Here is a 113,240-nt window from a genome sequence, read left to right on the forward strand (position 1 = left end):
GTGAAGTTCTGCTTGTCCTCCGGGCGGTACCTGGTGTCGGCGTCGCCTTCCGAGCCCGGCCACTCCCAGTCGAGGTCGATGCCGTCGAACACGCCCGCCGCGGCCCCGGCCCCGCCGCGCGCGCCGTCCTGCGGCAGGTTCCCCTTGATGTACAGGTCGAGACAGGACGTCACGAAGGCCTTGCGGGAGGCCGGGGTGAGGGAGGCGTCCGAGAAGTGGGTGGACCAGCTCCAGCCGCCCAGTGAGATCAGCACCTTGAGGTTCGGGTGCTTGGCCTTCAGTTCCCTGAGCTGGTTGAAGTTGCCCGCGAGGGGCTGCTCGGCGGTGTCGGCCACCCCGTCGACGGAGTTCGCCGCGTCCAGGGGCCGCGCGTAGTCCGCCCAGGCGTCGGCCTCGCCGGGCACGTTGCCGGTGAAGCACTTGCCCTCGGCGCTGACGTTGCCGAAGGCGTAGTTGATGTGCGTGAGCTTGCCGGCGGTGCCGTTCGCGTCGAGGTCCTGGACCTGGAAGTCACGTCCGTAGACGCCCCATTGGGTGAAGTACCCGACCTTCTTGTACGAGCGGCCGTGACCGGCCGCCTCGCCCTGCGCGCCGGTGGCGGCGGGGGCGAAGGCCGTCAGGAGGGAGAGGGAACAGGCGGCGACGGCGAGCCTGCCGATCGTGCTGCGGCGCATGGGCTTCCTCTGTGGATACGGGGAGCGGATACGGGGAGTGGTGCTCCTGAGCCGTGCGTAACGCGTGAGCGGTGCAAACCGGAAACTATTGGTCTGGACCATCTGGGTCAAGGGGGCGTTCACCTCGGGTTCCCCCGCTGCACCGGTCCGTCCGAAAAACATCCTTCACGGCCCTGGGCTCCTCAGGACCGCCTCGCTACCCTCCGCGCATGATTTCCACGGTGGTCTGGGGAACAGGCAACGTCGGCCGCGCCGCGATCCGCGCCGTCGAGGCCCACCCGGCGCTCGAACTCACGGCAGTGATCGTCCACAACCCCGGCAAGGTCGGCCGCGACGCGGGCGAACTCGCCGGACTCGACCGTCCGTTGGGGGTGGCGGCGACCGACGACATAGAAGCGGTGCTCGCCGCCCGGCCCGCCGCCGTCGTCTACGCGGCCTCCGGCGACGTACGCCCCGACGACGCCCTCGCCGACATCGCGCGCGCGATCTCCGCCGGGGCGGCCGTCGTCAGCCCCGCCCTGTACCCGCTCTACGACCACCGCAACGCCCCGCCCGAGTTCCGCGAACCGGTGCTCGCCGCCGTCGAGGCCGGCGGGGGCTCGCTCTTCGCCTCCGGCGTCGACCCCGGCTGGGGCAACGACGTCCTGCCCCTGCTCCTGAGCGGCCTCGGCACCACCGTCGACGCCATCCGCTGCCAGGAGATCTTCGACTACTCCACGTACGACCAGCCGGACTCGGTCCGCTACCTCGTCGGCATGGGCCAGCCCATGGACTTCGAGCCGATGATGCTCATGCCCTCGGTCCCCACCATGGTCTGGGGCGGCCAGATCCGCATGATGGCCCGCGCCCTCGGCGTCGAACTCGACGAGATCCGCGAGACCTCGGACCGCCGCGCACTCGACACCACCGTCACCACCCGCACCATGGGTGAGTTCGAGGCCGGCACCCAGGGAGCCATCCGCTTCGAGGTCCAGGGCATCGTTGAGGGCGAGCCCCGCATCGTCATCGAACACGTCACCCGCATCCACCCCTCCTGCGCCCCCGACTGGCCCGTTCCGCCCGACGGGGCCGGGGCCCACCGGGTGGTCATCGAAGGCCGCCCCCGCATCGAGGTCACCATCGAAGCCACCGACGAGGGCGAGAACCGCTCCGCGGGCGGCAACGCCACCGCCGTGGGCCGGCTGGTCGGAGCCATCGACTGGCTCGTGGCCGCCGGACCAGGACTCTACGACGCGCTCGACATCCCGCTGCGTCCCGCAGTCGGCAAACTCGGAAGGAAGCAGCCGTGAACATCGACATCCCCGAAGGCCAGCACCCCATCGAGTACGTCTGGGGGGACATGGTCCCCGGCATCGGCATGGCCGCCGCCAACTTCTCGCTCTCCGTGTACGCCCACACCACCCTGGGGCTGCGGGAGTTCGAGGCGGCCCGGCTGCGCATCGCGCAGATCAACGGATGCGTGTTCTGCCTCGACTGGCGCACCGACCGGGACGGCGAGAAGGTCGAGGAGGAGTTCGCCGACGCGGTCACCGAGTGGCGCACCACCAAGGCCTTCGACGACCGCACCCGCCTGGCCGCCGAGTACGCGGAGCGCTACGCCCTGGACCACCACAACCTCGACGAGGAGTTCTGGGGGCGGATGACCGCCCACTACAGCCAGTTGGAGATCGTGGAGCTGAGCATGAGCATCGGCTCCTGGCTCGCGTTCGGCCGCCTCAATCACGTGCTGGGCCTCGACAGCGTCTGCATGCTGCCGGGCCGCTGACCCCCGGTCCCGAGCCGCCGGCGGGCTCCGGGGAGCCGACGGGGTCCGGGGGAGCCGACGTGCTGCGGGGCCGGCCGGAGGTTCCGGCCGGCCCCGCAGTCCGGTTGCCGTCAGAGGTCAGTGGCGATGATCTTCTCGATGTTGCGCTCCGCGAGCGCCGTGATCGTCACGAACGGGTTGACGCTGGTGTTGCCGGGGATCAGCGCTCCGTCGATCACGTACAGGCCGGGGTGGCCGTGCAGGCGGCCGTAGTTGTCGGTGGCTTTGTTCAGTACCGCACCGCCGAGCGGGTGGTAGGTGAGGTGGTCGCCCCAGATCTTGTTGGTGCCGAAGAGGTCGGTCCGGTAGATCGTCCCCTCCTTGGAGTTGATCTTGTCGAAGATGGTCTTCGCCATGTCGATGGACGGCTGCTTCCAGGAGGTCTGCCAGTTCAGGACGGCCTTCCCCGCCGCCGCGTCGTAGCTGAACTCGGCACGGTTCGGGTTCTTCGTGATCGACAGGTAGAAGGAGGCGTACGTCTCGATCCCCGTCGGCAGCGGAGCGACCTCGGCGAAGGCGCCGCCCGCGTCCCAGTTGTCGATGCCCCCGCAGGGAATGGAGGCCTGCACCTTCCCGGTCGCGTCCCACATGTGGTTGGCGCGGCCGCACATCACGTTCCCGTTGTCGCCCCAGCCCTTGCCGATCTCGTTGTTGAGGTTCGGCAGCGCCCCGGTGGCCTTCAGCTTCACGAGGAGCTTGCTCGTGCCGACGCTGCCGGCCGCGAAGAACACCTTGTCGGCGACGACGGTCTTGGTGGCGACGGTGTCGCCGGTGGTGTTCAGCTGCTCGATGACGACCGTGTAGCCGCCACCGGCCGAGGGGGAGACGGTGGTGACCCGGTGCAGGGGCGAGATGCTGACCTTGCCGGTCGCGCGGGCGGCGGCGATGTAGGTCTGCTGGAGGGACTTCTTTCCGGCGTTGTTCCCGTAGAGGATCTCGCCGGCCACCGCGGACTTGGGGACGGTCCCGGCGACCTCCTTCTTCATGTAGTCCCAGTCGTAGACGTCCGGCACGAACACGAAGGGGAAGCCGGAGCGCTGCGCGTGCTTGCGGCCGACGCGGGCGAACTGGTAACAGTCCACCGTCTCGAACCAGTTGGGGTCGATGAGCCCGACGCCGAGACCGGCGTTGGCCCGCGGGTAGTAGGTGTCGTACATCTCGTCGGCGTTCACCGACGGCAGGATCGAGGCGAAGTTCTGCCGCTTGGGAGTCACCGCCATGCCACCGTTGACGAGCGAGCCGCCGCCCACCCCGCGCCCCTGGTAGACGATGATCCCGCCCATCTCCTCGGCGTCCAGGATGCCCGTGTACTTCGGGACGTCCTTGTCGATCGGGAAGCCGAGGAAGTTGCTCAGGGGCGCCTTCGTCCTGGTGCGCAGCCAGTAGGAACGGTAGTCCGGCTTGGTGGTGTTGGCGAAGATCTTCCCGTCGGTGCCCGGGGTGTCCCAGGCCATGCCCATCTCGATCATCTGTACGTCGACACCCGCCTGGGCGAGGCGCAGCGCGGCGACGGAACCGCCGTACCCGGTGCCGATGACGAGGACCGGGACATGGGCCCCGGACTCGATGGGGGCGTTGGCGACGGCGGTTCCGGCGGAGGCCCTCGCCTGGGCCGGTGTGGTGTTGACCGCCAGGGCCATGGCTCCAAGAATAGAACCAGTTCCAGCGAGAAATCCGCGACGGGAAACACCCTGGGAAACCTTGCTGTTCAGGCTTTTGTCACTCATGTGACGTTCCTCACTCTCGACGGAGTGAGAACAAGTTCTAACCGCGCCTGCCTGGTAAGTCACTACATACGTCGAGGTAACTTGTGACTGATTCCGGCTGCTGTGGCCTGCTGGGCCTGATGGTTCGTCCCGCACGCCGGGCGGGCGGGACGGCGGCGACACCCGCCCGGGCGCAACGGCCGGCGGCCGCCCGGGAGTCCGTACCCCGTACCCTGGGCGCATGCCGGTACTCGAAGCGGACGACCCGCTGGCCGTCGCCGTCACCACCGCCATCCGCGGCGGCGACCTCCCCGGACTGCGACGCCTGCTGGACGCCCACCCCGGGCTCGCGGCCACCCGCATCGTCCGGCGCGGCCCGGCGGCCGGAGAGCGCAGCCTGCTCCACGTGGCGACCGACTGGCCCGGCCACCACCCGGACACCGCCGAGGTCATCCGTACCCTCGTGGCCGCCGGCGCCGACCCGGCCGCGCGGTTCGTCGGCGCGCACGAAGAGACCCCGCTGCACTGGGCCGCCAGCAACGACGACGTGACCGCCCTCGACGCCCTCCTCGCCGCCGGCGCCGACATCGAGGCCCCGGGCGGGGTCATCGGCGGCGGCACCCCGCTCGCCGACGCCCGCGGATTCGGCCAGTGGCGGGCCGCCCGCCGCCTCCTCGCCCACGGTGCCCGCACCGACCTCCACGACGCCGCCACCCTGGGCCTGCTCGACCGCGTCACCGCCCTGCTCGCCGCTTCCCCGCAGCCGGAGGACGAGATCACGAGCGCCTTCTGGGGAGCCTGCCACGGCGGCCAGCTGTTCACGGCCCAATACCTTCTGTCTCAAGGGGCGGACGTCAACTGGATCGGCTACGACGACCTGACCCCCCTCGACATCGCCCTGACCAGCACGAACACCCGCCTGACCGGCTGGCTGCGCGATCGCGGCGCGCTCACCCGGGCCGAAATCCCGCCGAGTTGACACAAGAAACGTGTGGATCTTCGGCCCGGGCCGTGTCATGGTTGGTCTCGCCGAAGGGGTGTAGCTCAGATGGCCAGAGCAACGGTCTCCAAAACCGTAGGTCGCAGGTTCGACTCCTGCCGCCCCTGCCACACGTGAGCAGCGGGTTCACGCCGAACGCCCACGCGGAAGCCGTTCCCGCGTGGGCGTTCTCCGTTGCCCCAGTCGCTGATGCCGCCGCTGCCCGCCGGTCACGGGGAAATGTGGGTGGCAGGGGTCCGGTGCGCGGATAGCCTGGTCCGGACACCGAACCGGGGGATCAGCATGAGCGACACCACCGCGCTGGGCGACCGCATGAAGCGGTACGAGGCCGCGCACAAGACGGTCCTGCCGCGCCGCACCTACACCATCCTCCGGCTCGACGGCCGCGCCTTCCACACCTACCTGCGGGACGCGGAGAAGCCGTTCGACATGACGTTCGTCGGGGACATGGCCGCCGTCACCGAGGCCCTCTGCGCGGAGGCGGCGGGCGCCGCGATCGCCTACACCCAGTCCGACGAGATCAGCCTGCTCCTCACCGATTTCGCCACCCCCGGCACCGAGCCGTGGTTCGGCGGGGTGGTGGCCAAGCAGCTGTCCGTCTCCGCGTCGCTGGCGACCGCGGTCCTCAACGAGCGCCGCCCCGGCCGGCGGGCGCTCTTCGACGCCCGCGTGTTCACGATGTCGGATCCGGTGGAGGTGGCCAACTACTTCCTGTGGCGCCAGCGAGACGCCGTCCGCAACAGCATCTCCATGGCGGCGCAGGCCCACTTCTCCCACAAGCGCCTCCACCGCGTGTCCACCGGCGAGATGCAGGAACTCCTGTGGTCGGAGAAGGGCGTGAACTGGAACGACTACCCCGAAGCCTGCAAACGCGGCCAGGTCGCGACGAGGCTGACCGGCGAGCGCGCCGTCGAGTACGTCGACAAGCGGACCAGGGAGACCACGCGTACGACGGCGGTCCGCTCCTGGTGGGAGGTCGACGGGGCGCCTCACTTCACGACCGAGCCCACGGGGTGGCTGGCCCGGATGATCCCCGCGATGCCGGCCCTGACGTCGGCAGCCCCGTAGGGCGGCGGCACGGACGGCCGCCTCCGCGCGGCCGGCCCGTCAACGCTGGGTGCGGTGACGGGCGGAACCGGGCCGCGGCACCCGCGCGGGCTGCCGGGCTACTGCGGGGACGGGGTGTGCTGCGTCACCTCGTCACGGATCAGGTGACGGTGCTGCTCGTACACGAGGCGGGCGTCGTCGCTGGGAATCGGGTCGCTTCGCATGCCGCAGGCGCACGTCACGGTGGTGAGTCCGGTCAGGGTCTGGTGGACCTGGCCGTGGCTGTCGGTGTAACTGTCGCCCTGGTGGTTCTCGAGGCGGAGGCGGTGGCGGGAGGCAGGGGGCTTGCTCATGGACCCATCATCGCTGCTGGGAGGCCCCGGTACCGGCTGCGGCTCGTTCCCGGACACCCGGCGGGGCCACCTGCCCGCCCCGTGAGCAGCGACGGAACGAGCCGGGCCGTTTCCGTCAGCCGCCGTACGGACGGGTGATGATCTCCATCCCGTGCCCGGAGGGGTCCGTGAAGTAGACGCCGCGGCCGCCGTCGTTGTGGTTGATCTCGCCCGGGTGCTTGCCGTGCGGGTCGGCGAAATACGGTACGCCCTCCGCCCGGATCTTCTCGAACGCCGAGTCGAACTCTGCTTCCGAGATCAGGAACGCGTAGTGCTGCGCGACGATGGACTCCGCCGGGATGGTCGCGAAGTCGAGGGTGACCCCGTTGTCGGTGCTCACCGGGATGAACGGGCCCCATTCGGGGCCGACTTCGAGACCGAGGATGTGTGCCAGGAATTCGGCGGACTCCCGGTTGTCCCGGGAGTGGATGATCGTGTGGTTCAGCTGGACCGACATGTGTGAATGCCTCCGCAAGGCACGTCACGGACACCTCCATGCCTCACCCGGTCGGTGACCGACACGCGATGCCGTCCCATGATCCTAAACAGACCATCCGGGTGGAGTCCAGCGAAATCCGACCTGCCGGTCCCCGGCCCGGGGAGGTTCCGTACCCGTTCCTCAGGGGTTTCCGCGGCGCCACCAGCCGCCCCTCGGCCCATGGACCGCCTAGGCTGCCCTCCGTACAGGTGATCGCCAACTTCCCTCGGGGGAGAGCAACATGACAACCGGCACGCCGCACGGCGGACCCCACGAGCCGACCACGATCCGGAAGCTGTGGCAGCTGCTCGAACCGCTCCACGCCCTCGCCTACTTCGCTCCCGAGTCCTACGAGGAGGCGGGCTCCCTCGGCTACGACACCGGCGAACGCTGGCCCCTCTACTTCGCGTTCCGCGCCGCACCCCTCGGCCCGGTCACACCCCGGCTGGTCACCTCCCTCTTCTACGGCTTCGCCCCGCCCATGGTGGAACGCCACGTATCCCGGGCGTGGCGGACCGCCCCGCCGGAGCGGGTCCTCGCGGCCCGGGCCACCGCCACCGACCGGGCCCTGCGCGCCCTGCTCGGCCCGCGTACCGACTCCCGCGACCTGGCGGAAGCCGCACGGATCGCCCGCCGGGCCGTCGAGGCCGCCCCGACCGCCGGCCGTCCGCTGGCCGCGGCCAACGCCGCACTGCCCTGGCCGCAGGCCCCGCACACGGTGCTCTGGCATGCGGCGACCATCCTCCGCGAGCACCGCGGCGACGGCCACCTCGCCGCCCTGCAGGCCCATCACCTCGACCCCGTCGAATCGCTGGTGCTCCAGGCCGGGGTCGGGGCCGCCCCGGTGGAGGCCTTCGAGAACCGCGGCTGGTCGGCGGACGAGTGGAGCGCCGCCGAGGGCCGGCTCACCGCCCGGGGGCTGCTCGCCCCGGACGCCTCGGCCACCGAAGCGGGCCTCACCCTGCGCACCGCCGTCGAGCGGCTCACCGACGAACTCGCCACCGCCCCGTGGGCCGGACTCACCCCGGACGAGACGGCGCGGCTCGCGGAACTGCTCCTCCCTCCCGTGCTCGACGTCGTCGGCACCGGCCTGCTGCCGGCCCAGGGCACCCTCGGCATCGGCATGAAATACGACTACACGGCCTGAGCCCGCCGCCCCGCCGGACCGCACTGTGTTCCAAGCGCTGCGTACTCCAAGCCTTCCGTGTTCCAAGCGCTCCGTGTTCCAAGCCCCCGTGCTGCAAGCCCTCCGTCCGGTCTGCTCCTGGGAGTACGACCGGGCGAAGCCCGCCGCCCGCGCGGTTCATCGCCTACTCGACGTGCCGCCGGTACCGGTCGACCACCTCCCGGAGCACCTCGGAGCCGTCCCGCGCCCACAGGCCCGGATGGAAGATCTCCACTTCCACCGGCCCCCGATAGCCGCAGGCGTCGGCCAGTTCCCGGAATCCCCGCAGGTCGACGCAGCCGTCGCCCAGCTGCCCCCGGCCGAGCAGCACCCCCTCCGGGAGCGGAGTCACCCAGTCGGCCACCTGCACCGACACGAGCCGCCCGCCCCTCCCGGCCCGACGCAGGTCGGCGGGCAGCCGCTCGTCCCACCACAGGTGGTACGAGTCGGCGACGACGCCGACCCGGTCCGCCGGGAACCGCTCGGCGATGTCGAGGGCCTGGCCCAGGGTGGAGACCACGCAGCGGTCCGCCGCGAACATCGGATGCAGCGGCTCGATCCCCAGCCGCACGCCGAAACGGGCGGCCCAGGGCGTCAGGTCGCCGAGCACGTCGACGATCCGGTGCCGGGCCCCCACCAGATCGCGGTCACCGGCCGGCAGGCCGCCCGAGACCAGGACCAGCACCTCCGCGCCCAGCTCGGCCGCCTCCTCGACGGCCCGCCGGTTGTCGCGGAGCGCCGCGGCCCGCCCGGCCGGATCGGCGGCGGTGAAGAATCCGCCCCGGCACAGCGAACTCACCCGCAGCCCCGCCCCGGAGACCAGCTTCGCCGTCTTCCGCACCCCGAACTCCCGCACCGGGTCCCGCCACAGCCCCACCGCGCCCACGCCCGCCGCCGCGCACCCCGCGACCAGCTCGGGGACCGACCACTGGCGGATCGTCTCCTGGTTCAGGCTGAGCCGGGCCGGGGCCGTCGCGGCCTTCACGAGGACACCCCGTACACGTCCAGGAGCCGGCGCATCCGGGCTTCGGCGAGCCCGGGATCGGGGAACAGACCGAGCCGGTCGGCCAGTTCGTACGCCGTCGCCAGGTGGGGGAGGGAACGGGCGGACTGGAACCCGCCCACCATCGTGAAGTGCTCCTGGTGGCCCGCCAACCAGGCCAGGAGAACCACTCCCGTCTTGTAGTGGCGGGTGGGCGGGGAGAACAGGTGCCGGGCCAGCGCGACCGTCGGATCCAGCAGTTGCCGGAAGTGGTCCGCGTCACCCCGGTCGAGGGCGGACGCGGCGCGGGAGGCGATGGCGGCGATGGGATCGAGTATCCCCAGGAGGGCGTCGCTGGCCAGCTTCCCGTCCCCGGCGATGAGCTCCGGATAGTGGTGGTCGTCGCCGGTGTAGCAGCGGACCCCCGCCGGCAGCCGCCGTCTGATCTCGACCTCCCGTTCCGCGTCCAGCAGCGACACCTTGATGCCGTCCACCTTCTCCGGATGCTCGGCGATGACCTTCAGGAGGACGTCCGTGGCCGCCGCCGGATCCTCGTGGCCCCAGTAGCCCGCCAGTTCGGGATCGAACATCGGTCCTAGCCAGTGCAGTACGACCGGGCGGGCGCTCTGGCGGAGCAGCCCCGCGTACACCTCCAGGTAGTCCTCCGGGCCGCGGGCGGCCGCGGCCAAGGCCCGCGATGCCATCAGAACGGCACGGGCTCCGCAGGCCTCCGCGTGCGCGAGCTGCTCCTCGTAGGCACCGGTGATCGAGGCCAGGGAATGCGGCCGGCCCGGAGGCAGCTGATCCGTGCCCGTTCCGCAGACGATCCGGCCTCCCGTCGCGCGGGCCTCGGCCGCCGAGCGGCGGATCAGTTCTGCCGCTGCCGGCCAGTCGAGGCCCATCCCGCGCTGGGCGGTGTCCATGGCTTCGGCGACCCCGAGGCCCTGCTCCCACAATCGGTGCCGGAAGGCGAGCGTGGTCTCCCAGTCGACCGCAGGGCCGCTGTCGGCCGAGGAGGCGAGCGGGTCGGCGACCACGTGGGCCGCGGCGTAGAAGGCACGGCTGCGGGCCGGGCCGGCGACGAGGGCCGGCAGCGGGGCGGTGTTCGGCCGGTGCAGCCGGAACCCGCCGTCCGCCGAAGGGAGCCGGATGCCGTTCACAGGGTCACCTCGGGGACCACGAGACGCCGTCCTTCGGCGGAGGAGCGGAGCCCGAGCTGGGCCAGCTGCACGCCACGGGCTCCGGCCAGCAGGTCCCACCGCCAGGGTTCGTCGCGTACGACGTGGCGCAGGAAGAGCTCCCACTGGGCCTTGAAGCCGTTGTCCGAGGGGGTGTTGTCCGGTACCTCCTGCCACTGGGAGCGGAAGGGCTCGGCCTGCGGCAGGTCCGGATTCCACACCGGTCTGGGTGTCGTGGCCCGGTGCTGGATCCGGCAGCCGCGCAGCCCGGCGACGGCCGAGCCGTGAGTACCGTCCACCTGGAACTCCACCAGTTCGTCACGGTGCACCCGCACCGCCCAGGAGGAGTTGATCTGCGCGACGGCTCCGCCCTCGAGCTCGAACATGCCGTAGGCGGCGTCGTCCGCAGTGGCCTCGTAGGGCTTTCCGTCCTCGTCCCAACGGCGGCCGATGTGCGTCCGGGTGAGGGCCTGCACCGTGCGGACCCGGCCGAACAGTTCGTGCAGCAGGTACTCCCAGTGCGGGAACATGTCGGCGACGATTCCGCCGCCGTCCCTCGTCCGGTAGTTCCAGGACGGGCGCTGTGCCGCCTGCCAGTCCCCCTCGAACACCCAGTAGCCGAACTCCCCGCGCACGGAGAGGACCTCTCCGAAGAAGCCGCTGTCCATCAGCCGCTTCAGCTTGAGCAGGCCCGGCAGGAAGAGCTTGTCCTGGACCACGCCGTGCTTGACCCCGGACGCCGCGGCGAGCCGGGCCAGTTCGAGCGAGGACTCGAAGGTGAGCGCGGTCGGTTTCTCGCAGTACACGTGCTTCCCGGCCGCGATGGCCTGCCGGACCGCCGGCTCGCGGGCACCGGTCACCTGGGCGTCGAAGTAGACGTCCACCGTGGGATCGGCCAGTACGGCCTCCAGGTCGGTGCTGACCCGCTCCAGGCCGTGCCGCTCGGCGATGGCCCGCAGCGCGTCCTCCCGGCGGCCGACCAGAACGGGCTCCGGCCAGATCACCGATCCGTCGCCGAGGTCCAGCCCGCCCTGCTCGCGCAGTGCCAGCAAGGACCGGACCAAGTGCTGCCGGTATCCCATCCGTCCGGTCACGCCGTTCATGGCGATCGTGATCGTCCTGCGTTCCACGGGGTCCCCTCCGTCTTCTCGTCGGTCGTTCCCATTCGATAGAAAGCGCTTTCTGCCTCATCAGCCTAGGACCTGAATTCAGCGCATGGCAACACTCGTTCGAGGGATAGAAAGCGCTTGCTGAATCGGTGACGATGGAGATCCACACACCGGATGAGACGATGACCGGGGGCAGCCCGAGAGGGCAGAAGGAGAGGTGCGGCATGGCGATCACGCTTGCCGAGGTCGCGGCGCACGCGGGCGTATCGGCCGCGACGGTCTCGCGCGTACTGAACGGCGGCTACCCGGTGGCGGGCGGCACGCGGACCCGGGTGGAACGGGCCGTCGAAGAACTGGGATACGTCGTCAACGGTCCCGCCCGGGCGCTCGCGGCCGCCACCTCCGATCTGATCGGGGTGCTCGTCCACGACGTCGCCGACAGTTTCTTCGGGGTCCTGGCCGGCTCCCTCCAAAGGGCCCTGGACACCACCGACCGGGCGGAGCCGCGCCGACTGGCCGTCGTCTGCAACACCGAAGGCGCCCCCGCCGCCGAAATCGCCTACCTCACCCTGCTGGAAGGGCAGCGGGCCGGCGGCGTCGTCCTCACCGGCGGCGCAGTCGAGGATCCGGACCACACCGCCGCGCTGGCCGCACGGGTCTCCCGGATAGCGTCCACCGGATCGCCCGTGGTCCTGTGCGGCCGCCCGCCGCTGCCCGTCGACGGCGGACTGCCGGTCGCCACCGTCATGTTCGACGACCGAGGAGGCGCCTTCCGGCTCGCCGAACACCTTCTGGCGCTCGGCCACCGGCGCATCGCCTACGTGGCCGGCCCGCCCGGACTGAGCACCAGCAGGGAGAGGCTCGCCGGACACCAGGACGCCCTTACGCGTCACGACCCCGCCTTGCCCGAGGCCTGTGCTCCGCTCACCGTGCACGCCGGCTTCGAGCGGTCCGCCGGTTACGACGCGGCGCGTGAACTGCTCCGGCGCGGGGAACCCTTCACGGCCGTCGCGGCCGCCAACGACACCGTCGCCACGGGCGTCACCGCCGCCCTGCGCGAAGCGGGCCTGCGCATCCCCGAGGACGTCTCCGTCGCCGGCTTCGACGACCTGCCGTTCTGCGTGGACACCGCACCCGCCCTCACCACCGTCCGCGTGCCGCTGCGTGAAGCCGGAGTGCTGGCCGCCCATCTGGTGACCGGCCGCCGGTCCCCACCCCCGGGAGGCATCACCACGTTGCCCACCGAGCTCATGGTGCGCGGCTCCACGGCCCCGCCGCCCGAGGGGAGCGGGCCGTGAAGTACGCCTTCTCGACGCTGGGGATGCCCGGAACCCCGCTCGCGCGGAGCGCCGCGCTGGCTGCCGAACACGGTTTCGACGGCCTCGAAGTGCGCGCCCACCCCGAGGAACCGCTCCACCCGGGGAGCCCGCCCGCGGACCGGGCCGCAGGGCTCGGGGCCGTCACCGGAGCCGGAGTGACCGTGCTCGGCGTGGCCGGCTACGCCCGGGTGGCGGCGCCCGGGGAGGACGAGCCCGTCCTCGCCGAGCTGAGAGCCCTCGTCCGGCTCGCCTCCGATCTGGAGGCCCCCCATGTGCGGATCTTCCCCGGAGGCGGGGAGCTGCCGCCGGCCCAGGCCGACGCCAACGCCGTGCGTCGGCTGCGGGAGGCGGCACCGTTCGCCGACCGGTACGGGGTGCGGATCCTGCTGGAGACCCACGATTCGCACCGCAGTGCGGCGGCTGCTGCCCGGGTGCTGGACGAGGTGGCGCATCCCGCGGCGGGAGCCCTGTGGGACGTACTGCACACCTGGCTGGCGGGGGAGGAGGCGCGGGAGTCGCGAAGACGGCTGGGCCGGCACCTGGGCTACGTACAGGTCAAGGACGTGGCGTCGGCGCGGGAGCTCACCCCGCTCGCTCTCGGCGCGGGTGTGCTGCCGCTCGCCGAGGCGGTGGCCGCCGCACCGTCCGACGGCTGGCTCTGCTGGGAGTACGAGAGGCGTTGGTACCCCGAGGCCGCCGAACTGGCCGGACGGCTGGGGGCGGGCCGGGAGCACCTGGAGCGGCTGGTGGCGCGAGGCCGCCCGGCGAAGTAGGGGAGGCGGCCCCGGTCCACGGGGTGACGGAAGCCCGGGCGGCGCGCGTACCGCCCCAGCTCCTCGACTGCGGTGGCCGCCGGCCGTTCCAGCTCGCCGCCCAGTGATCCGGTCGCACGGGGCGGCCTGGAATGAGCGTTTCGATCGAATCAGATGGCCGTTCGGGGCGACCCGACTGCTGCCCCTGCGTGCGGATGGTCAGGCGCGGAAGGAGTTTCACGTACAGGAACGGGCTTGCCTGCCGGCGCCGGTGAGGCCTTCCTGTGGGCGCACCCTACGGGGCCGTCCCCGGCGTCGTGAACAACCGAATCGATCGATTCGATTGCTTTCGTTCAACCGGTCATTGACGGGGTGGAGGAGACGTTCATATATTCGGCGGCATCCCGCACCTCACGGCAGCTCGACCTCTTCCGGGAGACACCGCATGCTCACGCACGACCAGGACGGATTCCGCCGGGCGGGGCGACCCCACCGCATCGTCTCCGGGGCCCTGCACTACTTCCGGGTCCATCCCGAGCTGTGGGAGGACCGGCTGCGTCGGCTGCGGGCCATGGGGGCCAACACCGTGGACACGTACGTACCGTGGAACTTCCACGAAACCGCCCCGGGCAAGGCCGACTTCACCGGCTGGCGCGACATCGGGCGCTTCCTGCGAACGGCCCAGGACCTCGGACTCGACGCGATCGTCCGGCCCGGCCCCTACATCTGCGCCGAATGGGACTTCGGAGGCCTGCCCGCCCGCCTCCTCGCCGTCGACGGACTGCACCTGCGCTGTTCCGACCCCCGCTTCCAGGCCGAGGTGGACGGCTGGTTCGACCTCGTCGTCCCCGAACTGCTGCCCCACCTCGCCAGCAGAGGGGGCCCGGTGGTCGCCGTGCAGATAGAGAACGAGTACGGCTCGTACGGCAACGACGCGCGCTATCGGGCCCACGTCGACCGCGCCCTGGTGGAACGCGGCCTCGACTGCCTGCTGTTCACCGCCGACGGCCCCGAGGACGCCATGCTCCAGGGCGGCACGCTCCCCGGCCGGCTGGCGACCGCCACCTTCGGAGCGCGGCCCGCCGAACGCCTCGACGCCCTGCGCCGCTACCAGCCCACCGGCCCCTTCGTGGCGATGGAGTTCTGGATCGGCTGGTTCGACCACTGGGGCGAGGGCCACCACGTCCGCGACGTCCGGGACGCCTCCGCCTGCCTGGACGAACTCCTCGCCACCGGAGCCTCCGTCAACCTCTACATGGCCCACGGCGGCACCAACTTCGGCTACGGGGCGGGCGCCAACCACACCGGATCACGCCCCACGGACCCCGGCTACCAGCCCACCGTCACCAGTTACGACTACGACGCCCCGATCGGGGAGGCGGGCGAACTCACCGCGAAGTTCCACGCCTTCCGCGAGGTCATCGGCCGGTACCTGCCCCTCCCCGACGGCCCGCTGCCCGCCCCGCCACCCCGGATGACCCCGGCCGGCGCGGTCCCGGCCGGGAGCGCGCCGCTCCTCGCCGCGCTCCGCCTCCTCGGCGGCGAGCCCGTCCTGCGCCCCGCCCCCGAGTCCATGGAGAAGCTCGGCCAGGACCACGGACTGATCCACTACCGCACCACCGTCACCGGCCCGCGCCCCGCCATGCCCGTCAGGATCGACGGGCTCGGGGACCGCGCGTACCTCTTCGCCGACGGCCAACCCCTGGGCGTCCTCGACCGCAATACCCCCGACGAGGGCATCGTCCTGCCCGTCGGGGAGTCCGGAGTGGTCCTCGACATCCTCGTACGGGCGCAGGGCCGGGTGAACTACGGGCCGCTGCTCGACGACCGCAAGGGCATCTGGCGCGGAGTCCGCCACGGCCACCAGAACCTGTTCGAGTGGGAGATCACCCCCCTGCCCCTCACCGACCTGACCGCCCTCGACTGGCCGACCGCCGACCGTGCGAACCCGACAGCCCCCGCCACGGCGGGGGAGCCGGCCTTCCACCGCTTCTCCCACACCCTCGACGAGCCCCCGGCGGACGGGTTCATCGACGTCTCCGGCTGGGGAACCGGCCTGATGTGGCTGAACGGCTTCCTCCTCGGCCACTACGACACCCCGCGCGGCCCCCAGCGCACCCTCTACGCACCCGCCCCCCTGTGGCGCTCCGGGGCCAACGAGATCGTGCTCCTCGAACTGGAACGCCCCGGAACCGAACTCCCGCTGCGCGACCGTCCCGACCTCGGCCGGCCCACCGCCGTCATCCCCCAGTGAGAGAAGATCCGCACGTGAAGCGCACGAGCACCCGCCTCGCCGACGGCCGCGAGATCCTCTACTACGACACCGGCGACGGCGCCGCCCGCGCCGTCCCCGACACCCGCCCCCTCGAAGCCGCCCGCACCTCCTCCGAGGTGCGCCGGGACCCGCTGCTCGGCGACGCCGTCGTCATCGCCTCCCACCGCCAGGGCCGCACCCACCTCCCGCCCGCCACCGACTGCCCCCTCTGCCCCTCCGCCCCCGGCCGCGCGAGCGAGATCCCGGCACCCGACTACGAGGTGGCCGTCTTCGAGAACCGCTTCCCCTCCCTCGCCGGGGACACCGGCCGCTGCGAGGTCATCTGCTTCACCCCCGACCACCGGACCTCCTTCGCCGAACTCGACGAGGAACGCGCTGCGCTGGTCCTGGCCGCCTGGACCGACCGCACCGCCGAACTCTCCGCACGCGACGGCGTCCGCCAGGTCTACTGCTTCGAGAACCGGGGCACCGAGATCGGCGTCACCCTCGCCCACCCCCACGGCCAGATCTACGCCTTCCCCTTCGTCACCCCGCGCACCACACGCATGCTCGCCACCGTCGCCGCGCACCGGGACCGCACCGGCGGCAACCTCTTCGAGGAGGTCCTCGCCGCCGAGCGGGCCGACGGCAGACGCCTCGTCCTCGCGGGGGACCACTGGAGCGCCTTCGTGCCCTACGCCGCCCGCTGGCCGTACGAGGTCCACCTCTACCCGCACCACCGCGTCCCCGACCTGCCCGCGCTCGGCGACGCGGCCCGCGCGGAACTGCCCGGGCTCTACCTGGAACTGCTCCGCCGCTTCGACCGGCTCTTCGGGACGCCCGGCCCGACCCCGTACATCTCCGCCTGGCACCAGGCGCCGACGGGGGAGGGGCGTGAGGACTTCGCGCTCCACCTGGAGCTGTTCACCGTCCGGCGCACCGCCGACAAGCTGAAGTACCTGGCGGGCACCGAATCCGGCATGGAGGCCTACATGAACGACGTCCGCCCCGAGGACGCCGCCGCCCGGCTGCGGGAGGTGGCCGGCCCGTGAGCCGCACCGCGCAGCAGTTCCGGGACCTGTACGGGATCCCGCCCAAAGGGGTGTGGGCCGCGCCCGGCCGGGTCAACCTCATCGGTGAACACACCGACTACAACGACGGCTTCGCGCTGCCCTTCGCGCTCCCGCAGCGCACGGAGGTGGCGGCGGCCCGCCGCACCGACCGGAGCCTCAGGCTCCACTCCGCTGACGTCCCCTCCGGAGTGGTCACCCTCGACCTCGCCGCGCTCGACCCGGCCCGCCCCCCGCACGGCCCCGCCGGCTGGACGGCCTACCCCGCCGGGGTGGCGTGGGCGCTCCTCGACGCGGGCTTCCCGATCGGCGGCGCCGACCTGCACGTCCGGTCCGACGTACCGGCCGGGGCGGGCCTGTCCTCCTCCGCCGCCCTGGAAGTGGCCACCGCCCTCGCCCTGACCGGGCTGTATGGGATCCTGCTCGCGGGCGCGGCGCTGGCGGCCCTCGCCCGCCGCGCGGAGAACGCGTACGTCGGGGTGCCCTGCGGGATCATGGACCAGACGGCCTCGGCCTGCGCCACCGAGGGGCACGCCCTGCGCCTCGACACCCGCAGCCTCGAACAGCGGCACATCCCCTTCGACTGCGCGGCCTCCGGGCTGCGGCTGCTCGTCGTCGACACCCGGGTCAAGCACGACCTCGCCGACGGGGCCTACGCGGAACGCCTCGCCTCCTGCCACCGGGCCGCCTCAGCCCTGGGACTGCCCGCGCTGCGCGACCTGCCGTACGCGGACCTGCCGGAGGCCCTGTCCCGGCTCGGCGACCCGGTCTCGCGCCGCCGGGTCCGGCACGTCGTCACCGAGAACGAACGGGTCCTGCGGGTCGAGGAGGTGCTGCGCGCCGGACAGCTACGGGCGGCCGGGCCGCTGCTGACCGAGGGCCACGCCTCGCTGCGCGACGACTACGAGGTGTCCTGCCCCGAGCTCGACCTCGCGGTGGCCACCGCCAACGCGGCGGGCGCGTACGGGGCCCGGATGACCGGCGGCGGATTCGGCGGCTCCGCCCTGGCCCTGATCGACGCGGACGCCGAGGCGGAGATCACCCGGGCCGTCGTCGCCGCCTTCGCGGCGGCGGGCTTCACCGCCCCGCGGGTGAGCCGGGCCGTACCCTCCGAGGGCGCGGGCCGGATCCTGTAGCCGTACCGCGGGCCAGGCGTGGCCGAGGCGGCACCGGCCGCGTCGGCCTGCCGTCCAGTAGGTTGGAAGCGGGGTGAAAGCGGCAATCAGGAGGAAATCGGTGAAGGCTCGGGTGCAGGACCTTTCGGACCGGCTCGTCGCCAAATGGACCTCGCCGACCGGGGTCGAGCTCATGGCCGCCGGAGCCGTCGTCGTCGACGGCCTCCTGCGGCACGGTCCGCTCTCCCCGGAGAAGGCGGGCGAACTGCTCGGCTGGCCGACCGACGAGGTGCTCTCCCGCTTCCACGCCATGAAGTTCGACCTGGAGACGGAGGCGGAAACGGGGGTGGAGACCTGGCACGGCATCCAGGACTCCGGACCGGGATCCGGTGACATCGTCGGCGCCGGAGTGTCCCTGAACTCCGCGCGCCCGTACTCCATGGAGCTCCGGGGGCAGCGGGTCTACGGCTGGTGCGTGATGGACGTGCTGATGTTCCCCGTGGTGTTCAAAGAGGCCTCCAGCAAGGTCACCGGACGCTGCGCCGCCACCGGTGTTCCCGTCTCCCTCACCGTCACCCCGGACGGGGTGCGCGACCTGGTTCCGGCCGACGCCGCCGTCACCCTGGCCCCGGCCACCGGTGCCGACATCCGCGAGGTGTTCTGCGACCGCGTCAACTTCTACGCCACCGCCGACCTCGCCCGGGCGGCGGCAGACCGGGACCCCGACCTCGCCGTCTGCTCGGTGGCCGAGGCCTGGTCCGTCGGCAAACGCCTCGCCGACCTCTTCTGACCGGCCGGCAGCGACAACCGGCCGAAGCGACCGACCACCCCCCCGCCGAGCCCCCAACGCCTCCCCGCCGTCACCTCCGCCGGCACCCGCCGGGGGCGCGGCCGGAGGCGTCACGGATAGTCCACGCGACGCCGTACCGCCGGCCAACGCGCCAGCCTAGACTGATCACTTCGCTGTTCAGGTACCGGACGATCGCGGAGGAACGAACCACATGCGCTACAACCCCCTGGGCCGGTCGGGACTCCAGGTCTCCGCCGTCGGCCTCGGCTGCAACAACTTCGGCGGCCGTCTCGACGCCCGTGCCACCCGCACGGTCGTCGACGCCGCCCTCGACGCCGGGATCACCCTCCTCGACACCGCCGACATCTACGGCGGCGCCGGCGGCTCCGAGAGCCATCTCGGCCAGGCCCTCAAGGGCCGCCGCGACCAGGTCGTCCTCGCCACCAAGTTCGGCTACGACGGCGTCGACATGGGGTACGGACCCGCCGCCGGATCCCGGGGCGGCCGCGCCTACGTCCGGCGCGCCGTCGAGGCCTCCCTCCGCCGGCTGGAGACCGACCACATCGACCTCTACCAGCTGCACAGCCCCGACCCGGCCACCCCCATCGCCGAGACCCTCGCCGCGCTCACCGAACTCGTCACCGAGGGCAAGATCCGCTACATCGGGCACTCCAACCTCAGCGGCTGGCAGCTCGCCGAAGCCGCCCACGTCGCACGCGAGACCGGCGCGGCCCCCTTCGTATCGGCGCAGAACGAATGGTCGCTGCTCCAGCGGTCCGCCGAACGGGACCTCGTGCCGGCGGCCCTGCACTACGGAGTCGGCGTCCTCCCGTACTTCCCCCTCGCCAACGGCCTGCTCACCGGCAAGATCCGTCGCGGCGCCCCCGTCCCGGCCGGCTCCCGCCTCGAAGGTCGCGACGCCTACCTCACCGACGCGCGCCTCGACACCGTGGAGGCGCTCGCCGCGATCGCCGAGAAGTACGACCGCACCGTCCTGGAACTCGCCATCGGCTGGCTGTCCGCGCAGCCCGGCTGCGCCTCCGTGATCGCGGGCGCGACCTCCGCCGAGCAGGTGCGCGCCAACGCGGCCGTCGCCGACCGGCCACTGGAGGCGGAACTGCTCGCGGAGATCGACGCCGTGGCCGGAACACCCGCATGACGGACGCCGGGGCCGCCACCGGGCCGCTGCGCTGCGCCGTCCTCGACGACTACCAGGGCGCGGCCACCACCCTCGCGGACTGGTCCCCCGTCACCGCCCGGGGCGTCGAGGTGCTCACCTTCGCCGACCACCTCGACGACGAGGACGAACTCGCCGCCCGCCTGGCCGGCTTCGACATCGTCGTCACCCTCCGCGAACGTGTGGCCTTCCCGGCCGGCCTCCTGGGCCGGCTGCCCCGCCTCAAGCTGCTGGTCGCCAGCGGCATGCGCAACTCGGTCATCGACTACGGGGCCGCCGCGCGCGCCGGCGTGACCGTGTGCGGCACCGCCAGCTCCTCCACCCCGCCCGTCGAGCTGACCTGGGCCCTGCTCCTGGGCCTGGCCCGGGGCATCGCGGCCGAGAGCGCGGCCCTGCGTTCCGGCGAGGGACCCTGGCAGCGCACCATCGGCGCCGACCTGCACGGGCGGCGCCTCGGTCTGCTCGGCCTCGGCAAGATCGGCAGCCGGGTCGCGCGGATCGGCCTCGCCTTCGGCATGGAAGTGTCGGCCTGGAGCGCCCACCTCACCAAGGAACGTGCCGACGAGGTGGGCGTGGACCTCGCCGGATCCCTGGCGGAACTCCTCGCCGAGGCCGACTTCGTCTCCGTCCACCTCGCGCTCGGCGACCGGACCCGGGGCCTGGTCGGGGCCCCCGAGCTGGCCCTGATGCGTCGGCACGCCTACCTCGTCAACACCTCCCGCAGCGCCATCGTCGACCAGGACGCCCTCCTCGACGCCCTGCGCGCGCAGCGCATCGCGGGCGCGGCCCTGGACGTCTTCGACACCGAACCGCTGCCCGCCGGGCACCCGCTGCGCACCGCCCCGAACCTCCTCGCGACGCCGCACCTGGGCTACGTCACGCGGGCCAACTACGCCACCTACTACGGCGAAGCCGTCGAGGACGTCCTCGCCTTCCTCGACGGCTCGCCCGTACGCGTCCTGCCGTAGGCCGTGTCGCCGAGGGCCCCGCGCCCTGCCGACCGGCAGGGCGCGGGGCCCTCGACACGCCACTCACCCGGGAGCCCCGGGCCCCTCAGGACACGATGTCCTTGCGCGAGAACCCCCGGAAGGCGAGCGCGAACAGCACCACCGCGTACGACACCGACACCGCCGCACCCTTGATCATGCCGCCCCACTCCAGCTGCGGCTGCAAGGCGTCCGCCCAGGCGAACTGCCAGTGGGCGGGCAGGAACTCGCGCCACGACCCGAGGGCGGTGACGGCGTCCAGCACGTTCCCGACGATCGTCAGCCCGACCGCGCCGCCCACCGCGCCCAGCGGGGCGTCCGTCCGCGTCGACAGCCAGAAGGCCAGCCCGGCCGTGACCAGCTGCGACACGAAGACGAAGGCGACGGCCAGGGCGAGCCGCGGCAGCGTGTCCCCGGTCGCCAGCGCCCCGCCCGTCGGCAGTTTCAGCGGCCCCCAGCCGTACACGGCCGTGCCCGCCGCCAGCGCCACCACCGGCAGCAGCACGATCGCCGCCAGGCTGAACCCGAGGGCCACCACCAGCTTGCTCCACAGCAGCCGGGCCCGCGGAACCGGCGAGGCCAGCAGGTAGCGCAGCGAGGACCAGCCGGCCTCCGAGGCCACGGTGTCCCCGCAGAACAGCGCGACGGGCACCACCAGCAGGAAGCCGGCCGACACGAACAGGCAGGTCACCGCGAAGTTCGCGCCGGATTCCGTGGCCGTGTCGATGAGGCTGATCCGGCCGTTGCCGCCGCCCGGCCCGTCGTCCGGGCCGCCGCCCACCGCGAACGCGATGATCATGACGAACGGCAGTGCGGCCAGCACCCCGGCCATCACCAGCGTCCGCCGCCTGCGCCACTGCCGCAGCGCCTCCACCCGCAGCGGCAGGGTCCGGCTCGCCCGGTAGCCCGGCGCGGTCTCCTGCACGGCACTCATGACGCACCTCCGATCAGGGTGAGGAACGCGTCTTCCAGCCGCCGGTGCGGCCCCACCGCCGCCACCGGCACCTCCAGCCGTACGAGTTCGGCGATCAGCCCGGCGGCTGTCGCGCCGTCGAGCCGTACGAGCAGCCCGTCGTCGGCGGCCACCACGGAACCCACTCCCTCCAGCGCCGCGACCTTCTCCGCGGTCACCTCGTCCACCGGCCCGGCGAGGGTGACCAGCAGCGTGTCCCCGCCGCCGGTGATCTCGGAGACCTCGCCCGCCTGCACGAGCCGCCCCCGGTCCATGACGACCAGGTGCGTGCACGACTGCTCCACCTCCGACAGCAGGTGGCTGGAGACGATGACCGTCCGCCCGGCAGCGGCGTAGCGGATCATCACGTCGCGCATCTCGCGGATCTGCGGCGGGTCCAGCCCGTTGGTCGGTTCGTCGAGGATCAGCAGGTCCGGCATCCCGAGCATCGCCTGCGCGATGGCGAGCCGCTGGCGCATGCCCTGCGAGTACGTGCGCACCGCGCGCTCCAGCGCGTCGCCGAGTCCGGCGATCTCCAGCGCCTCCGCCAGGTGGGCGTCCTCGGCGGGACGGCCCGTGGCCTGCCAGTACAGCGCCAGGTTGGCACGGCCCGTCAGGTGCGGCAGGAAACCGGCCCCTTCCACGAACGCCCCGACCCGCGACAGCACCGGTGCCCCGGGCCGGATGGGGTGCCCGAAGACACGGATCTCCCCGGCGTCGGGCGAGATCAGCCCCATCAGCATCCGCAGCGTGGTGGTCTTCCCGGCGCCGTTGGGCCCGAGCAGGCCGAGCACCTGCCCCTTCTCCACCCGGAAGGACAGGTCCCGCACCGCGTACCGGTCCGCCGACTTGGCGTAGCGCTTCGTCAGCCCGGTGATGTCCAGTGGTACGTCGGCCAGCGCGGGTTCGGGCTGCGCTTCTCCCACCCGGCTCCCGGCGCGGCCCCCGCCGGTCCTCCGGATCCCGAGCAGCCCCGCGGCCAGCGCCAGCGCGCCGAGCGGCAGCCACCAGGTCCAGGCGGGCAGGGCGGCCGCCGCCGTGGCCACCCCGTCCGCGACGGGCACCGCCAGGGGCCCCTCCGCCGAGACGGTGTAGGTGGCGGGCGCGGCGGGGCTCGCGTAGCCGAGGTCGGTGGCGGCGACCACCAGCCGTAGCCGGTGTCCGGGCTGGACGGCGTGGTCGATGGCCGGGAGCCGCAGCCTCACGGTGGCCGTCTCCCGGGCGTCGTCGATCCGGACGGGCGCGACCAGCTGGTTCGGCAGCACCTGCTGCCGCCCGTCGGGGCCCACGTCGTACACCTTGCCGAACAGGACGGCCGAACCGTCGGCAGCCGTCGACCTCACCTTCAGGGTGACGGCCGGGGTCCCGGTGATCCGCACCTGCTCGGTCAGCGGCTCCGACTCGAAGCGGGCGTGCTGCCCGGGGAAGTCCAGTGCGACGCCCGCCCCGAACGCGGCGAGCTGCCCGCCGATGCCGGGCAGCGCCGACAGCGCGGGCGGGGTCCCGCCGGCCGGATTCGCGAACGCCTGCTCACGGCCGGACAGGGCGAACTCGCGCGGAGCGGAGCCGAGCCCGGGGTAGGTGCCGGCGTCGGCACCGCGGAGCTTGATCTGTCCGTCGGTGGAGTCGATGCCGCCGCTGCGCGAGACCCGGAAGGCGGGGCCGGTGTCCACGCCCTCGTCGCCCTTGAGGTAGCGGTCGAACCAGTCCGTGACCCGGGCCTCGATCCGGGCGGATTCGCGCATGCCGCCGTCGTGGCCGCCCGCCGCCCAGTCCACGGAGACGGGCGCGCCGTTCCCCGCGATGGCCTTGGCCATGGCGTCGGCCTGGTCGAGGGGGAAGAGGGAGTCGTCCTGGCCCTGCACGATCAGCGTCGGAACCTTGATCCGGTCGCCCACGGCCGACGGGCTGCGCCGCTCCAGCAGTTCGCGCGCCTCGGCGTCGGGCTTGCCCGCCACCGCGACCCGCTCGTACATGGCGCACAGCTGGGGCTCGAACCGCCCGCAGCCGGAGGCGGCGGCCGGACCGGCGGCCTGCCCGGGGGCCTGCCCGGCGGGAGCCTCCGGGGGCGCCTGCGGGCCCTGGATGCCGCCCGCCGCGCCGGTGGTGAAGAAGATCCCGGTCCACAGCTTCTTGAAGACGCCCTGCGGGAAGAGGGAGTCGGCGAGGTTCCAGTAGGTGATCTGCGGGGCGATCGCGTCCACCCGTTTGTCGTACCCGGCGGCCAGCAGGGAGACGGCTCCGCCGTACGAGGCCCCGGCGACGCCCACCCGGGGGTCGCCGTCGGCGTCCAGCCGCACCTCGGGCCGGCGGGCCAGCCAGTCGACGAGCGAGGAGACGTCCTTGACCTCGTGCTCGGGGTCGTTCAGTCCGATCCGGCCGCCGGAGCGGCCGAAGCCGCGCGCCGACCAGGTCATGACGGCGTACCCGTCTCGGGCCAGCTGCTCCGCCTGCGCGCGGACGTCGTCCTTGCTGCCGCCGAAGCCGTGGCCGAGCAGCACGGCGGGCCGCTTCGTGCCGCCGCCGGCCGTGAAGTAGGAGGTGTCGATCGCGGCGCCGGGCATGTCCAGCGTCTGGTCCTGGCGGTGCACGGCCGGCGCGTCCCCGGAGGCGGCGGCCGCCGTCCAGGTACCGGCGCCGGCCAGGACGGCGAACGCGGCGACGCCGGAGAGCAGGCGGTCTCGGCGGCGCCGTGGCAGTCGGAGCTTCATACGGGAACCCTAAAGCCCGTGGTCCGCCGACCCGAGCTCCCTCAGGGGGAGCCCCACACCTTCTCCAGGACTACACCGGACGGCCCGCGTACCGCGCCCGCGGTACCCGGCCGCGGTACGCGGCCCCCGACGGCCCCCGGCGACGGCTCCGCGACGGCCCCGGCCTGCGGGGCGGGCCCGCCGGGCGGAGGATGGACGGCATGCTGCTCTCCGAGGTCGCGCGCGTGTCCCGGGAGGTGGCGGAAACCTCCGCCCGGTCCCGGAAGACCGCCCTGCTGGCGGAGCTCTTCGCCGCCGCACCCCCCGAGGAGGCGGCCCTGATCGTCTCCTACCTCGCCGGGCGGCTGCCGCAGGGCCGACCCGGCGTCGGCTGGCGCACGCTCGGCCGCACGAGTGAACCCGCCGCCGAGCCCACCCTCACCGTGCCCGGCGTCGACGCCGCCGTCACCGCCCTCGCCGCCGTCGCGGGTCCCGGCGCGCAGGCCGAACGGGCCCGGATCGTCGACACCCTCATGGGGGCCGCCACCGAGCCCGAACAGCGGTTCCTGCGCAGCCTGCTGTCCGGGGAGGTGCGCCAGGGGGCCCTGGACGCGGTGGCCCTGGACGGGGTGGCGGCCGCCGCCGGGGTCCCGGCGGCCGCGCTCCGCCGGGCCGTGATGCTGGACGGTTCGCTGCCCCGCGTGGCCGCGGCGGTCCTGGCCGAGGGCGCGGCCGCGCTGGACCGGGTGACCCTGCGCGTGGGGCAGCCCGTCCAGCCGATGCTGGCGGGGACCGCCCCGTCGGTGGCCGGGGCCCTGGCCGCTCTCGGGCCCTGCGCGGTGGAGGAGAAGCTCGACGGGATCCGCGTCCAGGTCCACCGGGACGGGGACGACGTACGGATCTACACGCGCTCCCTGGACGAGATCACCGACCGCCTCCCCGAAGTCGCCGAGCTGGCCCGCACCTTCCCGGGAGAGCGGTTCATCCTCGACGGCGAGGTCATCGGACAGGCACCCGACGGCCGTCCGGTGCCCTTCCAGGAGATCGCGAGCCGGGTGGGCTCCCGGCTGGACGTGGCCGCCGCGCGGCGGACGCTGCCGGTGACCGCGTACTTCTTCGACCTGCTCCTCTCAGGGGAGACGGTCCTGCTCGACCTCCCCGTACGGGAGCGGTACGCACGGCTCGCCGCCCTGGTCCCCGAGCCCTTCCGGGTGCGCCGCCTGACGACCGACGCCATCGAGGCCGGGACGGCCGCGGCCGAGGAGTTCTGGACGGCCACCCTGCGCAGGGGCCACGAGGGGGTGGTGGTCAAGGGGCTCGACTCCGGCTACGCGGCCGGCCGGCGCGGCAAGCACTGGCTCAAGGTGAAACCGGTGCACACCCTCGACCTGGTCGTCCTCGCGGTCGAGCGGGGCCACGGCCGCCGCACCGGACTGCTGTCGAACCTGCACCTCGGGGCGCGGGCCGCCGACGGTACGTACGCCATGCTCGGCAAGACCTTCAAGGGCCTCACCGACGCGATGCTCGCATGGCAGACGGAGCGGCTGGGCGAGCTGGCGGTCGAGGACGACGGACACACCGTCCGGGTCAGGCCGGAGCTGGTGGTCGAGATCGCCTACGACGGCCTGCAGCGTTCCCCGCGCTACCCGGCGGGCGTGGCGCTGCGCTTCGCCCGCGTGCTGCGCCACCGCCCGGACAAGGGGCCCGAGGAAGCGGATACCGTGGAGACCGTACTCGGGCAGGGAGGACCTCTCGGCGGGTGATTTTGCCCGAGAGGCAAGGGAGATTGCCAGACAGGCAAGTCTCTGGCTCAATCGGAGCATGCACCCCGCCCCCGGCACCGGTCCCGGAACCGTCCCGGACCCCGACGGCCCCGCCGACGAGCTGCCCACCGTGGCCCCGCAACTGCGTGACCTGCGCCGACGCGCCGGACTGACGCTGGAGGCGGCCGCCGCGCGGGCCAGGCTCTCCCCCGCGCACCTGTCCCGGCTGGAGACCGGCCGCCGACAGCCCTCGCTGCCGCTGCTACTCGGACTCGCCCGCACCTACGGTACGACCGTCTCCGAACTGCTCGGTGAGACCCCGGCCACGGCCGATCCCATCGTACGGGCGGGCGGTCCGGGGGCCCGGGAGGCCGACGGGTGGACGTACTGGCAGGCCGGCGGCTCCGGCCGGGGCATGCAGGCGCTGCGCGTGCACGTGCCCGCACCGGCCGCCGGGAAGGGGCCGGGGCAGGGGGAACTGGTCCGCGTCCATCCCGGGGAGGAGTGGCTGTACGTCCTCGGCGGACGGCTGCGGCTGCACCTGGGGGAGAGCGAGCACCTGCTGGAGCCGGGGGACAGCGCGCACTTCGACTCGCTCACCCCGCACCGGATCGGCGCGGCCACCTCCGGCGGAGCCGACCTCCTGTTCGTCCACACCCTGTTGCAGAGCAGCCTCGCGGGCCTGTGCCTCGGCGGCGCCGAGCACCACCCCCGCTGACCGAGGAGCCGCACCGTGTCCCAGTCCCAGTCCCAGTCCCAGCCGCAGTCCCAGTCCGAGGGAGAGAACGTGCCGCACGCCACCGAGAGCGTCGAACAGGCCGAACGGACGGAGACCGCTCCCGCGCCGACCCTGCTCGGCCGCATCGAGTCCAAGTTCCCGCGGGGTCTGATCATCCGGCTGGTCGCCTACCTGTTCGTGGGCCACCTCTTCGCCTTCTTCGTCTACCTGCTCTTCGTCCTGGGCGCCGAGAACCAGTAGGGGCCGGCCTCCGGGCCGCACCCTGCCGTCGCCGGCCGGGTGGGCGGCACCCGGAGCATGATCGGCCCGGGTTCAGCCGGGCTTCGGCCCAGGTGCCCCGGATTCCGCTTCCGGCGGTTCCAGCGGCGGGGCCGTGACCGCGCACTGGGTGCGGCACTGCGGGTGCGGGGCTCCGGGCGCGGGCGTACGCACGGTGGCCCACGCCAGTGCGGATCCGGCCACCAGGGCCCCGGCGCACCAGGGCATGGCCCGCCCGAACGCCGCGTCGAAGGACTCCGCGGAGAGGTACGCGTCCGGGCCCATCCCCGCCAGCAGCGGCAGCGCCGCGACGGCCAGGAGCCCGGCGGCGCGGGCGGCGGCGTTGTTGACGCCGCTGGCCAGGCCCGCCCGCCCGGGATCCACCGAGGCCAGGACGGTCGACGTGAGCGGGGCCACCAGGGTCACCATGCCGGCGCCCAGGACGATCAGGCCCGGCAGGACGTCCTGTACGTAGGAGGCGTCGGGACCCACCCGGATCATCAGCAGCATTCCGGCCGCGCACAGCAGCGGCCCCACCGTCAGCGGGATGCGGGGCCCGATCAGTTCGCCGAGTTCTCCGGAGCGGGCCGACAGCAGCAGCATCAGCGCGGTCGTCGGCAGCAGCGCGGCGCCCGCGGCCAGGGCGGAGTACCCGGAGACGACCTGGAGCTGGAGCACGATGAGGAAGAAGAAGCCGCCGAAGGCCGCGTACACGCACACGGTGACCAGGTTGACGGCGGTGAACTGGCGGGACGCGAAGATGTCCGGCGGCACCATCGGATCGGCCCGCCGCCGCTCGACCAGCACGAAGACGCCGGCCAGGACGAGCCCGCCCACCGCCGCGCCGATGACGAACGGCGATCCGGACCGGGCCTCGATCAGGGCGTAGGTGAGCAGGGCCAGCGAGGCCGCGGCCAGTACCGCGCCGGCCACGTCGAACCGGCCGTGCGCCTGCGGGTCCCGCGACTCCGGTACGTGCTTCAGGGCCACCGGCACGCACAGCGCGGCCAGCGGCACGTTGATCAGGAACACCCACCGCCAGCCCGGCCCGTCGACCAGCCAGCCGCCGAGGAAGGGGCCCACCGCCGCGCCGACGCCGCCCAGCCCCGACCACAGGCCGACCGCCCGGCCCCGGTCACCCGCCCGGATCGAGGACTGGATCAGCGCGAGCGAGCCGGGGGTCAGGAGCGCGCCGCCGACGCCCTGGAGGGCCCGGGCCGCGATCAGCACCCCGGAGTTCGGCGCCAGTCCGCACAGCAGCGAACCCACCGCGAACCACACCACGCCGAGCACGAAGATCCGCCGTCGCCCGAAGCGGTCGCCGAGCGCGCCGCCGACGAGGATCAGCCCGGCCAGGGTCAGCAGGTAGGCGTTCACCGTCCACTGGAGGACGGCCAGGTCGGCGTCGAGGTCCTGCCCGATGCGCGGGAGCGCCACGTTCACCACGGTCGAGTCCAGCATGGCCATGGCCGACCCCAGGACCGTGGTCAGCAGGATCCACCGCCCCTGGGCGGATCCGAGGGGTACGCCGGGCGCGGGTGAGGTCATGTCACCAGGCTGGCGCGTGCCGCGGGGGAGGGCCACCCGGCGGGGCGGCCGCGGGGGGCGGGTTCCGGACGGCCGGCCCGGCGTCACGTACGGCTCATTAGGCCCTCTTGTAATGAGCATGGCACCTCGTTCACCATGACCCGCGCACGTCACGCACGCACGTTCCGCACAACCTGCACACGGCGTACGAGGAGACCACACGTGGCCCAACGCAACAGACGATCCTTACGCGCGGCGCTCGCCGCGCTGACCTCGGTCCTGCTCCTGCCGGTCGGCGCGGGAGTCGCCGCCGCCGCGCCGGAGCCCGGTCCCGCACCGAGCGCGGCCGAGCGCAAGATCGAGCCCAAGCTCCGCACCCAGCTCGACGAGTCGGCGAAGGCCGTCTTCTGGGTCTATCTCGACAGTGCCGCCGACCTCACCGCCGCGGGGAAGCAGCAGACCCGCGCCGCCAAAGCAGAAACGGTTCTGCGGCTGAAGAAGGGCCACGCCGAGCGGAGCCAGGCCGAGGTCCTCAAGGCCCTGGACGGCGCCAAGGCCGAGTACACCTCGTACTGGATCGTCAACGCCGTCCGCGTCGTCGGCAGCCAGAAGCTCGCCGGGACCCTCGCGCAGCGCCCCGAGGTCTCCCGCATCGACGCCGACGACAAGGTCACCCTCCCCAAGCCCGCCGAGGGCGCCCGGGAGAAGGCCGTCGCCGACGCCGTCGAGTGGAACATCGACCGGATCAAGGCCCCGCAGGTGTGGGACCAGCTCGGCGTCCGCGGCGAGGGCATCGTCGTCGCGAACATCGACAGCGGCGTGGACTACACCCACCCGGCCGTGAACGGCCAGTACCGCGGCAAGAACGCGGACGGGTCGTACACCCACGCCTACAACTGGTTCGACCCGGCCGGCGTCTGCGACACCGCCGCGCCCTGCGACAACAACGACCACGGCACCCACACGATGGGCACCATGGTCGGCGACGACGGCGGCGCCAACAAGATCGGCGTGGCCCCGGGGGCCAAGTGGATCGCCGCCAAGGGCTGCGAGTCCAACTCCTGCTCCGAGGCCTCCCTGCTCGCCTCCGGCCAGTGGATCGTCGCCCCGACCGACCTGAACGGCCAGAACCCGCGTCCCGACCTGGCCCCGCACGTCGTCAACAACTCCTGGGGCGGCTCGGGCGGCGACACCTGGTACCAGGAGATCGTCAACACCTGGCGCGCCGCCGGCATCTTCCCGGCCTTCTCCAACGGGAACGCCGGCCCCGGCTGCACCACCAGCGGCTCCCCGGGCGACTACGCGAACTCCTACAGCTCCGGCGCCTTCGACATCAACAACACGATCGCGTCGTTCTCCTCGCGCGGCGCGGGCCCCGGCGGCATCGTCAAGCCGAACATCGCCGCGCCCGGCGTGAACGTCCGCTCCTCCGTCCCGGGCGGCGGCTACGAGGCCTTCTCCGGGACCTCCATGGCCTCGCCGCACACCGCGGCCACCGTGGCCCTGCTCTGGTCGGCCGCGCCCGCCCTCGAAGGCGACGTCGCGCAGACCGAGTCGCTGCTCGACGGCACCGCGCAGGACACCGACAGCAGCCAGTGCGGCGGCAGCCCGGCCGACAACAACGTCTTCGGCGAGGGCCGGCTCGACGCCCTCGCCGCCGTGAACGCCGCTCCGCGCGGAGCGATCGGCGCGCTCGGCGGCACCGTCCGCACCGCGGGCGGCGAGCCCGTCGTTGGCGTCAAGATCACCGCCGACGGCCCGATCGACCGTACGGCCACCACGGCCGCCGACGGCAGCTACCGGTTCACCGCCCTCTCGGTCGGCGACTACGCGCTGACCGCGGCCAAGTTCGGCTACGGACAGCAGACCCTGACGGCGACCGTGACCGAGAACGGCACCGCGACCGGTGACTTCACCCTCACCCAGGCGGCCTCCGGCAAGCTCACCGGCACCGTCTCCTCGGCCGCCGGTCCCGCCGCGGGCGCGGCCGTCACCATCGCCGACACCCCGGTGACCGCGACCACCGACGCGCAGGGCCGCTTCGAGGTCACCCTGCCGCACGGCACGTACGACGTGAACGCCACCTCGCCCTCCCGCTGCGTCACCGGCGGCACGGCGAAGGTCACCGTCGGCGGCGACACCACCGTCGCCGTCAGCCTCCCCGAGCGCACCGACGGCTACGGCTACGCCTGCGCCGCCGCGGGCGACCGCCCGTACACCGCGGGGAACCGGCAGCTCGCGCTGACCGGCGACAACACCACCGAACGCGTCGACCTCCCCTTCCCGCTGCCGCTGTACGGGAAGACGTACGCCCAGGCCTGGATCGGGACGAACGGCACGGTCAGCTTCGGCGGCAACCACACCGGTGACATCAACGGGGACCTGCCGAGCGCGGCCACGCCCAACGCGGCCCTGTACCCCTTCTGGGACGACCTGGTCGTCGGCGCCGCGGGCAGCGGCTCGGGCGTCTTCACCGCCGTCACCGGCACCGCCCCGCACCGCAGTTACGTGATCGAGTGGCGCGAGGTGTCCCACTGGTCGGCGCAGGCGGAGAAGTTCTCCTTCGCCGCGGCGATCGGCGAGGACGGCACCGTGACCTACTCCTACAAGGGCACGGGCGGCACCGGCATCAAGGGCGGCTCCACGGCCACGGTCGGCCTGGAGAACGCCACCGGCACCGACGCCTTCAAGTACTCGTTCAACACCGCGGTCATCACCGACGGCCTGTCCATCGGCTTCCGCACCACCAAGAGCGGTGTGGTCGCCGGCCGGGTCCTCGACGCCAACGACGGCAACGGAGTCGGCGGCGCCACGGTGACCGTCGGCAGCGGCGACACCGCCGTCTCCGCCGTCACCGCCGCGGACGGCGGCTACGTCGTCCAGAGCCCGTCGGGCCCGCGCACGGTCTCCCTGTCGGCCCCGTCCTACGAGTCCGCCCAGGCGGCCGTCGACATCAAGGCGGCCGACGTCACGACGGTGACCCAGTCCCTGCGCACCGGCAAGGTCACCGCCGCCAAGTCCGCGGTGGAGATCGTCCTGCCCGCCGGGCAGAAGCGCACCCGCACCCTCGACCTCACCAACCCCGGCCTCGGCACGGCGTTCACGGTGACCGAGGACGCCGCCTGGCTGACGGCCACCCCGGCGGACGGGAACCTCCCGACCGGCGGCAAGGCCGCGCTCACCCTCGCGGTGGACACCGAGGGCCTCGCCCCCGGCTCGGTCCTGACCGCCGACCTGAAGATCACCTCGGCCAGCGGCCGGAGCCCGGTCCTCACCGTCCCGGTCAAGATCGTGATCCCGCGCTACCAGCTCGCCGTCGACGCGGGCTCCGACTACGCCGGCACGGACGCCGCGGGCGACGCGTGGTCCGCGGACCGCAAGTACACCCCCGGCTCCTACGGCTACCAGGGCAACGCCGGAGTCCAGTCCACCGGCCGCACCGTCACCGGAACGGACGACCAGCGGCTGTTCCGCAACGCCCGCGAGGGCATGTACGAGTACCGCTTCGACAACGTGCCGAACGGCACCTACACCGTGGAGCTGGGCTTCGCCGAGCTCTCCTCCACCAAGCCGAACAAGCGCGTCTTCGACGTCCTGGCCGAGGGCACCCAGGTCCTGCCCTCCCTGGACATCTCCCTGGAGGCGGGCACCTACACCGCCCTGACCAAGACCTACACGGTCACCGTCACGGACGGGGTGCTCAACCTCCGCTTCGTCACGCACAACGGATTCGGCAAGCCCCTGCTGAACACCCTGCGCGTGACCGACCGCCCCGACAGGAGCTAGTCACCGGATTCCCGAGCTGAAGGGGCGGGGCGTCCGGGGCGGTTTCCCGGGCGCCCCGCCCCCCGGCATTCGGGTGGCCGGCGGCGACTTCGCCGCGACCTGCCCGGGCCGGTGCGCGGGGCGACGTAGCGTGGCCGACCATGACCACCCCGCACAGCGAACAGGGCGCCCGGATCGAAGCCCTCGTGCGCCGCGCCGACCCGGACGCGGTCTGGGCGCTGGGGTCGGCGGACGCCGTCCATGCGGCCTCGGACGGTGACGGGGACGGTCCGCTCGACGCCCGCGCCCTCACGGCGGTACTGGCCCTGTGGCCCGTCCTCGGCAGCCTCGTGACCCGGGGGGACCTGACGCTCCACACCCCCCTCACCGTCTACGGCGGCGGCGCAGCCGAGGGACTGCCCGAGGGGACCACCGCCCACCACCTGCTCACCCACGCCGACGGCCCGCCCGCCCTGACCGCGCTCACCCGCCTCGCCGAACACCTGTGCGGCACCCCGCTGGCCGAGTTCGCCGCCACCCGGATCTGGGGCCCCCTCGGCATGGCGCGCACCCGCCTCACCGACGCCACCCTGCACACCTCACCGGCCGACCTCGGACGCTTCCTGCGCCACCTGCTGTCCACCGCCGACGACCCCATCGCCCGCGCCTGGACCGCCGACTCCCTGCGGATCCGCACCGGCGAACTCACCCCCTCCCGCGGCCTGCTCTGGCACCCCGCGCCCGCCGGGGTCTGGGCCCACCAGCCGCCGGCCGGCGCCGGACCGGCCCTGTGGGTCTCCCCCCGCCACGGTCGCTGGGCCACCCTCCAGACGGCCGTCGGCCCCGGCCGCGCCGGCGCGCTGCGCATCGCCTTCCGCGACGCGGTGTTCGCCCCAACTCCCGCCCTTTGAAGTGCTGTTGTACGATCCGAAGGCATGACGACGACCAAGCGGAAACCCTCCGACGTGCCGGACCCCCGCACCCCCTGGGACGAGATCGCACCCGGCCTCTGGATGGGCGGCCACGTCTGGGCCGACGACACCGGGGAGGTCCGGCCCGCCGTCGTCCGGCGCGAATTCGACCTCGTCATCAGCCTGTTCACCCGGCCCGGCCACGGCCCGGACCCGGCCGCCGAGCACGTCGTCGGCGAGATGCCGGACGCCCCCCTCACCACCGCGCAGCTCCGCACCGTCCAGCACCTCGCCCGCACCGCCGGACAGGCCCTCGACTCCGGCCGCACGGCCCTCGTCCGCTGCTACTCCGGCTACAACCGTTCGGGGCTCGTCGTCGCCCAGTGCCTCGTCGACCGGGGCCTGCCGCCCGCCGAGGCCATCGCCCTGATCCGCGGCCGCCGCTCTCCCTGGGCGCTGCACAACCCCGTCTTCACCGACTACCTCAGCGCCGGTCTGGAGACCGCCGCGCTGCTGGGAGGCCTCGACCCACTCCCGTAGCGCAGTCGGAGCGCGCGCCCCGGGAGGGCGACGTACGGTGATCCCGAAGTCGCTGTCCGTGGACCACCGGAGTGGAGGTCCGCGGTTCCCCCGCCCCCTGCGCAGTACGCGAGGAACCCATGTCCGACGCCGTGACCGCCCCGGCCACCGACCCGGATGCCGATGCGCTCGACGCCCTGTGCCGGGACCTGGCCGAGGCCGCAGACGCCGTCGGCGAAGCCGCCCGGTACGCCTCCGGACTCGCCCTCGGCGCCCGGCTGCCCGCCTCCGCACTCCTGCGCCCGGGCGGCCGCCGCCGGGCCTGGCGCACCCTGCTGCACACCCTCACCGACCCGGCCGGACTCGGCTGGGCCCCGCGCGGGCGGGGCGTGGCGAGGGCCGGCTGGCTGGCCGGGATCCTGGCCCGCCGGGAGAACCTCGCCGTGAGCACCGCCGTGTGCGGTCTGAAGGCCCGCATCCGCGTCGCGGGCCTGGACCGGCCCGAGCTGTACGCCGACCCGGACTGCGCCGCCGTCCTGCGGGCGGTGGCACAGGACCGGCAGGCCGAGGCCACCCGGGCCTTCCGGGCCGTCGTGCGCGAGCGGGGTGCCCGGCACGCCTTCACGGCCCTGGCGCCGTCCTTCGCCGACATCCTGGCGTGGCACGCCCTGACCGACGAGAACCCCTTCAACGACCACGCGGGCTGGCAGGTCGCCACCGGGCGGGCCGTCACCGCGCGGCCGCTCCTCGGGCTGGGCGCCGCCCTGCGCGCGTTCTTCGACCCGGGCCGCGTACGGGAGGAACCCCCGGCCCCGGGGAACCCGGACGGCGTCGACGTCACCGGAACCCTCGCCGGCTACGTGCGCAACACCGCGCTGATCGGTGCGGCCGACGTCCTGCTGGTCCAGGAGGTGACCGGCCCCGACGGGCTGCCGCGGCACGTCGTGCACCTGCCGGACCGCGCCACGGTGCGCGCGGTGGCGCGGGCCGTGCGCGGCGAGGTCCCCTCCGGCGCCGCGCTGGTCCTGGCCGGCCGCGGCGGCGGCGCGGTCACCGCCACGGAACTGGCCCGGGACCGGGACTTCACCGCCGTCTACGCCGTCACCCACGTCGTCGCCGTCGCCATGCCGCCCGGCGCCCGGGCGGACGCGGGTCCCCGGACCCGGCTGCTGTCCGTACCGCCGGCCGGCGACGCCAGCCGCGCCCCCGACCAGGCCGCCGACCGTGCGGCCGTCGGCGGGCGGATCGTCGGCAGCCGCCTCGTCCCGCTGCCGGACCGGGACTGACCGGACCGTCACATGAGCCCCTTGGAGCAGCCCGTGAGCGACCGCCACCGGCCGAGCCCGCGTCCGCCCGCCCCGGCCGACGGCCTGCGCGGCCATTCCGCCGCCCTGCGCTCGCACGCCCGCCGGCTGCGCGCGGGCGCCGCCGCACTGGACTGGCGCGGCCCGCAGGCCGACGCGTTCCGGGCGGAGGTCACCGCGCTGGCGGACCGCTGCGCCACGGCCGCCGACGGGTTCGCGCTGGCCGCGGCGCAGCTGGACGGCCGGCGCCGCCCGCGGGGCTGAACCCGCGGGCGGCGCCGGCCGTCAGGGCCGTGGAGGCGTGGGGGCCGTCAGAGGACGAGCGAGAGCAGCAGGACGAAGCCGAGGCCGACGACCGAGATGATGGTCTCCATCACCGACCACGTCTTCAGGGTCTGCCCGACGGTCATCCCGAAGTACTCCTTGACCAGCCAGAACCCGGCGTCGTTGACGTGGCTGAAGAACAGCGAGCCCGCACCGATGGCCAGGACGAGGAGGGCGGTCTCCGTCGTGCCCGCCCCCGCGGCGAGCGGGGCCACCAGGCCGGCCGCCGAGATGGTGGCCACGGTGGCCGAGCCGGTGGCGAGGCGGATGGCCACCGCGATCAGCCAGGCGAGCAGCAGGGTCGGGATCGCCCAGTTCGCGGAGAGGTCCAGGATCATCTGCCCCACGCCGACGTCGATCAGGGTCTGCTTGAAGCCGCCGCCCGCGCCCACGATCAGCAGGATGCCCGCGATGGGGGCGAGGGACTTCTCGACGGTGGAGGACAGCCGTTCCTTGGTGAAGCCGGCGGCCCGGCCGAGGGTGAACATGCCCACGAGCACCGCCGCCAGCAGGGCGATCAGCGGGGATCCGGCGACGTCGGTGACCCGCTGGACCGGGTGGGCGGGGTCGTCGACGACGATGTCGACCAGGGCCTTGACCAGCATCAGGGCCACCGGCAGCAGCACGGTGAACACGGTCGCCCCGAAGCGCGGGCGGTGCTCGGGATCCGTGGAGGGGCTCTGCGGGATCATCCGCTCGGGGGCGGGGACGTCCACCCAGCGCGCCGCGTACCGGGAGAACAGCGGACCCGCGATGATCACGGTCGGGACGGCCACGAGCACCCCGAGGGCGAGGGTGACGCCGAGGTTCGCGTGCAGGGCGTCGATGGCGACCAGGGGTCCGGGGTGCGGCGGGATCAGTCCGTGCATCACCGACAGGCCGGCCAGCGCCGGGATGCCGATCCGCATCAGCGAGTAGTTCCCGCGCTTGGCGACCAGCAGCACCACCGGGATCAGGAGGACGATGCCGACCTCGAAGAAGAGCGGCAGACCGATCACGGAGGCGATCAGCACCATCGCCCAGGGCATCGCGCGGCCCTTGGCGCGGGCCAGGATGGTGTCCACGATCTCGTCCGCGCCGCCGGAGTCCGCCAGCAGTCTGCCGAGGATCGCGCCGAGCGCGATCAGCACGCCGACGCCCGCGACCGTGGCGCCGAGCCCGGCGGTGAAGCTGGTGATGGTCTTCGCCGGCGGCGCGCCCGCGAACACCCCGAGGGCGAGCGAACCGACCGTCAGCGCCAGGAAGGCGTGCAGCTTGAGGCGGGATATGAGCAGGACGATGACGGCTATGCCCGCGAGGACGGCGATGCCCAGCTGGGTGTTCCCGGCCGAGGTGATCGGTCCGGGGGCGGCCGCTGCCAGTGTCTCGACGCTGAGACCGGTCACGGTGACGGTTCCTCGAATCTCTTTAGGGGCGGTGCGGCAGGGGGAGTGCGGCGAGCGCGGCCAGCGCCCGCCCGGTGATCTCTTCGGGGGATCCGGACACGTCGACGACGACCCCGAGCTCGTCCTCCTGGAGCGGCTCCAGCGTGGCGAACTGCGAATCGAGCAGGGTGGCGGGCATGAAGTGGCCCGTGCGCGCGGCCATGCGCCGCTCGATCAGGGGGCGGCCCCCGGTGAGGTGGACGAACACCGCCCCGGGGGCGGTGGCGCGCAGCCGGTCGCGGTAGGCGCGCTTGAGCGCCGACGCCGCGACCACCCCGCCCCGCCGTCCGCCCCGCTCGCGGATCCACTCCCCGATGGCGTCGAGCCACGGCCACCGGTCGGCGTCGTCCAACGGGGTGCCGGCGGACATCTTGGCGACGTTCGCCGCCGGGTGGAAGGCGTCGCCCTCGGCGTACGGGAGGCCGAGCGCGGCGGCGAGCAGCCGCCCCACGGTCGTCTTGCCCGTACCGGCCACGCCCATCACCACAATGACGCGCTGGGAGCTCACGTCGTACCTCGCTGTCCTCGTCGACATCGGTCCGTGCGGCACCACTGAAGCCTATTAAGTAGTACTTATTCAAGAGTCGAACGGTAAAACATCACACCATTGGTTCTCCGGGGCGTCACCGTACGCTTACGCCATGACCACCGAAGGCAGCCCGGCGCAAGGCCTCCACTCCCTGGTGCTGGACACCCTCGGCCTCGCCATCACGGCCGGTGAGCACCCGGCGGGCAGCGTCCTGCGCACCGACGAGATCGCCGACCGCTTCGACGCCTCCCGCACCGTCGTCCGGGAGGTGGTCCGCGTCCTGGAGTCCATGCAGCTCGTCGAATCCCGCCGCCGCGTCGGCGTCACCGTCCGGCCCGCCGACGAGTGGAACGTCTACGACCCCCGCGTCATCCGCTGGCGCCTCGCCGGCACCGACCGCCCCCGCCAGCTGCGCTCCCTGACCGTGCTGCGCTCCGCCGTCGAACCGGTCGCGGCCGGACTCGCCGCCTCCCGCGCCACACCGGACCAGTGCGCCCAGCTCACCGAGGCGGCCCTCGGCATGGTCCGCACCTCCCGCGGCCACCAGCTGGAGGGCTACCTCCACCACGACATCGCCTTCCACCGCACCGTGCTGAACGCCTCCGGCAACGAGATGTTCGCCCGACTGGGCGACGTCGTCGCCGAGGTGCTCACCGGCCGCACCGAGCACTCCGTGATGTTCCACGACCCCGACCCGGCCGCCGTCACCCTCCACGTACGGGTCGCCGAAGCCGTCCGCGAGGGGGACGCCACCGCCGCCGAGGCCCTGACCCGGCAGATCGCCCTCGGCGCCCTCGACGAGCTCGACGTCCTCGCCCCCTGACGGCGCCGCCCGCACCCGGACGGTACGCGGGCACCCCGCCGTACGACAGACTGGGCGCGTGCTGGGACATGATGCCGGGGACGACGACGGCGGACCCGCCTCCTTCGTGGGACGGAACGGTGAACTGGGCGCGCTGCGCACGGCCTTGGCCGCACGCCGGCTGATCACCCTCACGGGGCCGGGCGGGGTAGGCAAGACGCGGCTGGCCCGCCGCGCCCTGGAAGGCGCCGCCACCTCCCGGGGCCCCTTCCCCGACGGGGTCCACTGGGCCGACCTCTCACCCCTGCCCGGCGACCGGCTCCTGCCGGACACCGTCGCGGACGCGCTCGACCTCGCCGACCACACCTCCCGCACCCTCGCCGAAGCCGTGCGCGCCTGGATCGGCGCGCGCCGGCTGCTCCTCGTACTGGACTGCTGCGAACATCTGACCGCCGCCGTACGGGACCTCGTACGGGACCTCCTGGCGGCCGCCCCGCACCTCGTCGTGCTCGTGACCAGCCGGGAGCCCCTCGGGCTCGCCGACGAGCACGTACTGGAGATCGGCCCCCTGCCGCACTCCGACGGCGCCGGAGAGGCCCTCGCCCTGTTCACCGCGCGGGCGGACGCCGCCCGTCCCGGGCCCCCGCAGCCGTGGACCCCGGGGCGGCTCGCGGCCGCCCACGCGATCTGCGTCCGCCTCCAAGGCATCCCCCTCGCGCTGGAACTGGCCGCCGCGCAGTTGACGGACCACACCGTCGAGGAACTCGCCGCGCGCCTCGCCCGCCGGATCGGAGTGCTCCCCGCCGCCGGCGCGACCCGGCCGCCGCGCCACCGCGCCCTGCGCACCGCCATCGGCTGGAGCCACGAGTGGTGCACCCCGCGCGAACGCCTGCTGTGGCTGCGGCTGTCCGTCTTCGGCGGCGTCTTCGACGAGGCCGCCGCCCGGGCCGTGTGCGCCGCGGCCCCGCTGCGGCCCGAGGACGTCCCGCCGCTGCTGGCGGCGCTGACCGCCAAGTCCGTCGTACGCCGCACCCCGGACGGCACCGGGTACCGGATGCTGGACACGATCCGCGAGTACGGGGCCATGTGGCGGGACGCCGTCGGCGAAACGGACGCGCTGCGCGCCCGGCACGCCGCCCACTTCCTCGGCCTGGTGCGGACCGCGGAACGGGAATGGCTGGGCCCGGGACAGCGGGACGCCTACCGCGGGATCGCCACCGGCCACCAGGACCTCTGCGCCGCCCTCGACCACTACCTGGCGACCGCGCCGGCCACGGCCGTGGAACTGGCGGGCCGCGTCGGCTTCTTCTGGGCCTGCTGCGGCCACCTGCACGCCGCCCGCGGCTACCTGGAACGCTCGCTGCAGGCCGCCCGCCCCGAGGACGTCGACCTCACGGGCCGGGTCCGCGCCCTGTGGGCCCTCGGCGTCACCCTCCTGCTCCAGGGGGAGCAGGACGAGGCGCACCGGCTCGCGGTGACCTGCGAGGCCCTCGCCGCGACCGACGGGGCCGACCCGCGCTCCGCCCTCGACGCCGCCTACCTGCTGGGCCTGAGCCACCTGCTGGCCGGCCGTCCGCTGGCCGCACGGATCATCGCCGACAACGCGCTGGAGGCCCGCCCCGGCACCCCCTTCGACTCGCCGTCACGGCTGCGCAGCCACCTGGTACGGGTGTTCGCCCTGACCGGCATGGGCCTGTTCGTCGACGCCCGCGCCGAAGCGGAGCTGCTGCGGGCCGGCTGCGCGGCCCGCGGGGAACACTGGACCCGCGCCTACGCCGACTACCAACTGGCCCTGATCTGCCTGTTCGAGGGCCGACCCGTCGACTCCGCCGCCCACGCGCGGGCGATGCTGGACGGCAAGCGGGAGCTCGGCGACAGCTTCGGCACGGCACTCGGCCTCGACCTGCTGGCCGCGGCCCGGGCGGCGGCCGGCGACGAAGCGGGCGCCGCGCACGCCTACGGCGCGGGCCACGCCTACTGGCAGGCGGTCGGCCACCCCCAGCGCGGAACACCGGAACTGGGGCCGGTCCGCGAGGAGTTTGAACGCACCGCCCGCGGCGCACTGGGCGACCAGGCCTACGAGGCCGCATTCCAGGAGGGCGTACGCCACGGCCACGCCCAGCGCACCCGCTCACGCGCCACGTGAGGACTCCGACGACAGGACCTAGTGGGGCTTGTGGCCGGGGTAGACGTGGTCGGGGCTGACGATGGCGCTGACCGCCTCGCCGAAGAGGGTGCTGGGCTCCTGGCCGTCGTGCAGGGCGTCGGTGTTGAGGAGGATGACCATCGTCGCCCGCGCCTGCGGGAGGTAGACGGTCAGGGTCTCGTACCCGGGCAGTGAGCCGTTGTGGCCGATCCAGCCCTGCACGTTGAAGATGCCCAGCCCGTAGCCTGCGCCGGGAACGCCGATGGGGGTGGTCTTCAGACGCTGTGCCTGGGTCGCGGGGGTCAGCAGGGTGCCGGTGGCGAGCGTGCGGGCCCAGCTGCGCAGGTCCTGGAGGTCGGAGATCATCGCCCCGGCGGCCCAGGCCCAGGAGGGGTCCCAGTGGGTCGAGTTCACGGTCTTGCCCGAGGCCGTCTGGTTCGTGTAGCCCTGCGCGTACGGAGCCGGGATCTCCGCGCCCGTGGGGAAGAGCGTGCGGTGCAGCCCGGCCGGCTTCAGCACGTCCCGCTCGATGACCTCGTGGAGCGGACGTCCGGTGACCTTCTCGATCACCAGGCCGAGCAGGATCAGGTTGGTGTTGCTGTAGTCGAACTCCGCTCCCGGCGCGAACTGCGCGGGGTGCTTGAAGGAGTAGTCGAGCAACTGGCGCGGGGTGAAGAGCGCGTTGGGGTCGGCTTCGAACCTCTTGATGAAGTCCGCGTCCTCGCTGTAGTTGAAGAGCCCGCTGCGCATGCCGGCGAGCTGGCGCAGGGTGATGTGGTCCCCGTTCGGCACGCCGGTGACGTATGTGCCGACGGGGTCGTCGAGGCCGATCTCCTTCCGGTCGACCAGCCGCAGCAGGGCGGTGACCGTGAACGTCTTGGTCTCGCTGCCGATGCGGACGTGCAGACCGGTGGCCATGGGCGCGCCGGTCGCCTTGTCGGCCACGCCGAAGGTCTTCACGTAGCTGCCCTTGCCGGGGGCCCAGAGGCCGACGGTCACCCCGGGGACGCCCGTCTCGTCCATGACCTTCCGCACGGCCGCGTCCAGCTCGGCCGCGACGGCCGGGGTGAGGCGCACGAACTCCGCGTCGGGATCGGGGGAGGGGGCCGCGGGGACGGCCGGCGCGGCGGGGGCCGCCCCGTACGCGGACCCCGCCACGGCCGGAGCGAACAGGAGACCTGCGGCTGCGGCGGCCACGCAGGCCCGCCGCAGACGCTTGCGGGTCGGCTTCACGGCAGGGCCTCCCGTCGCCCGACGATCAAGCAGCATCACCAGGGTAGGCCCGCGCCCCCGGCCCCGCGCGGCGAGCGGCGGCCCGGCACCGCGGGGGCCGCCGGAGGGTCACCCGGAGTCCCTGAGGGCGATGACCCCGGCCAGCGCGGTCAGGTCGCGCTCGGGGAGGCGGCGTTCGGCGTGGAGCATGCGCAGGGCGGTGGTGAGGCGCTCCTCGTCCTCGGGCCGGCGCAGGTTCGCGAGGTACGGGGGCAGCAGCAGCGCCAGCGAGGCGAGGTCGGCGCGGGCGCAGAGCCGTTCCAGCAGGGGCCGCAGGGGGTCCGGGGCGGCCGGGGCGGTCGCGCGCAGGCCCTCGGCGATCCGCAGGCGCAGCCAGTCGCCGTACGGGCCCGGGGGCAGCTCGGCGAGCCGGGCGGCGCCGGCCTCGAAGTGGGCGCGGGCTTCGGCCTGTTGCCCGAGTTCGAGGTGGGCGCGCCCCAGTGCGCCGTGCAGCGAGGGGTAGAAGGGGCGTACGCGCTCGTCGCCCACCCGGTCGGCGAGCTCCAGGCAGGTCCGGTTCCAGTGGAGGGTCGCCCCGGGGGTCGGCTGGTGCCGGGCCAGGTAGTGGGCGGCGACGCAGGCCTCGTAGTCGTCGGCGGCCGCGTCCCAGGCCCGGCGGAACAGGGCGCGGGCCTCGTCGGCCCCGCCCGAGGCCTCGGCGGCCATGCCCTGGGCGCAGAGCCGGACGACGGTGTTGCGGGGGTCCACGGGGGTCTCCTTCAGGCTGCGGGGAGGGCGACGGGCATCACGAGCGTGGTGAAACTGCCCTGGTCGGCGGAGCGGACCAGGACGGGCAGGGCAGCGCCGGAGACCTCCAGCAGCGCGTCCGGCCCCACGCCGGCCTCCAGCGCGGCCGCCAGCACCGCCGGATCGAAGGCGAGCCGCACCGGATCGCTCTCCTCGCGTACGGCGGGCAGCGCGTTCCCCGCCACCAGCAGCCGGTCGTGCCCCAGCTCGACGGGGACGGCCGCCGCGTCCGGGCAGGCCTCCAGGGCGGCGAGCAGCGCCGTCCGGCCGACGACCACCCGGTGGGCGGGGGCGTCCAGTGCCGCCAGCACGTCCCGGTAGGCGGGATAGGACCCCTCGGTCACCGCCACCTCGCGGGCGCCGCCGGGGTGCCGGACGGACAGGGGGCTGCCGGCGGGTCCCGCCGACAGGACGACCTCCGAGGCGCGGGCGGCCCACGCCCCGAGCGCGACCAGGGCCCCCGCCTCGATCAGTACGCGCCCCGGCGGCCCGCTCACGGCGGTGGGCCGCAGGGTGCGCAGCGAGAGCCGGTAGCGGTCGGTGGCCACGAAGCGGACCTCGTCCTCCTCGAACTCCACCAGCACGCAGCCGAGCACGGGATGCGCGGGATCGCGCCCCGCGGCCGGGGCCACCTGCCGTGCGGCACTGGCCAGCTCGGCCCCGCCGAGGGTGAACTCGGTGCGGTCCGGGCCCGCGGGCAGCGTGTCAAGTACGGCGCGGATCGCGGCGTCGGCGGCCCGCCCGTTCTCCCGTACGGCCGTGCGGTGCCGCTCCAGGACCTCGCGGGCCCCGACGGCGGGCCCGTCGAGCACGGTCACCACGTCCGGCAGGGCCAGTCCGGCCTCGCGCAGTGCGCGCAGGAGCGCGGCCCGGGCCTGCTGGGCGGTGGAGTAGGAGCGGTATCCGGTGACCGCGTCGACCCGGGCGGGCGGCAGTACGCCGCAGTCGTCGTAGAAGCGCAGTGCGCTCGGCGCGAGCCCGACCCGCCGGGCGAACGCGCTGATGCTCATCAGTTCTGGTGTGCCGTCCATGAACGCGATTGTCGACTTTCATCCCACTTGAAGGTCAACCGGCGGTCGGCGCGATGGCGGCCGGTACGGCCTCCGGCAGCCCTCGGACGCCGCCCGCATCAACGGCGAGTCGGTCCGCATCGACGGCGGCGCGGCCCGCTCCCTCTGACCGCCCGGCCGCGCGGGACCCCGCACCGGCACCCGCGATCCGCCCGGAACACGACCGGCCGTGCCCACCGCACGCCCCGTCCGCGACCGGCCCGCCCCCCACCATGGAAGGAGAGGGCCGGAACCGGCTTGTAGGCGTGCGCGCGGCGGTGCGATCCTTCCGCCATGTCGCACATACAACTGCCGGACTACGGGGCGGTCCTCGCGGAGGTGAGGGAAGTGCGGCGGGCCGGGATCGTCCGATTGCGTGAGCTCGGCATTCCCGTGCTCACGGGCTTATCGGCCGGTCCGGGGGAGGGGAGCCCCGGAGAGCCGCACTTCCCCGCTGTCGAACGGCTCCTGCGCACCGCCGTCGCCTCGATGGGCGGAGGCACCCTCCAGGAAGCCGCCGAATACAGCCTCGGCCTGGCCCGCGGCACCAGGGACTGGCCGCCGGCCGACCGGCGCAGGCGGGCCGCCCAGGTCTACGGGGTCAGCGTGGAGCGGTTCCGCAAGCACCACGAGCTGATGGTCCTCGGGCAGGTGGCCGAGCAGGTCGTACGCCACGCCGGCGGTACGGGTGCGGCCGCCGGACCGGCCCCGGCCTCCGCCGCGGGGCGGACGGTCCGTCAACTGCCCTCCAGTCACCACCGGATACCCGTCCGGGCCGGCGGCCGCGACCACCACGTCACCCTGCACGTGCACGCCGTCGACCTGCTGCGCGACATCGACGTGGTGGTGTCCCCGTCGAACACCCACTTCGCCCTGCCCGAGGCCTACAAGTCCTCCGTCGCTGCCTCGCTGCGCCGCACCGGAGCCCTGCGCGACCCCGCCGGACGGATCGTCGCGGAGCCCCTGCGCGACGAACTGCGGGCCTGGACCGACCGGTACGCCCCGCAAGGCCTGCCGGTCGCGCCCGGCACGGTGGCCGTCACCGGCGCCGGGGCCCTCGAACGCCAGGGCATCCGGTACGTCCACCACGCGGCGGTGGCCGTTCCCCGGCCCGGCACCAACGACTACGACGTCCAGCCCGTGGACGTCACCCGCGCCGTGACCCGGGTCTTCGCCCTGCTCGCCGAAGCGGGGGCGCCGGCCGTGCCGGGAGCGAACGCCCACACCGGTGCCGGGGCGGAAGCCGGAGCGTCCGCCCCGGCGCCGTACCCGCCCCCGCGGTCCGTCTGCCTGCCGTTGCTCGGGGCCGGGCGGGGCGGGCTCGCGCCCGCGGAGAGCCTGGCCGCCGTGTGGGCCGCGGTGGAGGCCGAGCTCGCCCGCGGGGCCACCTGGGACGTCCACCTCGTGGTCCGCACCCCCGAACGCGCCGAGATCGTCCGGGAGTTGCTCGGATCCTCCGCCCCCGAGGGCCGGCCCCGGCCCGACCGCGTACCGCCGCCCCACCGCGCAACGCCCGCGCCCTGACCCCTGGAGCCGTCTTGTCCGCATCAGCGACCGCCGCCCGGGCCGAACGCGAGGCGGTCATGGCCGAGCTCGCCACCCTGCCGGCCGCCGACCCGAGGGCACGGGACCTGTGCGGGCGGGCCGGCGAACTGAGCTACCGGCTCCACGAGGAGCTCGCCGACCCCGAGGACCTCGAACTCGCCGTCGAGGCCTTCGCGCACGCCTTCCGCCAACCCGGCCCCGCCCCCGCGCCCGGGCCGCGGCGGGCGCTGTGGCGGATCATGTACGGACACCTCCTGGCCCTCCGGTACGACGAACGGCCCGACCCGGAGACGGCTGCCCGCGCCCACGCCCTGCTCGCGGAGGGCCTCGCCGAACTGCCCGACGATCCGCAGTCGTGGGGCGAGGCCGTGATGGCCCGGCGGCTCCTCGCCAACCTCACCAAGATCCGCTTCATGGAGACCGCCGACGAGGCCCTCCTCGACGAGGCCCTGCACCGCGGTCTCGCCGCGCTCGACGACGAGGACGGACGGGACGCGGACCTCCAGGAGGCCCTCGGCTACCTGTGGCAGCAGCACGGTCTGCGCACCGGCCAGGTGTCCTCCTTCGCCCGCTCGGCCCGGTACTACGCCGACGTGCTGGCGGGCGGCGCCCCGGACCGGGACCTGCCGCTGGTCCGCCAGTCCCGGGGCGCGTCGCTCACCCTCCAGGGCAACACCGCGGGGGACCGCGCCGTACTGGAGGAGGGCCGCGACGAAACCCTGCGCGCGCTCGCCGAGGCACCCGGCCGGCCCGAATGGGAGCGGGACGCCCGGCTGCGCGTGGCCTTCGCCCGGGTGGTCATCGCCGGCACCTGGGCGGACGAGGAACAGGGCGCGCGGGCCGAGACGGAACTCAGGGCGCTCCTCGGCACCGAGGCGGAGATCGACGCGCTCCACCTCGGTTACCTCGACGTCTTCGGCCGGGCGCTCTTCGTACGCGGCCGGACCCGGCTGGACGCGGACCTGCTCGACCTGTCCGTCGCCCTCCTCACCCGGGCCGTCGACCGCTGGGAGTCCGAGGGAACCGGCCCGGTCGGCCTCGTCGCCTGGGCCCTGACCAGCGCCCACCACACGCGCCACGAGATGGACGGCGACCGGGAACGGCTGCCGCGGATCGAGCGCGCCGCCCTCCTGGCCCTGGAGGATCCCGGCCTGGCACCCGCGCTGCGGGAGACCGTCCGGATGATGCTGGCCGACGCGCAGCACCAACTGGGCCCCGACCACCCGCAGTCGGTCCCGCCCGAGGAACTGCACCGCCTCTACCAGGAGTTCCTCGCCAGGGCGGGGGACGAGATCCCCCTCGAATTCGGCCCGGACCACATCCTGCTCGCCGACACCGAGGAGGCCCGGGCCCGCTGGGAGCGCCGCTTCTCCCGCTTCTACGAGGACTGGCGTGCGGACGGACCCGGCGGCCGCGCGCACGCGGTGCGCGCCGAGCAGCTCCTGTCCCTCCTGGCCGCGCTCGACCCGCACGGGGACCGGGTCGGCCCGGAACGCGAGGAGGAACTCGTCCGGGCCGTCCTGTCCTACGCGCGGGCCCACCCCGACTGGTGGGTCAACGCGCACCTCGCGGTGGGCAAACTGCGCCTGCACCAGGGGATGCGGGGGAACCCGGCCCGGCTGACCGAGGCACTAGAGCACTTCGAAGGGGCCCGCCGGACCGGGTTCGACAGCCCCTGGCTGACCCTCTGCGTCATGCTGGCCTCCTCCGTGCTCGCGCAGATGCACGGCATCACGACGGGCGCCGCTCCCAGCCCCGCCGACTGGGAGCGGGTCTGGAACGAACTGGACCTCTCCCCCCTCCTCACGGACACGATGCGGGCCCAGCAGGCCGGCGGTGAGGCGATGGTGCACGCCCGCCGGGGAGACCTGGCCGCCGTCGACCGGGGACTGGCGGTCCTCTCGGACGTCGTCGCCCGGTACCCGGCCGACGACCCCGGCCGGATCGAGATCTGGTCGCAGCTGGAGACGGTCCGGCTGGCCCGCGAAGACCTCGCCCTGCGCCTCGGGGTTCCGCCGCTGCCCCCGCCGGCCGGGCGGCCCACGCCGGAAGAGCTGCGCCGTCAGGCGTCCCGGCTGCCGCGCGCCCACCGTGCCACCGTGCTGGGCGACGTGGCCCGCGCCTGGATCGGCGAGGCCCTGCTGCGGGCCGACGCGGCCCGGGCCCGGGAGGTCCTTCCCCTCGCGGAGGAGGCGGTCCTGCTGGCCCCGGCGGGCAGCGAGGACTGGATCCGCCTCGCCGCCGACACCGGCAGCGTGTACACCGCCCTGGCCCTGGCGGACGGGAACCCGCGCGCACCGGAGCGGATCCGGGACCTGGAGCGGGCCTTCGCCCTCCTCCCGGCCGCGGCCGAAGCCGAGGGCGGGCCCGAACACCGGCTGTGGGCCGTCACCACGTTCCACCTGGCCCGGGCCCACCGGATGAGGAACCGCCAAGCCCGCCGCGACCGCGAGCGGGGCAGGAAGCTGGGCCTGGAGGCGATGCGCGGTTTCGTGTGGTCGGCGCTCCTCCAGTCCGGCACCCAGGACGTCGCCGAAGCCGCCCGGCTGGCCGAGCAGTTCTCCGGGGAACTGGCCGGCTGGTGCGTCGCCGACGGGGCCCCGGAGGACGCCGTACGGGCCCTCGACGCCTGCCGGGGCCTCATCCTGCACACCGCGACCACCACCCGCTCCGTCCCCGAACGCCTCACCACCGGCGGGCACCTCGGGCTCGCCGACGAGTGGCGGGCGGCGGGCGGCGACCCCGACGCCGTCCCGAGCGGCCTGCGCCGCCGCGTCGTCCTCGCGCTCACCGAGGGCGACGACCGGCTCCTCGACCCGCCCGGCCCCGAGGAGATCGGCGCGGCCCTGCGCACGCAGCACAAGGACGCCCTCGTCTACCTGGTGCCCGGCACCGAGTCGTGCCCCGGTACCGCCCTCGTCGTCACCACCGCCGGCACGGTGCACGAGGTGCCGCTCCCGCTGCTCCGCGAGGACGCCGCCCCGCTGCGGGAGTACCGCCCGGCCGAGGCCGGCGAGGCCCGCCTCATCCAAGCCGTTCCCGGCTACGGGCGCCCCGCCCCCGCCCCCGCTCCGCCGTTGCGCGTCCAGCTGGACCGGCTCTGCGCCTGGGCCTGGAAGACCGCCGTCCAGCCCCTGCTGGACGTGTTCGACGTACCGGCCCGGCCGGGCCGGGTGCCCCGGCTGGTCCTCGTCCCGATGGGCGCGCTCGGCCTGGTCCCCTGGCACGCCGCGTTCGCCGAAGAGGGCCGGGGCCGCCGCCACGCCATCGAACGGGCCGAGTTCTCGTACGCCGCCTCCGCGCGCCTGCTCTGCGAGGTCGCGGCCCGCCCCCCGGCCCCGCACTCCGGTACCGCACTGGTCGTCGGCAACCCCACCGGTGACCTGCCCTACGCGGGGGAGGAGGCCGACGCCGTCCGGCGCGTCTTCTACCCGCACGGCCAGTACGTCGGCCTGCGCACCGGCGACGGCGCGCCCGCGCAGGTCGCCGGCTGGCTGCGCGACCGGGCCGACGACGGCGCCGTCCTCCACCTCGCCTGCCACGGCACCGTCGAGGAGAACCGGCCCCGCAGCTCCTACCTCTCCCTCAAGGGCGGCGAACTCACCGCGGAGGAACTGGCCGGAGCCGTCCACGGCAGGCTCGGACTCGTCGTCCTCGCCGCCTGCCGCAGCCAGGTCTCGGGGCGCGGCCACAACGAGGCGTACAGCCTGTCCACGGCCTTCCTGGTGGCCGGCAGCCGTTCGGTGATCGGCTCGCTGTGGCCGGTACCGGACGACGCGACCTCCCTGCTGATGTTCCTCACCCACCACTACCTGCGCCGCGAACAGGAGCCCCCCGCGCGGGCCCTGCGCCGGGCCCAGCTGTGGATGCTGGACCCGGCGCGGACCGTGCCCGAAGGGCTGCCGCCGGTCCTGGCCGCCCGGCTCACGGACCTCGACCCGTACGACCTGAGCGCCTGGGCCGGCTTCACGCACCTGGGTCAGTGAGGCGGGTGCCGGCCGGGAGGGCGGGCACCACCGTGCGCAGGGCGACGGTGCTCGCCGCCCACTGGCCCGCCACGAACGCCGCCCGGGCGGGCAGCAGGTCCCGGTTGCCCGGCCCCGCCGACGGCCCGGCCAGCCGCAGCAGACCGTCCGCGGCCGGGCCGCCGACCAGACCCGGGCGGTCGGTGGTCGCATCCCATGGGGGCAGGTGGAACGGCACCGTGTTCAGCTCCCCCTCGGCCACGACCAGCGTCAGCCAGTCCCGCACCGAAGCCCCGGGCCGCACCGGCCGCGACGCCGGCAGCACCATCCGCAGCGGCTCCCCGTCCAGCGCGTGCCCGGTCATCCCCGGGCCGACGAACCCGCCCGGGAAGAGCGCCGACCCGGCCCCGAACCGTTCGTCCAGGTTGAGGAGCACGCACCACAGCGGCCGCGGCCCGGTGTTGCGCACCCGCACGGTGATCCACGGCGGCTCCCGGCCCTCGTAGGCGAGGGCGATCTCCCCCCGCGCGTCGGGCCGCAGCGGTTCCCCGTCGCGGTCCGACCACGGCAGTACCTCCACCCGGACGTGCCCGGACAGCGGGGACAGGCCCGCGTTCAGGTCGCGGAGGCGGTGCCAGTGCGTCAGCCGGGCCAGGCAGTGGGCGAGGAAGCCGACGTCGTCGGGCCCCGCCAGCGGCAGCGGGTCCACGTACGGGGAACCGTCCCGGCGCAGGACGCGGGCCAGCCCCCCGCGCACCTCGACGCGGAACAGCAGCCCCGCCCCTGTCTCCTCCGCCGAACCGGCCCGGACCTCGCGCAGCAGCGGCGAGGCGGGCAGCTCCACCCGGTCCCCGTCGAGCACCACCGCCGCCGGGGGCAGCGCCAGCGCCGACAGGGCCACCGCGTGCACCGACCCCGGCTCCGGTACCCAGCCGTCCGGATCGACCAGCACCCGGTCGGCCCGCACCTCCGCGACCCGCAGGAGGCCACCCGCCGCCGTGAACTCCGTACCCGTGCCACCGGTCAGGCCGTGCACCCGCCCGCAGTCCACCTCCCAGCCGTCCGGCCCCTCCCGCAGCAGGTGGGCGCTGGGCGCCGCGGCCGCCCCGCCCAGCAGCGGCCGGTCGGCCGGCCCGCCCGGATCGGCGGGGAACAGGACCGGCTGCTGCCCGTACACCAGCTGCCGCACCCCGGCGTCCGCCGCCGCGAGCAGCTCCCGCGCGGTGGCGTCCGGTCCGGCCTGGCGCAGGGCGCGGGCCAGGGCGTACGAGAACACGCCGCGCGTGCGCGGGCCCTCGGGGCCGTACGGGCCGTCCGTACGGCCCGCGCCGTCGATCGGGCGCTCGAAGGACGGCTGCCCGAGCCGGCTCGCCGCCAGCAGCAGGTGCCGCGGCCCGGTGTCGGGGCCGCTCACGTCCCGCGACGCGACCGTCGGCCGCCACCGCGGCAGCGGCGTCAGCGAGCGGGGGGTCACTCGCTTACGGCTCGCGCCCCCCGAGTAGCAGCAGTCGAGCACCGCCACCACCCGGCCGCCGCCCGCCGCCGCGCCGTCGAGCAACGCGCCCAGCCGCTTGTCCGGAAGCGGCCCGTCCGCGCACACCAGCGCCTGGCAGCGACCGGTCGGCTCCAGCAGCAGCTCGTGCGCGGTGACCGCCGCGTACTCCGTCCCGTGCCCGCTGAACCACAGCAGCGCCGTGTCACCCGGCCCAGCCCGGCCCAGGTGCCTGCTCACCGCCTCCTCGACCGCCGCGGCCGTGGCCTCGGAGTCCAGCAGGATCCGCGCGTCGACCCGGCCCGGGGCCGCGCCCTCCAGCGCGGCCCGGGCGTCGGCCACGTCGTTCAGGCACCCGCGCAGATCGGACAGACCCGAACCGATCGCCGCGCCGTACTCGTTGATGCCCACGAGCAGGGCGTAAACCTTTGCCATCACGCCAGTGTGGACCGCGGGCCGGGGCGGACACTGGCCGAAAACCGGTCGGATCACGGTCACTTGCGGGGAGAACGTGGCTCGAATCCCTTTTGGGGTCGCACGATTGACGCAACGTCATTAATCTGCGTGCTCCACGCGCGAATACGGGGAGACCATGGGCTACATCGAGCGTCCGCGCCGCGTCGTACGACCGGCCCAGGACCTCCGGCAGGGCGCGGGCGAGGCAGCCGCGGCCACCGGAGCGTCCCACGCACCCGGGCCCCTCGCCGACCGGCTGCGCAGCCGGTCGGGCGAGCTGCTCGAAGCGGTGGCCCGGCTCGACGCCGGACTCGACGAGGCCGCCGGGCGCCGCCTCGCCGACTGGATCCGCGAACAGTACGAGGCGCTCCACCACAGCGCGCCCATCGGCTTCCTCGCCAGGTGCCACCTGGGCCCGCCCTACGTGGACCACATCCTCAACCTCTTCGGCGCCATCCTCACGCACTACACCCCCGGCGACGTGCTGCCCGAGCCCTACGGCGCCGCCCGGATGCTGGCCCGCAGCCCCAGCTACGCCTGGGTGGAGGTCTACTCCGACGGGCTGTTGCTGCCCGTCCTGCAGAACGGTTCGGTGGTACGGCCCAGCGGGCCGCGAGCGGGGGGAAGCGCATGACGGACATCGACTACGGACTGCACCGGAAGGTCGCCGAGGTCAACCAGCTGGTCGCCAGGGTCGCCGAACAGATCGGCCACGTCTCGGGGCAGGTCAGCTCCGTCGAGGCGAACCAGCAGCAGACGCGCACCGAACTCCAGCAGCTGCGCGACGAGTTCCAGGCCTTCGCGGCGCAGGCACGGCTCACCGCGGCCCTCCAGCGGGCGGAGACCCGCGTCGGCGTCATCCAGGACCAGCTCGACCACGAGTTCGGCCACCACAAGGTGGTCCGGCGCACCGCCGTCGGCATGCTCCAGGCCTTCGACATCGGCCTGGTCTCCGAGGACACCGTCCGCGCCGTCGGCGACCAGCTGATGCTCCAGACCCCCAGGTACTGGCTCGCCCCCGCCCTGGTGGCCCTCGCCGCCTGGTCGGCCGACGACCCCGCCCTGTGCGAGCGGGCCGTCCAGGAGTCCTTCCGCCGCTCCCCGGACCGCACCTCGCTCTTCTTCGCGCTCGTCCTGCGCCGCCAGGGCCGGCACGGCGAATCGGCACGCTGGCTGCGCCACTACCTGCTGGCCCAGGACCCGGCCGCCCTCGGCCGCGAGTTCGCCGTCATCCTGGAGTCCGTCGCCCAGGGCGCCTTCGGCCCGGCCGGCCGGTCCATGCTCCGCGACGTCCTCGACGAATGGCACCAGCTCCTCGGCAGCGACACCGCCGCCCAGGACGCCCAGATCGACCGCTGGCGGGCCGAACTCGGCTCCCTGTGCCCGACCGTGACCGGGGCCGAGTTCACCTTCCTGCACCAGGTCTCGCCCCAGTGGCCGCAGCTCGGCCAGGTGCTCTCCGCCGCACGCACCCAGCAGGTCGTCCTCGACAAGTACACGGCCGTCCTGAACACCGAACCCACCCCCACGCAGCGGATCGAGGACGCCGTCGACGACATCCTCGACCGGCTCGTCTCCGAGTACGACAACGAGGAACTGCCCCTGCGCCGCGACCTCGCCTACCAGGAGGCCGTCGTCGCGCACGACGGGGACACCACGCGGGCCCGGGCCACCGCCGACGCCGACTCGGCGTCCTACGACGTCACCCTCGACTACCTCACCGTCCAGAGCACGGCCGCCCTCAACCCCGCCGCCATCGGCACCTCCGAAGCCACGCGCCGCCTCGCCGTCGCCGCCTGCCGGGACTGGTTCCACCACGCCCACCAGGGCTTCTCCCGCGACTACCGGGCAGCCGTACCGCAGGACGTACAGGCCCGCTTCGAGGCCACCTACCCGGTCGCCGGACAGAAGTTCACCCTGCCCGCCTGGACCGGCTCGTACCGCACCCCGCTCCCCGAGCTGGAGAAGGGGCTCGGCGAGCACTGGGACCGGCACACCGCGCCGTTCGTGGCCGCCCTCGGGTACAAGTACCCGGGGAAGGTGGCCGCGGCCCTCGCCGCCGCCCTGATCGGCCTGTTCATCGGCAACGCGATCAGCCCCGCGGCAGCCGTCCTGATCCCCCTGCTCATCGGCGGCATCGCCTGGCTCGTCATCCACCAGGGCGCCACCAAGACCCGCCGCGCACAGGACTCCGCCCGGCTCCTCCTCGGCGAGGCCCGGCGCGACGCCCTGCACCGGCTCGTCGGAGCCGGCGCCGACCTGACCAACTGGCAACAGGCCTACCAGGACGCCGACGCCGTCGAGGAACAGGTGCGCGCCCTCATCGACTCGCTGGCCACCGCCACCGAGGGGAACTCCCCCTTCACCGGCCGTACCGTCACCCCCGGAGGGGACCGCACATGACCACACCCGACACCGGAGCACCCCAGCCCCGCCGCCGGCTGTGGGCCGGCGGCGCCGAACCCGCCGAGGAACGCACCACGGCCCGGCTGCGCCGCGTCGTCGAAGGCCTGCCCGCATGGTCACCGCTGCCACCCGGCGAACAGCTCGTACGCCGCCCCGGCACCCGAGGGGACACCCCCTGACCGCGCACGCCATGTGGGGCCACGGCGGTGCCTACGAGACGTGGACGCGGTACCTGCGGGACTGGAGCCGGTCCGGGGCCGCCGCCACCGCCGAAGCCGCCGCCCGGCTGCCCGCGTTGCGGCCCGGGGACTACCACCAGGACACCTGGGCCCGCTTCTCACAGCACCTCACCGACGCCTTCGACCGGCGCCTGCGCGACTGGGCGAAGGCCCTGACCGCGGCCCTCGAAGCGGCCCGCGACGAGTTCGACGCCGGCCGGGCCCTCGTCCAGGCCCGCACCGGCCTCGACGCGGTCCGCGCCCTCGCCGCGCACCCCGGCCTCCCCGAAGACCTGCGCGGGAAGCTGGAGGAACTCGTCGACGGCCAGATCACCGGATTCCAGGAACAGCTGGAGGCGTCCCTGGACCGGGCCGCGCGCGGCGGCGGCGACCCGCGGTTCCTGGAGGACCGCCGCCGCACCCTGCGCGAGAACCCGCTGACCACGGCCGGCCCGGGCGCGCCGGGTCCGGGGACGGGCCGGCCGGGACCGACGCCGGGCGAGGGCTGGTCGTACGACCCCGCGGCCCCCGCCCGCCGCCGCATCATCACCGACTGACCGGAGACCACCACCCATGTCCAACCACGCCGAATGCCATCGCGATCTCGACAGCTACATCTCCGCCCGGGTCCCGGTCATCTGCATCCGCACCATCGAACAGCAGCGCGCGCTGCGCCTCGTACGCACCGCCGCCACCCACGCCCGGCGCGGCGCCATGCCGTTCTGGATCTACACCAGGGCCACCGGACTGCGCGACCTGCGCACCAACGCGCCCCTGATGGACGACCGTTCCCTGACGGGCGCCATGGAGTACGCGGCGTCCCAGTTCACCTCCCGCCCCAACGCCACCCTCGTCCTCGTCGAACCGGACGACCTCGACGCCGACACCCCCCTGACCCGGCACGTCGCCGAACTCGCCCGGCTGGCCGACACCAACATGGGCAGCGTCATCCTCATCACCGACAGCCCCGTGTGGAGCGGTCTCCAGCGGCTCGGCATGGGCCTCCAGCTCGACCCGCCCGATGCCGACGAGATGTACGCGACGATCTCCGCGTTCCTCGACGACCACCGGGGCCACATCCCCATCGCCTGGGACGAGGGGGACACCCGGCGGGCCGCCGAGTTCCTCGTCGGGGTCACCGAGGGGGAGGCGATCAACCTGATGGCCACGGTCGCCGCGAAGGGCTCCGTGGAGGCGGGCGACGTCGTGGCCCTCGCCCATTCCAAGGACCGCATCTTCAACGACCTGACCGGTCTGCAGAAGGTCCCGCTCAAGGCCGCCGACTACGCGGTGGGGGGCCTGTCGAACCTCCGCGACTGGCTCCGCCGCCGCGGCCGGCTGCTCCAGGCCGACCTGCGCGCCACCGACCTGCGGCCGCCGCGCGGGGTCCTGCTGGTGGGCGTCCCCGGCTGCGGCAAGTCGCTCTCGGCGAAGGCCATCGCCGCGCAGTGGCAACTTCCCCTGTACCGGTTGGACATGGGCTCCATCCACGGCAAGTACCTGGGCGAGTCGGAGGGCCGCTTCCGGGAGGCGCTGGAGACCGCCGACCGGGTCGCGCCCTGCGTGCTGTGGATCGACGAGATCGAGAAGGGGCTGGCCGGCGCGGGCGACGGGACCGGGGTCCCGCAGCGCATCATCGGGCAGTTCCTGTTCTGGCTCCAGGAGTCGCAGTCGCGCACCTTCGTCGTCGCCACCGCCAACGACGTCCGCAGCCTGCCGCCCGAACTGCTGCGCAAGGGCCGCTTCGACGAGCTGTTCTTCGTCGACCTGCCCGACGCCCAGGACCGGGAGGAGATCATCGGCATCTACTACCGCCGCTACCTGAAGACCGAACCCGATCCCGAGCAGCTCGCCCGGCTCGTGGAGCTGTCCGACGGGTTCGCGGGCTCCGACATCGAGGCGGCCCTGCACGACGTCGGCGCCGAGGTCTACCTGGGCGGCGGCCCGCAGCACATGCGGCCCGCGTTCGTCCTGGACACCTTCGCCAACACGGTGCCGCTCAGCCGCAACAACCCGGAACAGATCGAGGAGATCCGCGCCTGGGGCCGGGAACGGGCCGTTCCGGCCGGCCGGTTCACGGCCGCGGCCGCCCAGGGTCCCTCGGGCCCGGCCCGGCGGATCGTCTTCCTCGACGACTGACGGCCGCGCCGGGCCGGTGGCGCGCCCGCGCGGTCCGTACGCGCGCACCGGCCCGGCGTACGGACCGCGCGGGTGGCGGGGGGCGGGGGGCTTCAGCCCGCGGCCGCGTCCCGGCCCGGGTCCGCGGCGGTGCGCGGCGTCGTCTGCTGCACGGCCCAGCCGTTGCCGTCCGGGTCGGAGAAGTAGACGAACGATCCCCAGGGCATGTCCTGGATCTCGGTCACCTCCAGGCCCCGGCCCCTGAGGTCGGCGTAGGCCTCCTCGATGTCGGTGACCACGACCTGGAGGTTGTCCAGCGACCCGGGGACCATCCGGGTCAGGCCCTTGCCGAGGGCGATCGAGCAGGCCGATCCGGGCGGGGTGAGCTGGACGAAGCGGATCTCCTCGCTGACCGTGACGTCGTGATCGGCGTGGAAGCCGATCCTCTCGTAGAAGGCCTTGGCCCGGTCCACGTCGGTGACGGGGACGGCGACCAGCTCCAGCTTGATGTCCATGACACGCTCCAAGATCGGCAAGGGCCCGGGCCGGGCCCCGCGGCCATCATGCTCCCGAGGGTGCCACGGCGCCGCCCGGGGCGCGGCCGGCCGCCGCGAACTGGGTCCGGTAGAGCTCCTCGTACCGGCCGCCCGCGGCCAGCAGCTCGGTGTGCGTGCCGCGTTCCACGATCCGGCCGTCCTCCACCACCAGGATCAGGTCGGCCGCCTGCACGGTCGACAGCCGGTGCGCGATCACCACGGCCGTCCGCCCGCTCAGGGCCTCGGCCAGGGCCTCCTGGACGGCCGCCTCCGAGGTGGAGTCCAGGTGGGCGGTCGCCTCGTCGAGGATCACCACCCGCTGGCGGGCCAGCAGCAGCCGGGCGATCGTCAGCCGCTGGCGTTCCCCGCCCGAGAGCCGGTAGCCGCGCTCGCCCACGACGGTGTCCAGACCGTCGGGGAGCGAGGCGACGAGCCCGTCCAGCCGGGAGCGGCGCAGGGCCTCCCACACCTCCTCCTCCGTGGCGTCCGGCCGGGCCAGCAGCAGGTTCGCCCGAACCGACTCGTGGAAGAGGTGGCCGTCCTGGGTGACCATGCCGAGGGTGTCGCGGATGGAGTCGGCCGTGAGGTCCCGTACGTCGATCCCGCCGAGGCGCACCGCGCCCGCGTCCGCGTCGTACAGCCGCGGCAGCAGCTGGGCGATCGTGGACTTGCCGGCGCCGGAGGAGCCGACGAGGGCGACCATCTGGCCGGGCTCGGCGCGGAAGGACACCCCGTGCAGCACCTCGGTGCCGCCCCGCGAGTCGAGGGTGGCGACCTCCTCCAGGGAGGCGAGGGAGACCTTGTCGGCCGACGGGTAGCCGAAGGAGACCCCGTCGAACTCCACGGCCACCGGCCCCTCGGGCACCCGGCGGGCGTCCGGCTTCTGGGAGATCAGCGGCTTCAGGTCGAGGATCTCGAAGACCCGCTCGAAGCTGACCATGGCGCTCATCACCTCGACGCGGGCCCCGGCCAGGGCCGTCAGCGGGGCGTACAGCCGGGTCAGGAGCAGCGCGAGGGCGACGACGGAACCGGCGTCCAGGGTCCCGCGCAGGGCGTAGTAGCCGCCGAGCCCGTACACGAGGGCGAGTGCGAGGGCGGAGACCAGCGTCAGGGCGGTGATGAAGGCCGACTGGGCCATCGCCGTACGGATGCCGATGTCCCGCACCCGGGCCGCGCGGGCCGCGAACTCGGCGGACTCGTCCGCCGGCCGGCCGAAGAGCTTGACGAGGGTGGCGCCGGGGGCGGAGAAGCGCTCGGTCATCTGCGTGCCCATCGCGGCGTTCAGCGTCGAGGCCTCCCGCTGCATGCCCGCCATCCGCACGCCCATCCTGCGGGCCGGCAGCACGAACACCGGCAGCAGCACCAGTGCCAGCAGGGTGATCTGCCAGGAGATGCCGAGCATCACCACCAGGGTCAGCAGCAGGGTAACCGTGTTGGCGACCACCCCGGACAGGGTGTTGCTGAAGGCCCGCTGGGCGCCGATCACGTCGTTGTTGAGGCGGCTGACGAGCGCGCCCGTCCGGGTCCGGGTGAAGAACGCGACCGGCATCCGCTGGACGTGGTCGAACACCGCCGTCCGCAGGTCGAGGATCAGGCCCTCGCCGAGCGTGGCGGAGAGCTTGCGGGTCAGCAGGCCGAGGCCCGCCTCCGCGACCGCGATGACCGCGATGAGCAGGGCCAGCCGGGTCACCACCCCGCCGTCGCCGCCGTCCACGACGGCGTCCACGATCCGGCTGGCCAGCAGCGGCGTCGCCACCGCGAGCAGCGCCCCCACCACACTGAGCAGCAGGAAGAGGACCAGCCCGCCCCGGTGCGGGCGGGCGAAGACCGCGATGCGGCGAAGACTGGTGCGGTTGAAGGGGCGCCGGTCCTGCTGGGCGTTGAGCGCGCTGTGGAGCGAGGTCCACGCCGTGACTTCCATGTCCATGACCCACACGCTAAAACCTCAAGATAACTTCAGGTCAAGGGTTCGTGGCCGGACCACCCGCACGGGCGCTCAACTCCCGTCCGGGGAAAGCGCTTTCGCGGGTGCTCCGGTCCCTCGTGCGGCTCCGCCCGCGGTGCCATCATCGGGACATGACGCAGGCACCGCAGTCCGCCCGACCCGGCAGGCCCGCCCTCGACACGGTCCTCGAACGCTTCGAACGCTGGGCCCGGGACACCCCGGACGCCCGCGCCCTCCGCGCCGGCCCGGACGGCCTCGCGTACGCGGAACTCGACGCGCGCGCCAACCGGCTGGCCCACCACCTCCTCGCGCTGGGCCTGCCCGACCGCCCCCTGGTGGCCGTCGCCACCACCCTCCGGCCCGACCTCCTCGTCGCCCTCCTCGCCGTCCTCAAGGCCGGCGGGACCTACGCCCTCCTCGACGCCGGGGACCCGCACGCGGCCGGGCGCCTGCTCGCCGGTCTGTCGCCGGACCTGCTGCTCACCCACACCGCCCACCACGCCCGCCTCGACCGGGGAGACGGCACGCGAACCCTGCTCCTGGACGCGGAGGCGGCCCGGATCGCCGAACGGCCCGGTCATCCGCCGGCCCGCCCCGCCCCGGATCCCGGATCCCCGCAGGACGCACCGGCCGCGGTGCTGTTCACCGGCTCGGCCTCGCCGCGGCCGGTCCGCGTCGGCCACGCGCTGCTGCTCGCCGCCCACGAGGGCTGGGCCGAGGTCGCCCGGCTCACCCCCGAGGACCGGCACCTGTTCACCTGCGGCCCCGACGTCACCGCCTTCGCCGCCGGCTGGACCCGGGCCCTGTGCTCCGGCGGGTCCCTCGTGCTGCCCCCGGACGACCCCTCCCGGGAGCCCGGGGACGTGCTGCGGACCGTCGCCGCCGAACGGGTCAGCGTGCTGCACACCGACCCGGCCGGCGCACTCGGCCTGCTGCCCGACCCCGACCGGGCGGCCGTCCCCGCGCAGTCCCGCCCCACCACCGGCACCGGACCGCTGCGGCTCGTCGCCGTCACCGGGGACCGCCTCCACCTCGACGACCACTGCGCCCTCCAGGCCGCGCTGCGTCCCGGCACCCGCGTCCTGAACGTCTACGGCCACGCCGAGTGCGCGGGCAACGGCACCCGGTTCGAACTGCCGCAGCTGCCCCGCCCGCTCGACGACCCCGAGCGGCTCGCCCTGCTGGGCACCCCCTTCCCCGGCTGTGACGTCCACGTACGCGACGGGGAGATCCACCTCACCCCGCCCGGCGGCGGCGACGCGTTTCCCACCGGTGACCTCGGGCGCCTGCGCCCGGACGGACTGCTGGAATTCGGCGGCCGCATCCGTGACCGCTTCGACCTCGACGGCCGGCCCGTCGACCCCCACGCGCTGGAATCCGCGGTCCGCACCCACCCGCTCGTCGGCTCGGCCGTCGTGGCGGCCGTCACCGGCGGCAGGGGCGCACCACGGCTCGTCGCCTACGTCACCCCGCCCCACGGGGCGCCGCCCTGGCCCCCGGGCGGCGCCCTGCCGGAGGTCGAGGAACTCCGCGGCCACCTCGGGGACAAGGTGCCGGCCGGTCTGGTGCCGCGCGCCGTGATCCGCCTGCGCGCCCTGCCCCGCACCCGGGGCGGCCAGGAGGACCGGGCCCGCGTGCCGAAGCCGCCGCTCCTCCTCGCCCCGACCCCGTCCGGGTACGGGGCGCGCACGGGCACCGCCAAGTACTCCGCGGCGGGTACCGGTGACGGGTCGTCGGCGTGGGCCGTCGGCTGCGGGTCCCTCGCGACCGGTTTGGTCGCCCTGATCCTCACGAACCTCCTGTGGCCCGGATCGACCGACCTCACCGGCGTCCCCGCCCCCTGGGCCTTCTTCTTCGGACTGCTCTACCTGTTCGAGTGCCTGGCCTTCGGCCTCGGGGTGATGTTCCTGTTCAACGGCCGCCGGGGGATGCTCGCCCAGCGCCGCGGCCCGGCCCTGACCAAGGCCGCCCACCTCGCGATCGTGTACCTGCTGGTCTCCTGGTGGCCGCAGGACAACCTCTACCGGCTGGCGGCCAAACAGGACTGGGCGCGCCAGGCCGCCCTCGTCTACCTCTTCAACGTCCCCCTGATGGCAGCCGCCGCCGTCGTGGCCTACTACGTCACCCGGAAACCGGCCGACCCCTTCGACTTCGACGACTGAACCCCCGCCGGGGCGAAGCCCTCGCCGACCGCGAGGGCCCGCGCCCGCACCAGCGCGTCGGCCGCGTCCAGCACCCCCGCCTCGCGCGCGGCGACCAGCACCCCGAACCAGGGCGCCGGATCGAACGCCGCCGTCGGGACGGCCGGGACGAACACCGCGCCCAGCTCCGCGCATTCCCGCGCCAGGCCGGCACACAACTCCTCCAACTGCGCGTCCGGCAGCCGGGCCCCCAGCCCCACCCGGTCGACGATCCGTACCAGGTGCCCCGCACCACGGAGCTGGTCGAGCCGCGCCGCCACCATGAAGGCGACCGACGGGCCGGTGAGCCGCAGGTTGGTCTCGGTCGGCGCCAGCCGGCCCGCCGCGTCGGCGACGAAGTCCACGTCGAACCAGCCCCGGTACCCGGAGCCGGCCAGCTCCCGGCCCACCGCCCGCCCGAACGTCAGCAGCGGCCCCTCCAGCCGCCCGGGCACCACACCGGGCCCGACCGTCGCGCCCCGGTAGGCGCCGTCGGCCACGTCCATCACCGCCGCGCCCACCTCGTGCACCCGGCCGGCGTCGTCCACGAACCCGTCGTAGGTGAGGTCCCGCGGCCCCGCGTCCGCTCCTGCCGGACCGGGTACGTACTCCTCCACCAGCAGCGGCCCCCGCGGCAGCCCGCGCAGCACCGCCCGGGGCCCGCCCGCCTCCCGCACCCGGGCGGGCGTCACCACCGTCGTGCCCGAACCCCCGACACCGTGCTCCGATTTGAGAACGGTGCTCTCGCCCGCCCGGGCCCGCGCCGCCAGCAGCCGCCGAGCCGTCCAGCGGTTTCCGGCCCGCCACTGCGTGGGCAGCGCGATCCCCGGATGCCCTCCGCCCGCCAGGATCCGGCCGAACAGGGCGTGCGCCGCCGACTTGGACTCGTACCGCAGCTCCTCGGGCCGCCACGGCAGGCCAGCCAGCCGGGCGAACCCCGCCGTCCGCCCCCACGGGACGAGGGGCAGCCCCCGCCCGGTCACCCGCCGGGCGAGCACCGGCCGGGCCCGTACGGCCTCCGACAGGCCGGGACCCCGCTCGGCCAGACCGTCGTACACCTCCACCTCCGGCCCCCAGTCCAGCTGCCGGCCGACCAGGCGGACCCAGCCCGCCGGCACCGCCCGGGGCAGCACCAGCACCGCCGGGCAGGGGCTGTAGAAGGCGGCCAGGCAGGCGTAGTGGTGGGCGGCGCGCTGCCCCGCGTCCAGCGACGGGTCACGGAACTGCGCGTTGAACTCGGCCACGTTGCCCACGTGGACGGCCGGCGCCCCGCCCGTCCAGGCCCGCGCCCAGCCCGGCAGCGGCACCGGAGCGACCTCGAAACGGACCAGACCGTCGGGGGAGCGGCCCGAGGGCACCGCGCCCATCGCCCGGTAGAAGCCCACCGCGTGCGGATCGGCGTCGACGAGCAGCCTGCGCACCCCGAGGGCGGCCGCCCGGCGCACCGCCTCCCGGTACAGGAGCCGCCCGACGCCCCGGCCGATGGCGGCCGGCTCCACGAACAGCAGCCCGAGCCGCGCCCGCGGCCCCGGGCCCGCCCCTTCGGGAACCACCTGCTCCGGCTCCTCTGGTTGCTCTGGTTGCTCTGGTTCCTCCGGATCTTCCAGGGACGCGAGGCCCAGCACCCGCCCGCGCTCGTCCTCCGCCACCACGATCCGCCGGGCCGCCACCTCCCCGCCGCCGATCCGCAACCCCGGTGCGCACGCGGCCAGGAACTCCGCGTCGTACCCCCAGTACGCCTTGGAACGCAGCACCAGCGCGGTCAGCTCCGGCGCCTCCCCGGCCCGCGCGGCCCTGACCTTTGCCATTTCCTGACCTCCCCATGGTCCACCGCCGGGCCGTGCGATAGATTCGGCCAGCCCACGGCAGGTACGCCACCCTTCCTACCCACCCCGGAGACAGGCTTCTCAATGAGCGACATCATCAACGGACTTGGCCGGACCAGCGCGTTCGGCGCCCTCGGCCTGGTGCTGCTGATCCTCGGCATCGTCCTGGTGGACGTGCTGACGCCCGGGAAGCTCCCGAAGCAGATCTGGGAGGAACGCAACCGCAACGCCGCCCTCCTGCTCAGCTCCGCGCTCCTCGGCATCGGCGGCATCGTCTTCACCTCCATCTGGACCACGTACGACGACTTCGGCAAGGGCCTGCTGTCCACCGCAGCGTTCGGCCTGCTCGGCCTGATCCTGATGGCGGTGGCCTTCCTGGTGCTGGACCTGGTCACCCCGGGCAAGCTCGGCGCCATCGTCGTCGACCCGGAGCCGCACCCGGCCGTCTGGGTCACGGCCTGCTGCAACCTCGCGGTCGCCGCCATCGTGGCGGCCTCCATCGCCTGACCCGGCGGCCGGGACGGCACCCGGCACCGCACCTGACGAGAGCGCCGCCCCCCACAGGGAGCGGCGCTCTCGCCGTCCACCGGGGCGCGTGCCCCGGCCGCCGTCCGGGCATCCCGGGCCGTGCGCCTAGGGCCTGTCGTCAAACTCCCGTCGTCGCCCGGAGGGCGGCCCTGCGGCGTCTGGTGCGTGCTCTCGGTGCGCCGGGCGGAAGCCCGCGTACTGGACGTACTTGGCTTTCGCCCGGTGCGGCGAGAGCGCGTGCCAGGCGTCGCGGGGCAGACGGGAGTTTGACGACAGGCCCTAGGCGAGGCCCAGGGCGAACACCGCGAACCCCGCCGCCAGCACCCCCGCCACGGCCTTGCGGGCCGGCGAAGCCCCCCGGCCGTCCGCGGGCGGCTCCTCGAACCGGCGCGCGTACCGGGCGATGACCACCAGCAGCACCGCGAACAGCGGCATCCACGCCAGCCGCGCGGCGATCCACCCCACGGTCACGGGCGCCGTCGTCAGACCGGCCACCCCGCCCACGAACGAAGCGGGCACGGCCGCCGCCAGCATGGCGCTCTGGTGCCAGCACAGGATCGTCATCGCGCACAGGTTGACCACCACCACCGGAGCCCACAGCAGCGGCCGGGCCAGCAGCCGCGCCAGCCGGTCCCGCAGCAGGATCGCGGCCCCCGACTGCGCCGAGGCCAGCGCCAGCACCAGCAACGACGGCGGGTGCGAGTTGGTGCGTGCCTCACCCGGCACCCCGACCATCGACGCCGGGTAGTGGAAGACCACCAGCAGGACGGCGAACAGCGCGGCCCCTCCCGCCAGCAGCAGCCACGCCCCGCGCCGTCCGATGCGCCGCTCGCCCCAGGACACGCCCAGCTGGTACGCGAACAGCCAGCCCGGCAGCACGTTCAGCACCGACAGCCAGGACGGCACCGCCTCGGCGAACGGCCCGTAGCGCAGGTAGTCCACCACCGCGACCGAACCGAGCAGCGGGGCCGCCGCCCACCCCCCGAGCCGGTGCGCGGCCCGCACGCAGTACGGGGTCAGCGCGGTCACGACGACGTACACCCCGACGAACCACAGGGGCTGGACCACCAGCGTGGCCCCGGTCCGCAAGGTGGCCTCAGGGACCCCCGCCGCGTACAGCAGGGGCGCGGCCAGCGCCCACACCGCCGTCACCCCGAGCACCGGCCGCCCCAGCCGGACGATCCGCCCCTTCAGCCAGGCACGGGTGGAACCCGGGCGCCGCCGGAAGGAGAGGACGGAGGCGTAGCCGCCGACGAGGAAGAAGACACCGAGCATCTGGAGCACCCAGCTCGCCGGGGCGAGCCCGCCGAACGACGCGAGGGGGCTCGCGTTGTGCAGTCCGCCCCCGGCGTCCACGGTGAAGCCGCCGAGCAGCCAGTGCCCGGTCGGCACCGCCAGCAGCGCGAGTGCGCGCAGCCCGTCGACGGCCCGGTCGCGGTGGGCCGGGGTCCGCCGGTCGATCCGTTCGGCCGCCCCGCGCACGAGGGTCGCGTTCATCGGGACTCCCCCTTCGCGATCGTGGCGAAGGCGGCCAGGGAGCGCGTGCCCGGGGCGAAGTAGCCGGTGTGGCCCTGGACGTCGGCCGCGGGGACCCGGCGGGCACCGAAGGCGGGGGAGGCGGGGTCGGCGCCGTGGCCGATCCCGCCGACCTCGACGTTCGGAACGTCGGCGATCCAGTCGGACGGGCCGCGCGCGGCCCAGACGCGGGCGCCGGTGCGCAGGGCGCTGACGTGGCCGGCCCGCATCCCGGGCGACCCGAACACCACGATGTCGGAGGCGTCGGTGTGGCGGGCGGCCAGCCCGCACACCACCGAGCCGTAGCTGTGGCAGAACAGCACCGGGTCGGGGGCGCCGACCGCGTCCAGCCCGGCGGTGAACCGGGCCAGCCGGACCGCGCCGGCCTCGGCGAGCCGGCCGCCCGCCGCGTCCAGGCCGACCCCGACCGGCGTGGTGTAGCCGGTCCACGCGATGACGGCGCCCCGGCCGCCCGTCGCCGCCCGCAGGGACTTCGCCATGCCGGCCGGGCCGGTGGCCGGTGTGCGCGGGGCGTCGTGGGAGGTCGCGTCGTTGTCGGACCCCGGCACGATCACCGAGACGTGCGCCGCGTGCTCCAGGTCCCCGAACACCTCGGCGACCTGGCCCCGCCCCCGCGGGTCGAAGGCCAGGATCCGGCGGCCCTGAGCGGCGAGGGAGGCGTACCTGGCCTCGCCCGTGGCGATGACGGCCAACCGGTTGGCCTCGTACCGCAGGGGGAGGGGCGCCCCCTCCAGATTGCCGACCACCAGCGGGTGAGCGCGCAGGAGTTCCTGCCGGCGGGTCCCGTCCAGGCCGGCGAAGAACCGGGCGACCTCGGCCGGCGGGGCCGTCTGCGGGTCCGGCAGGGGCCGCCCCGCCGAGCTGTCGGCCCGCCAGGCGGCGGTGCCCGGAGGCGGCCCGGTGACCACGGCCTGGCTGTCCCCCGCGGCCCAGCCGGCGGTTCCCCCGACGACGGCCAGGGCCAGCGCGGCCGCCCCCATGGTCCTTGCGAAGCGGCGCATGCCCCTTCTCCTCTCCTCGTGACGAGGAGGAAGGTAGGAAGGAGGTACCCGGCGGCACGTCGCACCGGGGAGCCAACCCGGATGTCATACCCCGGTAGGGGGTGGAGGAGAGGAACCGCTCGCGGTCAGGCCGAGTCGCCGGGCCGCACCAGACCGGCCTCGTACGCGAAGATGACCGCCTGGGCACGGTCGCGCAGGTCCAGCTTGCCGAGCACGCGCCCGATGTGCGTCTTCACCGTCTGCTCCGCCAGCACCAGATGGGCGGCGATCTCCTGGTTCGACAGGCCGCGCGCGATGAGCTCCAGCACCTCGGTCTCACGCGGCGTCAGCCCGTTCAGGCGCAGCGCCGGGTCCTTGCGCGGGGCCGGCCGCTGCCGGACGAAGTCCGCGATCAGCCGCCGGGTCACCGAGGGGGCCAGCAGCGCCTCGCCCGAGGCGACCACCCGGACCGCCGCGATCAGATCCGCCGGCGGGGCGTCCTTCAGCAGGAACCCGGACGCGCCCGCGCGCAGCGCCTCGTAGACGTAGTCGTCGATGTCGAAGGTGGTCAGCATCAGCACCTTCGGCCGGTGCACCACCCCGGGCGGCGGATCGAGCAGCTCGCGGGCCGCCGAGAGCCCGTCGAGCTCGGGCATCCGTACGTCCATCAGCACCACGTCGGGGTGCACCGTGCGCGAGACCTGGACGCCCTGGCGCCCGTCGGCGGCCTCGCCCACCACGTCGATGTCGGCCTGCGCCGACAACAGCGCGGCGAACCCCGCCCGCACCATGGCCTGGTCGTCGACGATGATCACGCGGATGGTCAACTGCTGTCCTCGCTCGTCTCGTTCACGCCGGGTGCGTCCGCCCCGCCGTCCAGCGGCAGCCGGGCGGCCACCCGGAAGCCCCCGTCGGGCAGCGGCCCGGTGTCCAGCGTGCCGCCGGTCAACCGTACGCGCTCGCGCATCCCGACCAGACCGTGCCCCGTGCCCGAACCCTCCAGCTCCACCACGGTGTCCCGGGCCGGCCCGTTGACCACCAGCACCAGCACCTCCCCGGAGTCACGGGACACCGACACCCGGGTCCGCGCCCCCGGCGCGTGCCGCACCACGTTGGCGAGGGCCTCCTGGACGATCCGGTACGCCGACAGGTCCACCGCCGGCGGCACCCCCTCGCCCGCACCGGCGGCCAGCGACAGCTCCACCGGCTGCCCGGCCCGTACGGTCGCCTCCACCAGCTGCTGGAGCCTGCCGATCCCCGGCTGCGGAGCCCGCTCTCCGTCACCGCCGGCCGCGCCGCCCGCACCGTCACCGCGCAGCACCGTCAGCAACCGCCGCATCTCGCCCAGCGATTCGCGCGCACTGGCGGCGATCGCCTCGAACTCCTCGCGCACCGGCTCCGCCATGCCGGGCAGCCGGTACGGCGCGGAATCGGCCTGCACGGTGATCACCGACATGTGGTGGGCCACCACGTCGTGCAACTCCCGCGCGATCCGCGCCCGTTCCTCCAGCAGCGTCCGCCGGGCCCGCTCCGCCTCGCTGATGCTCTCCTGCTCGGCGATCCGTTGCTGCGCGTCACCCAGCCCGCGCAGCGCCCCGGTCAGCGCCAGCAGGGCTCCGGCCAGCACGAACAGCAGGGCGGCGGTGTTGGTCACCCCGTCCGGGTCGAAGAAGCCGAGCACGACCCCGGCCGCACCCGTCACCAGCCACACCTGGACCAGCGTCCGGATGGACTCGCGCAGCCCCAGGCAGACCATCAGCGCCAGGTAACCCACCACCACCATCGGCGGCCACGGCCACGCGTGCCCGGCCACCCGGTCGGCGCCGATGAGCAGCACGGCACCGGCCACGTCGGCGGCGAGCACGATGCCCCACGCCGCCATCGGCCGGGTCACCGCCAGCAGCAGCGGCACGGTCTGCGCCACGCCCAGCGCCCCCGCCCAGCCGCCGGCCAGCGCGTAGTCGTTGACCAGTACGGCGATCGTCACCGGTATCAGCGTCACCACGAACACGCCGACGACCAGGTACGGCAGCATCCGCTGCCAGCGCGAGGGCGCCCGCGCGAACAGCGGCTCGCCCGCCCGGGCGGGCGTGCGCAGCACCAGCGACAGCTGGGCCAGCGCACCGGGCTTCCGGCGGCCGGTACGGGCACGGCCGGGGACGCGGCCGCCCTCGGCGCCACGGTCACGTGAACGGACTCTGAGGCTCATGATCGGCCCAGCCTATGCGCCGGGGGCCCGCGACGGCCCACGTCGTCCCCTGTTGCAGACTGTCGCCTTGTGAACGCCGACACGCCGGACGCACCGGCCCTCGCCCTCGCCACCTTCGGACTGCTCGCCGCCTGGGCGGTGCACGACCTGGAGGAAGTCGCCACCATGGCCCGCTGGTCCCGGACCCGGGTACCGGTCCTGCGCGCCCGCCATCCCGGCGTCCCCGACCGCGTGTGGCGCGCCGTCACCGATGTCGACGGCCGGGAGTTCGCCACCGCCGTCGCCGTCATGGGCGCCGTCGTCGCGGCCGCCGCCGCCGACGGCCACCGCACGGGCGGGCGCTCCGCCTTCTACCAGTGCGCCCTCGACGGCTTCGGCCTCCACGGCCTGGTCCACCTCGCCCAGGCCGCCGCGGCCCGCGGCTACACCCCCGGCGCGGCGACCTCCCCGCTCGTGGTCGTCCCCTTCACCCTCTGGGCCCGGGGCCGGCTGCGCCGCGCCGGGGTACTGCGTCCCACCCGGGTACGGGACCTGGCGCTCGGCCTCGGCCTCGCCGCCGCGGCCACCGCCGGGTCGCACGCCGTCGCACGCCGCCTCCGGGGGAAGTGACGGCCCGGGTCCTCGTTCCCCCGGCGGGCCCCGCTCGTTGACCGGGCATGGAGCTGCTGCCGACCATCGCGGCGCCGGGCGTCGGTGAACGGGCCGACGCCGCGGCCGATGCCGCCTGTCACCTCTACGACGCCGTCGTGCCGTGGGGCGACGGCGAACCCGGCGGGTGGAGCCGTACCGCCGCGGAGGACGCCGCCGAGACGATCGAGACCACCGCGCACGCCCTCGCCCTCATCCACCCCCGCGCGGAGGTCATCCTCGCGCCGGTGCACGCCGCCCTCGCCGACCTGCGCCGCCAGCTCGCCCTCGCCCCGGCCGACCCGCTGACCGCCGGGGACGGTGTCCCGGCCACCCCGCGCACGGTGGGCAACCCGCGCCGCACCCGCTGGGTGCGGGTGCTCACCCCACCCGCGCCCCGGCGACCGCTGCCTGGTACAGCTTCCTGATCTGTGCGCCGAAGTAGGCGCTGTAGGAGGTGTCGGGGTGGGTCCCGCCGGTCTTCCAGCCGCCGATGACGCCTACCACGTCGCCGGTGCCGGTGCGCTGGTCGTAGCGGGTGAGGAACGGGCCGCCGCTGGTGCCGCCCGGATAGCCGGTGCAGGCGATCCGCAGGAACGAGCCGGGGATCTTCGCGTCCCGGCTGGTGAACTTCGTCGTCCGGTTGAAGCACACGCGCGGGCGTGCCGCCGACGACGGGTAGCCGATCAGCGTCACCCGCGCGTGCGCGAAGGTGGCCCCGGTGACGAGGCGGTTCCCGCCGACGGCGGTCTCCACGGCCGTCCGCCGCGCGTTCGGGCCGACCTGGGCGAAGGCGGCGTCCAGGGTGGCGGCGCGGTCGGCCCCCTCGCGGCGGTAGCGGGGGTCGATCCACATCTTCGGGCGCCCGGCGGCGTCCCGCAGCACGGGGAACATGCCGTACGGCTGTGGCTTCGCCTTGGTGTAGCGCGGTACGAAGGCCACCTGCCGGGAGTCCGGACCGAGCAGGCAGTGCGCAGCGCTGAGCACCAGGTTGCGGCCGGGGGAGGAGACCACGCTGGCGGTGCAGAAGTACGCGCCGCCGCCCTTCATGACGAACATCCGCCCGACGGCCGGGCTCCCGTCGAAGTCCTTGCCGACACCGGCCCGTGCGGACGCGGGGATCGGCGCGGCGACGGGCTTCGGCGTGGGCTTCGGGACCGGCCGCACGGGACGCGGGGCGGGCGCGGGAAGGGTGTCGGCGGGTGCGGGCACCGGTGCGGGGACGGGCGTCGGCAGCGCCGGCCCGGTCGGGGTGACGGGGGCCGACGGGGTCGCGGGCGCGCCGGGGAGGACGGGCACGTCCGGAGCCGCCGGAGTGGGGCTGCCGGCCGGGGACGGCGGAGCCGCGGGGGCGCCGGTGGCCGCGGGGACGCCGGTGCCGGCCTCCGGGACAGCCGGCGCGGGGCCGGGCGGGGCCGGTTCACCCGCCGGAGCCGGTGTGGACGCCGGGGCGGCCGGTTCCTGCGGCCCGGAGTTCCCGGCCACCGGGGGCTCCGCCCCGGGAGCCGGTACGGGATCCGCCCCGGGAGCCGGTCCGGCCGGGACGCCGGCCGCCGGAACCTGCCCGGCCGGCGCCTGCCCGGTCGCGGCCTGCCCCGACTCCGGAACCTGCCCCGCCGGAGTTCCCGCCGCCGGGTCCTGCCCCACCGGGGCCTCTTCGGCCGGAACGGGGGCCGCCGGAGCCGGAGTTCCCGCCGCCGGGTCCGCGGCCCCCGGGGCCGCGCCCGCCGGACCCGGGCCCGCCGGGGTTCCGGCCGTCAGGCCGTCCGGCGCGGGGGTGTCCGGAGCCGCCGGCTCCGGTCCGGGGGAGCCGGCGGGGGGATCGGCGGGCGGGTCGGGGACCGGGAGGGCGGAGGCCATCCGTTCCGCCGTCCAGAACGCGGCGGCCTCGCGCGCGGACCACTGTCCGGCGGCCGCCTCCGCGCTCGCCGTCCCGGCGGCGGGCAGCGGCCCGCCGGGCAGCAGCAGTGCGGCCGTGGCCGCCACCGCCGTCAACATACGTCGCATGCCCTGCTCCTGTTCGTGACGGATCAGACGGCCTGGGGGAAACGGAACAGCCGGCCGGGGTCGTAGGACCGCCGGACCTCCTCCAGCCGGGGGAGGTTCGGCCCGTAGTACGCCTCCCGCCAGCCCGTCAGCTTCGGGTCGGCGTAGTTCTGGTAGGCGCGGCCGCCCGCCCACGGGCGCAGGTCCTGCCACAGCCGGTCGAGCCAGCCCTCGTGCCGGGCGACCTCGGCGGCGGTCGCGGAATCGGGCCAGTAGACGAGGTACTGGGCGAGGAAGGCGCTGTCGCGGTGGACGAAGGCGGTCGCGGCGGCCGGTACCCGGTTCACGGCCCCGCCGCACACCCCGTCGAGCTGGATCACCCCGCGCCCGCCGGGCGGTACGGCCCGCTCGTACCGCCGGACCGCGTCCAGCACCGCGCGCACCGCGCCGTCGGGCAGTCCGGGCGCGTTCCAGAAGTCGGAGCGGGCCGTGTAGGAGTCCCGGCCCAGGCGGCCGCGCGGGTCCCGGCCGGGCAGGGTGCCCGGCAACCGGCACTGTGCCTCGGTCCGCTCCTGGCAGCCGGCCATCGCCCGCAGGGTGTCCCCGTGGCTCCGTACGACGACCCGGCTGTCGCGCGGCTCCCGCCCCACCAGGCCGGCGAGCCGGGTGAGCTGCCGCTCCAGCTCGGCACGTCCGTCGAGGCAGACGACCCGTACGGCCGGAACGGACGCGGTACCCGGTTCCAGGGTGAACTCCACCTGGCTCCAGAACGGATCCGGGAGCGCGCCCAGCCAGCGCTGCCATCCGCCCAGCACGGACGGGGAATCGGAGGCGGGCCAGTGCAGTTCGGCGGTGGCGGCGTCACCGACCGGATGGGTGCGGAACCGGAACTCGGTGACGACCCCGAAGTTGCCGCCGCCGCCCCCGCGCAGGGCCCAGTACAGCGACGGGTCGGTTCCGGCGTCGGTCTCCCGCACCACCCCGTCGGGGGTCACCATCCGGGCGCCGAGGAGCCGGTCGGAGGTGGTTCCGTGGGCGCGGGAGGACAGGCCCAGCCCGCCGCCCAGGGTCAGGCCGGCGATGCCGACGGAGGGGCACAGCCCGGCCGGGACGCCCAGGCCCCGCGCGGCGAGGACCGCGTTCACCTCGGCGAGGCGGGCGCCCGCGCCGATCCGGGCCTCGGTCCCCCCGACCGTGATCCGGGCCATCGCCCCCACGTCGACCACGAGCCCGGCGGCCGCGGTGGACCACCCCGGGTAACTGTGGCCGCCGCCGCGGGGCACCACCGGTACGGCCGCGCGGCGGGCGAAGTCCAGGCAGACGGCGACGTCACCGGCGTGCGCGGGGTAGGCCACGGCCGCCGGTGCGACGGAGTCGTAGCGGGGCTGGAACAGCTGCCGGGCCTCGGCGTAGTCCCCGTCACCCGGCAGGATCAGCCGGCCGTCCATCGCCCGCGCCAGCGCCCCGAAGTCGGGGGCCCGGCCGGCGGCCCCGGCGGTGGCCAGGACGGCGGCGGCAGTGCCCGCCAGGACCCGGCGGCGTGGGAGGGTCATCCCCCCTTCCTGCCACCGCGCGGCCCGAACGCGGAGAAGGCGGGCCCGCCGGCACCCTATTGTCGCCCGAACGGCTTATCGCACCGCGCACCCGTACGAGCCCCGGGCCCTGCGCCCCCGCTCCGAGGCCCTCCGGCGGCCCACGCGCTCCGGCGTCAGCCCGCCGGGGGCTTGCGGGCCAGGAGGAAGGCCTGTGGGGAGCCTTCGTCGGAGGTGGGCTCGCGGGTCAGGCGGGCCGTTTCCGGCAGGCCGGCCCCGGTCAGCAGGTCGGCGATCAGGGCGGGCGGGGTCCGGTGGACGTCGAGGTCGACCGGATGGCCGTAGGCGTGCTCCAGCCGGCGCCGCCCCTCCCCGGCCTCGAAGGCCACCAGCGCGTAGCCGCCCGGCGCCAGGACCCGCGCGAACTCCGCGAAGACGGCCGGGAGTTCCCCGGGCGGGGTGTGAACGGTCGAGTTCCAGGCCACGACCCCGCCCAGTACCCCGTCCGCCACGTCCAGCGCGGCCATCGAGCCCACCTCGAACCGCAGCCCCGGATGGCTGCGCCGGGCCACCGCCACCATCGCGGGGGACAGGTCCACCCCGAACGTCCGTACGCCGAGCCCGTCCAGGTGCGCCGTCACCCGGCCCGGGCCGCAGCCCAGGTCGGCGACCGCCCCGCCCCCGCCACCACCGCGCACGCATTCGGCGAACGCGGCCAGCATCGCCCGGTCCAGCGGCCTGGCCGCCATGGCCGGCCCGGCCAGCCGGGCGCAGTCGACGGCGACGGCGTCGTAGGACGCCCGTACGGAATGGAGGTACGAGGTCTCTGTCATGCCCTGAACGTAGCCCGCCCGGCCCCGCGACTCACCCCCGATCAGCCTCCGCCCGGCGGATGCGGAAGCCACGCCCACTGGTCCCCGGCCACGCCCGGACTCAGCCGCATCAGGGTCAGCGCCTTCACCGGCAGCGGCCCGGCGCGCAGGGCCCCGGTGTCGGCGGTGGGCGCGACCCCGTCGAGCGCAGCCGCGAGGTCCTCCCCGAAGGCCGCCCCGGAACCCGCCGTCGAGGCGAGTGCCCCGGCGACCAGCGACCCGAACAGCTTGCGCCGCAGTACCCCCTCGTCGTCCGTGACGAGCCGGCCCGACAGCGGCGGTACCGGCAGCCCGTGCCGGGCCAGGCGCGCCGGGCTGATCCGGATGTCGGCGAGGTCCCGGTAGACCAGGCGCAGCGGGTCACCGGCGGGGGAGAGGACCACGAGGAGGTTCTGGCCGTGGCCCTCCAGGGCCACCCCGAGGTCGAGGACCCGCAGGCACACCGAGAGCGCGAGGCGGGCGAAACCGGCCCGCCACGCGGCGGAACGCGCCAGGGAGGTGCCCGCGAGCGCCGCCACCGGCACGACCCGCTCCCCGGGGCCGGCGTAAGCCTCCGGAGGTTCGCGGAGCACCGCCGCCAGGTCCGGGCTGTGCGCGGTGGCCGCGCCCAGGGTGCGGGTGATGTGGAGCCGGCCGTCGAGCCGCTCGGTCAGGGCGTGGGCGAATGCCGAGACCACGGCCGCCGTCTCGATGGAGTAGCCGGAGATGTCCCGTACGGAGGAGGTCAGCCGGGTGCTCAGCGCCGTCTTCACGTGGGCGCCGCCGTCCGCCGGGGCGAGCGTGCGCAGCGCCATCAGCGGATGCGCCGCGATCCCGCCCGCACCGCCGGCCCGCGCGGCGCCCTCGCCCTTCAGCACGTGCTCCGCCTGCCACGGATGGACCGGGACCAGGATCCGGCCGCCGTCCCGCAGTTCCTGCGGCCACTCCCCGGTCACCAGGCACTCCTCGGCCCGGACGGGGAGCAGCCCGAGCTCGACCAGCGGCCCGTGCTCGGGGGCGTACGCCAGCTGTTCGGCCACCGAGAAGCCGGGCCTGGAGCGGCAGTTGGGGTGGTAGGGATGCCCGTCGACCACCCGCTGTTCCCACTCCCAGGTGCTCGTCGGGTCCGCCCGCGGTCCTGCCGGCTGCCCGGCCCGGGACAGCGCGAGGGAGGCCGTGCTGTCGTCCAGCTCGGCGGCGAAGGCGGCGCCGTGCGGTACGTCCAGTGCCGTGACGAGCCGTGCGGCCTGCCGGTGGACGCGCCCGTCGAGGCGCACCTCGCTCACGTAGGCAGCGGTCGCGTACGGGTCCGCGGGCGGCCCCTCCAGCCGGCGGCCCCCCGTCAGACGCAGCGTCAGCGAGTCCGGGCCGTGTTCCCGGTGCAGCACCCACGGCAGCGGCTCGAAGGCCAGGGCCCGCCACAGTCGGGTGAGCACGGCCGCCCGCGCCCCGTCCAGCGCGGCCTCGTACGCCGGCCCGAGGGCGGGGCGTACGCCGGCCAGCGCGGCGGCGACGCCCTCCTCGGCGGGTGAGGCAGGGTGGCCGGGAGGGGCGACGGCATCCGGCCGGGTGGACGGTTCCGACGGGGCGGACGATCCCGACGGGTCCGGTGAGCCGGGTGGGCCGGGGAGGTGCGTGCTGCGGTCCAGGGTCCCGTTCCTTTCGGATCGCTTTGCCTGATGATCATGTCATCATCGCCGATACTGAAGATCACGGCCGATGACCCGCGCGCGGGTCGCCGGCGCTCCGGATGGACCGAATGGAACCAGTGGACCTCAACGCCGCCGCCGACGCATACGCCGCCACTCCGCTCCTGAACTGCCTGTTGCGGGAAGCGGCCGACGCGGAGGGCGGGCAGGTGCACCGGCTGCGCGGCAGCGGCCGCCGGCTCCGGGTGCGCGGCGGGCGCCGGCCCACCGACCCGGAACTGGCCACCGAGAACGGCTGGCATCCGCTCACCCACGCGGAACTGGTCAAGCTGACCTCCGACGAACTGCTCCGGTACACCGGCGTCCCCAACGACGAGCTCCCCGGCGAGATCACCGACAGCCGCGACACCGTCGCCGCGCTGCTGGCCGCGCGGGCCGTCGCCGAGCCGCCGCAGGACCCGTACCTCCGGTCAGAACAGGCCCTGGTGATGGGCCATCCGCACCACCCCGCCCCCAAGGCCCGCGGCGGGGCGCCCGCCTCGGGCTGGCTGCCGTACGCCCCCGAGGCCCGCGCGAGCTTCCCGCTGGTCCTGCTCGGGCTGCGCGAGGACCAGGCCGTCGAGGAGGGCGGCCCGGCGGCGTCCGACGCGGTCGACGCGCTCGGGGAACTCCTGGGCGGACCGCGTCCGCCCGCCGGCTACCGGTCGTTGCCGGCGCACCCCTGGCAGCTGGACCTGGTCACCGGACGCCCGGGCGTGCGCGAGGCCTTCGCCGACGGGCGCCTGCTGCGGCTCGGACCGACCCGGCTCCCGGTGTGGCCCACCGCCTCGATCCGGACCGTGTACGCGCCGGACCCGGAGGCCGACCTGTTCGCGAAGTTCAGCCTCGACGTGCGGATCACCAACGACGTGCGCCGGCTGTGGCGGCACGACCTGCTCAGGCTGCGGCGCGTCGACGCCGCCGTGGAGGCCGGGTTCGCCGGACTGCGGACGCGTACGGGATCGAACGCCGTCTGGCTCCGGGACCTGGGGTACCGCACGGCCTCCTTCGCCTTCGAGGAACTCGCCGTCCTGGTCCGCGACGGTTTGCGCGCGGCCGTGGTCCCGGGCGCGACGCCGCTGCTGGCCGCCGCACTGGCGGAGGGCTTCCCCTGTGGAGCTTCGGCGGGCGCCGTCGCGCCGGAGGCGTGGTGGCGTGCCTATCTGCGCCATGTCGTGCCTCCCGTGCTGGACCTGTTCGCCCGGCACGGGATCGTGCTGGAGGCCCACCTCCAGAACTGCCTCGTCGCCGTCGACGGCCGGGGCATGCCGGTGCAGGCCCTCTTCCGCGACGCGGAGGGGGTGAAACTCCCCGGGGACGTGCCGCGGGAGGACGCCTGGCAGCGGCTGGTGTACTGCCTCGTCGTCAACCACCTCGCGGAGATCGCGGGGATCCTGGCCGAGCGTCATCCGCAGTGCGCCGGGTCGGTGTGGCCGGCGGTCCGCGAGGAGTTCCTGCGCTACGACGCCGCGTACGGGCTCCCGGAGATCGCCGGACTCCTCACCGCCGCCGGGCTTCCGGCCAAGACGAACCTGCTGCTGCGGTGGACCCGGGCGGACGGCGCCGACGCGCGCTACCTGCCGTTGCCCAACCCGCTGCGCGGCTGAGGGGGGGGCGGCTCCCGGAGTGGGGATTCGGCCAAGGTGGCGCCGGTCGGGGCCACACCCGTACCGAAAGGTATAGACCAATGCTACGTTGGTCGGGCAGACCGCGCAGTCCTTGACCACCCGTCAGAGGAGAAGCCATGCCCTCCCCCTCGCGGGGCGGCGGCCCGGCCGCCACGCCCAAGTACCAGCGGATCGCCGCAGCGTTGCGGGACGAACTCGACCGCACCGACCCCGCCTCCGGGGGCGCCCGGCTGCCCTCCGAACGCAGTCTGGCCGCCCGCTACGGCGTCAACCGGCAGACCGTACGCGCCGCCCTCCAGGAACTGCGCGCCGACGGGCTGATCGTCACCGGCCGGCGGGGCACCCGGGCCGCGTCCGCCGCTTCCGGCGTGACGGCCGCGCCGCCGCGCCGCAGGCCGGAACCGGCCGCGCGGCCGGCGGCGTACACGGTGCGGGCGACGTACGCGCCGGGCCGCGCGGCGGGCCCGCCGCCCCCGTCCTCCCGCACCCGGCTGACCCTGGTCACGGTGCCGCCCTCGCTCGCCGCGCTGCTCGGCATGAGCGGCGGCGAGCGCACCCTGGTCCACCACCACCGCACCTACGGCCCCTCCGGGGAGACGCTCCAGCACGCGGTGACCCACCTCTGCCCGCGCACCGTCGCCCGGACCCCCGAACTGGCCGGCTACCTCGACCGGGAGGGCGCAGCCCGCGACGAGGACCTGAGGCCGCTGCACCGCTGGCTGGAGCGGGCCGCCGCGCACGGCCGGGCGGCGGAGACCATCACCATGACGCGCACCAGCCGGCCGGCGGACACGGCCGCCTCCTGCGGACTGTCCGTGCGCCGTACCCTGCACGACGCCTCGGGCCGGCTCATCGCCGTCACCGACCTGTCCTTCCCCACCTGGGACCGGCTCACCTTCCACCGCGACCCCGAGGCCATCGGCTTCCGCGTCACCTGAGCCTTGCGCCGCCCGGTGAGCCCGAAGGGGCCCGCCGGCCGGCGCTGAGGTCCGGTGCGGGATCGCCCGCGGGGGCGTCCGGTGCGACGGCGTCGGGTGCGGCCTCGTCCAGCTCAGGCAGGTCGAGCTCCTCGGACCCGGAACCCCCCGCGGGCGGTTCCGGGACGCCCGGTGCGGAAGGCGCCCCGGTGAGCAGGGCGAGCAGGCCGGCCACCTGGACGCCGGCCTCGGCGGGGTGCTTGAAGACGGCGCCCGGGGAGATCTCGTAGCGGTTGCGCCGGCCGTCGCGGACGCGCCGGAGGTACCCGTCCGACTCCAGGTCGGCGACGATCGTCTGCACCGTCCGCTCGGTCAGTACGCACGTCACGGCGACATCCCTCAGACGCACGGCCGGGTCCCGGGCGATCGTCACCAGAACGCGGGCGTGATTCGTTAGGAATGTCCAGTTTTGTCGACGTGTCATGCTCCCCATGGAGTCATGATGCGCCACTTGATTCATGTGATGCAAGACGCGAAACCGGTTTCCGGTATTTCTTGACGTACGAGCGGAAGGAGGCCAACATCTACGGCAGTCAAGGTCCCGCGCCGCAAGCCGACCAGCCCAAGGAGCGAACCCCATGCCGGTACCCGCCCCCATCGCCCACATCACCGACACCGACGCCGCCAGTGCCGCCGTCCTGCCCGGCCCCCGCCGGAGCGCCGAGGCCGCCGCCCGCAGTGCGGGCCTGCCCCGGATCGACGAGCCCCGGGAAGTCGCCCCGTCGGACGCGAGGGAGCTGTCGAAGGCCTTCTTCAAGCGGCTCCGCGAACTTTCCGAGGGCACTCCGGAGTACCAGTACGTCCGCAACACGCTCATCGAGATGAACGCCTCACTCGTCCAGTACGCCGTCCGGCGATTCCGGAGCCGCGGTGAGAACGGGGACATAGAGGACATCGTGCAGGTCGGTACGATCGGCCTCATCAAGGCCATCGACCGTTTCGACCCGGCCCGCGAGAACGAGTTCTCCACCCTCGCCATGCCGTACATCACAGGCGAGATCAAGCGGCACTTCCGCGACACCAGCTGGGCCGTCCGCGTCCCGCGCCGGCTCCAGGAGCTGCGCATCGACATCGCCAAGGCGAAGGAGGAGCTGACGGTCCGGCTGGACCGCTCGCCGACCGTCGCCGACCTCGCCGCCCACCTCGACCTCACGCACGAGGAGGTCGTCGAGGGGCTCGTGGCCGCCAACGGGCACACCAGCGGCTCCCTCGACGCCCCCCACACCGAGCACGGCGACGGGCCCACCGAGGGCCACACCCTCGCCGACGTCATGGGCGAGGAAGAGCCCGCGATGGAGCTCGTCGAGGACATCCAGACCCTGGCCCCGCTGCTCGAACAGCTCACCGACCGCGAGCGCCGCATGCTGCAGATGCGCTTCGGGGAAGAGCTCACCCAGGCCCAGATCGGCACCGCCCTCGGCATCTCCCAGATGCAGGTCTCCCGGCTGCTGACCCGGCTCCTCGCCCACCTGCGGACCTCGATGCTGGAGGATCCCGAAACGGCGGCGCACCCCGCCGTCGCGGGCCGGTCCTGAACCCGCCCTCGCGGATTCGAACCCCCGCGCGGGGCGTGAGCTGGATCACCTCCCCGTTTGCCCCGCATTCGCCGGGGCAAACGCGCGGCTGGAGCGGAACCTCGTCCTCCGGCCTACGGGCCGGAGGACGAGGCGCGCGCGGGCCGATCCCGCACCGCTCCCCGTCCCGCCGGACCCATCGGCGGGCCGGATCCGGTACGACCCCCGAGGTGCATGTGTCCACGCTCCAGGCCGAACACGTCTACAAGCTGTTCGGGAGACACCCCGACGAGACCGCGGCGGCGGTCGGCGCCCTCGCACGCGGCGCCAGCCGCGACGAGCTGCGCGCCGAAGGAACGACGGCGGCTGTGATCGACGCCACCTTCAGCGTCGAGCCCGGCCAGATCTTCGTCGTCATGGGCCTGTCGGGATCCGGCAAGTCCACGCTGCTGCGCATGCTCAACGGACTGCTGGAGCCCACCGCCGGCCGCATCCTCTTCGACGGCGAGGACCTCACCGCCCTCACCCCGCGTGAGCTGCGCCACGTACGCTCCACCAAGATCAGCATGGTCTTCCAGCACTTCGCGCTGTTCCCGCACCGCGATGTCCTGGCCAACGCCGCCTACGGACTGGAGGTCCAGGGCGTCCCCCGGGCCGAGCGCGAACGGCGCGCCGCCGAGGCGCTGGCGCTGTGCGGGCTCGGCGGCTGGGAGACGTCCTGGCCCGACGAGCTCTCCGGCGGCATGCAGCAGCGCGTGGGCCTGGCCCGCGCCCTGGCCACCGACGCCGACCTGCTCCTGATGGACGAGTCCTTCAGCGCGCTCGATCCGCTGATCCGCCGCGACATGCAGGACCAGCTCCTCGAACTCCAGAAGCGGCTGAAGAAGACCATCGTCTTCATCACGCACGACCTGAACGAGGCCATGCGCCTCGGCGACGGGATCGCCGTCATGCGCGACGGCCGCATCGTCCAGCAGGGCACGGCGGAGGACATCCTCACCCGACCCGCCGACGAGTACGTCGCCTCCTTCATCCAGGACGTCGACCGCTCCCGCGTGCTCACCGCCGACGCCGTCATGGACGAGGCCCCCGCCGACGCGGACGCCTGCGACTGCCCGACCGTCAGCGCCGGCACCTCGCTCGCCGACCTCTGCGCCGTCAGCGCCCGCGTCCCGCACCCCGTAGCCGTCACCGGCGAGGACGGCGCCGTCCTCGGCACCGTCCCCCAGGACCGCCTCGTCGCCTTCATGGGTGACGAACAACGGCCCCCGCTGGCCTGCACGGAGGTGGCCGCCTGATGCCCCGCCTGAACCTCGGAGCCTGGGTCGACAGCGGAGTCGACGTCCTCCAGCGCCACCTGTCCTGGCTGTTCGACGCGATCAGCTCGCTCGTCACCGGCCTCTACGACGGCATCGACGCCGTCCTGTCCGCCCCCGCCCCGCTGCTCTTCGCGGGCATCCTCGCCGTCGCCGCCTGGTGGCTTCGCGGACTCCTCGCGGGCGTGCTCGCCTTCGCCGGCTTCGCGCTCGTCGACTCCCTGGGGCTGTGGGAGGACGCGATGTCCACCCTGTCCCTGGTCCTCGTCGCCACCCTGGTCACGCTGGCCTTCGCGGTCCCGCTCGGCATCTGGGCCTCCCGCTCCGACCGGGTCAGCGCCGTCCTGCGGCCCGTGCTCGACTTCATGCAGACCATGCCCGCCATGGTCTACCTGATCCCGGGCATCATCTTCTTCGGCGTGGGCGTCGTCCCCGGCATCATCGCGACCATCATCTTCTCGCTGCCGCCGGGCGTACGGATGACCGAGCTCGGCATCCGCCAGGTCGACACGGAACTCGTCGAAGCCGCCGACGCCTTCGGCACCACCCCGCGCGACACGCTCGTACGGGTCCAGCTCCCCCTGGCCCTGCCCACGATCATGGCCGGCGTCAACCAGGTCATCATGCTCGGCCTGTCCATGGTCGTCATCGCCGGCATGGTCGGCGGCGGCGGCCTCGGCGGCGCCGTCTACCGGGCCATCGGCAACGTCGACATCGGCCTCGGCTTCGAGGCGGGCCTGTCCATCGTCATCCTCGCCATGTACCTCGACCGGATGACCGGCGCCCTCGGCCGTCAGGTGTCCCCCCTCGGCCGGCGCGCGCTCGCCCGTGCCCGGGCCGCCGCGAGCGGCGCCGCCAAGGTGTGGAACCACCGCCCGCAGCCGGCCTACGCCGTCACCGCCGCCGTGGTCCTCGCCCTCGTCGCCGGCGGCCTGAACACCTTCGGCGGCTCCGCCTCCGACGACGGACCGGCCGGCGCCGCCGACATCGGCAAGGGCCGCACCGTCTCCCTCGGCTACATCCCGTGGGACGAGGGCATCGCCTCCACCTTCCTCTGGAAGGAACTGCTGGAGCGGCGCGGCTTCAAGGTCGACGCCCGCCAGCTGGAGGCCGGCGCCCTGTACACCGGCCTCGCCGGCGGCCAGATCGACTTCCAGACCGACGCCTGGCTGCCCGTCACCCACGCCCAGTACATGGAGAAGTACGGCAACAAGCTGGAGGACCTCGGCCCCTGGTACGGCCCCACCTCGCTGGAGCTGTCCGTCCCCTCGTACGTGAAGGACGTCCGCTCCCTCGCCGACCTCAAGGGCAAGTCCGCGCAGTTCAAGGGCCGCATCATCGGCATCGAACCCAGCGCCGGCGCCATGGGGATCCTCAAGGACAAGGTCCTCAAGGAGTACGGCCTGGAAGGCGAGTACGAGGTCGTCGACGGCTCCACCCCCGGCATGCTCGCCGAACTCAAGCGGGCCTACGACAAGAAGGAACCCGTCGTGGCCGTCCTGTGGTCCCCGCACTGGGCCTACTCGTCCTACGAGCTGACCAAGCTGGAGGACCCGAAGGGCGTCTGGGGCAAGGGCGACGGCATCCACACCCTCGCCCGCAAGGGCTTCGCCGCCGACGAGCCCGAGGTGGCGAAGTGGCTGCGCTCCTTCAAGCTCACCGAGGAGCAGCTCACCGGCCTGGAGGCGAAGATCCAGGAGACCGGCAAGGGCAAGGAACAGCAGGCGGTCCGCGCCTGGCTGGCCGACCACCCGGAGATCGCCGCACTGAAGTGAGCCCGGGGCGCCGGTGCGCGGCGGACCGTACGAGGTCTCCGCGCGCCGGCGCCCCCGTGCGCCCGGCCGCCGTCCTCAGCCGACGGGTACGCGCTCCGGATCCGCGGCGGGCTGCGCGTGCCGGGCGGCGGCGGGCCGGGGCACCAGCGGCCACCAGGTCGCCCGGCCCAGCAGCGCGGTCAGGGCGGGCACCAGCACGACCGACAGGACGAACGCGGACAGCAGGATCCCCACCGCCGTCGCGAAGCCGATCTGCTGCGTACCGGGATGGGGGCTCACCGCCAGGCTCCCGAAGGAGGCGGCCAGCACCAGACCCGCCGTCGCGATGGCCGGCGCCGTGTGCCGGACGGCGCGGGCCACCGCCGCACGGGCGGAACCGGGCTTCCCCATCTCCTCCCGGATCCGGTCGCCGATCAGGATGTTGTAGTCCGTACCGAGCGCCACCACGAACAGGAACAGCACCAGCGGCAGGGTGAAGTCGACACCCGGCCGCCCCAGCCCGTGCTGGAACACCAGCGCCGAAGCACCCAGCGTGGCCGCGAAGCCCAGCCCGACGGCGATCATCAGCACCACCGGCGCGAGCAGGCTCCGCAGCAGCACCAGCAGGATGATCCCGATCAGAGCCGCCGCCACCGGGAAGATCACCTTGAGGTCCTCGTCCACCGCCACCGCGATGTCGGCGAACACCGCGGCGGTACCCCCGACATGCGCCCCGGTCCCGGCCGGCGCCTTCGCCCGCACCGTCTCCCGGACCGGACCCGCCACCAGGGCACGGGCCTCCGGCCGGCCCGACTCGACGGTCAGCGACAGGTCGATCCGCGCGGCCCGCCGGTCCTCGCTCAGCACGGTCGGGGCGACCCGCCCCACCCCCGGCACCCCGGCGAGCGCCCCCGCCAGCCCTGACAGCCGCTCGGCGCTCAGGGGGGCGCCGTCCTGCGAGATGACGAACACACCGGTCGGGTCGGAGACCCCGGCGGGCAGGGAACGGGCGATCTCCCGCGCCGTGTCCACGGCGGCCGTACGTTCCCCGGCCGCGCCGCCCTGCCCGTAGTCCATGCGGATCCCGGCCAGGCCCGCGGACAGGGCCCCGAGCAACGCCACCGAGGCGAGCACCAGCACCAGCGGGCGCCGGGCCACCAGCCCGCCCAGGGATCCGGCCGTACCGGCGCGCGGCTCGCGCTTGAGGGAGCGCGAGGGCCAGAACATGCCCCGGCCGGTGACGGCGAGCAGCGCGGGCATCAGGGTCAGGCTGCCCAGCAGCATCACCAGCACGGACACCGCGATCGCCGGGCCCAGCACCCGGAACTGGCCGAAGGAGGCGATCCCGAGCGTGGCGAACGCGGCCACGATCGTCAGCGCCGCCGAGGTGACCGCGGTGCCCACGCGGCCCGCCACCTCCCGGGCCGCCTCCCGGCCCGACTGCTCCGGGTGCGTCCGCAGCCGTTCGCGGAAACGGAACAGCAGGAAGAGGAAGTAGTCGATGCCGATGCCCACCAGCACCACGTTGACGAGTCCGGGCGTGGACGGGGCGAGCCGGATGCCGGTCAGCATGGAGGCCCCGACCACCACCCCCGTCGCCGCGCCGCCGACGATCGCCACCGCCACGAGCGGCAGCAGGGCGGCCGCCAGGCTGCGGAACACGAGCACGTGCAGCAGCACGATCAGACCCGTCATCACCGCGCCGACGACCGTCGCGCGGGTCTTCTCTGCGTCGGCCGCGTCCACGGTGCTCGCCGGGCCGCCGGTGAACCCGGTCCGCAGGCCCGCCTCATCGAAGGCCTCGCGGGTGTGGTCGCGGAAGGCCCGGTAGGTGTCCTGCACCCCCGGGTCCTCCGGGTTGCCCTTCAGTTCCACGGACTGGAGCCGGAAGGCGCGGTCCGGGGCCGTCATGCTCCCGCCGAACGAGGGCACCTGCGAATGGTCCTGCGCCCCGGGCATGGTGTCCTTGGTGACGGGCATGGCGATCCGCTGCCGGGACAGCCGCGCGGTCACCTCGTCCGCCCGCCGCTCGTCGTCGGCGGACAGGGCGGCCCCGTCGGTCCGCGCCACCAGCACCGTCAGCGGGTTGGAGTCCGGCCGCACCCCGAAGCTCTCCTCGGCGATCCTCAGCGCGGCGGCGGAATCGTAGCGCGCGGGAAGGAAGTCGCCGTTTCCCGTCTGGATCGCGCGGTAGACGAACATCTGGCCCAGGATGGTCAGGGCGATGCCCAGCACCGCCCACAGGGCGATCACCTTCCACGGATTTCTCGTCGAGCATCCCGTCAGGGCGCGGATCACTGGTCTCCTCCGGTCTGTGCGGTCCCGCCGGACGGACCCGCCGGGACCCCTCCAGACCATCAGTGACCAGGGCCGCGCGCGTCCCGGCACAGGAGGATCCCGCCACCGGGACCACGGTCCGGCCGGCGGCCCGGACCAGGACCGGAGTCCTGGTCCGGGACCCGACCGCAGGACGGTGGCGGGGGTCCGGGCCGGTGCCAGAATGGATCCACGGAGTCCGCCCGCGGACGGGCCCGGCACCGGCCGGGCGGAGCGGGCCGGGGGAGGACCGGGAAGATGAGCACGCGCGCCGGCGGGCCGGCATGGACGCGCAACGACGCCCTGGTGGCGGTCGGGGCCGCCGCGGGAGACCTGTTGGGCTTCTCCGTCGGCAACCAGTTCGAGGGCAACCCGATCGAGGTCACCGCGGCGTTCGCCCTGCTCCTCGCGGGCATGTCCCTGATCGCCCGGCACCGCCACCCGGTCCTGGTGTTCACGGCCGTACTGGCCCTCGGCGTGGTCGTGAACACGGCCGGTCCGGTCGCACCGCACTTCGGGCTCGCCCTGATCATCGCCCTGTACACGCTGGCCCGGAGCTGCCGGCCCGCCGTGGTCGCCGCGGCGGCCCTCGCCGCGGTGCCGATGCCCTCCGTCGGACAGGGCGGCATGCTGCTCCCCGGCGGCTGGGGCGTCGCCGCCAACGCGGTCGCCGCGCTGCTCGTCGTCGTGGCGGCCCTGGTCATGAACCACCGGGAGCGGGAGGCGGAGGCCGACCGCGAACGGCTCGCCGACCGGGCCGTCGCCGAGGAACGCCGCCGCATCGCCCGGGAGCTGCACGACATCGTCGCCCACCACATCACCACCATGCAGCTGATGGCCGGCGGAGCCCGGGCCAACCTCGCGCACGATCCGGGGGCGGCCCGCGAGGCGCTGGTCATCCTGGAGGGCTCGGGGCGGATGGCCCTGGCCGAAATGCGCCAGCTGCTCGACGTCCTGAGGGCCGGTGAGGAACCCGAGGCGACCCCGCCCGCCCCGCAGCCCGGGGCCGAGGACCTCGGACGGATCGTCACGGAGGCCCGGCTGGCGGGCATGGACACCGAGTTCACCGTCGACGGAACGGTGCGTGAGCTGCCGCCGACCGTCGGCCTCACCGTGTTCCGCGTCGTGCAGGAGGCCCTGACCAACGCCCGCAAGCACGCCGGTGACGCCCGGGCCCGGGTCCGGCTGACGTACCGCGAGGACGAGGTCGCCGTAGAGGTCAGCGACGACGGAACGGGCGGCGGGCAGGGCGGCGTTCCCGGCCGGCGCACGGCGGCCGCACGGCCCCCGGGGCGCGGCGGGTACGGTCTGATCGGAATGCGTGAACGCGTCGCCCTGCAGGGCGGCACCCTGGAGGCCGCCCCGCTGGAGGCGGGCGGCTTCCGGGTCGCGGCCCGGCTCCCGGTGGCACCGGGAGCGGGCGCCGCCGAGCGAGAGGAACACCGCCGATGATCCGCGTGCTCATCGCCGACGACCAGCCGCTGGTGCGGCGCGGTCTGGCCCTGATCCTGGCCCCGGATCCGGACGTCGAGGTCGTCGGCGAGGCCGGCGACGGCGCCGAGGCCGTCGAGATGGCCCTGCGGCTGGACCCGGACGTGGTGGTCATGGACATCCGGATGCCGGTGCTCGACGGGGTGGGGGCGACCGAACGGCTGGCCGCCCTGCGGCCCGGCGCCCGCGTGCTGGCCCTGAGCACCTTCGACATGGACGAGTACGTGGTCGCCGCCCTGCGCGCGGGAGCCTCCGGCTTCCTGCCCAAGGACATCTCCCCGGAGGAGCTGATCGCGGCCGTCCGAACCGTCCACGCGGGCGAGGCCGCCGTCGCCCCGCGGCTCCTCACCCGGCTCATCTCCGCCTACGTGCGTTCCTCCCCGCGCGAGCGCCGGCCCGCCCCGGCCGCGCCCGCCGCGCTCACCCCCCGCGAGCTGGAGATCTGGCGCCTGCTCGCCGGCGGACTCGACAACGCGGAGATAGCCGCCGACCTGGACATCAGCGTCTCCACGGTCAAGAACCACATCACCGGCATCTTCGGCAAGCTGGGCGTCCGCGACCGCGCGCAGGCGGTCATCGCGGCCTACGAGTCGGGACTGGTCGAGGCCGAACGGAGGACCACTTGATCACCAAGTGCCCGCAGAGGACCCGAATCCGCCCGGCGCCCGAACCGCTGACCAGCGAGAACACTGGATGATTCGCCCGTGCGGACGAGGGGGTGCGCATGGCACAGTGCCAGGAGCACAACCGCCGTACCAGGGAGCCTCCATGCGCGATCCGCACCCCATGCCGTCGGTACTCGTGGCCGTGCCCGAGGGCCGGACCCGGCCGGGCCCGCTGCCCGACTGCCCGGAGTGCGCGGCCGCCCCGGAGCGGATCTCCTGGCGCCAACGGCCCGGCCGACCCGTCGTCCTCGTCTTCGAGCCCTGCGGACACCGCGCCACCTCACCGGCGCCCCCCGTCCTCGCGGTCACCCCGCCGCCCCCGCTGACGGGGTGACACGGAGCGGCCGGTCACGCGGGGTCCCCTGCTCCGGGGGGCGGTCCGGCCCTCGTATCGTGTACCCGAGCCGCTCACCGGCGCGGCAGGAGACGGAGACCCCTGATGGACGTGCAGCACTTCGAGCGGATCACCGCGTTCATCGAGGCGCGGCTCACCCCGCTGTTCGACGCGGAGACCGGAAGTGAGCGCGGCTTCGCGATGGACGACACCTCCCGGGCCCTGCGCGCCCTGCGCAACAGCGTGCTCGAGGCGTCCGCGGTGAAGGGGCTCATCGAGAAGCGGGCCACCGCCGACCAGCGCATGCGCAACGTCATCGACCAGTCGGTGGAGCACCACTGGGACGTGCTGCGCGGCATCGCCCGGCAGTGGGAGGACCACGCCGACTTCCGGCGGGAGTTCAAGCGGCACGCGTGGGAGCTCGACGGGGAGTCCGCCCCCGCGCCGGCCGGAGCCTGACCCGCGGGCGGGCCCCCGGCCGCTACCGGCTGGGGGCGCCGCCGATCAGGTACTCGACCCGGCGCCGCAGTCCGCTCCAGCGCCGGTCGTGCCGGTAGGCCCGCCGCATCGTCCGGGCCCGCGTCTTCGGCCTCGTCCGGTAGAAGCGCCGGGCCCACGGGGACACGGGCCGGGCCAGCCGGACCGCCGCGAACAGGGCGATCACCGGAACCACCGCCCCCAGCACGGCCATCCGGGGCTTGCCCTTGAAGAGGGCCACCACGGCCAGCAGCAGGTTGAGCACCACCGTGGACACCAGGGTCATGCGGCTCTGTTCCTCGTCCGGAGTCAGCCCGTCGACGCCGAGCGGCAGGAACCCGCAGAGCAGCAGCGAGGCGAGGGCCGTGGTCATGATGACCACCTCGACGCTGACCGTGCCCTCCTTGCTCCAGTAGACGTCGCTCAGGTGCAGGATCAGCGCGAACTCGTCGAGTACGAGACCGGTCCCCATCCCGAACAGCACCGCCGAGAGCGCGGCTCCCCAGCCCGTGCGGCCGCCCCCGATCGCCGTGAACCCGCCGACGGTCATGAGCACCACCCCGGGAACGGCGTGGTGGACGTGCAGGCCGCCGGGCGTCACGTTGCGGAAGGGACCCTTGCCCGCCCGGATCATTCGGGTGATGACCCGGGTGACGGCGAAGGTGACGACGAACGCGGACAGCGCCAGGAGCAGCGGCAGCTTGCCCGGTTCGAGGATGTTGCGGTACCACCACGCGCCCATGCCGTCACCCTCCCGGAGAAGCCACCCGACCGCATCGCGGAAGCCGCCGTTCCGGGTGTCGCGGGGGCCGCGCCGCCGCCCGCTCCTACGTCGGGATCCGGTCCGGATCCTCCTCGCGGTCCGCCTCCTCCCGGGCGGCCCGGCGGCGCAGCGCGTCCTCGTCGGTCCCGGCGTCGTACGAGATCAGCTTGGGCAGCAGCGCCGCCAGTACGGCCACCGAGGCCACGCAGGCGAGACCGCCGCTCCAGAACGCCGGCCGGGTTCCGGTCCAGCCGGCCATGGTGCCCGCCCGGACCTGGCCGAGCTGCGGGCCGACGCTGTACGAGAGCACCTCGATCCCGGCGAGCCGCCCGCGCAGTTCCTCGGGGATCGTCTGGTTCCAGATGGTGGCCCGGCCCAGCCCGCTCAGCATGTCGCCGGCGCCCGCCACCGCGAGGCACAGCAGGACGAGCCAGATCCCGGAGAACCATCCGGCGGCCGCGATCGCCAGTCCCCACGCGGCGGCGCCGAAGACCACGAGCAGCCCGTGCCGCCGCACCCGCGACACCCAGCCGCTGGTCATGCCCAGCACCAGGGAGCCCACCGCGCCGGCCGCGTACATCAGGCCCAGCGCCCACACCGCGTCGAGCTCGTCGGCGAGGAAGGGGAGGATCGCGTTGGGGAAGGCGAAGAACATCGCCGCCAGGTCCACGGCGTACGTGCCCAGCAGCACCGGCCGGCTCCACGCGTACCGCGCGCCCTCCCCGATCGCCCGCAGCGACGGCCGTACGGCGCCTCCCGCCGGCGGCGCCGGCCGCAGCCGCGCGCACAGCAGCACCGATACCAGGAAGCCCGAGACCGTGACCGCGTACGCGCAGGCGTACCCGGCCCAGGCCACGACCAGACCGGCCAGCGCGGGACCGGCGATCGCTCCGAACTGGTACCGGAGCCCGTTGAGGGCGGCAGCGGCGGACAGCTGGTCGTGCGGCACGATCCGCGCCATCAACGAGTCCAGCGCCGGCCGCTGGAGCCCGGTCAGCGCCGACACCCCGGCCGCCACCACGTACAGCGGCCACAGCAGCGGCTCCGGCAGCAGCGCGTTGACCAGCAGGAGCAGCGCCAGCAGACCGAGTCCGGCCTCGGTCAGCAGGATCAGCCGGCGCCGGTCGACCGCATCGGCCAGGGCGCCCCCGTACAGCCCGCAGACCACCAGCGGAACCAGCTCCACCGCACCCATGGCACCGACCGCCAGCGGCGAGCCGGTCAGGTGCTTGATCTGGAGCGGCAGCGCGATCATCGCCATGAACGAACCGAAGAAGGTGACGGTCCCCTGGTAGAAGAGGAGCCGGAAGTCGCGGCTGGACCGCCAGGGGGCGAGATCCGGCAGCACGGCGGTCAAACGGGAGGTACTCACGACGTGCCATCGTCCGTGTCCGGGCCCGCGCGGGCAACGCGTTTTCTCCCCGGACGGGCGAAATCGGTCACCGGCGCGTGGCAGGGCCCGTCCGCCGTGGCACCCATGGACCATGCCGACGGTGTCCCCGCTCCTGCGTACGGCCGCCTCCTACGCCTGGCGCCTGCTCGTCGTCGGCGCCGCCGTGTACGCGGTCTTCGCCGTGCTGGGCCGCTTCCACGAGATCGGCGTGGCGCTCTTCCTCGGTCTCGTCCTGACCGCGCTGCTGGGCCCGCCCACCCGCCGCCTCACGCGCTTCCTGCCGCGCTCCCTCGCCGTCGCGGCCACCCTGGCCGGTACCGCGGTGCTCGTCCTCGGCGTGTTCGCGCTGGTGGGGGAGGCGGTGGCGGGGGAGAGCACCACCTTGGCACGGGAGTTCCGCGACGGCCTCGACAGCATCGAGGAGTGGCTGGAGAGGCCGCCGTTCCGCCTGGATCCCGAGGGGCTGTCCGACGTCCAGTCCAAGATCGGCGCCTACCTCTCCAGCCACCGCTCGACCCTGCTCAGCACCGCCGTCAGCGGGGCGGGGCACGTGGTGCAGGTGCTGACGGTGCTGGCCCTCGCCGTGTTCTCCTCGGTGCTCTTCCTGCACGGCGGGGACCGGCAGTGGTCGTGGTTCTGCGCGCAGCTGCCCGAACCGGCGCGCGAGCGGGTGGGGGTCGCCGGGCGCGCGGCCTGGCGCACCTTCACCGGGTACACCCACGGGATCGTGCTGGTCGCCGCGACGAACGCGGTGCTCGTCGGGCTGGCGCTGTACTTGCTCGGGGTCCCCCTGGCCGTGCCGCTCGCGCTGCTGGAGTTCTTCGCCGCGTTCGTGCCCCTCGTCGGCTCACCGGTGGCGCTGGGCGTGGCCGCGGTGGTCGCGCTGGCGGCGAAGGGGCCGGTCGTCGCGGCCCTGGTGGTCGCGCTGATCGTGGTCATCGGCCAGATCGAGGGGCACCTGCTGCACCCGCTGGTGATGAGCCGGGCGGTACGGCTGCATCCGCTGGTGGTCGCGGTCTCCGTGGTGGCGGGGGCCATCGCCGCCGGGGTGGTCGGCGCGGTGGTAGCCGTACCGCTGGTCTCGGTGGTCTGGTCGGTCCGTACGGCCCTGCGCGCGCACGCCGCCCTCACCCCGGCCGCCCCGCCCGGGCCGGCCGGCTGACCGGGGACCGGCCCGCGCGCGCGGGGGCGGAGGACTCCCTACCGTAAGACGTGGAGGTGGTCGCGATGGCAGAGCACGCCGGCGGACCGGAGGCGCGCGAGCTGGAGGACGGCCGGCTGCTCAAGGAGCTGGAAACCATCCACCGCACGCGCCACGAGACGCTGCTGTACGGGTCGGACGACGCGCTGGCCACGCACACGCAGCGGCTCAAGGAGCTGGAGGACGAGTACGTGCGCCGTCACCCGCAGCGCACACCCACCGCTGGCCGCACCCGCTCGGGAGCCCGCGCCCGCTCGGCGGGGGAGGACTGACCGGAAAACTGGTCCGCCCCGCGAATGCGCGGGGCGGCAGTCGGCTTTTGCCCGGCGCGGCGCCCCTCAAACCCGGGCGCCACCGAAGAACGGACGCGGCGCCCCGCAGCGGGCACAGAGCTCCGTGACCACGTCCTCGCGCAGCGCGCCGTAGGAACCGTCGTCGACCACGAACGCCTCCCCGGATCCGGGGAGGCGTTCGACGTGTCCCACGGTGACGACGGGCAGCCCGAACCGGGGCACTACTGAGGCATCTTTGCATCAAGTGAGACGGCTTTGTATCATTCGAGGCGATGGGGGCTCATCAAGGTGAACGGAGAAGGCTCACCGGACGCCGCCTCCACCGCCCGGGTCCGCCCCGGGTGCCCCGCCGACCCGTGCACCACACCGAACGGAAACCCATGCGCACCCCCACGCCGGACCCGCGTCGCTGGATCGTCCTGGCGATCCTCTCCGGCAGCCTCCTGCTGATCTCGATGGACACCACGATCCTCAACGTGGCGTTCCCCTCGCTCGTCGGCGACCTCCAGCCCGGCGCCGTCCAGCAGCTGTGGATCATCGACGTCTACGCGCTCGCCCTGTCCGGACTGCTGGTCACCGCCGGCGCCCTCGGCGACCGCTGGGGCCGCAAGCGGCTGCTCATGGCGGGCTTCGGCATCTTCTCCGCGGCCTCGCTGATCGCCGTGCTCTCCACCGAGGCCTGGCACGTCATCGCGGCCCGCGCCCTGCTCGGCATCGGCGGCGCGGCCATCATGCCGTCCACCCTGTCCATCCTGCGCGGCGTCTTCACCGACGCCAAGGAGCGCGCCTTCGCCCTCGCCGTCTGGGCCGCCGTGTTCGGCGGCGGCATGGCCTTCGGCCCCGTCGTCGGCGGCCTCCTCGTCCAGGACTACGGCTGGCACTCCGCCTTCCTCCTCAACCTGCCCGTCGCCGCCGTGATCGTCGCCGCCGGACTGCGCTACCTCCCCGAATCACGCTCCCCCCGCAGCACCGGCCGCTGGGACTGGTGGGGCGTCGGCCAGTCGATCGTCGGCATGCTCGCCCTCGCGGGCGGCATCAAGCAGCTCGGCAAGAGCGGCGTCGCCGACCCGCTGCCCTGGGCCCTGCTGGTCCTCGCCGCCGTCGCGCTCACCGTGTTCGTCCGCCGCCAGCTGCGCCTGGACAACCCCCTGCTCCAGGTGCGGCTGTTCACCAAGCCCGCCTTCAGCGTCGCCGCGACCGCGATCTTCCTGCCGATGGTGGGCATGGGCGCGATCCTGTTCCTGGTCACCCAGTGGTTCCAGTACGGCCAGGGCTACACCCCGCTGGAGGCCGGACTGCGCCTGCTGCCCGCCCCCCTCGCACTGATCTGCGCCTCGATGGTGGCGCCCACGCTCATGCAGCGCTTTCCGATCCGGCACGTCCTCGGCGCCGGACTGCTCGTCCTGGCGGCCGGCATGGCCCTGCCCTGGACCGTCCAGCAGTTCACCGGCCTCGGCTACCCCGCCTTCGCGGCGGCACTGACCGTGATGGGGCTCGGCGCGGGCATCGCGACCACCGTCGCCTCCGTCACCCTGATCTCCGCCGCGCCCGCCGACGAGGTGTCCAGCGCCGCTGCCATCGAGGAGACCTGCTACGAACTGGGCTCCGCGATGGGCGTCGCCGTCCTCGGCAGCACCGCCGCCGTCCTCTACCGGGACAACCTGCCCGCGCTCGACCTCGACGGTCCCGCCGCGAGCGCGGTGCGGGACTCCGTGGGCGAGGCGGCGCACACCGCCGAGCGGCTCGGCGGCGCCGTCGGCGAGGCCCTGCTGAACACCGCCTCCCAGGCCTACACCCTGGCGATCACCCCGGCGTTCCTCATGGCCGGAGCCCTGGCCCTCGCCGCCGCGGCCACCACCTGGGCGATGATCCCCCGCGACCTGCGGCCCACCGAGGGCCACTGACCCCTCCAGCGGCGCCGGCCCGTCGACGGGCGGCACCGGCCCCGCCCCGGACCGCTCCCGACGCCGCCCTCACCGCGGCGCCGGGAGCGGTGTCGTCGGCGGACGGAACGCGGGCGCGGCGGGAGCCGGCCCCAGCGTCGTCGTCCCCGGCGCCGACCGGTGCCCGAGCCCGGTGCGGTAGGCGTCCAGCGCCGCCTCGGTCCGCCCCGTACGCCGCAGCAGATCGCCCAGCAGCCGGCACAGGTCGGCGAGGTCCCCGCCCGCCCCGCTGCGCTCCAGCAGGGCCAGCGCCCGTACGTAGTGCTCCTCGGCCGCCTCCGTCTCCCCGCGCTCCTCCGCGATCAGGCCGAGCAGCCGGTGCGCGCCGCCCGCGTGCACGCTCCCCGGCCCCGCCACCGGGCCGCCGCCCGGCTCCAGCAGCGCCGACACCAGCTCCGCCGCCTCCGCGTACCGGCCCAGCCGCCGCAGCACGTCCGCGAGCTCCACCTCCACCTGTGCCGTGTACAGGGCCGCCCGTTTGGCCGCGAGCATCTCCCGCGCCGTCCGCAGCTCCCGCTCGGCCGACTCCAGCTCCCCGTGCTGCGCCTGGACGTAGCCGCGCATCCAGTGGCAGTGCGCCAGGTCGGTCCGCAGCCGCAGCTGCCGGTAGACCGCCTGCGCCTTCGCGAGGGAGGCGTCCGCGTCGGCCACCCGTCCCTCGGCGAGGAACGTCCGCGCCACCTGCCGGTGCATGCCCGCCACCAGCGCCGGATCCCCGACCTGCGGTGCCAGCGCCAGCGCCAGCTCCGCCGCGTGGGCGGCACGGGCGTGGGCGCCCATGTCGATGTACGGCCCGATCACCGCCGAGTAGAGCAGCAGCAGCGCCTCGGGATCGGCGAGGCCCTCCGCGTTCAGCGCGTCGATCGCCGACTCCAGCAGGTAGCACGCGTACCGCAGTTCCCCCGCCAGCAGGTGGGCCACGGCCCGGCCCCGGACCGGACGGGCCCGGCGTGGCAGCGGTTCGCCGGCCAGCAGCGCCTCCGCCGCCTCGAAGCGGGCGATGGCCTGCGACAGCTCGCCCGACTCCAGCGCGCAGTCGCCGAGCCCCAGCAGCGCCTCGGCCCGCTCGTCGGCCAGCTCCAGCTCCTCCGCCTCGGCGAGCAGCCGCCGGAAGTGGGCGGCGGCCTCCTCGGCGGACCCGGTGGCCAGGGTCCGCTGGGCATCGGTCAGGGCCAGCCGCAGCTCGGTCGCCAGCCGGGCCGGACGCCCGGTGGTCAGTTCCTCGTACGAGGTGCCGAGCCGCCCGGCCAGGAAGCGCAGGGCGGTCTCGGAAGGCCGGACCTTGCCCGCCTCCAGGGTCGACACGTACGCCGGAGTGTACGAGGGCTCCGCCAACTGCCGCTGGGTCAGCCCGCGTTCGCCGCGCAGCCGCTGCACCCGGCGCCCGATCTCGGCTGGTTCGTCCATGAAAACCCCCTGCTGTGGAGCGTGTTGTGCGCGCCCAACAGTATTCAGCCGGGGCGGACCATTGCGCACGCCCCGTGCGCCACCTAATTTAAGCAACCGATTCACTCGAATTAACTCGCTTCTTAACTCCCTCTCCCGGTGGAGGACTTGATGAGACGTTCCGTCCGTCCGGCCCTGCGCGCGGCCCTCGCGGCCGCCTGCGCGAGCGCCGTCCTGCTCAGCGCCCCGCTGCCCGCGGCGGCCGCCGACCCGCCGCGGCCCGGGCGCGTCGAGGTCGAGATACCCGGGCCCGAACACGGCGGCGAGGCCGGATCGGGCCACGTGCTCGTGCCCGCGGCCGGACCGGCGAAGGCCTCCCCCCGCCCCTCCGTGCCGGCGCGGACGGCCGACGGCAAGGTCACCAAGGTGATCGACAACGGCCCCACCGCCGACCGCCTGGACGTGGTCGTCGTCGGCGACGGCTACACCGCCGACGAGCTCGCGCGGTTCCACGCCGACGCCCGGGCGAAATGGGCCGAGGTCGAGGCCGTCGAGCCCTACGCCACCTACCGCACCCTCTTCAACCTGTGGACGGTGGACGCCGTGTCCGTCCAGTCCGGGGTCTCCGGCGACCCCGACCCCGGCACGGTCCGTGACACCGCGCTCGGCAGCCGTTTCTGGTGCGAGGACATCGAGCGGCTGCTCTGCGTCGACCAGCCCAAGGTGGACGCGTACGTGGCCCGGGCGCCCGAGGCGGACCTGGTCATCGTCCTCGCCAACAGCGCCAAGTACGGCGGAGCCGGCTACAACGAGCCCAGCGCCGCCCTCGGGTACGAGGGCATCTCCACCGCCTCCGCGGGCCATCCCAAGTCCGGTCAGGTCGCCATCCACGAGACCGGCCACTCCCTCGGCAAGCTCGCCGACGAGTACTTCTACCCCGGCGTCCCCGACTACGAGAAGTACACGGGCCCCGAGCCCGCCGACCCCAACACCTCCACGCTCGACGCCGAACGGATGGCGGCCCAGCGGACCAAGTGGTACCGCTGGCTCGGCGAAACCTCCCCCGACGGCGGCACGGTCGCCGCGTACGAAGGGGCCGGCTACTACGCCACCGGACTCCGACGCCCCACCGACAACTCCCTGATGAGGGTCCTCGGCAAACCCTTCAACCTGCCCGGGGTCGAAGCGATGATCGCCGGCTTCCACCGGCACGCGAACGTCGTCACCCCGCTCACCCCCACCGACCGCACCCTGCGCCTGCGCCACACCGCGCGGGCCGCCGTACCCGCCCTGGCCGCCGCCGACGGCCGCCGGATCGAGGTCCGCTGGTACCTCGACGGCCGGGAACTGAAGCGGTTCGAGGGCCGGACCGAGGTCCGGGTCGCCGAACTGTGGCTCTTCGACCTGCGCGGGCACCGGTTGTCCGTGACGGCGCGGGACCGCACGGACTCCGTACGCGACCCCGCGATCGCGAAGACCCTGAGCTCCACCGCGACCTGGAACGTAAGCCTCTGACCCGCGCGGAGCGTCAGGCGCCGGCCGCGTACCGCCAGAAGTCGCGCATCAGGGCGGGCGGGGTCGGCCCGGACGTTTCCAGCTGGGTCAGCAGGATCGTGACGGCCCCGGTGGACGGGACGACGTGCGCGGCCGTACCCGTTCCGCCGACCCAGCCGTAGCGCCCGGGCACGTTCCACGGATCGCGCCGCTCGACGTCGACGGAGCCGCCGTACCCCCAGCCCTGGCCCTCCAGGAACAGCTCGCCGCCCGCCCGCTGGGCCGGCGTCAGATGGTCGGTGGTCATCTGCCGCACCGAGTCCGGCGAGAGCAGCACCCGCCCGTCGTCGGCCGTTCCCCCGGCGAGCAGCATCCGCCCGAAGGCGTACCAGTCATCGGCGGTGGACACCAGCCCGCCCCCGCCCGCCGGGAACGCCGGCGGACGGCTCCACTGCCCGCCGGGGGCGTCGACCAGTTCCGCCGGACCGCCCCGCGGCCCGGCGCGGTAGTAGCCCGTGAACCGGCCCAGCCGGTCCCCGGTGACCTCGAACCCGGTGTCGGCCATCCCGAGCGGACCGAAGATCCGCTCGGCCAGGAACTCCGGCAACGACCGCCCCGAGACCCGTGCGACCAGCACGCCGAGGATGTCGGAGCAGGTGTGGTAGAGCCAGGCCTCGCCCGGCTGGTGGAGCAGCGGGATCCGGGCCAGCGCCGCCATCCACTCGTCCGGCGGCGCGACGTGCTGCGGCTGGGGCGGGCCCTGCTTCAGGCCGCTGAACAGCAGGCCGACCGCGGGCAGCGAGAAGTCCGACGGGAACCCGTACCCGGCCCGGAAGGTGAGCAGGTCCTCGACGGTGATGGGGCGCACGGCCGGTACCACGTCGTCCACCGGGGACGACGGCGTGCGGACGACCACCGGCGACGCCAGCTCGGGCAGCCATCGCCGCACCGGGGCGTCCAGCGCCATCCGGCCCTCCTCGACCAGCATCATGGCCGCCGCGGCCGTCACCGGCTTGGTCAGCGAGGCGATCCGGAAGAGCGAGTCCCGTGCCATCGGGGTCCCGCCGCCGGCCTCGGCGCGGCCGGCCGCCACGCACTCGGCCCGGCCGTCCCGGGCCACCAGCGCCACCGCGCCCGGCAGCACTCCGCCGCCGGTGTGCGCCTCCAGCACCTCGCGCAGTCCCGTCATCGGATCACCTTCCGTCGGAGTCGTGGAACGCGGGCAGGGAATCCCACAGGGCGCAGTGGTGTGCGGCCGTCGCGTCCACCGGCCGGATGCCGCCCGGGCCCGGAGCCAGGGACAGCACGGACGCGGGCCCGGGGGAGGAGACGGAGGGGAGGCGGGGCCACCGGGGGCCGGAGGAAGCCCCGTTCGGCGATCCGGTGCGGGCGAAGCGGGTCCAGTACTCCGCCATCCGCTCGGAGAGGGCCTGTTGGGGCGGGGCCAGGGGCACGATCCCGAAGAGGTAGGGGAGTTCGAAGCCGTGGGCCGCGCCGTAGGGGAAACCCACGGGCTCCGGCAGTCCCAGGAAGTTCGGGGCGTCACGGTCGTCGAACCGGTAGCCGTACGTGGGCACGTGACGGGCCAGCGCCCGGCCGTCGCGCAGCGCGGGGCAGGTGAACGAGGCGTCGGAGAGCGCGGCGGCCCACGCCAGCGCGGCCGTCGGGTACCGGGCCGCCGGGTACGCCGCCCCGACGGCCGGGGCCGACGGCCCGAAGGAGGCCAGGAGCCGCTCCCGGTAGGTCCGTTCATCGGCCACCGGATGAGCCGCCAGGGTCTGCGCGAGGAAGAGCCGCATCTCGTCGAGGTTCGTGCCCTGTACCACCGGTACCCGGTGGAAGCGCCCCGACTCCAGGGCCCGCCGCGGAGCCTCGGGCAGCGTCCGGTTCCCGTAGGAGAGCAGGGAGAACCGCTCCATCAGCCCGGGCGTCGCCAGCCGGGCCGGTGCCAGGCCGCGCAGGCAGTCGAGGACGGCGTCCGGCGGCCGGGCCCCGCACCCCAGCGCGTCCGCCGCCGCGACACCCGCCGCGACCGTGCGCGCTTCCGGGACGAAGGGCTCGTAGGTGCCGAGTGTCGGCAGCAGCGCGTACGGGGGCATCGTCGTCGAGCAGGACCCGCTCTGCGCGATCGCCCGCCGGAACAGCCCGGCCGAGGCGGGCGAGACGAGGTGCGCGCAGACGCCGAGACCGCCCGCCGACTCCCCGAACACGGTGACCCGGTCCGGGTCGCCGCCGAAGCGGCCCGCGTTCGCCCGGACCCAGCGCAGGGCGGCCTGCTGGTCGGCGAGCGCGAAGTTCGGGGCGCCGCCGAGGGCGGGATGCCCGAACAGGCCGAAGACGCCGAGCCGGTAGTTGACCGTGACGACCACCGCGCCGCCCCGTACCGTCAGCGGACCGGGCCGGTACGCGGCACCCGCGCCGTTCTGGAAGCCGCCCCCGTGGAACCACACCATGACCGGCCGGTCCCGCCCGGCCCGCGCGGGGCCCGCCGGGGCGGTCACGTTCAGGAACAGGCAGTCCTCCGACCCGGTCGGCACCGGCGGCCGCAGGGGCGGGAGTTGCACGCACACCGGGCCCGGCGCCCCGGCGTCGAGCACGTCCGCCCTGTGCGGCGCGGGCCGCGGCGGCCGCCAGCGCAGCGGGCCGGTCGGCGGAGCGGCGTACGGGATCCCCTCGAAGGTGTCGTACGAGCCGTGCGCGCGCCCTCGTACGGGGCCCTCGGCGGTCTCCACGACGGGGTGCTCCGCGCCCCCGCCCCGGGCGGTGGCGGGTCCGGCCGCGGCGGCGCCGAGCAGGAGCGTGGCGGCGAGCAGCGCGGCGGGCAGCCCGCGGCGCTGCGCCGCGGCCGGCCGGCGGGCCAGGGGTGGCCGGAGGGCCCCGGGCGGTCGGACGGTTCCGGGCTGCGGCATGGCCGGCCCCCTTCTGAGCGAGTGCCCCGGCCCACTGTGGCGCGGCCGCCGCCCCCGGGCCCGCGTCACGGGCGGCGTGTCCGGCCCGGCCCCGGCGGCCCCCCCGTTTGCCCGCCCCGAATGGCGCAGTGCGGGGACGTCCGGCTGAATGTAACAAAGCGTGCGATTCCCATGACGCACGATGACCGGCGCGCGATGTGTAGACCCGCGTGTCGGCGAACGGAGCTTTCCATGAATGACCCCAGCACCCTCGCGACCACGGCTCACGACGACCGCGACGGGCCTCCCCCCACCCCGGACCCGACCACCGGACCCCCCATCGCGGCCGCCCCGGCCGCCCCCGCCCCGCCGGTCACCCCGGCCGCGCCGACCGACCCCGTCCCCCCGGCCGCCCCTGCCGTCCAGGTCACGCCGACGCCGGAGGCCGGGGCGACCGCCACGGCCGTCCCGACGGCCCAGCCCGCACCGGGCGGTGGTCCCGAGGCCCCGGCCCAGGATCCCCACTCCGAGCCCATACGCACCCTGCTGGAGACGGCGGCCACCTGCCGCCCCGTCGAAGAGGTCACCGCGCTGGTGAGCCTCCTCAAGCAGACCGGCCAGCTCCCCGACCGCGGACACGAGGCGCTCCGTGCGGCCGCCGTGTCCCGCCCCGTCCACGAGGTCCGGCACATGGTCGCCCTGCTCGGCGAGCACCCCCACGAGGAGGGCGAGGCCGACGTCACCCTGCGTGCGGCGGCCGTCGGCCGGTCCATCGAGGACGTGGCCCTGCTCGTGAGCATCCTCGGACCCGACGGGACCCCCCGGACGGACCGCGCGCAGGCACCGGCCCCACCGCCGCCCGCCCCCGCGGCGGAGCGGGCATGGGGGGACCCGGTGAAGAGGGAACGCGACCCGGGCCGCGGGGCCCCGCGCCCGGCACCGGCCCGGAACCCGGTCCGGCCCCAGGGGCCGCTGCGCCACCTGCTGCGCTGGCCGACCGCCGCCGTACTGCTGCTCTGCGGGGTGGTGCACCTCCCGGGCGACCTGGCGCTGCGCCCCGCACCGGGGCCCGGCGACCTGCCGGCCCTCGCGGTCGCCCTGCTCTGCCTGGGCCTCGGTGCCCTGCTGGCGGTGCGGGACACCGCCCTGGTGTGGCGGGCCGCGGCGGTGACCGCGCTCGCCGTGGTCGCGCTGCACGTGGTCGGGGGCGTCGTCTTCTACGACCCCCTGGACGGCGCGCTCGGCGGTCCGCACGCATGGGCCGGGATCACGACGGTCCTGTGCGCCGGAGCCGCGGCGCTCCTCGCCGGGGTCGCCCTGAAGTACCCGCCGGACCGCACCCGCGCCGGCGGCGGTGCCTGACCGGACACCGACGGCAGGGCCCCGGCCGCGTGCGCACGCGGCCGGGGCCCTGCCCGTTCCGGGGCACCGGCTCACTGCGCGAGCAGGTTCACCGCCCCCGTGAACACCCGCGGCAGACGGGCCGCCGCGGGGACGATCCGGCCCGCCAGCGGCGCCCGGCGCCGGGCCCACAGCAGTGACCCGGTGAGGGTGCGGTAGCCGAACGACAGCCGCCGCCAGGCCCGTTCGTACTCCTGCGGCCGGCCCGCGCACACGCACCGCACGAGCTCCCGCGCCGCCGCCACCGCCAGCGTGAGCCCCTCACCGGTCAGCGCGTCGACGTACCCGGCGGCGTCCCCCACGAGCAGGACCCGCCCCGCCACCCGCGTCCGGGCCGCCTGGCGCAGCGGACCCGCCCCGCGCACCGGACCGGTGGGCCCGGCCGGCAGCCGGCCGGCCAGCTGCGGGAAGCGGGCCAGCTGGACGTCGTACGGGCCCTGCTCCGAGGTCAGCACCGCCACGCCGATCCGGTCGGGCCCGAGCGGGGTCACGTAGGCCTCCGACCCCTGCGACCAGTACACCTCGACCAGGTCGCTCCACGGCGGCACGGCGTAGTGCCGGCGCAGCCCGTAGCGCACGGGCCGGCCCGGTGCGGCCGGCACGCCCAGGTCCAGCGCCCGGCGTACCGGGGAGTGGAGCCCGTCGGCGGCCACGAGGTAGCGGGCCGTGAGCCCGGCCGCGCGCACCGAGCCGCCGTCCTGGCGGACCTCCCCGACGCGCCCCGCCACGGTCCGGACGCCGAGCGCCGCGGCCCGCGCGGCCAGGGCTTCCTGGAGCTCGGTACGCCGCGTGCCGCGCCCGGGGCCGGAGCGGAACAGCCCCTGCGCCCGCAGCCCCGTCACGGCGTCGACGTACCCGATCCCGTGGAACGGCCGCCCGCCCACCGCCACGCCCAGTTCCTCGAAGCGGCGTACGGCGCCGGGCATCAGCCCCTCCCCGCAGGCCTTGTCGACGGGGGTGGGACGCGGCTCGACGACCACGGCCTCCAGCCCGGCCAACGCCCCGTGGATCGCGGTCGCCAGTCCGGCGGGGCCGCCGCCCGCGACGAGCAGGTCGATCACCGGGCGGCGCCCACGAGCCGCGCGGCCCGGCCGGCATCCGACAGCGCCGTGTCCTCGCAGCGGATCCGCACCCGCAGCAGCAGGGCGTTGGCGGCGGTGAACCCGGCCGCCGTCAGCCACGCCGAGTGCACCAGCGGCAGCGCGAGCCCCTCCACGACCACCGCCACGTAGTTGGGGTGGCGCAGGAGCCGGTACGGCCCCGAGGCCACCAGCGGCAGCTCCGGCACCACGATCACCCGGGTGTTCCAGCGCGGTCCCAGCGTGGTGACGCACCACCAGCGCAGCCCCTGCGCGGCCAGGACCACGGCCAGCGCCGTCCAGCCCAGGGCGGGGAGGAACGGCCGGTGCGCCGCCCACGGCTCCACCGCGCAGCCCACCAGCAGGGCCGTGTGCAGGGCCACCATGGCCGGGTAGTGGCCGCGCCCGTACTCCCGGCCGCCGCGCTCCCGGCTCCATGTGGCGTTGCGGCGGGCGGTGACGAGCTCGGCGAGCCGCTCGGCGGCGACGAGCGCGAGCAGGATCAGATAGGCGGTGTACGCAGTCGGCATCAGGACCTCACCAGCGGAGCAGGACGAGTTCGGAGGCGAAGCCCGGCCCGAAGGCCAGCATCAGGCCGACGGATCCGGGAGCGGGCGGCCCGGCGGCCTGGACGTCGCCGAGGATGTGCAGCACGGACGCGGAGGAGAGGTTGCCGACGGCCGCCAGGGACCGGCGGCTCGCCGCGAAGGCGCGCTCCGGCAGTCCGAGGGCCCCGCTCAGGACGTCGAGGATCTTCGGGCCGCCCGGGTGGCAGATCCAGGCGTCGACGTCCGCGGCCTTGAGGTCGTGGGCGGCGAGGAAGGACTCGATCTCCTCCGCCACGTGCAGCCGCACCAGCTCGGGGAGTTCGCGGCCCAGCACCATGCGGAAGCCCCAGTCGCCGATGTCCCAGCCGAGCAGGTGCTCGGTGCCGGGGTAGAGGCGGCTGCGGGAGGCGACGACCGTGGGCCCGGGCTCGCTCTCGTACAGGGGGTGGCCGCGGCCCACCGCGACGAGGGCCCCCGCGCCGTCCCCGAAGAGCCCGCCGGCGACCAGGTTCGCCATCGAGGTGTCGGTGGGCTGGAGGGTGAGCGAGCACAGCTCCGTCGACAGCAGCAGGGCGGTGTCGCCGGGGTGGCCGGTCAGGTGGTCGTGCAGCCGTCCGAGCCCGGCGGCGCCCGCCGCGCAGCCGAGGCCGAAGAGCGGCACCCGCCGTACGTCGGGCCGCAGCCCGGCGCGGGCGGCGAGACGGGCCTCCAGGGAGGGGGTCGCGAGTCCCGTCACGGTGGTCGACATGACCAGGTCCACGTCCCCGCCGTGGAGCGTGCTCCGGGCGAGGACACGGGCGACGGCCAGGGCGCCGAGGTCCAGGGCGGTGCGCAGGAAGAGGGCGTTGGTCTCCCCGAAGGAAAGGTCCGGACCGTAGCGTTCCAGCGGGAGCGCGAGATGGCGGGAGCAGACCCGCACCGAAGCGTGGACCCGGCGCAGCAGTCCGGCGTCCGAGCCCTGCGGGAGGAAGCGGACGAGCGCCTCCGTGATCTGGGACTGCCGGTAGAGGTGGGGCGGGAACACGCTGCTCACTGCCAGGACACGTGTCATTGGCCCAACATAGGGAACAACTGACGCCGCATCACGAATGACGCGGGGTGTGCGGGCCCGGCGTGCCCCCACGGCGTAGCGTGGAACGGTGCCCGCCCGAGCCCGCCCCGACCGCACCCGCCCGGCCCCGCGGCCCGCCGCCCCGGACCCACCCGCCCGGGAGGGGTCCGCCGCCGGGCGGCCCGCGGGAGCGGGCGCCGTGGCGGGCGGCCTGCTGCGGGCCTGCCATCCGGTGCCGGCCGCCGCCGTGACGGTGTTCTCGGCGGCGCTGGCGGTGGCCTCCGGGCGCGGGGCCGCGGGCTCCGCCCTCACCGCCGCGGCGGTGGCCGCGGGGCAGCTCTCGGTGGGCTGGTGCAACGACCGGGCCGACCTGCGGCGTGACCTCGCCACCGGCCGCCGGGACAAACCGCTGGTCACGGGCGCCGTACGGCCCGACACCGTGACCGCCGCCGCGCTCGGCGCGCTACTCGTGTGCGGCGTGCTGTCGGTCGCCTGCGGAGCCCTGGCGGGAGCCGTGCACCTGCTCGGCGTGGCGGCCGCCTGGGCGTACAACCTGCGCCTCAAGGGCACGGCCGCGTCCTGGGTCCCGTACGCCCTCGCCTTCGGCCTGCTCCCCGCCTTCGTGACGCTCGGCCTGCCCGGCGCGCCCTGGCCTCCGCCGTGGCTGACCTGCGCGGCGGCGCTGCTGGGCGCCGGAGCGCACTTCGCCAACGTGCTGCCCGACATCGCCGACGACCTCGCCACGGGCGTCCGCGGGCTGCCGCAGCGGCTCGGCGCCCGGTGGTCGGCCGCGCTGGCCGGGCTGCTGGTGGCCGCCTCGACGGTGTGCCTCGTGGCCGGCCCGCCCGGACGGGTCACCCCGTACGGCTGGGGGCTGCTGGTACTGACCGCCGCGCTGCTGCTCGCGACGGGCCGGGCGCGCGGCGGGATCCCCTTCCTGGGCACGATGGCGGTCGCGGGCGCCGACGTCCTGCTGCTCCTGCTGCACGGCGCCGGTACGCGATGAACCCGCGGCGGTCGCCGGCACGATCCGGAAGAGACGGCCTACGGCGCGGGCGGGCGCCGGGTGCGGGTCCACGTGAGCAGGTCCTCCGCTTCCCAGGTGTTGATCACGCGCCCGGTGGGCACCCCGCACTCCACGGCCCGCGCGCAGCCCAGCACCTGCCAGTCCAGCTGCCCCGGGGCGTGCGCGTCGGTGTCGATCGCGAAGAAGGTGCCGGCCGCCACGGCCAGCTTCAGCAGCCGCCGGGGCGGGTCGAGCCGCTCGGGACGGCTGTTGATCTCCACGGCGGTCCCGGACTCCGCGCACGCCGCGAAGACCGCGTCCGCGTCGAACTGCGACTCCGGCCGCGTCCGGCCGGTCACCAGCCGTCCCGTGCAGTGCCCGAGCACGTCCATCAGCGGGTTGCGGACCGCCGTGAGGAGCCGCCGCGTCATGGCGGGCGACTCCATCCGCAGCTTCGAGTGGACCGACCCGACGACGAGGTCGAGCCGCTCCAGCAGCTCCGGCTCCTGGTCCAGCGAACCGTCCGCCAGGATGTCGCACTCGATGCCGGTGAGCAGGCGGAACGGCGCCCACGCCGCGTTCAGCTCCGCCACCACCAGCAGCTGTTCGCGCAGCCGCTCCGGGGAGAGCCCCCGGGCGACCGTCAGCCGCGGCGAATGGTCGGTGAGCACCGCCCACGCGTGGCCCAGTTCCGCGGCGGCCCGCCCCATGGCGTCGATCGGGCTGCCGCCGTCCGACCAGTCCGAGTGCAGATGGCAGTCCCCGCGCAGGGCCGCGCGCAGCGCCGCCGCGGCGGGGGAGGGAGGGGGACCCTCGGGGAGGGCCGCGGCCTCGTCCTCCAGGGTGCCCAGGTACTGGGGAACCCCACCACCGAGCGCCTCCCGGACCACCTGGGCCGTCTTGGGACCGATGCCCTTGACGGCCTCCAGCGTGCCGGCCGCCGCCCGCTCGGAGACCTCCCGCTCTCCCATCCGCGTGAGCGCGGCCGCCGCCGTACGGAAGGCCCGCACCCGGTACGTGGGTGCCTGCGCCCGCTCCAGCAGGAAGGCGATCCGGTCCAGCGCGGCCACCGGGTCCATGCGCGTACCTCCTCCCGCGCCCAGTGTCGCAATGCCGCCGAGGCCCGGCGACCGCTGCCGCGTTAGGCTCGGTACTGGCTGTGAAAGGGATGATGCCCATGTGCCGCTGGCTTGCCTACTCCGGCTCGCCCATGCTGCTCGACGCCGTGCTCTACCGCCCCGAGCACTCGCTCATCAACCAGAGCCTGCACGCCCGCATGGGGGTGGAGTCCACCAACGGGGACGGCTTCGGCATCGGCTGGTACAGCCAGGACGGCGACGGCACGCCGGCGGTCTTCCGTGACATCGGACCGGCCTGGAACAACCGCAACCTCCAGGAACTGTCCGCGCACGTCCGTTCGTCGCTGTTCTTCGCGCACGTCCGCGCCTCCACCGGGTCGGCGATCCAGCAGACCAACTGCCACCCCTTCCGGCACGGACGCTGGCTGTGGATGCACAACGGGGCGATCACCGACTTCCAGCGCCTCCAGCGCGACCTGTGCATGGCCGTCGACCCGGCGCTGTTCCCGTCCATCGAGGGGTCGACGGACTCGGAGGTGATGTTCTACCTCGCGGTCACCTTCGGCCTCGACCAGGACGTCCCGGGTGCGGTGGCCCGCATGGCGGGCCTCGTGGAGCGGCTCGGGAAGGAACACGGCGTCCCCGATCCGCTCCAGATGACGGTCGCGGTCAGCGACGGCGAGCGCGTGTGGGCGTTCCGCTACTCCAGCGAGGGCAGGTCCCGTTCGCTGTTCTACAGCAGCCGGGCCGAGACCGTACGGCAGCTCCACCCGGAGATCGACTTCCTGCGGGAGGTCTCCGACGCCTCCCGGCTGGTGGTGTCGGAGCCGCTCGGGGACCTGCCGGGCGTGTGGAACGAGCTTCCCGAGGCCAGTTACGTCGTCATCCCGTCCGATCCGGACCAGGAGTACCTGCCCTTCCTCCCGGAACTGCCCTGACCGGAACTGCCCTGACCGGGACGTGCCCCGCCGGCGCTGCTGCCGGCGCCGTCACGCGAGGGCGGTGGTGAGCGTGAACAGCGCCCCGTCCGGGTCGCGGACGGTGACGGAGCGGTCGGTGCCGTCCGAGGTGGTCTCCGAGACGGTGCGCCCGCCCAGTTCGACCGCGGCCTCGACGGCCGGTTCCAGCCGCGGGACGCGGAAGTGCACGTGCCAGCGGGGCCGGGTGTGCGGGGTGTAGGCGGCCGCCTCGACCGGCCCGCTGTTCAGCCGGGCCACCGGCTCGCCGCCCTGCCGCAGCACCACCTGGTCCTGCTCGTACGACACCTCGCAGGCCCCGGGCCGTCCGCTGGCCCACTCCAGCACCTCTCCGTAGAAGAGCGCCGCGTCGAAGGCGTTGCGGGTCCGCAGTTCCAGCCAGGCCGGCGCCGGGCCCAGGCCCACGCGCCAGCGGGAGGAGACGGGGCCGCCCCAGATCCCGAAGACCGCGCCCTCCAGGTCGGCGACGAGGGCCGCGCGGCCGCCCGAGGGGAAGGAGACCGGGCCGACCGCCACGGTCCCGCTGCGTTCGCGGATCCGGCTCGCCGCCACGTCCACGTCGTCGACGGCGAAGTACGGGGTCCAGGCCACGGCCATGCCCAGGTCGGAGGCCAGGGCCCCGATGCCGGCCACGGGCGCGCCGCCCAGCACGGCCACCGAGAAGGCGTCGCCGAGGGGGGCCGGGCGGAACCTCCAGCCCACCACCGCCCCGTAGAAACGCTGGGCGGCGGCCATGTCACGGGCCATCAGGCTCACCCAGCACGGCGCCCCGAACACGTCCTTGGCCGTCATCTCCGTCATACGTGCCGCCTCTCGTCCGCCACCGCAGCCACCACGCCGCCCGCACTAGGAGTAGCGCCCGGGGTCCCCCGGCGGCGCGTAGGCGCGCCCGCAGGTCACCACCAGTAGGCGGGGTACCTGGGAGCGTCGCGGCGGATGCGGGAGCCCGCGTACCCGGTGAGGACGAGGAGCACGGCCGAGCCGAAGAGGAGGGGGACGAAGCGGGCGGGAGCCGGGGTCTGGAGGACGGTCACGACGGCGGTGGCGACGGCCGGAGAGTGCGGGGTGCGGGCGACCGTGAGCAGGGCCAGGGTCACTCCGGCCGCCACGGCCGCCGTCCAGGCGCTGCTGCCCGCCGCGGCGAGGGCCGCGTACCCGACGGCCGCGCCCAGCATGTGGCCGATGACGACTCCGCGCGGCTGGGCCAGCGGCAGGGTGGGGGCGCTGTGCACCAGGGCCGCGCTGGCGGCCAGCGGGGGTATGAGGACCGGCTCGTGGATCACGGCTCCGATGCCGACGAGGGCCAGGAGCACGGTCGTCGCCGCGCTGACGCTGTGCAGGGCGGCGGCCGCGGTGGGCCGGGCGGGGGCCTTGGCCCTCGACAGCCGGGCGCGCGGGGACAGCGGGACGGCCTCGACGGGACGCGGATGCGGGGGACCGGTGGTGGTGCTGGTGTTCATGCGGGAGCAGGTTTCCGATGCGGGTGGCGGGCGGACCGCGCGGGGCAGGCAGGCAGGCAGGCAGGGCAGGGCGGTGGGCGGGCCGGCCGCGGTGGTCCACCGCCCGCCGGCTTCGCGATCCGTGCCATGTCCGGCCGACGCGATCCGAAGGCGACTTTATCGGGCACGCGTACGAACCCCGTGGTGGGGGTGAGACCGTGGGGGAACAATGCCCTGATCGGGCCCGACGGGCCGGCCGTGATCGTGTATGACTGCGAAGGCACGCTCAGCAGGCAGGGAAGGACCAGCATGATGACGCACCCCCACCCCGCCGGGGTCCTCACGGACCTCGACGCGGTGATCGCCGATGCCCCGGCCGACGCGACCGGTGCGGTGTGGCGGCTGACCGAGGCCGGCCGCGGTCTGGACTCGAACCTCATCCGCCTGCGGCCCGGCACGGTCATCGGGGAACACGCCGAGCCGACCGTCGACGTGCTGCTCGTCGTCGTCTGGGGCGGCGGGCGGATCGACACCGAGGACGGCCCGCTCGCGCTGCGGACCCACTCGGTGGTCTGGCTGGCGCGGAACTCCCGGCGCTCGCTCACCGCCGGACCGGCCGGCCTCACGTACCTGACCGTCCACGCCCGGCGCCCCGGACTCGGCATCGCCACCGCGACCGGTGCGCGGCCCTCGGACCTCCCCGCCGACCTCCCCGCCGCCCCTCCCGCCCCCGCTCCCGCCGAGGAGGGCGGGGAGACGGCCTGCCTGCTGCACCGGGTCTGCGCCGGCTGCGGGCGCCTCGCCGCCGAGTCCGACGCCCGCTACTGCTCCCGCTGCGGCGCGGAACTCCCGGACTGACCCGCACGCCGACGGCGCCCTCCTCGCGGCGGCGACGTGTCCCGGCCCGATCGGCACGGCACCCCCTACGCTTTCTCCGGATGCCCGTCCACCGTCCGGAAGGCAGGTCCCGCATGACCGGTTCACCCGTTCCCGTGATCGATCTCGGACTGTGGCGGGAGGGCGACGCCGCCGCGCGTTCCCGCATCGCCGCCCGCGTCGACGAGGCCCTCCAGGAGGCCGGGTTCCTGCTGGTCACCGGCCACGGCGTGGACCCGGAGCTGCCCGCCCGGATCAGGGAGGCGGCCCGCGCCTTCTTCCGGCTGCCGGCCGAGGCGAAGCGTCCGTACGCCGTCAGCGTCGGCGGGCGCGGCTGGCTCGGGCCCGGGGCGGAGGCCAACAGCTACGCGGAGGGCACGGCGTCCCCGCCCGACCTGAAGGAATCCTGGTCGTGCGCGGCGCAGGACCCGACGGGGATCGCCTCGGTGGACGCCGAGTGGTTCCGGCCGAACGTCTGGCCCGCGCAGACACCGCGGCTCGGCCCGCTGGCGGAACGCTACCTCGCCCGGATGCGGGCCCTCTGCGACGAGCTCCTGGAACTCCTGGCCGTGGCCCTGACCCTGCCCGAGGACCACTTCACCCGGCACACCGGCCACCCCACCTGGGGGTTCAACCTCAACTGGTACCCGGGAACGCAGACCGTCGGGCCACCCCTGCCCGGCCAGTTCCGCATCGGCGCGCACACCGACTTCGGGACGGTCACGGTCCTGGACCGCGAGCCCGGCGCGGGCGGACTGCAGATCCACACGGACTCCGGGGGCTGGCAGGACGCGCCCTACGACCCGGCGGCCCTGACCGTCAACATCGGCGACCTGCTGGCCCGCTGGACCGGGGACCGCTGGCGCGCGGGCCGCCACCGGGTCCTGCCACCGCCCGCCGCCGCCCCGGCCGAGGAACTGGTCTCGCTCGTCTACTTCTACGAGTGCGACGCCCACACCCGCGTCGAGTCCCTGCCCGCCCCGCTCGGACGGGTGCGGCACGAACCGGTCGACTCCCACGTGTACCTGCGGGCGAAACTCGACGCGATCACCGTCCCCTGAATCAGGGTCAGTTGTCCCCAGCAGGGATGATCTCCCCTCCACGGCCTACGACTTGAGATGAGTCCCCGGTCCTCCGGAGAGCTGACGACCGGGTCACGGACCCGCGCCTAGGTTCGTCCGCATGACACGACGCCGCGCAGCCGCATCCTTGACCGTCCTCGCCCTCCTGCTCCCGCTCCCGCTGGCGGCCGCCGGCGCCGCGGTCGCCGCCGCGCCGCCCGCGGCCGGCGCGCCCGCCGCGCCGAGTGCCCGCACCGTTCCCGAACTCCCGCGCCCCACCGGCAGGTTCGCCGTCGGCCAGGACACCCTCCACCTCGTCGACCGGTCCCGCACCGACCACTGGTCGGGATCCGGGCCGCGCGAGCTGATGGTGACGATGCGCTATCCGGCCCAGCGCGGCACCGGCGGACCGGTCCGCTACCTCACCGAGGAAGAGGCCCGGCTGCTCCTCGCCGACCGGGGGCTGGAACAGACCGTGCCCGCCCGGACCCTGGCGGGCACGCAGGCACACGCCCGGTCGGGGGCCCGGCCCGTCGCCGGACGGTACCCGCTGATCGTGCTGTCGCCCGGCTTCACCGTCCCCCGCGCCACCCTCACCTCCCTCGCCGAGGACCTGGCCTCGCGCGGCTACGTCGTCGCCGCCGTGGACCACGCCTACGAGACCTCGGGCACGGCCTTCCCCGGAGGCCGCGTACTGGAGTGCCTCGCCTGCGAGAAGGCCGGTGGCGACCGCGGCTACCGGGCGGTCAGCGACGGCCGCGCCCAGGACGTGTCCTTCCTGCTGGACCGCCTCACCGGACGCGACCCGGCCTGGAGCCGCGCCGGCCTGATCGACCCCCGCCGCATCGCCATGGCCGGCCACTCCATAGGCGGCGCCTCCGCCGCCGCGGCCATGGCCGCCGACGGCCGCGTCCGCGCCGGCGTCGACATGGACGGCACCCTGGCGACGCCCGTCCCGGCGGGCGGGCTCGGCGGCCGCCCCTTCATGCTGCTCGGCGCGGAGGGGAACGGGCCCGGCGGGCAGCAGAGCTGGGACCGGGACTGGCCCCTGCTCGACGGCTGGAAGCGCTGGATCACCTTCACCGGCTCGGGCCACTTCACCTTCACCGACTTCCCGCTCATCGGCGACCAGCTGGGCATACCCGACGCCGAGACCCCGCTGGGCGGAGCCCGGTCCCTCGAACTCACCCGGCGCTACGTCGGCGCCTTCTTCGACCAGCACCTGAAGGGCAGGCCCCAGCCCGTCCTGGACGGCCCGTCCGCCGACGCCCCCGAGGTCCTCTTCCACCGGCCCTGACCGGGGGCGGCCCACGGCCCCGGCGGCCCGGTGGGCCCGGTCAGACGACCGTCACGGGGTGGCGCACCACCGCGTCGAACAGGTAGCCCTGCGTGTTGTGGGCGGCCGTCGCGGGCTGCGTACGGCCCGTGGCGTCCGTGGCCCGCGCCAGCAGGGCCGTCGGCCCCGCCGCGCGCGGGGTCCACGGCACCGACCAGCGCACCCAGCCGCCCCGGCGCGGGGTGTCGTGCAGCCGGGCCCGCTGCCAGCGGGCGCCGCCGTCCGTGCTCACCTCCACCCGGTGCACGGGCGCGGCGCCCGACCAGGAACGCCCGGTCAGCAGCCGGGTACGGTGCACCGGGACCGTCGCGCCCAGCTCCAGCTCGAAGGCGCTCTTCAGGGTCTGCCGCGTCAGCGGCGCACTGCCCTGCGGCGGCTGTCCGGGCCCGAACAGCCGGTAGAGGTCGGTGTTCCACGGGGTGTAGAGCGGGGTGGCGCTGACCTCTACGTCCCCCACCCACTTGATCGAGGAGATGCCGATCCAGTCCGGCACCACCACCCGCACCGGGGCCCCGTGGTCCGGCGGCAGGGGCCGCCCGTTCATCTCGTACGCCAGGATGACGTCGTCCAGCGCCTTGGAGACGGGCAGCGGGCGCCGCACCCGCCCCAGGTTCACCCCGTTCGTCACCACCTCGTCGTCCAGCCCGCGCGGCAGCACGTCGACCGCGTCCCGGCGGATCCCGGCCCGCCGCAGGACGTCCGAGAGCCGGGCGCCCCGCCAGTGCGCGACACCGATCGCGCCCAGCGTCCACGCGGTGCCGCTGACCTGCTGGCCCTGCTGGCTGGTGTAGAAGCTGCGGCCGTTGCCCGCGCACTCGATGAACAGGGTCCGCTCGACCGCCGGGAGCGCGCGCAGCCGCTCGTACGAGAACTCCGCCGGCCCGCCCCGCAGGCCGTCGCCCCACACCCGCAGCGTCCAGTCCCGGGCCTCCAGGCGCGGGGTCGAGGTGTGGTTGCGGACGAAGAACCGGTCGAGCGGGGTCAGCGGCCCGGTGCCGCGCAGGGCCGCGAAGTTCGTCTCCGCGTTGGTGCCCCGCACGGTGAACAGCTCGGGCGGCAGCGGCTTGACGATGCCCGGCGCCGCCGGCGCGGCGGCGGGCGCCGCGGTCCCGGCGGCCTCGGCCGCCCCGGCCGTTCCCGCTCCGGCCCCGAGGCCGAGCGGCCCCGCCGCGGCCGCCCCTGCGGCGAACAGCTTCAGCAGGTGACGGCGGTCCACGCCGGCGGAACGGGCGCGTCCGCGCGCCCACTGCCGCAGGCGCGCACGGTCGTACCGGCTCTCGTCCGAGAGGTCGAGGGACATGGGCGGGACACTCCTTCACGACGGGTTCCGACGCACCGTAGGGCCCCGCACCGGCCCCCGGGAGGGGCGCCCCGAAATGGCCACGAACCCGCAATACGGCGGCAACGAAGGACCCGATTACCGCTGGTCGGCCGCGTTCGGCAGGATGTGGGGCATGACCGAGATCCGCACCCCCCGCCTCGTCCTCCGCCGCTGGAGCGACGACGACCTCGTCCCCCTTTCGGAGATCCACGCCGACCCGGAGGTGATGCGCTGGATCGGCGACGGCTCGACCCTCGACCTGGAGCAGACCGCCGACGCCATCGAGGGCTGGGAAGACGAGTGGGACGAGGAGGGCTTCGGCCTCTTCGCCGTCGAACTGCTCGCCTCCGGTGAACTGATCGGAGCCGTCGGCCTGAGCGTCCCCGAGCACCTGCCCCAGGTGATGCCGGCCGTGGAGATCACCTGGCGGCTCGGACGGTCCTACTGGGGCCAGGGCTACGCCTCCGAAGCGGCCCAGGCCACCCTGGAGTTCGCCCTCCAGGACCGCGGCCTCGACCGGGTGATCTGCGTCAACCGCGCGGGCAACGAGGACTCGGAGAACGTGATCCGCAAGCTCGGCATGGAATCGGACGGCAACCTCAGCGATCGCGAGTCCGGACACCTCTTCACCCTCCACAGCATCGACCTCACCGAGTACGAGGCCTGACCGGCAGCCGCGGCGCATCGTCCGATCGGATGACCCGGAGGTCCGCCGGAGCGCTGGGAGGCCCCCTCCACAGGGCCGACCGCCGGACCGGGGGAGCGGGGCCAGCATGGAACCGGGGAGCGGGCACCGGCACCTCCCGCCCCGGATCCGGAGGGACACCATGAACCCACACGACCGACCGCTGCTGGACGCCGCCGCCCGCGGCGACGGGGCCGCGGTGAGCGCCGCGCTCGCCGCCGGAGCCGCCGTGGACGCGCGGGACGACCAGCTGCGCACCGCGCTCCTCCTCGCCGTGCTCGGCGACCACCTCGAAGCGGCCCGGGTCCTCCTCGCGGCCGGGGCCGACCCGGACGCCGCCGACGCCCGGGCGGACAGCCCCTGGCTGGTCACCGGAGTCACCGGCAGCGTGCGGATGATGCGGCTGCTGCTGACCGCAGGCCCGGACCTGAAGCAGCTGAACCGGTTCGGCGGGATCTCCCTCATCCCGGCCGCCGAGCGCGGCCACACCGGCTACGTACGCGCCGTGCTGGAGGAGACCGCCGTGGACGTGGACCACGTCAACCGGCTCGGCTGGACCGCGCTGCTGGAGGCGGTGATCCTCGGCGACGGCGGGCCGCGCCACGAGGAGGTCGTCCGGCTGCTCCTGGCGGCGGGCGCCGACCCGGCCCTGGCCGACCTCGCCGGAGTGACCGCCCACGCCCACGCCGTCCGGCTCGGCTTCGACGGCATGGCCCGCCTGCTCGCCGCCGCGGCACGCCCGGACGCGGCACCGGGGCCGAACCCGGGACAGGGCCCACGGCGGGGCCCGCAGCCGGACCCCCGCCCCGGCCTACGGCCGGGCGCCGCCGCGGAGCCGGGAGCCGGACGGTGAACCGCTCCGACCGCGCGGTCCGCATCCCCCGCACCCCCCGTACGGTCCTCGCCGTGCTCTCCGCGGCCCTGCTGCTCGGCGCCTGCGCCGGCGCGGACCCCGGCCGGGACGCCGCCGCCCCGGCCCCGGCCGTCGCCCCGGCCGCCCCGCTCCCGGCGGCGTCCCCGACCCCGGCCGGCACCCTGCTCGTGGCCGACTTCGGCGCCGGCGGCGTCACCTTCGTGGACCCGTTGCGCGGCCCGGTCGCGTCGGTCCCCGTCGGCAGGGCCCCGTACGGCCTGGCCGTCGGCGCGGACGGCCGCGCCTGGGTGGCCACGGCCGAGGGCGTCGCCGTCGTCGACACCCGCACCCG

Annotated in this window: 97 protein-coding genes, 1 tRNA gene and 1 pseudogene (2 of these 99 only partly in view); 57 read left to right on the forward strand and 42 right to left on the reverse strand. The window is 74.7% G+C overall.

Annotated features, from left to right (window positions below; translation table 11 throughout):
- A protein-coding gene (locus AC07B0_RS00255) for a glycoside hydrolase family 18 protein (protein ID WP_478895942.1) crosses the window boundary here: on the reverse strand, positions 1-674 show its 5' portion. The gene continues 652 nt to the left of window position 1, outside the view; only the first 674 of its 1,326 coding nucleotides appear in the window; it begins with the start codon at positions 672-674; its stop codon lies beyond the left edge, outside the window.
- Between the two features lie 209 nt (positions 675-883).
- On the opposite strand from AC07B0_RS00255, the gene AC07B0_RS00260 reads away from it, so the two are divergent.
- A complete protein-coding gene (locus AC07B0_RS00260) occupies positions 884-1,963 on the forward strand; it encodes an NAD(P)H-dependent amine dehydrogenase family protein (RefSeq protein ID WP_356881554.1) in 1,080 nt (359 codons plus the stop codon).
- On the forward strand, positions 1,960-2,439 hold the full coding sequence (locus AC07B0_RS00265; RefSeq protein ID WP_478895944.1) for a carboxymuconolactone decarboxylase family protein: 480 nt from the start codon (positions 1,960-1,962) through the stop codon (positions 2,437-2,439). Before AC07B0_RS00260 ends, AC07B0_RS00265 begins: the two co-directional genes overlap by 4 nt.
- Before the next feature lie 110 nt (positions 2,440-2,549).
- Here the strand turns inward: AC07B0_RS00265 and AC07B0_RS00270 are convergent, their stop codons facing one another.
- Entirely contained in the window at positions 2,550-4,205 is a 1,656-nt protein-coding gene (locus AC07B0_RS00270; protein ID WP_356881550.1) for a GMC oxidoreductase, read from the reverse strand.
- A gap of 220 nt (positions 4,206-4,425) precedes the next feature.
- Here AC07B0_RS00270 and AC07B0_RS00275 point away from each other — a divergent pair, with 220 nt between their 5' ends.
- From AC07B0_RS00275 to AC07B0_RS00285, 3 genes are all read left to right on the forward strand, one after another.
- On the forward strand, positions 4,426-5,163 hold the full coding sequence (locus tag AC07B0_RS00275; RefSeq protein WP_478895946.1) for an ankyrin repeat domain-containing protein: 738 nt from the start codon (positions 4,426-4,428) through the stop codon (positions 5,161-5,163).
- A gap of 54 nt (positions 5,164-5,217) precedes the next feature.
- Positions 5,218-5,294: transfer RNA gene (locus tag AC07B0_RS00280), tRNA-Trp, on the forward strand.
- A gap of 172 nt (positions 5,295-5,466) precedes the next feature.
- Positions 5,467-6,252, forward strand: coding sequence for a tRNA(His) guanylyltransferase Thg1 family protein (locus AC07B0_RS00285; RefSeq protein WP_478895948.1), 786 nt, complete (start codon positions 5,467-5,469; stop codon positions 6,250-6,252).
- Positions 6,253-6,350: 98 nt separating this feature from the next.
- Here the strand turns inward: AC07B0_RS00285 and AC07B0_RS00290 are convergent, their stop codons facing one another.
- Positions 6,351-6,584: a hypothetical protein gene (locus AC07B0_RS00290; protein ID WP_356881544.1), complete on the reverse strand. Its 234-nt coding sequence runs from the start codon at positions 6,582-6,584 to the stop codon at positions 6,351-6,353.
- 115 nt (positions 6,585-6,699) lie between these two features.
- Entirely contained in the window at positions 6,700-7,080 is a 381-nt protein-coding gene (locus AC07B0_RS00295) for a VOC family protein (RefSeq protein ID WP_478895950.1), read from the reverse strand.
- 262 nt (positions 7,081-7,342) lie between these two features.
- On the opposite strand from AC07B0_RS00295, the gene AC07B0_RS00300 reads away from it, so the two are divergent.
- A complete protein-coding gene (locus AC07B0_RS00300; RefSeq protein ID WP_478895952.1) occupies positions 7,343-8,248 on the forward strand; it encodes an SCO6745 family protein in 906 nt (301 codons plus the stop codon).
- A gap of 163 nt (positions 8,249-8,411) precedes the next feature.
- On the opposite strand, the gene AC07B0_RS00305 is transcribed toward AC07B0_RS00300, so the two are convergent.
- Genes AC07B0_RS00305 through AC07B0_RS00315 form a run of 3 tightly spaced genes read right to left on the reverse strand, consistent with a single transcriptional unit; the run spans position 8,412 to position 11,529 of the window.
- On the reverse strand, positions 8,412-9,251 hold the full coding sequence (locus AC07B0_RS00305) for a sugar phosphate isomerase/epimerase family protein (RefSeq protein ID WP_356881538.1): 840 nt from the start codon (positions 9,249-9,251) through the stop codon (positions 8,412-8,414).
- Positions 9,248-10,408, reverse strand: coding sequence for a dihydrodipicolinate synthase family protein (locus AC07B0_RS00310; protein ID WP_478895954.1), 1,161 nt, complete (start codon positions 10,406-10,408; stop codon positions 9,248-9,250). Before AC07B0_RS00310 ends, AC07B0_RS00305 begins: the two co-directional genes overlap by 4 nt.
- Positions 10,405-11,529, reverse strand: coding sequence for a Gfo/Idh/MocA family protein (locus AC07B0_RS00315; RefSeq protein WP_478866229.1), 1,125 nt, complete (start codon positions 11,527-11,529; stop codon positions 10,405-10,407). The genes AC07B0_RS00310 and AC07B0_RS00315 overlap by 4 nt, the downstream gene beginning before the upstream one ends.
- 230 nt (positions 11,530-11,759) lie before the next feature.
- Between AC07B0_RS00315 and AC07B0_RS00320 the strand changes: the two genes are divergently transcribed.
- From AC07B0_RS00320 to AC07B0_RS00355, 8 genes are all read left to right on the forward strand, one after another.
- The gene (locus AC07B0_RS00320; RefSeq protein ID WP_469382589.1) at positions 11,760-12,833 is read left to right on the forward strand and encodes a LacI family DNA-binding transcriptional regulator; all 1,074 of its coding nucleotides are present in this window, start codon (positions 11,760-11,762) and stop codon (positions 12,831-12,833) included.
- Positions 12,830-13,627 carry a sugar phosphate isomerase/epimerase family protein gene (locus tag AC07B0_RS00325; RefSeq protein ID WP_478895956.1) on the forward strand — a complete coding sequence of 266 codons (798 nt, stop codon included), beginning with the start codon at positions 12,830-12,832 and terminating at the stop codon, positions 13,625-13,627. The genes AC07B0_RS00320 and AC07B0_RS00325 overlap by 4 nt, the downstream gene beginning before the upstream one ends.
- 424 nt (positions 13,628-14,051) lie before the next feature.
- Positions 14,052-15,860 carry a glycoside hydrolase family 35 protein gene (locus AC07B0_RS00330; protein ID WP_478895958.1) on the forward strand — a complete coding sequence of 603 codons (1,809 nt, stop codon included), beginning with the start codon at positions 14,052-14,054 and terminating at the stop codon, positions 15,858-15,860.
- 14 nt (positions 15,861-15,874) lie between these two features.
- Positions 15,875-16,912, forward strand: coding sequence for a galactose-1-phosphate uridylyltransferase (gene galT, locus AC07B0_RS00335; RefSeq protein WP_478895960.1), 1,038 nt, complete (start codon positions 15,875-15,877; stop codon positions 16,910-16,912).
- Positions 16,909-18,066 carry a galactokinase gene (galK, locus tag AC07B0_RS00340; protein WP_478895962.1) on the forward strand — a complete coding sequence of 386 codons (1,158 nt, stop codon included), beginning with the start codon at positions 16,909-16,911 and terminating at the stop codon, positions 18,064-18,066. Before galT ends, galK begins: the two co-directional genes overlap by 4 nt.
- A gap of 100 nt (positions 18,067-18,166) precedes the next feature.
- Positions 18,167-18,835 (forward strand): organomercurial lyase, encoded by a 669-nt coding sequence (gene merB / locus AC07B0_RS00345; RefSeq protein WP_478895964.1) that lies wholly within the window; start codon positions 18,167-18,169, stop codon positions 18,833-18,835.
- Between the two features lie 211 nt (positions 18,836-19,046).
- Positions 19,047-19,994 (forward strand): aldo/keto reductase, encoded by a 948-nt coding sequence (locus AC07B0_RS00350; RefSeq protein ID WP_467291848.1) that lies wholly within the window; start codon positions 19,047-19,049, stop codon positions 19,992-19,994.
- Positions 19,991-20,980: a D-2-hydroxyacid dehydrogenase family protein gene (locus AC07B0_RS00355; protein ID WP_469382595.1), complete on the forward strand. Its 990-nt coding sequence runs from the start codon at positions 19,991-19,993 to the stop codon at positions 20,978-20,980. The genes AC07B0_RS00350 and AC07B0_RS00355 overlap by 4 nt, the downstream gene beginning before the upstream one ends.
- 85 nt (positions 20,981-21,065) lie before the next feature.
- Here AC07B0_RS00355 and AC07B0_RS00360 read toward each other — a convergent pair whose 3' ends face one another.
- Entirely contained in the window at positions 21,066-21,932 is an 867-nt protein-coding gene (locus tag AC07B0_RS00360) for an ABC transporter permease (RefSeq protein WP_356883928.1), read from the reverse strand.
- Positions 21,929-24,661, reverse strand: a complete 2,733-nt coding sequence (locus tag AC07B0_RS00365; RefSeq protein WP_478895967.1) for an alpha/beta fold hydrolase — start codon at positions 24,659-24,661, stop codon at positions 21,929-21,931. The genes AC07B0_RS00360 and AC07B0_RS00365 overlap by 4 nt, the downstream gene beginning before the upstream one ends.
- Before the next feature lie 200 nt (positions 24,662-24,861).
- On the opposite strand from AC07B0_RS00365, the gene AC07B0_RS00370 reads away from it, so the two are divergent.
- From AC07B0_RS00370 to AC07B0_RS00380, 3 genes are read left to right on the forward strand one after another with little or no spacing between them, the layout of a single operon-like run.
- Positions 24,862-26,403: an ATP-dependent DNA ligase gene (locus AC07B0_RS00370; protein ID WP_478895969.1), complete on the forward strand. Its 1,542-nt coding sequence runs from the start codon at positions 24,862-24,864 to the stop codon at positions 26,401-26,403.
- A 58-nt stretch (positions 26,404-26,461) separates the two neighbouring features.
- Positions 26,462-27,121, forward strand: coding sequence for a helix-turn-helix domain-containing protein (locus tag AC07B0_RS00375; protein WP_356883934.1), 660 nt, complete (start codon positions 26,462-26,464; stop codon positions 27,119-27,121).
- A gap of 15 nt (positions 27,122-27,136) precedes the next feature.
- Positions 27,137-27,382, forward strand: coding sequence for a DUF6126 family protein (locus AC07B0_RS00380; protein ID WP_478895971.1), 246 nt, complete (start codon positions 27,137-27,139; stop codon positions 27,380-27,382).
- 72 nt (positions 27,383-27,454) lie between these two features.
- Here AC07B0_RS00380 and AC07B0_RS00385 read toward each other — a convergent pair whose 3' ends face one another.
- Positions 27,455-28,948 carry an MFS transporter gene (locus tag AC07B0_RS00385; RefSeq protein ID WP_478895973.1) on the reverse strand — a complete coding sequence of 498 codons (1,494 nt, stop codon included), beginning with the start codon at positions 28,946-28,948 and terminating at the stop codon, positions 27,455-27,457.
- A gap of 201 nt (positions 28,949-29,149) precedes the next feature.
- Here AC07B0_RS00385 and AC07B0_RS00390 point away from each other — a divergent pair, with 201 nt between their 5' ends.
- The 5 genes from AC07B0_RS00390 to AC07B0_RS00410 all read left to right on the forward strand — a co-directional run bounded on the left by AC07B0_RS00390 (position 29,150) and on the right by AC07B0_RS00410 (position 35,690).
- Complete coding sequence (locus AC07B0_RS00390; protein WP_478895975.1) at positions 29,150-32,713, forward strand: S8 family serine peptidase; 3,564 nt, start codon at positions 29,150-29,152, stop codon at positions 32,711-32,713.
- Positions 32,714-32,853: 140 nt separating this feature from the next.
- Complete coding sequence (locus AC07B0_RS00395; RefSeq protein ID WP_469382601.1) at positions 32,854-33,603, forward strand: serine hydrolase domain-containing protein; 750 nt, start codon at positions 32,854-32,856, stop codon at positions 33,601-33,603.
- 24 nt (positions 33,604-33,627) lie between these two features.
- Positions 33,628-34,143: a protein-tyrosine phosphatase family protein gene (locus AC07B0_RS00400; protein WP_478866197.1), complete on the forward strand. Its 516-nt coding sequence runs from the start codon at positions 33,628-33,630 to the stop codon at positions 34,141-34,143.
- 119 nt (positions 34,144-34,262) lie between these two features.
- Positions 34,263-35,408, forward strand: a complete 1,146-nt coding sequence (locus AC07B0_RS00405; protein WP_478895977.1) for a hypothetical protein — start codon at positions 34,263-34,265, stop codon at positions 35,406-35,408.
- Between the two features lie 33 nt (positions 35,409-35,441).
- Positions 35,442-35,690: a hypothetical protein gene (locus AC07B0_RS00410; RefSeq protein WP_469382604.1), complete on the forward strand. Its 249-nt coding sequence runs from the start codon at positions 35,442-35,444 to the stop codon at positions 35,688-35,690.
- A 47-nt stretch (positions 35,691-35,737) separates the two neighbouring features.
- On the opposite strand, the gene AC07B0_RS00415 is transcribed toward AC07B0_RS00410, so the two are convergent.
- Complete coding sequence (locus AC07B0_RS00415) at positions 35,738-37,135, reverse strand: GntT/GntP/DsdX family permease (RefSeq protein ID WP_356872022.1); 1,398 nt, start codon at positions 37,133-37,135, stop codon at positions 35,738-35,740.
- 22 nt (positions 37,136-37,157) lie between these two features.
- Entirely contained in the window at positions 37,158-37,709 is a 552-nt protein-coding gene (locus AC07B0_RS00420; protein WP_478896683.1) for a gluconokinase, read from the reverse strand.
- 106 nt (positions 37,710-37,815) lie between these two features.
- On the opposite strand from AC07B0_RS00420, the gene AC07B0_RS00425 reads away from it, so the two are divergent.
- Together AC07B0_RS00425 and AC07B0_RS00430 are read left to right on the forward strand one after the other, a co-directional pair.
- Positions 37,816-38,526 carry a FadR/GntR family transcriptional regulator gene (locus AC07B0_RS00425; protein WP_356872018.1) on the forward strand — a complete coding sequence of 237 codons (711 nt, stop codon included), beginning with the start codon at positions 37,816-37,818 and terminating at the stop codon, positions 38,524-38,526.
- 58 nt (positions 38,527-38,584) lie between these two features.
- Positions 38,585-40,651 (forward strand): ATP-binding protein, encoded by a 2,067-nt coding sequence (locus tag AC07B0_RS00430; protein WP_478895980.1) that lies wholly within the window; start codon positions 38,585-38,587, stop codon positions 40,649-40,651.
- An 18-nt stretch (positions 40,652-40,669) separates the two neighbouring features.
- Here the strand turns inward: AC07B0_RS00430 and AC07B0_RS00435 are convergent, their stop codons facing one another.
- From AC07B0_RS00435 to AC07B0_RS00445, 3 genes are all read right to left on the reverse strand, one after another.
- On the reverse strand, positions 40,670-41,884 hold the full coding sequence (locus AC07B0_RS00435) for a serine hydrolase domain-containing protein (protein WP_478895982.1): 1,215 nt from the start codon (positions 41,882-41,884) through the stop codon (positions 40,670-40,672).
- A 108-nt stretch (positions 41,885-41,992) separates the two neighbouring features.
- Entirely contained in the window at positions 41,993-42,631 is a 639-nt protein-coding gene (locus AC07B0_RS00440) for a hypothetical protein (RefSeq protein ID WP_356872012.1), read from the reverse strand.
- Positions 42,632-42,642: 11 nt separating this feature from the next.
- Positions 42,643-43,701 (reverse strand): DNA polymerase III subunit beta family protein, encoded by a 1,059-nt coding sequence (locus AC07B0_RS00445; RefSeq protein ID WP_469382609.1) that lies wholly within the window; start codon positions 43,699-43,701, stop codon positions 42,643-42,645.
- A gap of 312 nt (positions 43,702-44,013) precedes the next feature.
- Here AC07B0_RS00445 and AC07B0_RS00450 point away from each other — a divergent pair, with 312 nt between their 5' ends.
- Together AC07B0_RS00450 and AC07B0_RS00455 are read left to right on the forward strand one after the other, a co-directional pair.
- On the forward strand, positions 44,014-45,243 hold the full coding sequence (locus AC07B0_RS00450; RefSeq protein WP_469382610.1) for a macro domain-containing protein: 1,230 nt from the start codon (positions 44,014-44,016) through the stop codon (positions 45,241-45,243).
- A 14-nt stretch (positions 45,244-45,257) separates the two neighbouring features.
- Complete coding sequence (locus AC07B0_RS00455; protein ID WP_469382611.1) at positions 45,258-49,250, forward strand: CHAT domain-containing protein; 3,993 nt, start codon at positions 45,258-45,260, stop codon at positions 49,248-49,250.
- On the opposite strand, the gene AC07B0_RS00460 is transcribed toward AC07B0_RS00455, so the two are convergent.
- Positions 49,231-51,156: a caspase family protein gene (locus tag AC07B0_RS00460; protein WP_469382612.1), complete on the reverse strand. Its 1,926-nt coding sequence runs from the start codon at positions 51,154-51,156 to the stop codon at positions 49,231-49,233. The genes AC07B0_RS00455 and AC07B0_RS00460 overlap by 20 nt on opposite strands.
- A gap of 157 nt (positions 51,157-51,313) precedes the next feature.
- On the opposite strand from AC07B0_RS00460, the gene AC07B0_RS00465 reads away from it, so the two are divergent.
- The 5 genes from AC07B0_RS00465 to AC07B0_RS00485 are packed head-to-tail and all read left to right on the forward strand — an operon-like array spanning position 51,314 to position 55,940.
- Complete coding sequence (locus AC07B0_RS00465) at positions 51,314-51,811, forward strand: hypothetical protein (RefSeq protein WP_356872002.1); 498 nt, start codon at positions 51,314-51,316, stop codon at positions 51,809-51,811.
- Positions 51,808-53,580, forward strand: coding sequence for a hypothetical protein (locus AC07B0_RS00470; RefSeq protein WP_478895985.1), 1,773 nt, complete (start codon positions 51,808-51,810; stop codon positions 53,578-53,580). The genes AC07B0_RS00465 and AC07B0_RS00470 overlap by 4 nt, the downstream gene beginning before the upstream one ends.
- Positions 53,577-53,762, forward strand: coding sequence for a hypothetical protein (locus tag AC07B0_RS00475; protein ID WP_478895987.1), 186 nt, complete (start codon positions 53,577-53,579; stop codon positions 53,760-53,762). The genes AC07B0_RS00470 and AC07B0_RS00475 overlap by 4 nt, the downstream gene beginning before the upstream one ends.
- An 11-nt stretch (positions 53,763-53,773) precedes the next feature.
- The gene (locus tag AC07B0_RS00480) at positions 53,774-54,358 is read left to right on the forward strand and encodes a hypothetical protein (protein ID WP_467291891.1); all 585 of its coding nucleotides are present in this window, start codon (positions 53,774-53,776) and stop codon (positions 54,356-54,358) included.
- A 16-nt stretch (positions 54,359-54,374) separates the two neighbouring features.
- A complete protein-coding gene (locus AC07B0_RS00485; protein WP_356871994.1) occupies positions 54,375-55,940 on the forward strand; it encodes an AAA family ATPase in 1,566 nt (521 codons plus the stop codon).
- Positions 55,941-56,032: 92 nt separating this feature from the next.
- Here AC07B0_RS00485 and AC07B0_RS00490 read toward each other — a convergent pair whose 3' ends face one another.
- Complete coding sequence (locus tag AC07B0_RS00490) at positions 56,033-56,434, reverse strand: VOC family protein (protein WP_356871992.1); 402 nt, start codon at positions 56,432-56,434, stop codon at positions 56,033-56,035.
- 46 nt (positions 56,435-56,480) lie between these two features.
- Positions 56,481-58,382 carry an ABC transporter ATP-binding protein gene (locus tag AC07B0_RS00495; protein ID WP_467291895.1) on the reverse strand — a complete coding sequence of 634 codons (1,902 nt, stop codon included), beginning with the start codon at positions 58,380-58,382 and terminating at the stop codon, positions 56,481-56,483.
- A gap of 149 nt (positions 58,383-58,531) precedes the next feature.
- Between AC07B0_RS00495 and AC07B0_RS00500 the strand changes: the two genes are divergently transcribed.
- On the forward strand, positions 58,532-60,562 hold the full coding sequence (locus AC07B0_RS00500) for an AMP-binding protein (protein ID WP_478895989.1): 2,031 nt from the start codon (positions 58,532-58,534) through the stop codon (positions 60,560-60,562).
- Here the strand turns inward: AC07B0_RS00500 and AC07B0_RS00505 are convergent.
- Positions 60,517-62,388: a GNAT family N-acetyltransferase gene (locus tag AC07B0_RS00505; protein ID WP_478895991.1), complete on the reverse strand. Its 1,872-nt coding sequence runs from the start codon at positions 62,386-62,388 to the stop codon at positions 60,517-60,519. The two genes, AC07B0_RS00500 and AC07B0_RS00505, sit on opposite strands and share 46 nt — an antisense overlap.
- 102 nt (positions 62,389-62,490) lie before the next feature.
- On the opposite strand from AC07B0_RS00505, the gene AC07B0_RS00510 reads away from it, so the two are divergent.
- Positions 62,491-62,913 (forward strand): DUF350 domain-containing protein, encoded by a 423-nt coding sequence (locus tag AC07B0_RS00510; protein ID WP_356871984.1) that lies wholly within the window; start codon positions 62,491-62,493, stop codon positions 62,911-62,913.
- A 300-nt stretch (positions 62,914-63,213) separates the two neighbouring features.
- Here the strand turns inward: AC07B0_RS00510 and AC07B0_RS00515 are convergent, their stop codons facing one another.
- The 4 genes from AC07B0_RS00515 to AC07B0_RS00530 all read right to left on the reverse strand — a co-directional run bounded on the left by AC07B0_RS00515 (position 63,214) and on the right by AC07B0_RS00530 (position 67,659).
- Positions 63,214-64,431: an acyltransferase family protein gene (locus AC07B0_RS00515; protein ID WP_478895993.1), complete on the reverse strand. Its 1,218-nt coding sequence runs from the start codon at positions 64,429-64,431 to the stop codon at positions 63,214-63,216.
- Complete coding sequence (locus tag AC07B0_RS00520; RefSeq protein ID WP_478895995.1) at positions 64,428-65,471, reverse strand: alpha/beta hydrolase; 1,044 nt, start codon at positions 65,469-65,471, stop codon at positions 64,428-64,430. Before AC07B0_RS00520 ends, AC07B0_RS00515 begins: the two co-directional genes overlap by 4 nt.
- Positions 65,472-65,596: 125 nt before the next feature.
- A complete protein-coding gene (locus AC07B0_RS00525; protein ID WP_356871978.1) occupies positions 65,597-66,277 on the reverse strand; it encodes a response regulator transcription factor in 681 nt (226 codons plus the stop codon).
- Positions 66,274-67,659, reverse strand: a complete 1,386-nt coding sequence (locus AC07B0_RS00530; RefSeq protein WP_356871976.1) for a sensor histidine kinase — start codon at positions 67,657-67,659, stop codon at positions 66,274-66,276. Before AC07B0_RS00530 ends, AC07B0_RS00525 begins: the two co-directional genes overlap by 4 nt.
- A gap of 69 nt (positions 67,660-67,728) precedes the next feature.
- Between AC07B0_RS00530 and AC07B0_RS00535 the strand changes: the two genes are divergently transcribed.
- Together AC07B0_RS00535 and AC07B0_RS00540 are read left to right on the forward strand one after the other, a co-directional pair.
- Positions 67,729-68,268: an HXXEE domain-containing protein gene (locus tag AC07B0_RS00535; protein ID WP_356871974.1), complete on the forward strand. Its 540-nt coding sequence runs from the start codon at positions 67,729-67,731 to the stop codon at positions 68,266-68,268.
- 47 nt (positions 68,269-68,315) lie between these two features.
- The gene (locus tag AC07B0_RS00540; protein WP_478895997.1) at positions 68,316-68,714 is read left to right on the forward strand and encodes a hypothetical protein; all 399 of its coding nucleotides are present in this window, start codon (positions 68,316-68,318) and stop codon (positions 68,712-68,714) included.
- On the opposite strand, the gene AC07B0_RS00545 is transcribed toward AC07B0_RS00540, so the two are convergent.
- The 4 genes from AC07B0_RS00545 to AC07B0_RS00560 all read right to left on the reverse strand — a co-directional run bounded on the left by AC07B0_RS00545 (position 68,668) and on the right by AC07B0_RS00560 (position 74,157).
- Positions 68,668-70,293, reverse strand: coding sequence for a serine protease family protein (locus tag AC07B0_RS00545; protein ID WP_478895999.1), 1,626 nt, complete (start codon positions 70,291-70,293; stop codon positions 68,668-68,670). The two genes, AC07B0_RS00540 and AC07B0_RS00545, sit on opposite strands and share 47 nt — an antisense overlap.
- A gap of 23 nt (positions 70,294-70,316) precedes the next feature.
- Positions 70,317-71,825 (reverse strand): FAD-binding oxidoreductase, encoded by a 1,509-nt coding sequence (locus tag AC07B0_RS00550; RefSeq protein ID WP_478896001.1) that lies wholly within the window; start codon positions 71,823-71,825, stop codon positions 70,317-70,319.
- 155 nt (positions 71,826-71,980) lie between these two features.
- On the reverse strand, positions 71,981-72,637 hold the full coding sequence (locus AC07B0_RS00555) for a class I SAM-dependent DNA methyltransferase (protein WP_478866178.1): 657 nt from the start codon (positions 72,635-72,637) through the stop codon (positions 71,981-71,983).
- A 41-nt stretch (positions 72,638-72,678) separates the two neighbouring features.
- Positions 72,679-74,157, reverse strand: coding sequence for an IucA/IucC family protein (locus AC07B0_RS00560; protein ID WP_469384925.1), 1,479 nt, complete (start codon positions 74,155-74,157; stop codon positions 72,679-72,681).
- A 248-nt stretch (positions 74,158-74,405) separates the two neighbouring features.
- Here AC07B0_RS00560 and AC07B0_RS00565 point away from each other — a divergent pair, with 248 nt between their 5' ends.
- Together AC07B0_RS00565 and AC07B0_RS00570 are read left to right on the forward strand one after the other, a co-directional pair.
- Positions 74,406-75,950 (forward strand): IucA/IucC family protein, encoded by a 1,545-nt coding sequence (locus AC07B0_RS00565; RefSeq protein ID WP_478896003.1) that lies wholly within the window; start codon positions 74,406-74,408, stop codon positions 75,948-75,950.
- A gap of 137 nt (positions 75,951-76,087) precedes the next feature.
- A complete protein-coding gene (locus AC07B0_RS00570; protein ID WP_478896005.1) occupies positions 76,088-76,909 on the forward strand; it encodes a GntR family transcriptional regulator in 822 nt (273 codons plus the stop codon).
- A gap of 190 nt (positions 76,910-77,099) precedes the next feature.
- Here AC07B0_RS00570 and AC07B0_RS00575 read toward each other — a convergent pair.
- A pseudogene (locus AC07B0_RS00575) lies at positions 77,100-77,381 on the reverse strand (MarR family transcriptional regulator); the annotation flags it as partial.
- A gap of 145 nt (positions 77,382-77,526) precedes the next feature.
- Here AC07B0_RS00575 and AC07B0_RS00580 point away from each other — a divergent pair.
- The 3 genes from AC07B0_RS00580 to AC07B0_RS00590 all read left to right on the forward strand — a co-directional run bounded on the left by AC07B0_RS00580 (position 77,527) and on the right by AC07B0_RS00590 (position 81,553).
- On the forward strand, positions 77,527-78,483 hold the full coding sequence (locus AC07B0_RS00580) for a SigB/SigF/SigG family RNA polymerase sigma factor (protein WP_356871960.1): 957 nt from the start codon (positions 77,527-77,529) through the stop codon (positions 78,481-78,483).
- A 215-nt stretch (positions 78,484-78,698) separates the two neighbouring features.
- On the forward strand, positions 78,699-79,760 hold the full coding sequence (locus AC07B0_RS00585; RefSeq protein ID WP_356872034.1) for a quaternary amine ABC transporter ATP-binding protein: 1,062 nt from the start codon (positions 78,699-78,701) through the stop codon (positions 79,758-79,760).
- Complete coding sequence (locus AC07B0_RS00590; protein ID WP_478896007.1) at positions 79,760-81,553, forward strand: ABC transporter permease/substrate binding protein; 1,794 nt, start codon at positions 79,760-79,762, stop codon at positions 81,551-81,553. Before AC07B0_RS00585 ends, AC07B0_RS00590 begins: the two co-directional genes overlap by 1 nt.
- 75 nt (positions 81,554-81,628) lie before the next feature.
- On the opposite strand, the gene AC07B0_RS00595 is transcribed toward AC07B0_RS00590, so the two are convergent.
- The gene (locus AC07B0_RS00595; RefSeq protein WP_478896009.1) at positions 81,629-83,830 is read right to left on the reverse strand and encodes an MMPL family transporter; all 2,202 of its coding nucleotides are present in this window, start codon (positions 83,828-83,830) and stop codon (positions 81,629-81,631) included.
- Between the two features lie 276 nt (positions 83,831-84,106).
- On the opposite strand from AC07B0_RS00595, the gene AC07B0_RS00600 reads away from it, so the two are divergent.
- The 4 genes from AC07B0_RS00600 to AC07B0_RS00615 all read left to right on the forward strand — a co-directional run bounded on the left by AC07B0_RS00600 (position 84,107) and on the right by AC07B0_RS00615 (position 86,797).
- The gene (locus AC07B0_RS00600; RefSeq protein WP_478896010.1) at positions 84,107-85,300 is read left to right on the forward strand and encodes a sensor histidine kinase; all 1,194 of its coding nucleotides are present in this window, start codon (positions 84,107-84,109) and stop codon (positions 85,298-85,300) included.
- On the forward strand, positions 85,297-85,965 hold the full coding sequence (locus tag AC07B0_RS00605) for a response regulator transcription factor (protein ID WP_356871950.1): 669 nt from the start codon (positions 85,297-85,299) through the stop codon (positions 85,963-85,965). Before AC07B0_RS00600 ends, AC07B0_RS00605 begins: the two co-directional genes overlap by 4 nt.
- A 142-nt stretch (positions 85,966-86,107) precedes the next feature.
- Entirely contained in the window at positions 86,108-86,338 is a 231-nt protein-coding gene (locus AC07B0_RS00610; RefSeq protein WP_356871948.1) for a hypothetical protein, read from the forward strand.
- Positions 86,339-86,443: 105 nt separating this feature from the next.
- Complete coding sequence (locus tag AC07B0_RS00615) at positions 86,444-86,797, forward strand: hypothetical protein (RefSeq protein WP_467291925.1); 354 nt, start codon at positions 86,444-86,446, stop codon at positions 86,795-86,797.
- A 22-nt stretch (positions 86,798-86,819) separates the two neighbouring features.
- On the opposite strand, the gene AC07B0_RS00620 is transcribed toward AC07B0_RS00615, so the two are convergent.
- Both AC07B0_RS00620 and AC07B0_RS00625 read right to left on the reverse strand, forming a co-directional pair.
- A complete protein-coding gene (locus AC07B0_RS00620; RefSeq protein WP_356871943.1) occupies positions 86,820-87,557 on the reverse strand; it encodes a hypothetical protein in 738 nt (245 codons plus the stop codon).
- Between the two features lie 85 nt (positions 87,558-87,642).
- A complete protein-coding gene (locus AC07B0_RS00625) occupies positions 87,643-88,935 on the reverse strand; it encodes an MFS transporter (RefSeq protein WP_478896685.1) in 1,293 nt (430 codons plus the stop codon).
- Positions 88,936-89,062: 127 nt separating this feature from the next.
- Here AC07B0_RS00625 and AC07B0_RS00630 point away from each other — a divergent pair, with 127 nt between their 5' ends.
- A complete protein-coding gene (locus AC07B0_RS00630) occupies positions 89,063-90,133 on the forward strand; it encodes an AI-2E family transporter (RefSeq protein ID WP_478896012.1) in 1,071 nt (356 codons plus the stop codon).
- Between the two features lie 65 nt (positions 90,134-90,198).
- The gene (locus AC07B0_RS00635) at positions 90,199-90,444 is read left to right on the forward strand and encodes a DUF6158 family protein (RefSeq protein ID WP_356871937.1); all 246 of its coding nucleotides are present in this window, start codon (positions 90,199-90,201) and stop codon (positions 90,442-90,444) included.
- Positions 90,445-90,510: 66 nt separating this feature from the next.
- Here the strand turns inward: AC07B0_RS00635 and AC07B0_RS00640 are convergent, their stop codons facing one another.
- Complete coding sequence (locus AC07B0_RS00640; protein ID WP_478896014.1) at positions 90,511-90,687, reverse strand: hypothetical protein; 177 nt, start codon at positions 90,685-90,687, stop codon at positions 90,511-90,513.
- 158 nt (positions 90,688-90,845) lie between these two features.
- Here AC07B0_RS00640 and AC07B0_RS00645 point away from each other — a divergent pair, with 158 nt between their 5' ends.
- Positions 90,846-92,369 carry an MFS transporter gene (locus AC07B0_RS00645; protein ID WP_478896016.1) on the forward strand — a complete coding sequence of 508 codons (1,524 nt, stop codon included), beginning with the start codon at positions 90,846-90,848 and terminating at the stop codon, positions 92,367-92,369.
- 69 nt (positions 92,370-92,438) lie between these two features.
- Here the strand turns inward: AC07B0_RS00645 and AC07B0_RS00650 are convergent, their stop codons facing one another.
- Positions 92,439-93,815 carry a helix-turn-helix domain-containing protein gene (locus AC07B0_RS00650; RefSeq protein WP_467291932.1) on the reverse strand — a complete coding sequence of 459 codons (1,377 nt, stop codon included), beginning with the start codon at positions 93,813-93,815 and terminating at the stop codon, positions 92,439-92,441.
- 150 nt (positions 93,816-93,965) lie between these two features.
- On the opposite strand from AC07B0_RS00650, the gene AC07B0_RS00655 reads away from it, so the two are divergent.
- Positions 93,966-95,309 carry a M64 family metallopeptidase gene (locus AC07B0_RS00655; protein ID WP_478896017.1) on the forward strand — a complete coding sequence of 448 codons (1,344 nt, stop codon included), beginning with the start codon at positions 93,966-93,968 and terminating at the stop codon, positions 95,307-95,309.
- Positions 95,310-95,322: 13 nt separating this feature from the next.
- On the opposite strand, the gene AC07B0_RS00660 is transcribed toward AC07B0_RS00655, so the two are convergent.
- The gene (locus AC07B0_RS00660; protein WP_469384273.1) at positions 95,323-96,477 is read right to left on the reverse strand and encodes a serine hydrolase domain-containing protein; all 1,155 of its coding nucleotides are present in this window, start codon (positions 96,475-96,477) and stop codon (positions 95,323-95,325) included.
- A gap of 4 nt (positions 96,478-96,481) precedes the next feature.
- Entirely contained in the window at positions 96,482-98,197 is a 1,716-nt protein-coding gene (locus AC07B0_RS00665; RefSeq protein WP_478896019.1) for a carboxylesterase/lipase family protein, read from the reverse strand.
- Between the two features lie 231 nt (positions 98,198-98,428).
- Here AC07B0_RS00665 and AC07B0_RS00670 point away from each other — a divergent pair, with 231 nt between their 5' ends.
- Positions 98,429-99,538 (forward strand): hypothetical protein, encoded by a 1,110-nt coding sequence (locus tag AC07B0_RS00670; protein ID WP_469384269.1) that lies wholly within the window; start codon positions 98,429-98,431, stop codon positions 99,536-99,538.
- A gap of 71 nt (positions 99,539-99,609) precedes the next feature.
- Here the strand turns inward: AC07B0_RS00670 and AC07B0_RS00675 are convergent, their stop codons facing one another.
- From AC07B0_RS00675 to AC07B0_RS00685, 3 genes are read right to left on the reverse strand one after another with little or no spacing between them, the layout of a single operon-like run.
- Positions 99,610-100,638: an NAD(P)/FAD-dependent oxidoreductase gene (locus AC07B0_RS00675; protein ID WP_356871921.1), complete on the reverse strand. Its 1,029-nt coding sequence runs from the start codon at positions 100,636-100,638 to the stop codon at positions 99,610-99,612.
- On the reverse strand, positions 100,635-101,186 hold the full coding sequence (locus AC07B0_RS00680) for an isoprenylcysteine carboxyl methyltransferase family protein (protein ID WP_356871919.1): 552 nt from the start codon (positions 101,184-101,186) through the stop codon (positions 100,635-100,637). The genes AC07B0_RS00675 and AC07B0_RS00680 overlap by 4 nt, the downstream gene beginning before the upstream one ends.
- Positions 101,187-101,193: 7 nt before the next feature.
- The gene (locus tag AC07B0_RS00685; RefSeq protein WP_478896022.1) at positions 101,194-102,255 is read right to left on the reverse strand and encodes a type III polyketide synthase; all 1,062 of its coding nucleotides are present in this window, start codon (positions 102,253-102,255) and stop codon (positions 101,194-101,196) included.
- A gap of 88 nt (positions 102,256-102,343) precedes the next feature.
- On the opposite strand from AC07B0_RS00685, the gene AC07B0_RS00690 reads away from it, so the two are divergent.
- The gene (locus AC07B0_RS00690) at positions 102,344-103,261 is read left to right on the forward strand and encodes a UbiA family prenyltransferase (RefSeq protein WP_478896024.1); all 918 of its coding nucleotides are present in this window, start codon (positions 102,344-102,346) and stop codon (positions 103,259-103,261) included.
- A gap of 38 nt (positions 103,262-103,299) precedes the next feature.
- Here the strand turns inward: AC07B0_RS00690 and AC07B0_RS00695 are convergent, their stop codons facing one another.
- Complete coding sequence (locus AC07B0_RS00695) at positions 103,300-104,340, reverse strand: PHP domain-containing protein (protein WP_478896026.1); 1,041 nt, start codon at positions 104,338-104,340, stop codon at positions 103,300-103,302.
- A gap of 98 nt (positions 104,341-104,438) precedes the next feature.
- Between AC07B0_RS00695 and AC07B0_RS00700 the strand changes: the two genes are divergently transcribed.
- On the forward strand, positions 104,439-105,278 hold the full coding sequence (locus AC07B0_RS00700; protein WP_356871911.1) for a class II glutamine amidotransferase: 840 nt from the start codon (positions 104,439-104,441) through the stop codon (positions 105,276-105,278).
- Positions 105,279-105,329: 51 nt separating this feature from the next.
- Here AC07B0_RS00700 and AC07B0_RS00705 read toward each other — a convergent pair whose 3' ends face one another.
- Together AC07B0_RS00705 and AC07B0_RS00710 are read right to left on the reverse strand one after the other, a co-directional pair.
- Positions 105,330-106,118, reverse strand: coding sequence for a VOC family protein (locus tag AC07B0_RS00705; protein WP_356871909.1), 789 nt, complete (start codon positions 106,116-106,118; stop codon positions 105,330-105,332).
- A gap of 95 nt (positions 106,119-106,213) precedes the next feature.
- The gene (locus tag AC07B0_RS00710; protein WP_478896028.1) at positions 106,214-106,777 is read right to left on the reverse strand and encodes an HPP family protein; all 564 of its coding nucleotides are present in this window, start codon (positions 106,775-106,777) and stop codon (positions 106,214-106,216) included.
- 288 nt (positions 106,778-107,065) lie between these two features.
- Here AC07B0_RS00710 and AC07B0_RS00715 point away from each other — a divergent pair, with 288 nt between their 5' ends.
- From AC07B0_RS00715 to AC07B0_RS00725, 3 genes are all read left to right on the forward strand, one after another.
- Positions 107,066-107,614, forward strand: a complete 549-nt coding sequence (locus AC07B0_RS00715; protein WP_478896030.1) for a cupin domain-containing protein — start codon at positions 107,066-107,068, stop codon at positions 107,612-107,614.
- Positions 107,615-107,727: 113 nt separating this feature from the next.
- Positions 107,728-108,693 carry an isopenicillin N synthase family dioxygenase gene (locus AC07B0_RS00720; protein ID WP_469384262.1) on the forward strand — a complete coding sequence of 322 codons (966 nt, stop codon included), beginning with the start codon at positions 107,728-107,730 and terminating at the stop codon, positions 108,691-108,693.
- A gap of 121 nt (positions 108,694-108,814) precedes the next feature.
- Positions 108,815-109,990, forward strand: coding sequence for an alpha/beta hydrolase family protein (locus AC07B0_RS00725; protein WP_478896032.1), 1,176 nt, complete (start codon positions 108,815-108,817; stop codon positions 109,988-109,990).
- A gap of 40 nt (positions 109,991-110,030) precedes the next feature.
- Here AC07B0_RS00725 and AC07B0_RS00730 read toward each other — a convergent pair whose 3' ends face one another.
- On the reverse strand, positions 110,031-111,329 hold the full coding sequence (locus AC07B0_RS00730; RefSeq protein ID WP_356871899.1) for a sulfite oxidase: 1,299 nt from the start codon (positions 111,327-111,329) through the stop codon (positions 110,031-110,033).
- A 154-nt stretch (positions 111,330-111,483) separates the two neighbouring features.
- On the opposite strand from AC07B0_RS00730, the gene AC07B0_RS00735 reads away from it, so the two are divergent.
- From AC07B0_RS00735 to AC07B0_RS00745, 3 genes are all read left to right on the forward strand, one after another.
- On the forward strand, positions 111,484-112,017 hold the full coding sequence (locus AC07B0_RS00735) for a GNAT family N-acetyltransferase (RefSeq protein ID WP_478896034.1): 534 nt from the start codon (positions 111,484-111,486) through the stop codon (positions 112,015-112,017).
- 160 nt (positions 112,018-112,177) lie between these two features.
- Positions 112,178-112,888: an ankyrin repeat domain-containing protein gene (locus AC07B0_RS00740; protein ID WP_478896036.1), complete on the forward strand. Its 711-nt coding sequence runs from the start codon at positions 112,178-112,180 to the stop codon at positions 112,886-112,888.
- Positions 112,885-113,240, forward strand: the start of a protein-coding gene (locus AC07B0_RS00745) for a hypothetical protein (RefSeq protein ID WP_478896038.1). It continues 787 nt past the right edge of the window; 356 of the gene's 1,143 nt are visible here — the first part of the coding sequence; its start codon is at positions 112,885-112,887; its stop codon lies off the right edge, out of view. The genes AC07B0_RS00740 and AC07B0_RS00745 overlap by 4 nt, the downstream gene beginning before the upstream one ends.

This window comes from Streptomyces sp. NPDC044704 (assembly GCF_056433525.1).

Coding starts and splice junctions, on each gene's coding strand:
- AC07B0_RS00260 (WP_356881554.1), top strand. CDS start 884: ATGATTTCCACGGTGGTCTGGGGAACAGGCAACGTCGGCCGCGCCGCG.
- AC07B0_RS00270 (WP_356881550.1), bottom strand. CDS start 4,205: ATGAGTGACAAAAGCCTGAACAGCAAGGTTTCCCAGGGTGTTTCCCGT.
- AC07B0_RS00275 (WP_478895946.1), top strand. CDS start 4,426: ATGCCGGTACTCGAAGCGGACGACCCGCTGGCCGTCGCCGTCACCACC.
- AC07B0_RS00285 (WP_478895948.1), top strand. CDS start 5,467: ATGAGCGACACCACCGCGCTGGGCGACCGCATGAAGCGGTACGAGGCC.
- AC07B0_RS00290 (WP_356881544.1), bottom strand. CDS start 6,584: ATGAGCAAGCCCCCTGCCTCCCGCCACCGCCTCCGCCTCGAGAACCAC.
- AC07B0_RS00295 (WP_478895950.1), bottom strand. CDS start 7,080: ATGTCGGTCCAGCTGAACCACACGATCATCCACTCCCGGGACAACCGG.
- AC07B0_RS00300 (WP_478895952.1), top strand. CDS start 7,343: ATGACAACCGGCACGCCGCACGGCGGACCCCACGAGCCGACCACGATC.
- AC07B0_RS00315 (WP_478866229.1), bottom strand. CDS start 11,529: ATGAACGGCGTGACCGGACGGATGGGATACCGGCAGCACTTGGTCCGG.
- AC07B0_RS00320 (WP_469382589.1), top strand. CDS start 11,760: ATGGCGATCACGCTTGCCGAGGTCGCGGCGCACGCGGGCGTATCGGCC.
- AC07B0_RS00330 (WP_478895958.1), top strand. CDS start 14,052: ATGCTCACGCACGACCAGGACGGATTCCGCCGGGCGGGGCGACCCCAC.
- AC07B0_RS00350 (WP_467291848.1), top strand. CDS start 19,047: ATGCGCTACAACCCCCTGGGCCGGTCGGGACTCCAGGTCTCCGCCGTC.
- AC07B0_RS00355 (WP_469382595.1), top strand. CDS start 19,991: ATGACGGACGCCGGGGCCGCCACCGGGCCGCTGCGCTGCGCCGTCCTC.
- AC07B0_RS00360 (WP_356883928.1), bottom strand. CDS start 21,932: ATGAGTGCCGTGCAGGAGACCGCGCCGGGCTACCGGGCGAGCCGGACC.
- AC07B0_RS00365 (WP_478895967.1), bottom strand. CDS start 24,661: ATGAAGCTCCGACTGCCACGGCGCCGCCGAGACCGCCTGCTCTCCGGC.
- AC07B0_RS00370 (WP_478895969.1), top strand. CDS start 24,862: ATGCTGCTCTCCGAGGTCGCGCGCGTGTCCCGGGAGGTGGCGGAAACC.
- AC07B0_RS00375 (WP_356883934.1), top strand. CDS start 26,462: ATGCACCCCGCCCCCGGCACCGGTCCCGGAACCGTCCCGGACCCCGAC.
- AC07B0_RS00385 (WP_478895973.1), bottom strand. CDS start 28,948: ATGACCTCACCCGCGCCCGGCGTACCCCTCGGATCCGCCCAGGGGCGG.
- AC07B0_RS00395 (WP_469382601.1), top strand. CDS start 32,854: ATGACCACCCCGCACAGCGAACAGGGCGCCCGGATCGAAGCCCTCGTG.
- AC07B0_RS00400 (WP_478866197.1), top strand. CDS start 33,628: ATGACGACGACCAAGCGGAAACCCTCCGACGTGCCGGACCCCCGCACC.
- AC07B0_RS00405 (WP_478895977.1), top strand. CDS start 34,263: ATGTCCGACGCCGTGACCGCCCCGGCCACCGACCCGGATGCCGATGCG.
- AC07B0_RS00420 (WP_478896683.1), bottom strand. CDS start 37,709: ATGTCGACGAGGACAGCGAGGTACGACGTGAGCTCCCAGCGCGTCATT.
- AC07B0_RS00425 (WP_356872018.1), top strand. CDS start 37,816: ATGACCACCGAAGGCAGCCCGGCGCAAGGCCTCCACTCCCTGGTGCTG.
- AC07B0_RS00445 (WP_469382609.1), bottom strand. CDS start 43,701: ATGGACGGCACACCAGAACTGATGAGCATCAGCGCGTTCGCCCGGCGG.
- AC07B0_RS00450 (WP_469382610.1), top strand. CDS start 44,014: ATGTCGCACATACAACTGCCGGACTACGGGGCGGTCCTCGCGGAGGTG.
- AC07B0_RS00460 (WP_469382612.1), bottom strand. CDS start 51,156: ATGGCAAAGGTTTACGCCCTGCTCGTGGGCATCAACGAGTACGGCGCG.
- AC07B0_RS00465 (WP_356872002.1), top strand. CDS start 51,314: ATGGGCTACATCGAGCGTCCGCGCCGCGTCGTACGACCGGCCCAGGAC.
- AC07B0_RS00470 (WP_478895985.1), top strand. CDS start 51,808: ATGACGGACATCGACTACGGACTGCACCGGAAGGTCGCCGAGGTCAAC.
- AC07B0_RS00475 (WP_478895987.1), top strand. CDS start 53,577: ATGACCACACCCGACACCGGAGCACCCCAGCCCCGCCGCCGGCTGTGG.
- AC07B0_RS00480 (WP_467291891.1), top strand. CDS start 53,774: ATGTGGGGCCACGGCGGTGCCTACGAGACGTGGACGCGGTACCTGCGG.
- AC07B0_RS00485 (WP_356871994.1), top strand. CDS start 54,375: ATGTCCAACCACGCCGAATGCCATCGCGATCTCGACAGCTACATCTCC.
- AC07B0_RS00490 (WP_356871992.1), bottom strand. CDS start 56,434: ATGGACATCAAGCTGGAGCTGGTCGCCGTCCCCGTCACCGACGTGGAC.
- AC07B0_RS00495 (WP_467291895.1), bottom strand. CDS start 58,382: ATGGACATGGAAGTCACGGCGTGGACCTCGCTCCACAGCGCGCTCAAC.
- AC07B0_RS00500 (WP_478895989.1), top strand. CDS start 58,532: ATGACGCAGGCACCGCAGTCCGCCCGACCCGGCAGGCCCGCCCTCGAC.
- AC07B0_RS00505 (WP_478895991.1), bottom strand. CDS start 62,388: ATGGCAAAGGTCAGGGCCGCGCGGGCCGGGGAGGCGCCGGAGCTGACC.
- AC07B0_RS00510 (WP_356871984.1), top strand. CDS start 62,491: ATGAGCGACATCATCAACGGACTTGGCCGGACCAGCGCGTTCGGCGCC.
- AC07B0_RS00515 (WP_478895993.1), bottom strand. CDS start 64,431: ATGAACGCGACCCTCGTGCGCGGGGCGGCCGAACGGATCGACCGGCGG.
- AC07B0_RS00520 (WP_478895995.1), bottom strand. CDS start 65,471: ATGCGCCGCTTCGCAAGGACCATGGGGGCGGCCGCGCTGGCCCTGGCC.
- AC07B0_RS00530 (WP_356871976.1), bottom strand. CDS start 67,659: ATGAGCCTCAGAGTCCGTTCACGTGACCGTGGCGCCGAGGGCGGCCGC.
- AC07B0_RS00540 (WP_478895997.1), top strand. CDS start 68,316: ATGGAGCTGCTGCCGACCATCGCGGCGCCGGGCGTCGGTGAACGGGCC.
- AC07B0_RS00545 (WP_478895999.1), bottom strand. CDS start 70,293: ATGCGACGTATGTTGACGGCGGTGGCGGCCACGGCCGCACTGCTGCTG.
- AC07B0_RS00550 (WP_478896001.1), bottom strand. CDS start 71,825: ATGACCCTCCCACGCCGCCGGGTCCTGGCGGGCACTGCCGCCGCCGTC.
- AC07B0_RS00555 (WP_478866178.1), bottom strand. CDS start 72,637: ATGACAGAGACCTCGTACCTCCATTCCGTACGGGCGTCCTACGACGCC.
- AC07B0_RS00565 (WP_478896003.1), top strand. CDS start 74,406: ATGGACCGAATGGAACCAGTGGACCTCAACGCCGCCGCCGACGCATAC.
- AC07B0_RS00570 (WP_478896005.1), top strand. CDS start 76,088: ATGCCCTCCCCCTCGCGGGGCGGCGGCCCGGCCGCCACGCCCAAGTAC.
- AC07B0_RS00580 (WP_356871960.1), top strand. CDS start 77,527: ATGCCGGTACCCGCCCCCATCGCCCACATCACCGACACCGACGCCGCC.
- AC07B0_RS00590 (WP_478896007.1), top strand. CDS start 79,760: ATGCCCCGCCTGAACCTCGGAGCCTGGGTCGACAGCGGAGTCGACGTC.
- AC07B0_RS00600 (WP_478896010.1), top strand. CDS start 84,107: ATGAGCACGCGCGCCGGCGGGCCGGCATGGACGCGCAACGACGCCCTG.
- AC07B0_RS00605 (WP_356871950.1), top strand. CDS start 85,297: ATGATCCGCGTGCTCATCGCCGACGACCAGCCGCTGGTGCGGCGCGGT.
- AC07B0_RS00610 (WP_356871948.1), top strand. CDS start 86,108: ATGCGCGATCCGCACCCCATGCCGTCGGTACTCGTGGCCGTGCCCGAG.
- AC07B0_RS00615 (WP_467291925.1), top strand. CDS start 86,444: ATGGACGTGCAGCACTTCGAGCGGATCACCGCGTTCATCGAGGCGCGG.
- AC07B0_RS00620 (WP_356871943.1), bottom strand. CDS start 87,557: ATGGGCGCGTGGTGGTACCGCAACATCCTCGAACCGGGCAAGCTGCCG.
- AC07B0_RS00630 (WP_478896012.1), top strand. CDS start 89,063: ATGCCGACGGTGTCCCCGCTCCTGCGTACGGCCGCCTCCTACGCCTGG.
- AC07B0_RS00635 (WP_356871937.1), top strand. CDS start 90,199: ATGGCAGAGCACGCCGGCGGACCGGAGGCGCGCGAGCTGGAGGACGGC.
- AC07B0_RS00645 (WP_478896016.1), top strand. CDS start 90,846: ATGCGCACCCCCACGCCGGACCCGCGTCGCTGGATCGTCCTGGCGATC.
- AC07B0_RS00650 (WP_467291932.1), bottom strand. CDS start 93,815: ATGGACGAACCAGCCGAGATCGGGCGCCGGGTGCAGCGGCTGCGCGGC.
- AC07B0_RS00655 (WP_478896017.1), top strand. CDS start 93,966: ATGAGACGTTCCGTCCGTCCGGCCCTGCGCGCGGCCCTCGCGGCCGCC.
- AC07B0_RS00660 (WP_469384273.1), bottom strand. CDS start 96,477: ATGACGGGACTGCGCGAGGTGCTGGAGGCGCACACCGGCGGCGGAGTG.
- AC07B0_RS00665 (WP_478896019.1), bottom strand. CDS start 98,197: ATGCCGCAGCCCGGAACCGTCCGACCGCCCGGGGCCCTCCGGCCACCC.
- AC07B0_RS00670 (WP_469384269.1), top strand. CDS start 98,429: ATGAATGACCCCAGCACCCTCGCGACCACGGCTCACGACGACCGCGAC.
- AC07B0_RS00680 (WP_356871919.1), bottom strand. CDS start 101,186: ATGCCGACTGCGTACACCGCCTATCTGATCCTGCTCGCGCTCGTCGCC.
- AC07B0_RS00685 (WP_478896022.1), bottom strand. CDS start 102,255: ATGACACGTGTCCTGGCAGTGAGCAGCGTGTTCCCGCCCCACCTCTAC.
- AC07B0_RS00695 (WP_478896026.1), bottom strand. CDS start 104,340: ATGGACCCGGTGGCCGCGCTGGACCGGATCGCCTTCCTGCTGGAGCGG.
- AC07B0_RS00700 (WP_356871911.1), top strand. CDS start 104,439: ATGTGCCGCTGGCTTGCCTACTCCGGCTCGCCCATGCTGCTCGACGCC.
- AC07B0_RS00705 (WP_356871909.1), bottom strand. CDS start 106,118: ATGACGGAGATGACGGCCAAGGACGTGTTCGGGGCGCCGTGCTGGGTG.
- AC07B0_RS00710 (WP_478896028.1), bottom strand. CDS start 106,777: ATGAACACCAGCACCACCACCGGTCCCCCGCATCCGCGTCCCGTCGAG.
- AC07B0_RS00715 (WP_478896030.1), top strand. CDS start 107,066: ATGATGACGCACCCCCACCCCGCCGGGGTCCTCACGGACCTCGACGCG.
- AC07B0_RS00720 (WP_469384262.1), top strand. CDS start 107,728: ATGACCGGTTCACCCGTTCCCGTGATCGATCTCGGACTGTGGCGGGAG.
- AC07B0_RS00725 (WP_478896032.1), top strand. CDS start 108,815: ATGACACGACGCCGCGCAGCCGCATCCTTGACCGTCCTCGCCCTCCTG.
- AC07B0_RS00730 (WP_356871899.1), bottom strand. CDS start 111,329: ATGTCCCTCGACCTCTCGGACGAGAGCCGGTACGACCGTGCGCGCCTG.
- AC07B0_RS00735 (WP_478896034.1), top strand. CDS start 111,484: ATGACCGAGATCCGCACCCCCCGCCTCGTCCTCCGCCGCTGGAGCGAC.
- AC07B0_RS00740 (WP_478896036.1), top strand. CDS start 112,178: ATGAACCCACACGACCGACCGCTGCTGGACGCCGCCGCCCGCGGCGAC.